We start from the raw sequence: 112,974 nt of genomic DNA on the forward strand, positions 1-112,974 counted from the left end.
TCTCCTCATCGCGCTCTATGTCGCAGCGAGCTTCCTGAAGCTCAGGCCGCTCAAGATCGGCTCGATCAGCATCTTCTATCCGGCACCGCGGGTCGTGCTGCCGCAGCTCATCATCGCGCCGGTGGAGCTGATCGGTGCCGCAGGCATCATCTATTTCGCGCTGCCCGAGGCGGGAAATCCGGGCTTCCTCGTCGTGCTGGGCATCTTTCTGATTTCCTTCTCGGCGGCGCTCATCTCCCATGCGCCGGGCGGGCTCGGCGTCCTCGAACTCGTCTTTGTCATGGGATTGCCGGACATGGATCCGGCGGATGTCATCGCCGCCCTGCTGGTCTTCCGGTTGTTCTACCTGCTCATCCCCTTCGCCATGGCGCTGGTGGTGATCCTGGTCTTCGAGCGGTCGCGGTTCCGCGCCGAGCATCCGCCGGATGTGGAGAGAGGCAAACGGGAGACCTCGTGAATCGGATTATTCGCCCCGAAGCCAGAAGCTGCGCTGCGAGGCGAAACGATCCTGGGCGAGGATTGTCTTCAGGACCGGCAACAGCACGTGCAACTCATCCTTCAAGGTGAAGGGCGGATTGACGATGACGAGACCGGAGCCGGTGAGGCCGGTGGTCTCGCGATCACTGCGGACGGTGAGTTCCGTACAGAGCATTTTCGGGATATCGAGCGCCTGCAGCTCCTCGTGGAAGACCTTGATCGGCGCGCCCTTCTTGATCGGATACCAAAGGCAGTAGGTGCCGCCGGGGAAACGCTTGTAGGCATTGGCAAGACCCTTCACCAGCCGTTGGTATTCGCCTTCTTCCTCGTAAGGAGGGTCGACCAGGATGATTCCCCGTTTCTCCTTCGGGGGCAGATGCGCGCCGAGTGCAAGCCAGCCGTCGAGTTCGGTGACGCGCACCCGGAAGTCGCCCTCGAACAGGTTATGCAGGCGGTTGAAGTCTTCCGGGTGCAGTTCCATCGCCGACAGACGGTCCTGCGGGCGAAACAGCATGCGGGCGAGCTTTGGCGAGCCGGGATAGAGTTTCAGCGCGCCGTCGGGGTTCAGCTCTCTGACGGTCGAGAGATAAGGCTCCAGCAGTTCGGACACATTCGCCGGAAGCTCTGCTTCCAGGAGCCGCCCGATGCCATCGCGCCATTCGCCGGTCTTCTGCGCCTCTTCGGACGAAAGATCATAAAGACCGATCCCGGCATGGGTGTCGAGCACGCGGAACGCCTTGTCCTTCTTCTGGGCATAGCGGATCAGCCGCGCCAGCACCGCGTGTTTCAGGACGTCGGCGAAATTGCCTGCGTGATAGATATGCCGGTAGTTCATTGTGACTGGAGTCTCGCTTGAATAAAATTGATGCGCCGCAAATCGCGCTTTTTGTGGCCCTCTGCTTGCAATATAGAAAAGCCATGAACGTTGCGACCCCGATCTCCGCCAAAACCGCTGTCAGTCACACGACTGTCGGCCACACCGTCTGTCCGCACGACTGTCCGTCCGCCTGCGCATTGGATGTCGACCTGACCGCCGACGGCCGTATCGGCCGCGTGCGCGGCGCGGCCGACAACACCTATACCGCCGGCGTCATCTGCGCCAAGGTGGCGCGTTATTCCGAGCGCATCTACCATCCCGGCCGGCTGATGGAGCCGAAGCGCCGCAGGGGCGCCAAGGGCGGCGGCGATTGGCAGGAACTTTCCTGGGAGGCGGCGCTCGACGAGATCGCCGATGCCTTTTTGAAGGCCGAGGCGAAGCACGGCTCGGAAGCCGTCTGGCCGTATTTCTATGCCGGCACGATGGGCCAGGTGCAGCGAGATTCGATCGAGCGGCTACGTCACGCCAAGAAATATTCCGGCTTTTTTGGCACGATCTGCACCAACATGGCCTGGACGGGTTATGTGATGGGGACCGGCGCGCTTCGCGGCCCCGACCCGCGCGAGATGGCGAAATCCGATTGCGTGGTGATCTGGGGGACGAACGCCGTCTCGACCCAGGTCAACGTCATGACCCATGCGGTGAAGGCCCGCAAGGAACGCGGCGCGAAGATCGTCGTCATCGACATCTACGACAACCCGACCATGAAGCAGGCGGATATCGCACTGACAGTCAGGCCGGGGACAGATGCCGCGCTCGCCTGCGCCGTCATGCATGTCGCCTTCCGCGACGGTTATGCCGACCGCGCCTATATGGAAAAATATGCCGACGATCCGGCTGGGCTCGAAGCCCACCTGAAGACGAGAACGCCGGAATGGGCATCCGCGATCACGGGCCTGTCCGTCGATGAGATCGAGAATTTCGCCAAGCTCGTAGGGACGACCAGAAAGACCTTCTTCCGATTGGGTTACGGTTTTGCCCGCCAGCGCAACGGCGCGGTCGCTATGCATGCTGCTCTTTCGATCGCAACCGTGCTCGGTTCCTGGCAGTACGAGGGCGGTGGCGCCTTCCACAACAACGGCGAGATCTTCAGGCTCAACAAGTCGGAATTGATGGGTACGGCCTATGCCGACCCGGACATCCGCCAGCTCGACCAGTCGCAGATCGGCCGCGTGCTGACGGGTGATGCCGAGGCCTTGCGCTATGGCGGGCCGGTGACGGCTATGCTGATCCAGAACACCAACCCGATGAACGTCGCGCCGGAACAGCGCCTCGTGCGCCAGGGCTTCATGCGCGACGACCTGTTTGTCGCCGTCCACGAGCAGTTCCTGACCGATACGGCGGAGGTCGCCGATATCGTCCTGCCGGCCACCATGTTCCTCGAACATGACGACATCTATCGCGCCGGTGGGCAGCAGCACATCCTGCTTGGACCGAAGATCACGGAACCACCGCCGACCGTGCGCACCAACCTCTTCGTTATCGAGGAACTAGCAAAGCGTCTCGGCGTCGACCATTATCCGGGTTTCGGTCTCAACGAGCGAGAGCATATCGATCACATTTTGAAGGCAAGCCACTGGCCGGGCGTCGACGTGCTGGAACGGGAAAAATGGATCGACGCGCAGCCGGATTTTGAAACGGCCCATTATATCAGGGGCTTCGGCTATTCGGATGGCAAGTTTCGTTTCAGCCCGGACTGGGCGAACGGCCCGTCGCCGGACAAACCGCCGAAGAATGTCGGGCCGATGGGGCCGCTCTCCGAACTGCCGGTCTTTCCCGATCAGGTCGACGTCATCGAGGTGGCGGACGAAGCGCATCCCTTCAGGCTTGCGACATCGCCGGCGCGCAGCTTCCTGAACTCTTCCTTCACCGAGACGAAGAGTTCGTACGAGCGGGAAGGGCGGCCGGAGGTGATGATCGAACCGTCCGATGCGGCCCGGCTTGACATTGCGGACGGCGATATCGTCCGGCTCGGCAACCAGCGCGGCGAAATCCGCCTGCATGCCAGGATCGTACCGGGCGCGCGGCCGGGTGTGCTGATCGCCGAAGGGCTTTGGCCGAACCGGAAGCATCTCGATGGCGAGGGTATCAACGTGTTGACCGGCGCCGACGCAGTGGCGCCCTATGGTGGAGCGGCCTTCCACGACAACAAGGTCTGGCTTCGCAAGGACGCCGCATGACGGATAATGATGCACGAGTGAAGATCGTCAGCGAAAAGACGCTGTCGGATGGCTGGACACGGCTGTCGAACTACGAACTCGACTATATGGACCGCAACGGCGAGACCCATCGCCTGCACCGGGAAATCTACCACCGCACGCCGGCGGCCTGCATCCTGCTCCATGATCCGAAGCGCGGCATGGTGGTGTTGGTGAAGCAGTTCCGCCTGCCGGCCTATCTCTCCGGCGAACCCGGCTGGATGATCGAAGTGCCGGCCGGCCTTCTCGACGAGGATCATCCCGAGGACGCGATCCGCCGCGAGGCGATGGAGGAGACAGGCTACCGTTTGCGCGACGTGCGCCATCTGTTCAAGGCTTTGACCTCGCCCGGATCGGTGACGGAACTCGTGCACTTCTTCTATGCACCGATCGACCTTGCCGACCGCATCAACGGCGGCGGCGGGCTGGCGGAGGAACATGAGGACATCGAGGTGGTGGAACTGCCACTCGATGAAGCCGTGGCGATGATTGAAAGCGGCGAGATCTGCGACGCCAAGACGATCATGCTGCTGCAATGGGCGGTGATCAATCGGACGGCGATTTCGGGCTGAATCCCAGGAACAACGGCATTGCCGCACCGTTTACGGAAGATCCCATCCAGCGAGGACTTTCCGATGACGATGATCAAGACGCGCGACGACACCGAACTCTACGTCAAGGACTGGGGCAGGGGCCGTCCGGTCATCCTGCTGCACGGTTGGCCGCTGACCTGCGACACATGGGATGATTTCGCCATGGTTGCGGCGGAGTCGGGGTTCCGAGCGATCTCCTACGACCGCCGCGGTTTCGGCCGATCTGACCAGCCCTGGCAGGGCTATGACTACGACACGTTCTCCGATGACCTCGCGGACGTGATCGCCGCGACCGAAGCCGAGGATGCGGCGCTCCTCGGCTTTTCCATGGGCGGCGGCGAGGTCGCCCGCTATATGTCGCGCCACGGCGGCAAGGGTATTTCCAAGGCGGCGCTGATCGCTTCCGTCGTGCCCTACATGCTGCAGACGTCCGACAATCCGGCCGGCGTGCCGCAATCGGTTTTCGATGAGATGGCCAAGGGTATCAGGGAGGACCGGGCGCATTTCTTCGCGGACTTCTTCAAGAGCTTCTTCGGCGTAGGTGTCTTCACCGGTTCGGTGAGCGATGAAGTGCTCGACTGGTCCTTCAACCAGACGATGATGGCGGGGCTCAAACCCACGCTTGCCTGCGCCAAAGCCTTCGCGACGACCGATTTCCGGCCCGACCTGACGAGTTTCAGGGTGCCGACGCTGATCATTCACGGGACGAGCGACCAGACCGTCCCGATCGACATTTCCGCTCGCGCCGCTGCCGCGATGATCCCCGGCTCGAAGCTGATCGAATATGATGGCGCACCGCACGGCCTCTTCGCCTCGAACAAGGAACAACTGGCGAAAGACCTGATGACGTTTTTGAGGAGTTGACGAGGTCGATATCCTCGCCCGTGCGGGCAAAGGCAAGCCACCGGTGAAAGGAGATGAACTGGAGGAGTGATCCGCCGGATCAGATCGAGCGGCTTTTAGACTGCCGGCGAAATGAGCTTCGCCTCGTCTTTCGCTGGCAGGTCGCTGAAAACCGCCTTGTCCCCCTCCATCCTCACCCTGCCTTCCGCCAGCAGCCTCAAAGCCAGAGGATAGAGCTTGTGCTCGACGGTCAGCACCCGGGCGGCGAGCGTTTCCGCCGTATCATCGGCAAGCACCGGAACCGCCGCTTGCGCGAGGATCGGTCCTTCGTCCATGCCTTCGGTCACGAAATGCACCGTGCAGCCGGCGATCTTGACGCCGGCATCGAGGGCGCGCTGGTGCGTATGAAGACCTGGAAAGAGCGGCAGAAGCGCAGGGTGGATGTTGAGGATGCGGCCTTCGTAGCGGCTGATGAATTCGCCGGAAAAGAGCCGCATATAGCCTGCCAGGCAGAGGATGTCGGGCTTTATCTCGTCGAGCGCGACAAGGATCGCTGCCTCGTGCTCGGCCTTGCCTGCGAACTGCTTGCGCTCGAAGACGAAGGTCCGGATGCCGCGTGCTTTTGCCTTGGCGATGCCGCCGGCCGAAGGCTTGTCGGAGATGACCGCGACGATCTCGGCCGGAAAATCCGGCGCCGCGCAGGCGTTTGCGAGAGCCAGCATGTTGGAGCCGCCGCCTGAAACGAAGACGGCAACGCGTTTGCGCGCCGACGGTGCGGAGGTTGCCGTCATAGGCCGAGCGTGCCCTTGTAGATGACGCCGGCGCCGCCTTCGGGGCGCTCGACCATGCGGCCGAGCGGCACGACGATCTCGCCTTCGCCGGTAAGGATGTCGCTGACCGCCTGGGCGTTCTCGGCGGCGGTGACGATGATCATGCCGATGCCGCAGTTGAAGGTCCTGAGCATTTCCTTCGCCTCGACACCGCCGGTCTTGGCAAGCCAGGAGAAGACGGGCGGAACCGGAATGGAATCGAGATCGATTTCGGCGGAAAGGTTCTTCGGCAGCACGCGCGGGATGTTCTCCGGAAAGCCGCCGCCGGTAATGTGGGCGAGAGCCTTCAGCGCACCGGTTTCGCGGATTGCCTTGAGCAGCGGCTTCACGTAGATGCGGGTCGGCACGAGCAGCGCCTCACCCAGAGTCATGCCGTCACGGAAAGGGGCGGGCGCATCCCATGCGAGGCCGGAGATCGCGACGATCTTGCGGACCAGCGAATAGCCGTTGGAATGGACGCCGGAGGAGGTGAGGCCGAGGATGACGTCGCCCGAAGCGATGTCGCCGACCGGCAGCAACTGGCCACGTTCGGCGGCCCCGACCGCGAAACCCGCGAGGTCGTAGTCGCCGTCGGAATACATGCCCGGCATTTCGGCCGTTTCTCCGCCGATCAGCGCACAGCCCGCCTCGCGGCAGCCCGCGGCAATTCCGCCGACGATCGCGGCACCCTGGTCGGGATCGAGCCTGCCGGTCGCGAAATAGTCGAGGAAGAATAGCGGTTCGGCGCCCTGCACGACGAGATCGTTGACGCACATGGCGACGAGGTCGATGCCGACGGTGTCGTGGAAGTTCGCGTCTATGGCGATCTTGAGCTTGGTGCCGACCCCGTCATTCGCCGCAACCAGAACCGGATCGGTGAAGCCCGCCGCCTTCAGGTCGAAGAGCCCGCCGAAGCCGCCGATCTCGCCGTCGGCGCCGGGGCGGCGGGTGGAGCGCACGGCCGGCTTGATCTTCTCGACCATGAGATTGCCTGCATCGATATCGACACCGGCATCGCTGTAGGTGAGACCGTTCTTGCCCGCCTCGCTCATCTTCCATCTCCAGTGGGGATTACCGCATGTCCCCCGAAAAGTGTGAAGCGCTTTCTGGGGGCATGCGCAATATATCTGGCCGCCATTGCACGCCACGCCCCGATATGCAAGCGTTCAGGCTGCTTTTGAAGGCTTTTCACAGCCCAACGACCGGACTCTTGACCTGATACGCCCGCTTCCATATGCCTTGATCGGCCCGGCCAATACCAGGGGAAGCAGAGATGCCATACCATATCAGCGGCGCGAGCCTGAAACGCCACATCCTGTTCTGGATCGGCGTGCTGGTCGTCTTTATCCTGTTTCTGTGGTTCTTCCGCACGATTCTCCTGCCCTTTGTGGCGGGCATGGCGCTTGCCTATTTCCTCGATCCGGTCGCAGACTGGCTGGAGCGGCGGGGTCTCAACCGGCTGATGGCGACGGTCGTCATCCTTGTCTGCTTCGTGCTGGTCTTCGCGCTGTCTCTGATGCTGGTGATCCCGATCATCATCAGCCAGTTCACCGGCTTTGCGGCGGCGCTTCCGGGCTATATCTCGCAATTGCAGCAGATCATCTCCAGCCCTGAGACTTCCTTCCTGCCAAGCTGGGTCGGTGCGCAGATCGAGACGGTCAAGCAGAACTTTTCCGAGGTGCTGAGCCAGGGCGCCGGCTTTCTCGGCTCGCTGCTCACGCAGATCTGGAATTCCGGCAAGGCGATCGTCGACGTCGTATCGCTGCTGATCGTGACGCCGGTGGTCGCTTTCTACATCCTGCTCGATTGGGACCGCATGGTCGCCAGGGTGGATAGCTGGGTTCCGCGCGATCAGGTCGACACCGTCAGGCAGATCGCCCGCGAGATGGATCAGTCGGTCGCCGGTTTTATCCGTGGCCAGGGCTCGCTCTGCCTCATCCTCGGCATCTTCTATGCGGTAGGCCTCTCGCTGGTCGGTCTGAATTTCGGCCTGCTCATCGGCTTCATCGCAGGCATGATCAGCTTCATCCCCTATATCGGCTCGCTGGTCGGCCTCGTGCTTTCGGTCGGGGTTGCGTTCGTGCAGTTCTGGCCGGATTACGCGTGGATTGTTGCGGTCGCCGGCGTCTTCTTCATCGGCCAGTTCCTCGAGGGCAATATCCTGCAGCCGAAGCTGGTCGGCAAAAGCGTCGGACTTCATCCGGTCTGGCTGATGTTCGCGCTCTTTGCCTTTGGTGCGATATTCGGTTTCGTCGGGCTCTTGATTGCCGTGCCGGCCGCAGCCGTGGTTGGCGTCCTTGTCCGCTTCGCGCTGGCGCGGTATCTTGACAGCGATATCTATTACGGACGAACGACCACGCTTCCCTGGGAAGGGGCGCCTCCGCCCCGAGTGCTGGAACACCGTCAGGATGGCAGCGGAACCAGCGCAGCAAATGATGCTCAAGAGAGCAGTTCGAAAGACCAATGAACGAGACCACTGAGCGCGAGCGGCGGAGAAGCGAGCAATTGCCGCTCCAATTCATTCATGATGCGGCGAAGAGCCGGGATGACCTCCTGGTCTCCGAACGCCTGGCTGCGGCCGTCGCGATCGTCGACGAATGGCCGGCCTGGCCGTCGCCGGTCGTCGTGCTGGCGGGGCCGATCGGCTCGGGCAAATCGCATCTCGCGCATATCTGGCGGGAGAAGGCCGGCGCCACGGACATCCATCCGGTGGTCGGTTCGAATGCCGCGGCCCTTGCAGCCGCCGGCCCGGTCCTGTTCGAGGATGCCGATAGACGCGGTTTCGACGATGCGGAGCTCTTCCACGTCATCAACAGCGTGCGCGAGAATGGCCATAGCCTCCTGTTGACCTCGCGCTTGTGGCCAATATCGTGGGGCGTGACGCTGCCGGACCTCAAGTCGCGGCTCAAGGCGGCGACCATAGTCGAGATCGGTGAGCCGGACGAGGAGCTGCTCGCCCAGGTGATCGTGAAACTTTTCGCGGATCGGCAGCTTTATATCGATGACAAACTTGTCGGCTATATCGTCAACAGGATGGAGCGTTCCCTCGGTGCGGCCCAGACGATCGTCGACCGGCTGGACCGGCTGGCGCTCGCCCGCGGCACCAGGATCACCCGTCCGCTGGCGGCCGAAGTGCTGAACGATGTCGGAAATTCTGGCGCCGGCGCCAAGGACGGTGATTGACTGTGACACTTTCCTCGCCGAACTTGGCGTTCGAACCCAAAGGGTTAGCGGAGGATGCGAAATGGATTCGATGACGACGGAAACGCAGCAGGCCGAAATCGCAGCGGTCGATTCCGCCGCTGAACTGTTGACGAGCCCGGACCGGTTCATCAACCGCGAATTCTCCTGGCTGCAATTCAACCGCCGCGTTCTGGAAGAAACGCTGAACACGGCCCATCCGCTTCTGGAACGGGTGCGCTTCCTGTCGATTTCCGCAGCCAACCTCGATGAATTCTTCATGGTCCGCGTCGCCGGTCTGGAAGGCCAGGTGCGCCAGGGCATCATCGTGCGCAGCCCGGACGGCAAGACGCCCGCCGAACAGCTCGACGCCATCCTTCGGGAAATCGACAATCTGCAGATGGAACAGCAGGCTTCGCTCGCCGTGCTGCAGCAGTATCTTGCCAAGGAGGACATTCTGATCGTCCGTCCGGCGGCGCTTTCGGCGGAAGATCGCGCCTGGCTGGCCACGTCCTTCGACGACGAACTCTTCCCCGTCCTGACGCCGCTCTCGATCGATCCCGCCCATCCGTTCCCCTTCATCCCGAACCTCGGCTTCTCCATGGGCCTGCAGCTTCACAGCAAGCACGGCAAGGAGCCGATGACGGGGCTCCTGCGCCTGCCGACCACGCTCGATCGCTTCATCCGCCTGCCGGACGAAGGCGCGGCGATCCGCTACATCACGCTGGAGGACGTCGTCGGCATGTTCACCGACAGGCTCTTCCCCGGTTATGAGGTGAAGGGCGCCGGCACCTTCCGCATCATCCGCGACAGCGATATCGAGGTGGAGGAAGAGGCCGAGGACCTGGTGCGCTTCTTCGAGACGGCGCTGAAGCGCCGCCGCCGCGGCAAGGTCATCCGCATCGAGACCGATTCGGAAATGCCGGCGTCATTGCGTCAGTTCGTGGTGCAGGAACTCGGCGTGCCGGATAATCGCGTTGCGGTTCTGCCCGGCCTTCTGGCGCTCAACACCCTTTCGGAAATCACCAGGGCGCCGCGCGACGACTTGAGGTTCGAGCCCTATAACGCCCGATTTCCCGAGCGGGTTCGCGAACATGCTGGCGACTGCCTTGCGGCCATCCGCGAAAAGGACATGGTGGTTCACCACCCTTATGAATCCTTTGACGTGGTTGTGCAATTCCTTCTGCAGGCGGCGCGCGACCCGGACGTGCTCGCCATCAAGCAGACGCTCTACCGAACCTCCAACGACAGCCCGATCGTCAGGGCGCTGATCGATGCGGCCGAGATGGGCAAGTCGGTGACGGCGCTGGTGGAATTGAAGGCCCGTTTCGACGAGGAGGCAAACATCCGCTGGGCCCGCGACCTCGAACGTGCCGGGGTGCAGGTCGTCTTTGGCTTCATCGAACTGAAGACGCACGCCAAGATGTCGATGGTGGTGCGCCGCGAAGAGGGTAAGCTCCGTACCTACTGCCATATCGGCACGGGCATCTATCATCCGGTCACCGCCAAGATCTACACGGACCTGTCCTTCTTCACCTGCAATCCGAAGATCGCCCACGACATGGCGAACGTCTTCAACTTCATCACCGGCTATGGCGAGCCGGAAGAGAGCATGAAGCTGGCGGTCTCGCCCTATACGCTCAGGTCGCGCATCCTCAGGCATATCGAGGAGGAAATCGTCCACGCGCAGAGCGGCAAGCCCGCAGCGATCTGGATGAAGATGAACTCGCTCGTCGATCCGGACATCATCGATGCGCTCTACCGGGCAAGCCGGGCGGGCGTCGAGATCGACCTCGTGGTGCGCGGCATCTGCTGCCTGCGCCCGCAGGTGCCCGGCCTTTCCGAGAATATCCGCGTCAAATCGATCGTCGGCCGCTTCCTGGAGCATAGCCGCATCTTCTGCTTCGGCAACGGTTACGGCCTGCCATCCGACAAGGCGCTCGTCTATATCGGCTCGGCCGACATGATGCCGCGCAACCTCGACCGCCGCGTCGAGACGCTCGTGCCGCTCCTCAATCCGACCGTGCATGAGCAGGTTCTTTCACAGATCATGCTGGGCAACTTGATTGACAACCAGCAGAGCTACGAGATATTGCCCGACGGCACGTCGCGGCGCATGGAAGTGCGCAAAGGCGAAGAACCTTTTAACGCGCAGCACTATTTCATGACCAATCCAAGCCTCTCGGGGCGCGGTGAGGCTCTGAAGTCGAGTGCTCCCAAACTGATCGCCGGCCTGATGTCCGGACGCAAGAAATAGGCAATATGGTACGATCCGAAGCCCAGGGGCGCCTTCCGGGGATTGCCCCTGTTTCCGTCATCGACATTGGCTCGAACTCCGTTCGTGTCGTCGTTTATGAAGGCCTGTCCCGCGCGCCGACGATTCTCTTCAACGAGAAGGTTCTTTGCGGGCTCGGCAAGGGGCTTGGATCCAGCGGCCGGATGGACGAGGAGGCCGTCCAGCGCGCGCTTTCGGCACTGAGGCGCTTCAAGGCGTTGTCGACGCAGGCGCGCGCCAACGAAATCTATGTGCTGGCGACGGCGGCTGCCCGTGAGGCGTCGAACGGACCGGACTTCATCCGCGAGGCGGAGGATATCCTCGGCCAGGAGATCCAGCTTCTCTCCGGAGAAGAGGAGGCGCGTTATTCGGCGCTCGGTGTCATCAGCGGCTTTCATGATGCGGACGGGATCGCCGGCGATCTTGGCGGCGGTTCGCTGGAACTCATCGACATCAAGGGCAATGATTTCGGCCGCGGCATCACGTTGCCGCTCGGGGGACTGCGATTGTCCGAGTCCTCCGGAAATTCTCTCTCCAAGGCGCGCACCTTCGCCCGTAAGCAGGTCAACACCGCGCGGTTCCTTGAACAGGGCGCTGGCCGCACCTTCTATGCGGTCGGCGGCACCTGGCGAAATATCGCCAAGCTGCACATGGAGATGACGAAATATCCCTTGCACATGATGCAGGGTTACGAACTGCCGCTCGCGGATATCCAGAAATTCCTCGAAGAGGTGATCGCCGCCAAGGACTCCAAGGACCCTGCCTGGCAGGCGGTGTCCAAAAGCCGCCGTTCGCTGCTGCCCTACGGCGCCATCGCCATGCAGGAAGTGCTGAGTGCGATGAAACCCGCCAGGGTGAGCTTCTCCGCGCAGGGCGTGCGCGAAGGCTATCTCTATTCGCGGCTTTCCGACGGAGAGAAGGCAAGTGACCCGCTGCTCGCCGCGGCCGGCGAACTGGCGATCCTGCGCGCCCGCTCGCCCGAACATGCCCGCGAGCTAGCGGAATGGACGGGCCGCATGGTGCCTGCTTTTGGCATCACCGAGACGGAGGAAGAAAGCCGCTATCGTCAGGCCGCCTGCCTGCTCGCTGACATAAGCTGGCGCGCCCATCCGGATTATCGCGGTCTGCAGGCGCTCAATATCATCGCTCATTCCTCTTTCGTCGGCATCACCCATGCAGGCCGTGCCTATCTGGCGCTCGCCAACTACTATCGCTTCGAGGGACTGAACGACGACGGTGCGACGGGCCCCTTGGCGACGATTGCCACACCGCGCATGCTCGATCTTGCCAAACTGCTCGGTGGCCTGCTGCGTGTTGTCTATCTCTTCTCGGCCGCGATGCCGGGCATCGTCCACAACTTGACGTTCCGCCCGTCTTCCGACCCCGATCTCGATCTGGAATTCATCGTGCCGCCGGCCTACCGCAATTTTGCCGGTGAAAGGCTGGATGGTCGCCTGCAGCAACTGGCGAAGCTGACCGGCAAGCGGCTGGCGTTCCGGTTCGAATAGATTCCGGGAAACTTTATCGCTCCCCGATTGCAATTCACGTCGACAATCCCGACATCCACCGTGAGGCAGACCATTTTGGCTGCCCGGCGTGCAGGAAATTGCGGGACAGGGGAGACGAGTGATGAAGAAGCTAGTTGCAGTTGCCCTGCTGACGGTGGCCCTTGCAGGCTGCACCGCCGTTGCATTGGAACCCATTCCGGGCAGCATCACCTATGGCGGACAGCCGCGCAGCAAGCTAACGAAGTCGCCGGTCGGCAGTCCCGTCACCCATCAGTTCTACGGTCAGGACGGTCGCCGGTATTACGAGACCTACATCATTCAGTCGGACCGGAGCCTGAAACTGGTCGACCGCTATGCGATCGACATACCGGTCAATTGATTGAATGCGTCAGCCCCGGCGGATGCCGGAGCTGATGCTGCTGACAAAGGGCGGCAACTCTTCTTCCGTCATGCTCGGGCCTGTCCCGAGCATCTGACCACCTCTATACTCTCGAAATTATCCCAACATAACCAATGATTTGGCAAGGGATGGCAGATCCTCGGGACAAGCCCGAGGATGACGTCTTGCATGCCGGAAGGTTTGCCAACAAACTAGGCCCCGGCGGATGCCGGGCTGAGATGTTCGATCTGGACCTGAACTACTTCGCCGCCAGGAATTCGCCGACTTCGAGCAGGCTGAATTCGTTGTCGTCGGCCTTGTCGACGGCGCGGCCGGCCGAGAAGGGCAGGTTGTTGTCGTTGCCGATGATGATATGCGTCGCATCGACCACGTCGACATTCTCGATCGTCACGAAAGGCATGTCGTAGACACCCTCGACATTACCCGCCTTCTTCTTCTCGTCCGGATCCTCAATCTTCATGAGATCGATGTAGCCGATCTTGCGGACGGCCTTGCCGACATTCCCGTCGGTCATCTCGATCTTGTAGACGCGCTTGTGCTTTGCAGGCGCGTTGAAGCAGGTCGGTTCGGGCTTGGCCGGATCGGCGCAGGCCTTGTCGGCGGTGCCGGCGCCGTTGTCGCGCTCGATGACGAGGGCGGTCGTGGCGTCGATCATGTTGAAGTCGCCGATCGCTTCGCCGCCCTGGGATAGGGGATAGAGCCAGGAGCGGCCGGTCCATGCCTTCGAGGCGACGTCGAATTCGACGATGCGCAGCGCCGTCATTCCGTCCGCCTTCTCGACCGAACCGTCTTCCAGATAGAGCGGGCCTTCCAGCAGGCCGTAGAGCTTCGAGCCGTCCTTCGACATGGCCATGCCCTCGTAGCCGCCCGAGCGCTTCAGGTTGAAGGCGGCCATTTTTGCGGCCGGGTTGGCCGGCGTGGTGAGCGTCGGATTGTCGGGCGACTTGACCGGCTTGCCATCGATCACGGTCGCGATCACGTCGGTCAGGCGGCCTTCGGTGTCGAACTTCAAGAGATAGGGGCCGAATTCCTCGCCGAGCCAGAAGCCGTCGGCGACCGGCTGGATCGATTCGATATCGAAATCGGCGCCGGTCAGATAGCGGGTGTCGGAACCTTCCATGGTGATCGGGAAGGGCGCGATCCTGTTCGGATCGGAGAGGAAAATATTCTTCACGACTTCCGCCTTGTTGGCGGCCCAGTCGAATTTCATCTGGTGCAGGAAGAGCATGGCGTCGGAGGAATTGGCCTTCGAGCCGAAACCGTTGTCCGACAGCGTCCAGAACGTGCCGTCGGCCATCGTCTTGATGCCGGAGAAGCCCTGCAGCGGCTGGCCGTCGAACGGCAGCTTCACATCGGTGACGCGGACGCCGTCCTTGCCCGGCAGCGTGCCGAGGGCCTCGGTGCGCTTGCGGTCGGGCGTGGTGAACTTGCCGGACGTCTTCAGGAAGGCTGGCGCGTCGGCCGGAGCCGGAACGATCGTGTTGGCGGGCAGGATTGCCTGGCCGACGAGTTTGGCCGGGAAGGCTTTTTCTTCGGCAGCAGCAGAACCGCCGATCAGCGCAGCGAGAGCAACGGAGGCGAGAAGGGGTCGGATCATGAGATCACCTGTTGGTTGGCGTGTCAAAGACGCCTACCGCATAGGGAGCGGTCGTGACGGCCGGGTGATGGAACATTGAAGCTTCGATGAAGCTTTGATGACGGGATATCGAGGTCGATTTGAACGTCAGGCGCTTCTCTTGAGCGCCACCCAGCGGCCCGGCGTCATGCCGAAGGTTTTCTTGAAGTGCCGGGTGAAATGGGCCTGGTCGGCAAAGCCTGCGCCGAAAGCGGCATCCGCCAGGCTTCCGCCTTCGAAGAGCAGTTGTTTTGCCCGGTCGAGCCGGCGCATGACCAGATAGCGGTGTGGGCTTGTCCCCAGGAGCTTCCGGAATTGCCTTGAAGTCGTGTAGCGGTCGAGGCCGCTGACGGCTTCCAGTTCCTGGGAAGAGACGGCGCGGTCGCAATTGTCCTGGAGATAGTCGCGGCAGCGGAGCACGGCATCGCGCGAGGTCGATTTGTCCGGTAAAACGCCGCGACTGTCCGCGTGACGCCAGAGGCTTGCCGTAAGCCGGGCGATCAGGTCATCCAGCAGAAGCTCCTGCGGCGTGGCGTCAAGATCGTCGAGCGCCTCGGCGAGGCAGTCGCGGAAGGCATCGTCTGCCATGACGGGCTCGGGCACGAAGGGCAGTCCGGCCACACCACCCGCCGCCTCGATCAGCCGTTCCGGCGGCAGGTAGAGCATGCGGTAACGCAGGCCGTCGTCGGTGCCGGCGGCGCCGTCATGCACCTCGTCCGGATGCAGGACGATGACATTGCCGGGCAGGCTCACGCGGACGGAGCCGCGATAATGGAACGTCTGGACGCCGGAAAGCGTGATTCCGAGCGCATAGGTGTCATGCCGGTGCGGCGAAAAGCCGTTGCCGTGGAACCGCGCCTCGATCCGCTCGATGCCGCATGAGGAGGGAGCTTGGACGATGCCGTCCGGCTTTCCCTCCGCCTTGCACGAACGTTCAAGACCGGCGGTGCTTGCTGCCGCTATCGCGTCGGTCCTTGCATAACCTTCGACGGAGTTCTTCATGTTCGACACCAAGATCGCGCTCGTGCTTCGCGATGACCTCGCCCCCTGGCAGGAGCTCAATGTGACCGCTTTCCTGATGAGCGGCATCGTCGCCCAATCTCCCGCGATCATCGGTGAAGCATATCGGGATGCGGCCGGCCATGTCTACAATCCGATGAGCATCCAGCCGGTCGTGGTCCTGTCTGCCGAGCAGGAGACGTTGCGCATGATCCACCGGCGCTCGCTCGAACGGGAAGTGACAACATCGGCCTATATCGAGGAGATGTTTGCGACAGGCCACGATGCGGCGAACCGCGCGGTGTTCGCCGAGTTTGCGCCGGACGACGCCAGGCTGGTCGGGATTGCGCTGCGGGCCGAGAAGAAGATCGTCGACAAGATCACCAGGGGAGCGAAGATGCACCGGTAACTTTTCCGCTCATGCCTCCAGCGCCAGCGTCGCGAAACTCGCCAGCCAGTGCTCGCCCATATAGTCGCCTTCCACATGGGGAAGTGCGCTTGCAAGATGGTCTTCCGCCGCCTTCTCCATGATCGGCCGCCGCGGATCGCCTTGCGGCAGGGCTTTCGCGAGCGACCGCCAGCACCAGGCGCGGGAAAGATTGAGACCGTCGAGATGGGCGATCTTGCCGTCCGAGCGGTCGGAGACGGAGGCCGGCGAAAACAGCGTCGCGGGCCTCCGCGCCACGATCTCAGGCAGGAAACGGTCGAACCAGGGCAGGAAACCCTCCGCCGGCATCAGCCGCCGCATGCATTCGGCTTCCACGAGCGCTGAAGAGAGAAAATCGTCGCCGGAGGGTTCGCCCCAGGCCGGGCAGGCCTCGTCCTTGCCATACCAACGGAGCGCCGTCTCCGTTAGCAGTCCGAGCAACGCGGTATCGCCGATCGTCTCGGCATAGTCGGCTGCAAGCCGCATGGCAAAGGCGGTGTTGAAATGTGTGCCGACCCGGACCGGATAGGTGGCGACCGGCAGGAAATCGGTGAAGCGACCGGTGAAGACATCCGACAGAGGTTTAAGGTTCTCGAACCAGCACCGCTCATCGAGCAGCGACAGTTCGGCGGAAAGTTTCAGGAGCCAACCCCAGCCATAGGGCCGCTCGAAACCGCGCGACGTGGGCTTTGCCTGATAGGCGCATTCGCCCGCCACCTTGTCCGGCACCAGCATCGCGTCGAACAGCGCCCGGATGTTCCTTGCCGCCGGGATATCCGGGAATGTCCGCAGGATATGCGCCATCATCCAGTAGCCGTGCACGCAGGAATGCCAGTCGAGGCTGCCGTGGAAGATCGGATGAAGCTGGCTTGGTGTTTTCGCATCTTCCGGGCCTGAAAACACGTTGGCCGGCTTGTTTGGATATTCGCGCCCGACGTGCCCGAGCGCGATCGCGGCAAAATGCTGGGCGGTCTCGGCGGTGAGGGACTGGCGCATGTGGATTGGCTCGCTTTGAAGGAGCGGCGATGGGCGGACATCGTCGCGTCGGGGGTAAGATGATGGGCGAGATCACCATACGAAACCGGCCGGATCAAGCCGGAAACGGGTGCGGGCATATGCTCGCCGGCAATCCCGTGTGATCGAGACGGCCGGCCGGCGTCAAGTTTCTCTTAACGAAGGCGGCGGTTTTCATCGGATGTTTTATGCAAAAATTCTTATGCTGCATTGCGATAGCGGCGAGGGCGCGTTACCGTAAATGGGGGCCGCCAAGATTCACGAATTCGCTCTAGCAAAGATTTCGTAAAGGATATCAGATGCTTGACGCTTCCAGATCCAAGCCGAGAGATCTCGAGACCATTGCCCGTTCCGGCGGACCGCTTCGCCGCATCACCGCACGCATACCGACCTATCTGACCGACGTGCGCGAAAATCCCGCATGGTTGCCGATGTTTCTTCTGGCGCGGACGATGCCGTTCCGCCGGGCGCATTGGCTGACGGCGAAGCCGGTCCGAACGGCAACGCCGGGACCTTCGATGTTCGGCGATTTGGATGCGCGGACCATTGCGGCGGAGCTGAAAGGCGCGGGGATATTTGCCGGCCTCACCCTGCCGGACGACATCCACCGGGAGATCGCCCGCTTTGGCCGGGAAACGCCGTGTTTCGGCAATTTCGAGCGCAAGCTCGAATTTCTGGCCGGCGAACATGCGGAAGCCGAGCGGCGTTTCGGTCGCCCGATCCTGAGCGGCCATCACTTCGAACGGGTCCTGCAATGTGAGGCGGCCGTCGCGGTGCAACAGGACCCGCTTCTCATCGACGTGGCGCGGCACTATCTCGGCGGCGAGGCGAAACTGATTACCACCCGGATCTGGTGGAGTTTCCCCACCAAGGCGGCAACCGACGCGGATCTCAGCCGCGCCTCGTTCAAATACCACTTCGACCTGGACGACTGGCGCATGCTGAAATTCTTTTTCTACCTGTCGGACGTCGATGCCGATGCCGGCCCGCATATATATGTCCGGGGCAGCCACAGGCGCCGGCGCATCAAGCATCAGCTGACGCTGCTGGTCGGTCATCCGGCGGAAGAGGTGCTGGAGTTCTACGGCGAGGAAAACGCCGTCACTTTGACTGGCCGCGCAGGAACGGGCTTTGTCGAGGACCCGTTCGGCTTTCATATGGGCACGCTCGCGAAGCAGAGCCCGCGTCTGATGATGGAGGTCGGATTCGGCGTCTCGAAACCGTCGAAACGCCGCTATCACGGCGAACCGGTTATTCGATAGGGAAGACTGTCGGATGGTAGCGCCGGAATGACCTGGCGCGAAATATACGACGCTCCGCTCTTACCCCCCTCTGTCCTGCCGGACATCTCCCCCTCAAGGAGGGAGATCGGCTGGACGCATCGGCTTCCCCAAACAACAACGACGAAGTCCGGCAAGGGGTTAGTTTGGTGGGGAAAGAGCACGCCGCTTGTGATCTCCCCCCTTGAGGGGGAGATGTCCGGCAGGACAGAGGGGGGTGAAACAGGGGAAAAGCGAAAATGCCGTAAGCCCCTAAAGCTCGACCGCCTCGACCTTCTTGTTGACGAAGCGGAGCGCCACGTCGCCGTCGATCAGCTTCAATGCGGTGTCGCCGAAGAGGTCGCGACGCCACCCGGAGAGGGCGGCAACCTCGGCCTTGTCGCCTTCGGCGGCGATCTTCTCCAGGTCGTCCGTATTGGCGATGACCTTGGCGGCAACCCCCTGCCTGTCGGAGATGAGTTTCAGGAGAACCTTGAGCAGTTCGACGGCCGCGGCCGTGCCCTCCGGCACATGCGCATGCTTCGGCGGATGTGGCATCTCGGTTTTCGGCAGCGCCAGCGCGGCATTGACCTGCTCGATGACCGCAGCACCCGAGGCCGAGCGCTCCCAGCCTCTCGGAACCGTGCGCAGCCTGGACATCGCTTCCGCATCCTTCGGTTGCTGCTGCGCGATCTCATAGATCGCATCGTCCTTCAGCACGCGGGAGCGCGGGACGTTGCGGCTGCGCGCCTCGCGCTCGCGCCAGGCGGCGACGAATTTCAGGATGGCAAGCTCAGTCGGTTTCCTGAGCCGCGCCTTGAGCCTCAGCCAGGCATCATCCGGATGCAGGTCGTAGGTCTCGGGCGATTCGAGGATCGCCATTTCCTCGGTGAGCCACAGCGCCCGGCCTTCGCGCTCGAGTTGCTCCCTCAGCGACAGATAGACGTCGCGCAAATGGGTGACGTCAGCCAGCGCATATTCGAGCTGCTTGTCGGAAAGCGGTCGCCGGCTCCAATCGGTGAAGCGCGAGGACTTGTCGATATGCACGCCCTTGATGCGGTTGACGAGCTGGTCATAGGAGACCGAATCCCCGAAGCCGCAGACCATGGCGGCCACCTGCGTATCGAAGATCGGATGCGGCACGAGATTGCCGAGATGGTAGACGATCTCGATATCCTGCCGGGCGGCGTGAAAGACCTTGGTGACCGAAGGGTTCGCCATCAGCTCGAAGAAGGGTTTGAGGTCCAGCCCCTTGGCGAGCGGATCGACCAGCACTTCCAGGCGCGGGCTTGCCATCTGGATGAGGCAGAGCTCCGGCCAGAAGGTCGTCTCCCGGAGGAATTCGGTATCGATGGTGATGAAGTCCGATTTGGCCAGCGCATGGCAGGCTTCCTCGAGGGCGGCGGTCGTTTCGATCATTTTTGCGTTCATTTGAGGGTGATCAACCTTCCTTTCGCGTCCGACGGCATATGTCAATACAGAACGGGATTTAAGTGTTACTCGCGCTCGTCTTTATCGGGAGGACCGGCGAGCCTGTTGAAATAGGCGGAGGTCCGGAGCAGAGCGCGGAAACGCGAGCTGCGCTCCGACGGCGGCACGGGCGGCCGCGCGCCCATGCGCCGGATCGTAAACACAAGGAAGCCCGCAAAGATGAAGGACGTATAGGCGAAGAAGGCCCGCGGCCCGTAATATTCGAGCAGTATGGAGGCGAGCAGCGGCCCGATGGTCGCACCCACCGACCAGTAGAAGAGCAGGCCCGCAGAGACCAGCGCGTGTTCGCCTTCCTTCGCGTAGTCGTTGCCGTGCGCCGAGCAGAGCGAATAGAGCGGCATCGAAAAGGCGCCGAACAGGAAGACGCTGACGATGTTGGCCGTCTCGTTGGTTCCGGCCCCGAAGGAGAGATAGGCGCCGGTAATGATCGAGCCGATCGTCGTCCAGAGGATGACGCGCCGCCGGTCCAGCCTGTCGGAATAGATGCCGAGTGGATATTGCAGCACGACGCCGCCGATGATGCCGGCGCTCATGAAGGTGGCGATCGAGGTGATGCTCATGCCGATCTCCTCGGCATAGATCGGCCCGATATTGCGGAAGGCGGCCATGGAAAGGCCGACCGAAATGACGCCGACCACCGCGAGCGGCGAGATGCGCCAGACGGCCTTGAGATCGAAGGCGATCTTCTCAGGCGGGGCAGGGCTCGATCTGTCAGCGAGCGAGATCGGCACGAGCGACAGCGTCAAAGCGATCGCAATGATGTTGAAGACGAGTGGCCCTTCGATGCCGGCCACCGGGATGATGTATTGTGCGATCGTCACGGAACTCAGGTCGACCAGGCGATAGATCGAGAGCGTCCGGGCGCGGTTGGCATTGGTGACCTTGGCGTTGATCCAGCTTTCGACGGTCGCAAAGAGGCTTGCGACCGCGATGCCGATCAGGAAGCGCATGGCGAACCAGACGGCCGGATCGACGATCATCGACATGCCGAGCGAGGCGGATGCCGTGATTGCAGCCATGGCGGAGAAGGTGCGGATATGGCCGATGGCGCGCAGCAGCCGTGTCACGTAGATGCAGCCGATCGCGAAGCCGACGCTGTAGCCGGCGCCGATCATGCCGATGACCGAGGGGGAAAAACCCTCGGCAGAGCCGCGCAACGCGATATACGTTCCCTGCAGTCCGTTGCCGCCGATCAGGATGCCTGCGGTGACGAGAAGGGGGATCAACGGACGGAGATGGTTCATCGAACTTTGTTGCGTGAGGCAGGGCTTGAATCGCGCCGATCGATGCGCTCAGAGCAACTCATAGACGAAGAACGTTACATCTGTCTTGGAAAATTCACCCGCAGTCGACCCATGCCTATGGTTTCGCGACGGGGCTTCGGTTAATTGCTGACGACCGGAGGCTTAATCGTCATGAGTCCCATTCTCATTGTTATTTTCCTCGCTGCCGCTGCAGCCCGAATCGCAAGCGTCGTCGTGTCGAAGCGGCATGAGCGGCAGCTTCGAAAGCAGGGGGCGGTGGAATATGGCGCATTGAACAGCGCGCTGCTGGCGCTGGCTCACACGGTCTTTTACTTCGCGGGACTGGGTGAGGGGTGGATCAGGCAGGCTCAATTCGACGCCGTGTCGATGACCGGCCTCGCCATCTTCGTCGCCGCGATGCTGATGCTCGTATGGATCGTCGGACTGCTTGGTGATATCTGGACGGTGAAGATCATGATCGCGCCGAACCATCCGATCAGCCGGCATATGCTGTTCCGCGTGATCCGGCATCCGAACTATTTTCTGAACATCCTGCCGGAACTCATTGGTTATGCCCTGATCTTCCACGCCTATCTCACGCTGGCGATCGGGCTTCCGGTCTATCTCGTCATCCTCGCCATCCGCATCGTGCAGGAGGAAAAGGCGATGCGGGACCTGTTCCGGGGCACTGGCGCGGCTTGATGGCAGTCCTATATCCGGCCTCGGGTTCGAAGCGTTTTTGCCCGCAAACCGGTTCTGCCTTGACAAAGCAGGCCCATCATGCGCTTTTCGCGCCGATTTTCCATGAGACCGGCCGGCAGTGCCGCGCACGCCGACAAGCCGTCATACGCATCAGTCCAGGATTCTTGAAATGCATCGTTACCGCAGCCACACCTGTGCCGCCCTTCGGAAGTCCGATGTCGGTTCCACCATCCGCCTGTCCGGCTGGGTGCATCGCGTGCGAGACCATGGCGGCGTTCTCTTCATCGATCTGCGCGACCATTACGGCACGACGCAGATCGTCGCCGACCCGGATTCGCCGGCCTTCCAGATGGCCGAGACCGTGCGTGGCGAATGGGTGATCCGCGTCGACGGCCTTGTCAAGGCCCGCTCCGAGGACACGGTGAACCCGAACATGGCGACCGGCGAGATCGAACTCTACGCGCAGGAAATCGAAGTGCTCTCCGCGGCGAAGGAACTGCCGCTGCCGGTCTTCGGCGAGCCGGATTATCCGGAAGACGTGCGCCTGCGCTACCGCTTCCTCGACCTGCGCCGCGAGACGCTGCATAGGAACATCGTCAAGCGCACGCAGGTCATCTCGGCCATGCGCCGCGAGATGACCAATGTCGGTTTCACCGAATATACGACGCCGATCCTGACCGCCTCCTCGCCGGAAGGCGCGCGCGACTTCCTGGTGCCTTCCCGTATCCACCAGGGCAAGTTCTTCGCGCTGCCGCAGGCGCCGCAGCAGTACAAGCAGCTTCTGATGGTGGCAGGCTTCGACCGCTATTTCCAGATCGCCCCCTGCTTCCGCGACGAGGACCCGCGCGCCGACCGCCTGCCGGGCGAATTCTACCAGCTCGACCTCGAAATGAGCTTCGTGACTCAGGAAGACGTCTGGAACACGATGGGTCCGCTGATGACCTCGATCTTCGAGGAATTCGCCGACGGCAAGCCGGTGACCAAGGAATGGCCGCGCATCCCCTATGACGTCGCGATCCGCAAATACGGTTCCGACAAGCCGGATCTCAGGAACCCGATCGTCATGGAAGCGGTGACCGAGCATTTCGCCGGCTCCGGCTTCAAGGTCTTCGCCAACATGATCGCCTCCAATCCTAATGTCGAAATCTGGGCTATCCCGGCCAGGACCGGTGGTTCGCGCGCCTTCTGCGACCGGATGAACGCCTGGGCGCAGCAGCAGGGTCAGCCGGGCCTCGGCTATATCTTCTGGCGGCAGGAAGGCGCAGTCCTCGAAGGCGCCGGCCCGCTCGCCAAGAATATTGGCGAGGAGCGCACCGAGGCGATCCGCAACCAACTCGGACTGGAAGGGGGCGACGCCTGCTTCTTCGTCGCCGGAGATCCGCAAAAGTTCTACAAGTTCGCGGGCGAGGCGCGCAGCCGCGTCGGCGAGGAACTGAACCTCACTGACAAGGACCGTTTCGAGCTCTGCTGGATCGTCGATTTCCCGTTCTACGAATGGAACGAGGACGAGAAGAAGATCGACTTCGCGCACAACCCGTTCTCCATGCCGCAGGGCGGGCTTGAAGCGCTGGAAAACAAGGAGCCGCTGGCGATCAAGGCCTTCCAGTACGACGCCGTCTGCAACGGCTTCGAGATCGCCTCGGGCTCGATCCGCAACCAGTCGCCGGAAACCATGGTCAAGGCCTTCGAACTGGTCGGCCTGTCGCAGGCGGATGTCGAGGAGCGCTTCGGTGGCCTTTACCGCGCCTTCCAGTACGGCGCCCCGCCGCATGGCGGCGCCGCCTTCGGGATCGACCGCATCGTCATGCTTCTGACGGGCGCGAAGAACCTGCGCGAGATCACGCTCTTCCCGATGAACCAGCAGGCGCAGGACCTCCTGATGGGCGCGCCGTCGGAAGCAACGCCGACCCAGCTCCGCGAGCTCTCGATCCGGGTCATTCCGCCGCAGAAAAAGGACTGAGCGGCGGCTCCAATGGAGGAGCGCCTCTCGGGCATTCTGATTGCGGGAAGTTCAAACGTCGGCAAGACGACGCTCGCCAGGCGTCTGGCGGACGCGCTTGGCTGGCGGATGATCTCTACCGACAGCCTTGGGCGACATCCAGGCCGCCCTTGGCCTCAGGTCCGCAAGCCCGTTGCCGAATATTATTCTCGCCTTTCGCCTGAGACGATCTGCTGGTTTCTGAAGGTACACCACGAGAATATGTGGCCTCGGCTTGAGCAGATCATCAAGGAAGAGAGCGGGGCCGAGAGACGTTTCGTGTTCGAGGGTTCGGCGCTTCGCCCGGAATATATTGCGCCGCTGGTTTCCGAGAAAATTGCGGGGGTGTGTCTTTATGCGGATGCGGATTTCCTGCAGGCAAGGATGCGATCCGAAGCAAAATATGGTGAGGCCGACGACGTCAGCCGTGGTCTCATCGACAAATTCATAGAACGATCCTTGCGCGACAATTCCGAAATGCGCGCGTCGGCAAAGGAACATGGATTGGAGGCAATCGATGCCGCCGATCCCGACGCCGTCGCGGGCCTTTTCGACAGGCTGACGTCTCGCGCGTGAAGGCGGCAGGGAGCCTGCCTAGAGCGAAGCGGCAACAGCCTTCTTGATATCCAGCGTGAACTGGCCCCACATGCCTTCGAGCGTGGTGTTGGTGAGCGCCACCGCGGTGAGCTTCTTCGCCGGATCCATGAACCAGTGGTGGCCGTAAACGCCGCCCCATTGCAGCGTGCCGGGCGAAACAGGCAGAGCCGCTGCCGACGGGTCGAGGATGATTGCCCATCCGAAGCCGAACCCGAAGCCCGGTCGTGTCGGTTCCAGGAGGTTCCCGACCTGGTTCGTCATCATTTCCTTGACCGTCTTCTCCGAAAGCAGCGGCGCGCCGCCCTTGCGGACTGTCTCGAGCACGGCCAGCACGTCGCCTGCGGTTCCCGCCATGCCGCCGCCGCCGGAATGGAAGGAGAGGGGATCGAAGATGCGGTCGGGCGCGAAGGTTACGGAGCCGTCGAGTGCCCAGACCTTTTCCGTTTCGCCCATCCGCTTCGGCTCGGGCGATGCGTCCACGTAAGGGGCGGCCAGCCGGCTGCGGTCGACCACCGTGAAAGCCGTGTCGGAAAGGCCGAGCGGTTGCATGACGAGTTCCGCCACCGCATCGCCCAGACGCTTGCCGGTCTCCTTTTCGATGACGGCGCCGAGCACGTCCATGGAGACGGAATATTGCCAGCCGGCGCCGGGTTCAAAGAGCAGCGGCACGGAGGCGATGCGGCGAAGGTTTTCGTCGAGCGACAGGCCCGGCTGGTCGACGCCGTCCGAAACGCCGGCGCAGGCATAGGGGCCGTTCTCCGCGGCGAAAGCATAGCTGAGACCGGAAGTATGCGTCAGCAGATGCCGGATCAGGATGACCGGTTCGTTTCCGTCTTCGAGACGCGGCCTGAAATCCGGCAGCCATTTCGTGACGGGATCGTCCAGCCCGATCCGCCCCTGCTCGACGAGCCGCATGGCGGCAATCGTCACGATCGGCTTGGTGACGGAGGCAAGACGGAAGATCGTATCCTCTTTCATGGCGAGGTTGGCCTCGCGGTCCGCAAGGCCGGCGGCGCGGCGATAGACGGTCTCGCCGTCCCTGGCGATCAGCACCACCGTGCCGACCAGCCGTTGCGATGCAAGGGCGGTGTCGATCGCGTTATCGACGGCGAGGTAGGTCTTCTGCTTGCTTTCATCGAAGGGAGTCATAAGCCAAATCTCCTGTCTTGACCGGCCCCGATATGCATTCAGAGCGGCACGATCCGGTTGTCGAGGAAGAACCATTGGCCCGGATGGGCGGCGATGATCGGCTCGACCACGGAATTGAGCAATACTATATCTTCGACCAGCCGGCTTCCCGGCGAATCCTCCGGCGGCAAATCGACCGGCGGCAAAGCATGGAAGGTGAAGCGCGTCCCGCCGTCGCGGGTCAGATAGACGGGTTGAATGAGGGCGCCGGTCTTTCGCGCCATCCGTGAGACCAGCGCGTAATTGCTTTGCAGATGCGGCCTGCGTCCGAAGAAGGGGGCGCGCATGATCCCGCCGAACCCCTCGTCGCAATAGATGAGCAGGTTGCCGCCGGACTGGAGAATTCTCAAGGCAGGCCGGACATAGCTCCTGCCGGGCGGCAAGAGGCCAAGCCCGCCGCGCCGCCGGATGCGGTCGGTGATCCACTGGTGCGAGCGGCGCTTCGGTGGATCGTAATTGGTGGTGACAGTAAGCCCCATGTTGATCAGGCATTGCCAGAGAATTTCGAGGTTCCCGGTATGGAAGCCGATGAAGATCACCGGGCGGCCGGAGCACTGGGCAACGAGGTCTTTCGTGCCGACGAAGCGGATGTTGCGGCCGGCAGCCAGCCTTTGCAGGACGGAATATTCCGCCCGCTGCCGCCCCTGCGAATCGGCAAACTCTTCCGCCCACCGGTCGATCTCCGCCTCCGATGCATTCGGCCGGATGACCCTGAGATTGTTCCTCACACGGGAGAGAGCCTTTTTATGCCAGCGCGGCACGGCAAAGCGGCCAAGCGCGCCGCCGATTTCGGAAACCGCCTTTGCCGGCAATAGCTTGAAGGCAAAGAACATCAGGATTTCGCCGGCGTTGCTCAGGGCGTCGGGGCGCCAGAAATCGAGGAAGCGCTGCCGGGGCTCGCCGCCGGCGAAGAAATCGCCAAGCGTCGGCGCATCGGTTTCCCTGTAGAGCCAGGCCTTGCGCTTGGTCGGGCTTGCGGTGGGCGGCATATCTCCAGTCTCGGTCATCGACCCTCACCGCCGATGGAGGGTGACGGGCAGGCCGCCGCGGGGCCTCAGCGTCAGCCGGCTGACGGGCTCGACCCTGTGGTCCTCCGGCACGCGCAGGCGAAACCTTTGGGCGAGCACGGCAAGGCAGAGGATCGCTTCCGTGAGACCGAATTGCAGGCCCGGGCATATGCGCGGGCCGCTTGCGAAGGGAATATAGCTGTAGGGCGTCGGCCGCTTTTCCAGGAAGCGCTCCGGCTTGAAGAGATGCGGATCGGCGAAAAGCGAAGGTGTCCGGTGCAGGACCCACGGCACGATCAGGATGAGGGAAGCAGGCCTGACGTCGAGGTCGCCGATCAGGTCGGCCTGCTTCGCCTGTCGGGCGAGGATCGGGACGGGCGGATAGAGCCGAAGCGTTTCCTCGATCACCGCCGTGCACCATTTCAGGTTGGGTACATCCGCGACGGTCGGCACGTTGCTGCCGCAGATCTCTTCGATCTCCGCATGCACCGCCTCCTCGACCCACGGCGCCCTGGAGAGCAGATACCAGGCCCAGGTGAGCGTCGCGGCGGTGGTCTCGTGGCCTGCCATGAAGATGGTCGCCGCCTCGTTGCGGAGCGCGACCACGTCGAGATTGAGTTCCGGATTGCGCTTCTGCCTGCGGATCAAGAGCTCCACCATCGAATTGTCGTCGCCCTTGCCGGCCAGGTGATCCTCGATCACCCGGTCGATAATGCCATGGATGCGCTTGACGGAACGGCGGAGCGAAGGGGTTCGAAGGAGCGGCAGGCCTTCGTCGAAGCCGAGGAAATAGCCGATATTGATGGAGTCGATCAGCGCCTGATAGCTGGTGAATCCGTCGGTGACCATGCCGGCGCGTTCCTCGCCGAGATCATTGCCGAAGACGCTGCGGGAGATGATTTCCGCCGTCAATCCCGCCATCTCGTAGAGCGCATTGACGGACGCGCCGTCCCCGAGTCCCGTCCAGCGTTCGGCCAGTTCGAGCGACGTGTTCTTCATGATATCGCCGAAGGCGGGCACGCGGTGCTTGTGGACGATGTCCGCGACAAGCGGGCGCCTCTGTTTCCAGGTTTCGCCGTCCGAAATGAACAACCCGTCGCCGAGCAGATATTCCAGCGCCCGGCGCATCTGTGGCGTCTTGCGTTCGAAATTCTCGTGCCGGGTCGCGACCACGTATTTGATCGCCTCGGGGGAGTTCACGGCAACGATCTGCCGCCCGAAGAGCTTGATGTCCCGGACCGTTTCCCGGTGGTCGCTCTGTCGCCAGATCGACAGGAAATCCTGGCGTGCAGTCATCAGCCGCTGCAACTGGTTGCCGGGCCGGCCGCTGTAATAGGAGGGGTGGGCCGGCTCGAAACGCTTGCGGGCGGTCTCCAGCTTCTCGATCGTCTGCGTTTCCGCGGCAAGCCATGCCAGCATGGGAATAGAAACCTTTCATAGATAGCGGCGCTCCCCGAACATCGAGCCTGCCCATTGCGCCGCACCGCGGTTTTCACCTGCGCCTGCCTACGGCGTCAAGGTGTCGTTTGCCGCATTCAGCGCAAGCGGGGAGCGCGGGAACGATCGCTCGTTTGCATTGTTAGGTCGGCTCAAGCACAGGGAGAGAAGAACATGCACAAGACTCTCGCGGCTGTTTCCGCAGCGTTGATCGCTCTTTCGGGCGCAGCCTATGCACAAACGACAATCATCACGAAGGATCCGGCGGTTACCGGCTCGACGACGATGGAACTGCCCGGCGAGGTCCGGACCTATGTGATGGAACAGACCGTTCCGTCGGTCACCTATGACGGCACGCTCGCGGTTGGCACTGCGCTGCCGGACACCGTGGAAATCCATACCATCCAGGATCATCCGGACTACGCCTACACGGTCGTCAACGAACAGCGCGTCGTCGTCAATCCGCAAACGCGTACGGTAATCCAGGTTCTGGAATAACGCACCAGGAGAACCAGGAAGCCCGGCAAGGACAGCCGGGTTTTCGCTGTTGGTGTTGCGGCGCAGCATTTCGCAGGCTATTGTGTCGCATCACAAGGACTCGGGTGAAACTCCCGGGTGGCTCTTCCGGCCGCCGATCCGCCGGACAACGCAAAGCATCAGCCGTTCCGACACCCGGATATCTCTTTCCTGGCGGATGCAGTTCTTTTTGCGAAGTTTCCTGATGAACAAACTTTCTGCGTACCGCCGTGAATGGTTTTCCAACATTCGTGGCGATATTCTTTCGGGCATCGTGGTGGCGCTTGCCCTGATTCCGGAGGCAATCGGATTTTCGGTCATAGCAGGGGTCGATCCCAAGGTCGGTCTCTTCGCCTCTTTCGCCATTGCCTGTGTCTCGGCGTTTACGGGAAGGCGACCGGGGATGATTTCGGCCGCGACGGCTGCGACTGCCGTGCTGATGGTGACGCTGGTCCGCGATCACGGCCTTCAATATCTTTTCGCCGCGACATTGCTGATGGGCGCGCTGCAGATTCTGGCGGGGCTTGCAAAGCTTGGCCGGGTCATGCGCTTTGTCTCGAAGTCGGTCATGACCGGTTTTGTCAATGCGCTCGCGATACTGATCTTTATGGCACAACTTCCCGAACTGATCGGCGTTCCGGTCGAGACCTATGTCATGATCGCGGCGGGGCTTGCCATCATTTATCTTTTCCCGAGGATCACGAAAGCCATCCCTTCGCCTCTGGTCGCGATTGCTGTCCTCACCGGAGCATCGGTCTTCCTCGGCATGGATATCCGCACAGTGGGCGACCTTGGAGAACTGCCATCCGCGCTGCCGGTCTTCGCCCTGCCGAGCGTGCCCCTGACGTGGGAGACGCTTCAGATCATCTTTCCCTATTCGCTTGCTCTTGCTGCGGTCGGTCTATTGGAATCCCTGCTGACGGCAAGGATTGTCGACGACATGACCGACACGACCAGCAACAAGAGCCAGGAATGTATCGGCCAGGGTGTCAGCAATATCGCCTCCGGTCTCATCGGCGGCATGGGCGGCTGCGCGATGATCGGTCAGTCGGTCATCAATGTTTCCTCGGGTGGACGCGGCAGGCTGTCGACCTTCGTGGCCGGGGCTTTCTTGCTCTTCCTCATCGTTGTGCTCGACGATCTCGTCCGCATCATCCCGATGGCCGCTCTGGTTGCCGTGATGATCATGGTTTCGATCGGCACGTTTTCCTGGCGCTCGATCGGTGACCTCAGGCACAATCCGCTGCCGTCGTCGGTCGTCATGCTGGCAACCGTGGTGACGGTTGTCGCGACCCACGATCTGGCCAAGGGGGTTCTGGTCGGCGTGTTGCTGTCCGGCATTTTCTTCGCCGGCAAGGTCGCCCGTCTTTTCCACGTCCGCTCGGAACTCAACGCCGATGGCACGAGCCGGACGTATAGAGTTGACGGTCAGGTATTTTTCGCCTCCACGGAAAGCCTGATCAAGGCTTTCGACTTTGACGAGCCAATAAAAAGAGTGCTGATCGACGTGAGCGAGGCCCATCTATGGGATATTTCCGCAGTCGGCGCGCTTGACGACGTCGTGCTGAAATTCCGCCGGCGTGGAATCGATGTGAGCGTTCACGGTGTGAATGAAGCAAGCGCCAGCATGATCGATCGCTTTGCGCTTCACGACAAGGAGCATGCCTCGTTTGCAACTCCGGCATCTCATTGATGGAGAAAGAGCCCCGGAAAGCTCTGCTCTCCGGGGCGCCAAAAATTGAAGCTTGCCGTTTCAGTCGTTCGCCGTGACCTCGATGCCGAGTACCTTCGGTAGCGTGTCGGGGGCGCCCATGGCAGCGCCCATGACCATCGGGAATGGAACGCCGTTTTCGGGCTCGGCGCTGATAGTGAAGCTGCCGGGATTGTCGAGATAGGTGTTGACCGCCGCGCTCACCATGTTCTGCAGTTCCGGCAGGTTGTACTGCGCGAGCATCATCGGCGCCATGCCCTTCAACATCTGGGCCATCTGCTCGCCGGTGGTGCCTTGGCTCTTGCCCGCATAGTCGAGTGCGCGCTTGGTGATGCCGGCATCCTCGAAGCGGATTTCCGCACTGTTGAAGGTGAGGCGTTGCATCAGGCCGAGCATGGCGAGGCTCGCGGCTTGCTGCGCCTCTTCCTTATTGGGGTTCGCTTCCATCGCCTTGGCGGTCTCGTTTGCCGATTTGATGAAGTCCAGCGTGTAGCCGGAGATGCTGAACGTGAGATTGAGGCGGCCGATATCGGCGAAGTCGAGCGCATATTCGTCGACGTCCAGTGCACCGTCTTCCGGCGCCCAGCTTCCCTGCATCGTCACCTTGCCGTCGAGGGAGGCAATGCCGAGCTGCTGAAGGGCTTCCCTGGCCTTGGCGTCCTCGATGAGGCTCAGGTCGCTCTTGATGCCGTTGGCCTGGAGATCGAAGCCGATGGAGGAATTGTCGTCTGCCACTTCCGTCGTTAGGTTCGTTTCATCGACAGAGAAGGCAGGCTTGCCGTCGATCGTTGCAGCCATCTTGCCGATATGCGCCTCGTCATAGAGAAGGACCGCGTCCAGGCTGTTGGCGGTAGGATCGGATGGGACGACAAGGCCGCTCATCGAGATGTCCGAAGCGGTGAAAGTCGTCTTGTCCTGCGTGATGTCCACATTGTCGAAGGAAGCGGTTTCGATCGTGTAGCCGCCGTTGTTTTCCTCCACGCCTTCGAGGCGGATCGTGCCAAGCGGAAAGCTCGGCTGACCGGAGGTGGCGGTGAACCTGGCATTGGTAAGTGTCACATCCGAACCGTTGACCGCGACCGATTCTGCAGAGAGGCTGCCGCTGCTCTGGACCGAAATCGCATTGCTGATCTTGGCGACGAGGTCGTTGCCGTCCAGCGCGAAGGCCGGCCCGGCCAGTGTGGAAAGCACGACGCCGGCGAGAAGCAGCCGGGCCCTGGTGGAGTATTGCATCGATTTTTCCTCCTGGCGGGCAAAGGTTTGGCCCGCGATCATTTGAGTTGGTGCGGCAGTTATAGGCGAGGATGTTGAAACGTCCATCGGATTGTTCGGTATTTCTCGCGGCGAAATTGCGGCTTTGCCCTGGGAACGAAAGGATGGCGAAATTCATCGCTGTGGCCCGTTCTCCACAGACGCTTCGTACATGATTCTTGCCGGGAATCAGGCTTTCCGGTAGTCAAGGCCCATGGGACAAAATCTGACACCTCCTTCCGGCGGCGACGGCGGAGACAATATTCTTCCGGTGGACCTGAAGGCTGCGCTCGAGGAGCGTTATCTCGCCTATGCGTTGTCGACCATCATGCATCGTGCTCTGCCGGATGTGCGTGACGGGCTGAAGCCGGTCCATCGCCGCATCATCCACGCTATGAGCGAGATGGGCATCCGCCCGAATTCGGCCTTCAAGAAATGCGCCCGCATCGTCGGCGATGTCATTGGTAAGTTCCATCCGCATGGTGATCAATCCGTCTACGACGCGCTTGTTCGCCTTGCCCAGGATTTCTCGCAGCGTTATCCGGTCGTCGACGGGCAGGGGAATTTCGGCAATATCGACGGAGACGGCGCCGCCGCCTACCGTTATACCGAAGCCCGTATGACCGAGGTCGCCGGTCTCCTGCTGGAGGGGATCGAGCAGGATGCGGTCGATTTCCGTCCGACCTACAACGAAGAGGACAGCGAGCCGGTCGTCCTTCCGGGCAGCTTTCCCAATCTTCTTGCCAACGGCACCTCGGGTATCGCCGTCGGCATGGCGACCTCGATCCCGCCGCATAACGTGCATGAGCTGTGCGATGCGGCTCTGCATCTGATCAAGCATCCGGACGCGACCGTCGAGGACCTGATGGCCGACCCGGCCGATCCCGCCAGGGGCGGCATCGAGGGGCCCGACCTGCCGACCGGCGGCATCATCATCGATAGCCGGGCCTCTATGATCGAGGCCTACAAGACCGGCCGCGGCGGCTTTCGCGTGCGCGCCCGCTGGCAGATCGAGGATCTCGGCCGTGGCGGCTATCAGATCGTCGTCACCGAAATCCCCTTTCAGGTGCAGAAATCGCGGTTGATCGAGAAGATCGCCGAGCTGCTGCTCGCCCGCAAGCTGCCGCTGCTGGAGGATGTGCGCGACGAATCGGCGGAAGACGTTCGCATCGTTTTGGTGCCGAAGAGCCGAACGGTGGACGCCACGCTGCTGATGGAATCGATGTTCAAGCTGACGGAGCTGGAAAACCGCTTCCCGCTCAACATGAATGTCCTCTCCATGGGCCGCGTGCCGAAGGTGATGGCGCTCAACGAGATTCTGAGCGAGTGGCTGGGACACCGCAAGGAAGTGCTCATCCGCCGCTCGCGTTTCCGGCTGGCGGCGATCGACCGGCGGCTCGACATTCTCGGCGGCCTTCTCATAGCCTATCTCAATCTCGATGAGGTGATCCGCATCATCCGCGAGGAGGACGAGCCGAAGCCGGTGATGATTGCGCGCTGGTCGCTCACGGATACGCAGGCGGAAGCCATCCTCAACATGCGGCTGCGCAACCTGCGCAAGCTCGAAGAGTTCGAGATCCGCACCGAGTTCGACGAGCTCACCAAGGAAAAGGCGGATATCGAGGCGCTGCTGGCGTCCGACGACAAGCAGTGGCGGGTCGTCGAGCACCAGATCCAGGAGGTCCGCAAGAGTTTCGCCAAGGGCCGCGGCAAGCCCTATGCGCGCCTGACGAGTTTTGCCGACGCGCCGGAGGCGGATATCGAAGCGATCAACCAGGCGATGATCGAGAAGGAACCGATCACCGTCGTCGTCTCGCAGAAGGGCTGGATCCGCGCGCTCAAGGGGCACATGTCCGATACGTCGAACCTCACCTTCAAGGAAGGCGACGGGCCGAAGCTCGCCTTCCCGGCGCAGACGACCGACAAGCTGCTGCTGGTGACGACGGGAGGCAAGGCCTACACACTCGGCGCCGACAGGCTGCCGGGCGGCCGCGGCCACGGCGAACCGGTCCGCATCATGGTCGACATGGAGAACGATCAGGACATCCTGACCGCTTTCGTGCATGACCCGTCGCGCAAGTTGATCCTCGCCTCGACTGCGGGCAACGGCTTCGTGGTGGCGGAAAGCGAAATGATCGCCAACACCCGCAAGGGCAAGCAGATCATGAACGTCGGCATGCCGGACGAGGCGAAGCTCGTCGTGCCGGTTTCGGGCGATCACGTCGCTGTGGTCGGCGAGAACCGCAAGATGCTCGTCTTCCCGCTCGTCCAGCTTCCCGAGATGAGTCGCGGCAAGGGCGTGCGCCTGCAGCGCTACAAGGACGGCGGCATTTCCGACGTCAAGTGTTTCGCGATGGCCGACGGGCTTTCCTGGGAAGACAGCGCCGGCCGTGTCTTCACGCGCAACAAGGACGAGCTTCTGGAATGGATAGGCGACCGCGCCTCCGCCGGACGCGTCGTGCCGAAGGGCTTTCCGAGAAGCGGGAAATTTGCGGGGTGATCAGGTCTTCGCCAAGTGGCTGAGGGCGACGTGATATTTCCTCATCGCCATCTTGGCGGCGAGGAGTTGACGCTGGAAGTCTTCATCCGACACGTTTTTGGGATCGAACAGCTCCATGCCTGTATCGTCCGCATGGATTTCGAGTACATGGCCTTCTTTCCAGCCGAGACGATCGAGGACACGGTTGAGCTGTGATGCTACCATAGATAGATTGAAATGCGAGCGCTATATCAGGCGGAGGTTGCCATCTGCGCCTTCACCCTCTCCACTCTCCGCATCTGCCAGAGCGAATAGCCGATCAGCGCCAGGATGAGGATCGCGCCGCCGAGAAGCGTGCGGGAAGAGGGGACTTCCGAAAAGATCAGCCAGACCCAGATCGGCGCAAGGATCGTTTCGAGCAGATAGAACATGCCGACTTCCGGGCCGGAGAGATATTTCGGGCCGGTTGCCAGGCACCAGAAGGCGAGCGGCATCATGACCGCTCCGTCGAATATCACCCAGAAGGGATCGGGGACCGAAAAGCCGCCCGTGCCGGCAAGGGAAGATATGCCCACGAAGGCAAGTCCGATCAGCCCCGGCATGACAGCCGCGACGAGCGGCACGAAGCCCATGTCGATGCGCGTCGCCCGGCCGATGGTGATCGCCAGTGCCAGCAGCAAGGAGACCAGAATTGCCAGCGCATCGCCGAAGAGATGCCCCCCGGAAAGGCCGCCCGAAACGATCAGTCCAACACCCAGGAGCATGATCAGCATGGTGAGAAGCGTCGCAGGCGAGGGGCGTTCCTTCAGCACCAGCCATCCGAGGAGTGCGGCGAACATCGGCGTGAAGGCGACGATGAAGACGACATTGGCGGTGGCCGTGTTGAAGATGGCGCCGAGGAACGCGATCGTCGAAATGCCGTAGCAGAAGCCGGCGGCGAGGCCCGCCTTGCCGGGGATCAGGATCGGGCGGCTGGAACCGAAGCGGCGGACGAGGAGCCAGAGGAGGATTGCCGCCAAGAAGGTGGTGACGCTGCGCAATAGGATCGTCGACCAGAGTTCGCCATGGCCGAGCCTGACGAGCGGCACGTCGAAGGAGAGCGCGAGCCCGCCGATGGTGGTGAGCACGAGGCCCTTCTTGTGACTGTTCATGGAGAGGGTCAGGTATCAGGCGTCGGTTGAGGGATCGTAGAGCTCCCAGCCGCGCGGGGTGAGATGCTCCTGCGGCAGGAAGCGGGTCTTGTAGCCCATCTTTGAGGACCCCTTGACCCAATAGCCGAGATAGACATGCGGCAGGCCGAGCGCCTTCGTGCGGTTGATGTGGTCGAGGATCATGAAGGTGCCGAGCGACCGCTTTTCGAGTTCGGGGTTGAAGAAGGAATAGACCATGGAAACCCCGTCGCTCATCATGTCGGTGAGTGCCACGGCCATCAATTCCCCCTTCGGCTCATTGCTGATGCCCGAACCCGGCTCGCGACGGCGGTATTCGATGATGCGGGTGTTGACATGCGTATCCTCCACCATGATCGCGTAGTCAAGCGCCGACATGTCGGACATGCCACCGCGCTGGTGCCGGTCATCGAGGTAGCGGCGGAAAAGCGAGAACTGCTCGGTGGAGGGTTGCGCTGGATAGACGGTCGAGACCAGGTCGCTGTTGGTCGCGAGCACGCGCCGCATTGAACGGTTATGCTCGAAATCATTGGCGAGGATGCGGACCGAAACGCAGGCGCGACAGGATTCGCAAGCCGGGCGATAGGCGATGTTTTGCGATCGTCGGAAACCGCCTTGGGTGAGGAGATCATTCATTTCGGCGGCGCGCGGACCGACCAGGTGAGTGAAGACCTTGCGCTCCATCTCGCCCGGAAGGTAGGGACAAACTGCCGGGGCCGTCAGATAAAACTGCGGTGAGGGCGTTGCCTGGGTATTCATTGCGTCGCGGTGGTCCCGTCTTGTCATCGTAATCCATACCATGGCGCATAAAAGTAAAACGTCAACCATGTGCAGCGTGGCGCAGCACCGCTTGCACGACAAACGTTCTGTCGGTGACGGTTACGCGGTCCGGATGATGACGGTGCCGAGCAGCATGTCGTGCACGAGACGCGAGCGTTCGGTAAAGAGGCCGACGAGCAGGATGAGCGGCGTGAGCACCGAATTGATGATCCAGAAGATCACCGTGTGGGCGACCGCCGTCAGGAAGTCCATCCGCCGGCCGTCGAGACGGACCATGGCAACCCCCATGGCGCGCATGCCGGGCGATGCCTGGTTCGGGCCGCCGAGCGTCAGGCCGAAATAGAGAAGCGCGACGATCACGAAGAGCGCGGGATAGAGCATGAAGCCGAGCCCGAGCGTGATGATGCCGAGGAAGAAGACGACGACCGCTGCCGGAATGCAGAGCAGCAGGATGATCAGGTAATCGATGACGAAGGCAAAGACCCGCCGCGACAGAACGCCACTATAGGCCCGCCAGTCGTCGGGGGCGGCATAGGCGGGGTTCGGGTCGAGGGTCATCGGGTTCGTGTCTCCTGTTTCTACCCAAAGGATATGGGTAGAAACCATTTATACAACAAGTCTCAACGGCTTTTTGCCAGTTTCTTCGCCGCATCCACCGCGAAATAGGTGAGGATGCCGTCGCAGCCGGCGCGCTTGAAACAGAGCAGCGTCTCCATCATGATCCGCTCGCCGTCGATCCAGCCGTTCATCGCGGCCGCCTTGATCTGCGTATATTCTCCCGAGACCTGATAGGCGAAGGTTGGCAGCCCGAAGGCTTCCTTGATGCGCCAGCAGATATCGAGATAGGCAAGACCCGGCTTCACCATCAGCATGTCGGCGCCTTCCTCGACGTCGAGTGCTGCGTCGCGCAGGGCCTCGGTGCCGTTCGCCGGCGAGATATAGTAGCTGTTCTTGTCACCCTTCAGGAGGCCGCTCGTGTTGATCGCCTCGCGATAGGGTCCGTAGAAGCCGGACGAGAATTTCGTCGCATAGGACATGATGCCGACATCCTGGTGGCCTGCGGCATCGAGCGCGTGGCGGATCGCGCCGATGCGGCCGTCCATCATCTCCGACGGCGCGATGATGTCGGCACCGGCGTCCGCCTGCATCACGGCCGCCCTGACGATCTGATCCACCGTCTCGTCGTTGACGATCACGCCATCGCGCAGGATTCCGTCATGGCCGTGGCTGGTGAAGGGGTCGAGCGCCACGTCGGTGATGATGCCGATATTCGGTACCGCCTTTTTGATCGCCGCCGTCGCCTGGTTGATCAGATTGTCTGGAACAAGGCTGTTGGAGCCGGTCTCGTCGCGCAGTTCCATTTCGATGTCGGGAAAGGTGGCGATCGCCGGAATGCCGAGATCGGCGGCCTCTTTTACCGCTTCCACTGCCTTGTCGACGCTCATGCGGCTGACACCGGGCATGGCCGCGATCGGATCGACGATGCCGGTGCCGGGCACGATGAAGATCGGCCAGATCAAATCATCGACCGTCAGCCGGCTTTCCTGGACGAGGCGGCGCGTCCAGTCGGCCTTGCGGTTGCGCCGCATGCGGCGATGGCCGGTGATCTCGTCGACCAGATGCGTCTTGTCCATGATAGGGCTCCATTCTTCTGCAATTGCGCCGCTATTATCATGGAGCAGGATCTTTATGAATGGGCGGGATCGCCGCAGCGCTAAATCCAGAGATCGTTTTGGGCGGTGCGTTCGCCGCCTTCGTGACCGGTGTTTAAAACGCCGCGCGGCTCCACCAGCATCATCTTTACTTCCTTTTCGGCAAACGGCTTGTGCTCGACGCCCTTCGGCACGACGAACATTTCGCCGGGGCCGATATGGACGGAGCCGTCGCGGAAATCGATCCGCAAGTCTCCTTCGAGAACGATGAAGGTTTCATCGGTTTCGGGATGATCATGCCAGATGAAGTCGCCCTGGATGCGGACGAGCTTGAACTGGCAGTCGTTCATTTCTGCTACGACGCGCGGCTGCCAGAGATCGGGAATCCGCTGCAGTTTTTCGGCAAGATTGACTGATGCGCGGGAAAAGTCGCTGCTCATGTCTGCTCCTTCGGTTGGCGGAAGATGTAGCCGGGCCGAATTCAAAGCTCTTGAACGATTGTGCAGGCGCTGGTCCGGCACTGGCGGTTGGCGGCCGGGGCGGCTAGTGTAGATCCTATGGAGCCTGATTCACTGAACGTGCCGAGGCGCACGCTGACGGAAATCCTTTACGTGATCTTCCTGCGGATGATCGCGCTCATCTGCTTCTGGTTCGGCCTGCAATATTGGGCGATGCTGGTCGGCTATTCGCTGCATGGCATGGCGCGCTTCGATCTCCTGAGCCTTCCCTGGAAGGTGGCGGCGTCTTCTCTCGCGGTTCTTTTCCCGGTCGCCTCGCTCGGTCTCTGGCTTGCGGTTTCCTGGGGACCGGTGCTTTGGGCGATCGCTGCCGTGACGCAGGTTCTGATGTATATGGTCTGGCCGGATATATTCGGTCATAACCGGCTCGTGCCTCTCATGCATGGCCTCGTGGCGGCGCTTTATATCGTTTTCCGCCTCTCCTTATGGATCGAAGCCCGCCGCAAAGCCGAGCGGGTAAGGATTGATTTACCCTGAAATTAAAGCTTTCGGGGCTGCATTTGACGAAAAATATCCGGCTAAGTTGTTGATTTGTAATAGCCTGAAGTGCTGGCTCTCATAGCCGGCAATCGGCCGCCGGAATTCGACGCGCCGCGTTAAGCCTTTGTTAAGCCTATGTTTTAAGTCGAATTTTATGCGTATTGGATAGTGTCTGTCTCAAGGCGGGAAGAAACAAACACCGCCAAACAAAACAGAGTGAGGCAGTCATGATGAACACGAAACTGAAGCCGCAGGCGGCACCGGCAGTAGCAGAACCGCATGAAGAAACCATTCGCTCCCTTTACATGGAATCGCTGCATCTGGTCGAACGCCTGCACCGCCGTCTTCTCGATGTGATCAAGGATGAATTCGACCGCCAGGGCCGCGACGATGTCAACGCCGTTCAGGCACTCCTGCTGTTCAACATCGGCAATTCGGAACTGACGGCCGGCGAACTGCGCTCCCGCGGTTACTATCTCGGCTCCAACGTGTCCTACAACGTCAAGAAGCTGGTCGACCTCGGTTTCATCAACCATCAGCGTTCACGCATCGACCGCCGCTCGGTCCGCATCAGCCTGACGCCGGAAGGCCAGGCGATCGCCGAAACCGTCGCCAGGCTCTACGAGCGTCACATCGGCTCGATCGAAAAGGTCGGCGGCATCGGCGAAGGCGAGTTCAGCCAGATGAACAAGCTGCTGCAACGCCTCGACCGTTTCTGGAACGACCAGATCCTCTATCGTCTGTAATCGAAAGCTCCAGCAGCCGTCTCATCCACAGGGGCGGCCGCCGGCAAAAGACCTCCTCAGCGATCGGAACCGGATGCGTCCCCTGCGCCTCCGGTTTTCGCGGTTGACGGGCACAGGGGCATGCAAAAAGATCACATGCCCCGCACGGCATTGTGACACGCTGGCACCTGACACCAATTCGCCATATTGCTATGGGACCCGCTGAACCAAAGGGCCGGGCGGGACTTCGTGCTTCACGATATCGCGATGACGACGAGGCCGTGGCTGGCGGCGCATTCTTTTGCGCATTTGTTAACCATATCCCGGTAGGCGTTTAAGACGATACTCGGGACCAGATGGGTAGTATGATGTCGAAAAAGACCGGATCCGAAGTTCTGTCCCGCCGCGCGTTGCTCCGCTCGGCCGTTTCCGCCGGAGCTGCGGCGCTTGCCGCACCTGCTCTTGCGCAGTCGGCCGTCGACGACCTCATCAATGCGCCGCGCCGCGGCACCTGGGACGATCAGTTCGACGCCAAGGCGGCGTCGCGCACGGCCGTCGGCGTCGTCTCCAACAATCCGGTTCTCGGCCCCGGCGGTCCGGCGAACATCCAGCAGGCGATTTTCGATTATCAGCAGATCGTTTCGAACGGCGGCTGGCCTGAAATCAATCCCGGCCAGCAGCGCCTCAAGATCGGCGTCGTCGATCCGTCCGTTCAGGTTCTGCGCCAGCGTCTGATGATTTCCGGCGACCTGCCGCGGGAAGCCGGCATCTCGTCCGCTTTCGATTCCTATGTCGACGGCGCGGTGAAGCGCTTCCAGGCCCGTCACGGCCTGCCGGCCGACGGCGTTCTCGGCGAATTCACCGTCAAGGCGCTCAACGTATCGGCCGACGTCCGCCTGCAGCAGTTGAACACGAATCTCGTCCGTCTCCAGACGTTCTCGGGCGATCTCGGCCCCCGCTACGTGATGGTCAACATTCCGGCCGCCTATATCGAGGCGGTGGAGAACGACCGCGTGGCGCTGCGCACCAATGCCGTCGTCGGCCGCATCGACCGGCCGACGCACGCCATCAACTCGAAGATCTACGAAGTCATCCTCAACCCCTATTGGACGGCTCCGCGCTCGATCGTCGAGAAGGACATCGTGCCGCTGATGCGCAAGGATCCGACCTATCTCACCCGCAACAACATCCGCCTGATCGACGGCAAGGGCAACGAAGTCGCGCCGGAAACGGTCGACTGGTTCGCTCCGAAGGCGCCGAACTTCATGTTCCGTCAGGACCCCGGCAAGATCAACGCCATGGCCTCGACGAAGATCAATTTCCACAACCCGAACAACGAATACATGCACGACACGCCCCAGCAGGGCCTGTTCAACAAGCTGATGCGCTTCGAATCCTCGGGCTGCATGCGCGTGCAGAACGTTCGCGACCTCATCACCTGGCTGCTGCGGGACACGCCCGGCTGGTCGCGCCAGGAGATCGAGCGCGTCATCGCCGGCCGCGTCAACACGCCCATCAAGCTGGCGGAGGAAGTGCCGGTCTATATCGTCTACGTCACGGCCTGGTCGGCGAAGGACCGCGTCGTGCAGTTCCGCGACGACATCTACGAACTCGACGGCAATCAGGAACTGGCGCTGCAGACCACGACCGGTGTCGAGAAGCCGGCCGGTTCCATCGAGGACGACATGCTGCCGCAGTAAGCCGGCGCAGTCGTCAGACTATCGAAGGCCGCATCCGCAAAGGGTGCGGCTTTTTCGTTCAAAGGCTTTTCGCCGCGCCTTCAGGCCCGCAAATGTCGTTCTCCATATTGCCCTGTACCCGGCAGGGCGCTAAGACGCGACATCGCATGCCCCACCCCTTCGAGGAGCCTCGCACATGTCGAACACCAATGCCTTCTTCTCCCGTCCTCTCGCCGAATCCGATCCGGAAATCTTTGGTGCGATCGAGAAGGAGCTGGGTCGCCAGCGCCATGAGATCGAGCTGATCGCTTCGGAAAACATCGTTTCCCGCGCCGTGCTCGAAGCGCAGGGTTCGATCATGACCAACAAGTATGCGGAGGGTTATCCGGGCAAACGCTATTACGGCGGCTGCCAGTTCGTCGACATCGCCGAGGAACTGGCGATCGAGCGCGCCAAGAAGCTTTTCGGCGTCAACTTCGTCAACGTCCAGCCGAATTCCGGCTCGCAGATGAACCAGGCGGTTTTCCTGGCGCTGCTGCAGCCCGGCGACACGTTCATGGGCCTGGACCTCAACTCGGGCGGACACCTAACCCACGGCTCGCCGGTCAATATGTCCGGCAAGTGGTTCAACGTCGTTTCCTACGGTGTGCGCGAAGGCGACAACTTGCTCGACATGGACGACGTGCAGAAGAAGGCCGAGGAGCACAAGCCGAAGCTGATCATCGCCGGCGGCACGGCCTATTCCCGCATATGGGACTGGAAGCGTTTTCGCGAGATCGCCGATTCGGTCGGCGCCTACCTGATGGTGGACATGGCCCATATCGCCGGCCTCGTTGCAGGCGGTCAGCATCCCTCGCCGTTCCCGCACTGCCATGTGGCAACGACGACGACGCACAAATCGCTGCGCGGCCCGCGCGGCGGCGTCGTCATGACGAATGACGAGGAACTGGCGAAGAAGATCAATTCGGCCGTCTTCCCGGGCCTGCAGGGCGGTCCGCTGATGCACATCATCGCCGCCAAGGCGGTCGCTTTCGGCGAGGCGCTGCAGCCGGAATTCAAGGAATATGCCGCGCAGATCGTCAAGAACGCCAAGGCGCTTGCCGAGACGCTGAAGGCCGGCGGCCTCGACATCGTTTCCGGCGGCACCGACAACCACCTAATGCTGGTCGATCTCCGCAAGAAGAACGCCACCGGCAAGCGCGCTGAAGCAGCCCTTGGCCGCGGCTACATCACCACCAACAAGAACGGCATTCCATTCGACCCGGAAAAGCCTTTCGTCACCTCCGGCATCCGCCTCGGCACGCCAGCCGGCACGACGCGGGGCTTCAAGGAAGCGGAGTTCAAGGCGATCGGCAACCTGATCGTCGAGGTTCTCGACGGCCTGAAGATCGCCAATTCCGACGAGGGCAATGCCACCGTGGAAGCCGGTGTTCGGGAAAAGGTGGTGGCGCTCACCGGCCGTTTCCCCATGTACCCTTATATGTAAGCCGAAAACCTAAGACCTAAGGAGAAGCGATGCGCTGCCCCTATTGCGGCTCGGAAGACACGCAGGTCAAGGACTCGCGCCCGGCGGAGGACAATACCTCCATCCGCCGGCGGCGCATCTGCCCGGATTGTGGCGGCCGCTTCACCACGTTCGAGCGGGTGCAACTGCGCGAGCTGATGGTCACCAAGAAGACCGGCCGCAAGGTGCCGTTCGACCGCAACAAGCTGGTGCGCTCCTTCCAGATCGCGCTGCGCAAGCGGCCGGTCGACAACGACCGCATCGAGCGGGCGGTCTCCGGCATTGTCCGGCGACTGGAAAGCTCGGGCGAAAGCGAGATATCGTCGGAGGAAATCGGCCTGCAGGTGCTGGAAGCCTTGAAGAGCCTAGATGACGTGGCCTTCGTGCGCTACGCGTCGGTCTATCGCGATTTCTCCCATGCGGAGGATTTCGAGAAGGTGATCGCCGAGATCAATGCCAAGATCGCTCGCGATCCCGGCGTGGAGCCATAGGAAAGCGTGACGGATGACCGCGGCTGATGACGAAAAGTTCATGACGCGGGCGCTCGAACTGTCGCGTCGGCATGCCGGCCTGACCGGCACCAACCCATCGGTCGGCTGCGTCATTGTCAAGGACGGCGAGATCGTCGGCGAGGCGGTAACGGCGCCGGGCGGCAGGCCGCATGCGGAAGCCCAGGCGCTCGCGATCGCCGGCGACAAGGCGAGGGGGGCGACCGTCTATGTCACGCTCGAACCCTGCTCGCACTACGGCAAGACGCCGCCCTGTGCCAATGCGCTGGTGGAAGCCGGCGTCGCCCGCGTCGTCACCTGCCTGACCGACCCGGACCCACGTGTCTCCGGCCGAGGATTGGCGATCCTCGAGGAGGCGGGCATCATCGTGGAAAACGGCTTGATGGAGAAGGAGGGACGGCGGGCGCTCGCCAGCTACCTCATGCGTCAGACGAAGGGCCGCCCCCATGTGACGCTGAAGCTTGCGGTTTCCGCCGATGGCATGCTTGGCCGTCCGGGCGAAGAGGTGGCGATCACAGGGCTGCTCGCCAAGGACGAGGTTCATCGGCTGAGGGCTCAGGCCGATGCCATCCTCGTCGGCATCGGTACGGTGCTTGCGGATGACCCGGAACTCACGGTCCGAATTCCCGGTATGGAGGACAGGTCGCCCACCCGCATCGTGCTCGACAGGCGGCTCGTCTTGCCGCTGACCTCCAATCTTGTGCGGACGGCGAAGGACGTGCCGGTGATTGCGGTCGCCGGCGAACCGCCGTTGTTCAGCGACGATCCGGATCAGGCCGTCATCGAGCGCCGGGAGGCCCTCAGGGCGGCCGGTGTCGAAACGCTCCAATGCGACCCGCACGATCTGGAACTGCTGTTGGGAGCGCTGTCGACTCGGGGGATCTCCTCGATCCTGGTCGAGGGCGGGGCGGCGGTCGCGAAATCCTTCCTGAATGCCGGCCTCGTGGATCGCATCCTGCTATTCCAGGGCACCGGTACGATTGACGGCAACGGACTTGAATCGCCCGTCGTGCCATCCGATATCCCGGATGGCTTCGAGCTGGTAGGCGAAGCCGCATACGGTCCTGACCGCACGTTCGAATACGAAAGGGTCTCCTGATGTTCACCGGAATTGTCACCGATGTCGGCACGGTCTCCGAACTGACGCCGATGGACGAGGGGCTGAAGCTCAGGATCGCCACCAATTACGATCCGAAGACGATCGATATGGGCGCCTCGATCGCCCATGCCGGCGTCTGCCTCACGGTGACGGCCCTTCCGGACGAAGGTAGTAACGAGCGCTGGTTCGAGGTGGAAGCCTGGGAAGAGGCGCTCAGGCTGACGACGGTCTCCGCATGGACCGAGGGTACACGGATCAATCTTGAAAGGCCGCTGAAGATCGGCGACGAACTCGGCGGCCATATCGTTTCCGGTCATGTGGACGGCAAGGCGGAAATCCTTGCGATCGAGCCGGAAGGCGAGGCGGTGCGCATCCGTCTTCGCGCGCCGGAACATTTGGCTCGCTTCGTCGCGCCGAAGGGTTCGGTCGCGCTCGACGGCACGTCGCTGACGGTCAACGCGGTCGAAGGCACGGATTTCGACGTCCTCCTGATCCGCCATACGCTGGCCGTCACGACATGGGGCGACCGCAAGCCGGGCGATTTCGTCAATTTCGAGGTCGACACCATGGCCCGCTATGCCGCACGGCTGGCGGAGTTTCCGGCAAAGGGCTGAGGTCTACGCCGTCCGTGCGCCTGCTTCACGGGCAAGCACGACGATCGGGCCGTGGTAGTTGCTGCGGGCGAATTCGTGGAAACCGAACTTGGCGGCAAGCCGCAGAGAGGCCTGGTTTTCCGGGCTGATGATGCAGGTCATTCGCCGGCCTGGAAAATGCGCATCGGCCCAGGCAAGGAGCGCGCCCACCGCCTCCGTCGCATATCCCTTGCCGTGGGCGGAGGGGATGAGCGCCCATCCGGTTTCAAGCGTACCTTCGATGGAAGGCTCGAAATCGCGGCGCATGTCCTGGAAGCCTGCCTCGCCGAGAAGCCGTCCCGTCGCTTTTTCCTCGATCGCCAGGAAACCGAAGCCCATCAGGTGCCACATGCCGTTGACCCGCAGCATCCGTCCCCAGCTGTTTTCCCGCGTTGAGGGAACCCCGGTGATGAAGCGAACAACCTCCGGATCGGCCCAGAATGCCGCATAGGCATCGAAATCCTCGATCCGGTGCGGTCTGAGGATGAGCCGCTCGGTCTCGATCGCTGGGATGCCGGCGCCCTTGCGGGACGTAGCCTGTTCGAACGGGTCAAACGTGAAATCGGCGGAATTGGCGACGGGGCCTGTCGGTTCGTTCATGGCGCGCTCCTCTTTTCTGCGAGGAAAAGACCACGCTTTGTGGCGCTCTGCCAGCCCGAACTTTCAATGTCTTCTTTGGCGCATCGTGGGCGCCGTCACCGGCTGATGCGGAACTCCGTCGGAAACTCTGCCAGTGTGGCCGCTTGTGTCTCCACACCGGAAACCGATGCGGCGGGAGGCCCGCGTCGAAAGCGCTCGATCATCATCGAGACCGCGGCATAGGGACCTGCAATCAGGGCGACCACCGCCCCGTCCTCTTCGTTGCGGACCCAGCCCGTCAAACCGAGCCGCACTGCCTCGTCGCGTGTCCAGACGCGGAAGCTGACGCCCTGTACCCTCCCGGTTATCTTGACAAGGACGGCCTTATGATCATCGGACATGGTCGCCTCCTCCTGGAAACGCCATTGAAATGGAAACAAGGGAAGCGGGGTCAAGAGGTATCGGAGCGTGCTCCGCAGCCGTTTCCACCACCCATTTCATTCCGGGAGGGAGGATGATCTCCCTCTGCAGCTCAAATTCCTCAATCACTTGGCCCTTTTCTCATCCTCGCTCTTCCAACCCATGCCTACAATCTCTCCGCTTCCGTCGCCGGAGTGTTTCGCGAGACGTTCGCGGGCAGGCGGGGGCCGGCGCTTCCATCGGAACCGTAACGTGCGGGGACGGTGGAAGAGGTGAAAGCCATGGAGGAGAGCGGGCGACAAACCCGATCGCCTCCTATCAAGCCTCCCCCTGGCCGCCGGGTCAGGTTCGGTTGAGCCGTGCAAGTGGTGAGACTTCCCGAAAGGAAGTCGCGAACAAGACCACGCAGCGAGGCGAGATGATCATCTGTAGGGACCGGAAGCCCCGAAAGAACGCCGAAGGCCACGCACATGCGGAGCCACTACATTATACATTTGAGAGGTTTCGCATGTGCGTGGGCTCTCCCGTAACTGATTGCGAACTACGCCGGCTTCCGCGCGTAGGCAGATCTGCTGTGCCGGCGCTGCAGGGCTGCGGCTCTAAAAACACTTGCCAATCCGCCCGCGCCATGATTTGACCGCCGCAATCGGGAAAGATGCAAATCCCGCCAATTTCCGCAGGAAAAACCCATGTCCGATACCAAGCCCCACATGCTGATCGTCGAGGCGCGCTTTTACGACGACATGTCCGATGCGCTGCTCGACGGTGCGACTCATGCGCTCAAGGAAGCGGGAGCGACCTATGACGTCGTGACGGTTCCGGGTGCCCTGGAGGTTCCGCCGGCGATCGCGATGGCGCTGGATGCAGCCGAGGAAGGGGGCAGGAATTACGACGGTTTCGTTGCGCTCGGCATGGTGATCCGCGGCGAGACCTATCATTTCGACATCGTCTCGAACGAATCCGCGCGCGCGCTGATGGATCTTGCCGTCTCCGAATCACTGGCGATCGGCAACGGCATCCTGACCTGCGAGAACGAGGAACAGGCCTGGGCGCGTGCGCGCCGTTCGGACAAGGACAAGGGCGGCTTTGCTGCCCGGGCAGCGCTTTCCATGATCGCGCTGCGAGAAAAACTTTATGGTGGTTGATTTCATGACAAAGGAAGGCGAACAGCCGGTCAAGCAGGCCAATCAGCGAGGCGCCGCCCGTCTTGCCGCCGTGCAGGCACTTTATCAGATGGATATAGGCGGCACTGGCGTGCTGGAGGTCGTGGCGGAATACGAGGCCCATCGCCTCGGCCAGGAACTGGACGGCGAGACCTACCTGAAGGCGGATGCCTCCTGGTTCCGTTCCATCGTCTCCGGCGTTGTGCGCGACCAGACGAAGATTGACCCGCTGATCCGTGCCTCGCTGCAGGAAGACTGGCCGCTCTCGCGCCTCGATTCGACGCTGCGCGCCATCCTTAGGGCGGGTACGTTCGAGATTCTCGAGCGCAAGGACGTGCCGGTAGCCGTCATCGTCACCGAATATGTCGAAATCGCCCGTGCCTTCTTCGAAGAGGACGAGCCGCGCATCGTCAACGCCGTTCTTGACCGTATCGCCAAGCAGGCGCGCGGCGAAGCGAAGAAATAGCCGGGCAGGGACCTATGGACGCAACGGTGGACGGTCTTCAGAAGCAGTTGCAGACGGCCCGGCGCAGCGTCGCGCTCCTTGCCGCCACCCAGGCGATCCTGGGTTCGGGTCCGCCCATGGTCTTTGCGCTCGGCGGGCTCGCGGGTTATCAGCTTCTCGGTGACGACAAATCGCTTTCGACGGCGCCGCTGACCGGCTTCAACGTCGGCATGGCGGCGGGCGCCGTCGCGATCGCCGTTTCCTCGCGTTTCCTCGGCCGCAAGTCGAGCTTCATGCTGGGCGCGCTTCTGGGTGCATTCGGCGCAGCCGTTGCGGCAATCGCGCTCTTCCAGGCGAATTTCTGGCTCTTCGCGCTGGGCCTCTTGCTGATCGGCCTCTGCAACGGCTTCACCCAGAAAATCCGCTTCGCCGCCGCCGATGCCTCGCCGTCCTTCTACAAGCCGAAGGCGATTTCCTGGATTCTGGCGGCCGGCATCGTCTCTGCGGTGCTCGGCCCGCAACTTGCGATCTGGACCCAGGATCTGTTCGAGCCGGTTCTGTTTGCCGGTGCCTTCATGGCGATCATTCCGCTCTGCCTGCTGGCCATCGCCATGCTTTCGCCGCTGAAACTGCCGGAGGCTGTCGGCACCGCTTCGGCGGGGCCCGTACGACCGCTGCGCGAAATCGTGCTGACGCAGCGCTTCATCACCGGCATGGTCTGCGGCATCGGCTCCTATGCGTTGATGACCTTCATGATGACCGGCGCGCCGCTCGCCATGGTGATCGGCTGCGGTTTCCCGTCGGAAATGGCGACTCTCGGCATCCAGTGGCATGTGCTCGCCATGTTCGCGCCGAGCTTCTTCACCGGCATGCTGATCTCCCGCTTCGGCGTCGAGAAAATCGTCGCCGCAGGCCTTCTCATCCTCATGGGCTGCGCGGTCGTCGCCCATATGGGCATCGAACTCTGGAACTTCTGGGGTGCGCTGGTGCTGCTCGGCATCGGCTGGAACTTCGGCTTCATCGGCTCGACCGCGATCGTCGCCTCCAGCTACCGCCCGCACGAGGCCGACAAGGTGCAGGGTTTCCACGACATCATCCTGTTCACCACGGTGGCCCTCTCGTCGTTCTCCTCCGGCAAGGTCTTCACCGCTTATGGCTGGTCGTTCATGAACCTCATCATCTGGCCGGTGACGATCCTCTGCCTCGTCCTCATCCTGGCGCTGATGGCCAAGTCGCGTTCCACCAAATCTGCTTGAAGTCTTGCCCTTTCGGGCTTGACGCCGGTTCTTCTCCACCGCAATCTCGCCTCCGCGTGAGCGAACCCGAACTCCCGGGGAGGGGAGGCGGTCGCCTGCGCGGAAATGCGCATGGAATATTGCGGTGCTTCTGGCATCTTCGGGAAAGGTGCCGCGCCGCGGGGTGCATGGCCGGAGGGATTTGACCGTCCGGCGCTTAGGGAGAGGGAAAGCGAATGACCGTAATTTGGGGTGTGATCGTCTGCGGCCTGCTGTCGATCATTTATGCCATCTGGGCGACGCGCTCGGTGCTGGCTGCCGATCAGGGCAATCAGCGCATGCAGGAGATCGCCGGCTATATCCGTGAAGGTGCGCAGGCCTATCTGACGCGCCAGTACATGACCATCGCCATGGTCGGCGTCGTGGTGGCCATCCTGGCCTGGCTGCTCCTGTCCGGCTCGGCGGCGATCGGCTTCATCATCGGCGCTGTGCTTTCGGGCGCTGCCGGCTTTATCGGCATGCATGTATCGGTCCGCGCCAACGTGCGCACGGCCCAGGCCTCCTCGCAGAGCCTTGCCGCCGGCCTCGATATCGCTTTCAAGTCGGGCGCGATCACCGGCATGCTGGTGGCGGGCCTCGCTCTCCTCGGCGTTTCGATCTACTACCTAATCCTGACCTCCGTCCTCGGTCACCCGAGCGGCTCTCGTGAAGTGATCGACGCGCTCGTGGCGCTCGGCTTCGGTGCCTCGCTGATCTCGATCTTCGCCCGTCTCGGCGGCGGCATCTTCACCAAGGGCGCGGACGTCGGCGGCGATCTCGTCGGCAAGGTCGAAGCCGGCATTCCGGAAGACGATCCGCGCAATCCGGCAACGATCGCCGACAACGTCGGCGACAATGTCGGCGATTGCGCCGGCATGGCTGCCGACCTCTTCGAGACCTATGCGGTGACCGTCGTCGCCACGATGGTCCTTGCGGCGATCTTCTTTGCCGGTGCGCCGATCCTCGAAACCGTCATGGTCTATCCGCTGGCGATCTGCGGGGCCTGCATCGTCACCTCGATCATCGGCACGTTCTTCGTGAAGCTCGGCTCCAACGGCTCGATCATGGGCGCGCTCTACAAAGGTCTGATCGTCACCGGCCTGTTGTCGATCCTCGGTCTCGGTGCGGCCACATCGCTCACCATTGGCTGGGGAACGATCGGCACGATCGCGGGTATGGAAATCACCGGCACGAATCTGTTCATCTGCGGCCTGCTCGGCCTCGTGGTGACGGCGCTGATCGTGGTGATCACCGAATATTACACCGGCACCAACAAGCGGCCGGTGAACTCGATCGCGCAGGCCTCGGTGACCGGCCACGGCACCAATGTCATTCAGGGCCTGGCCGTATCGCTCGAATCGACCGCCCTCCCGGCGATCGTCATCGTCGGCGGTATTATCGCCACATACCAGTTCGGCGGCCTGTTCGGCACGGCGATCGCGGTGACCACCATGCTCGGCCTTGCCGGCATGATCGTCGCGCTCGACGCCTTCGGCCCGGTGACGGACAATGCCGGCGGCATCGCCGAAATGGCCCACCTGCCGCCGGAAGTGCGCAAGTCGACCGACGCGCTCGACGCGGTCGGCAACACGACCAAGGCCGTCACCAAGGGTTATGCGATCGGTTCGGCGGGCCTGGGCGCGCTGGTTCTCTTCGCCGCCTATTCCAACGACCTGCAGTATTTCGCCGCCAACCCTGCCGAATATCCCTATTTCAGCGGCATCGGTGAAATCTCCTTCAGCCTGTCCAACCCCTATGTTGTCGCTGGCCTGATCTTCGGCGGCCTGATCCCTTACCTCTTCGGTGGCATCGCCATGACCGCCGTCGGCAAGGCGGGTGGTGCGGTGGTCGAGGAAGTCCGCCGCCAGTTTCGTGAGAAGCCCGGTATCATGGAAGGCACGGAAAAGCCGGATTACGGTCGTGCGGTCGACATGCTGACCAAGGCGGCGATCCGCGAGATGATCGTGCCGTCGATGCTTCCGGTTCTGGCGCCGATCGTCGTCTATTTCGGCGTTCTGCTGATCTCCGGCGGCGACAAGGCCTCGGCCTTCGCAGCACTCGGTGCATCGCTGCTGGGCGTCATCGTCAACGGCCTTTTCGTGGCGATCTCCATGACGTCGGGCGGCGGCGCCTGGGACAATGCCAAGAAAAGCTTCGAGGACGGCTTTACCGACAAGGACGGCGTCAAGCACTTCAAGGGCTCGGATGCGCACAAGGCCTCCGTCACCGGCGACACCGTCGGCGATCCCTACAAGGACACGGCCGGCCCGGCTGTCAACCCGGCGATCAAGATCACCAATATCGTGGCGCTGCTGCTGCTTGCGATTCTCGCTGGTTGATATCTTCTGCCTGAAACGGAAAAGGCCCGCGGGGAGCGATCTCCGCGGGCCTTCCCATTCGCAGTCGGCTTTAATCAGTTCCCGAGATTCTGGAAGATGCTGCGGGCTGCGGCCGCACCGCCGCTGGCGGCGCCGGTGCCACCGGACAGGAGCTGCTGCAGGAAGGTGAGGTCGCGGCCGCCGGTCGGCGTCGTGCGCGAGATCGTGTCGAACACCTTGCCATCCTGCAGCGTGTAGTTGGCGCGGCGGGCGATGACGCCGTCCTTGTCGAAATAGATCGCCAGCACCGTCTGCTCGACGAGCCGAGGCTTCATGAAGGCGGCCGCCCGCGTGCGCTTCTGCGAGATGTAATAGAAGACCTCGCTGTCGAAGGTCGCCGTCGTCGACGGGGTGCCCATGGTGAGCAGCACCTGTTCGCGACTCGATCCGACTGGAATGAGGTTCAGCGACTGCTGGTCGATAACATAGCCGTTATACATGGTGTCGCCGATTTGCATGGACGTGCAACCCGAGACGGTGATGGATGCGACGACCATCGCCATCGCGGTCTTATTCAAGAATGTCATCTCGTACCCGAAAACCCGCTTGTTCAACCGCATTCCCCAACTCAACGCGCCCTTGCTGCTCATACCATTGTGGCTATTCGGGGACATAGGATTGATCTTGCTCCCGATATTCGGGCACAAAGATCATCGCCCCGTTCGCTGATCCGGCGGAACGGCATTGCAATTCGTGCCTGCTTCGGTAAACCAGCTTTCGTTTCCATGCAACATGGCCGGGCGTCGCTCTGGGTCATTCGCGGAAGCAAGGAACAGGAATTCGGATGATCTTCGGCCTTTTCAAGAAGAAGAATCGCAATCAGTCGATCGTCGACCGGCAATACGCGGCCTTGACGTCTGCCGCGCGCGTTCCTTTCTTTTATAGCGATCTCGACGTGCCCGACACGGTGATGGGGCGTTTCGAAATGCTCTCGATCGTGATGATCCTGTTCTTTCGCCGCACGGCGAAATCCGACGCCAGCGGCCAGGAACTCGCCCAGGAGATCGTTGATGCCTTCTTCCAGGATATCGACCATTCGATCCGGGAACTCGGCATCGGCGACCAGAGCGTGCCGAAGCGGATGAAGAAACTGGCAGGCATGTTCTACGGGCGCCTGGAGACTTATGCCGCAGCCCTGGAAGAGAGGGATGGCGGGGCACTTGCGGCAGCGGTCCGGCGCAATATCTATCCGGAGAGAGAAGATGCGCCCGCGATGCGTGGGTTGGCGGAGTGGATGATTGCGGCCGAAGTGACACTTGCCGGAGTGTCCGAAGACGAGATTTCCCGCGGGCAGGTCGTTCTGCCGCCGCCGGAGCCTTTGGCGGGAAAGTGAGGTTCCATGAAGAACAAATACGGCGGAGGCGACAAGCCTCCCTTTTCCTATCCCGTGAAAGTCGGGCACATCTCCGCCAATCCCGTGACGGTGCATATCGAGGCGAATGCGCGCGAGCTGGGGGAACTGGCTAGCCTTTGGCAGGTTCTTGCAGTCAATTCGCTGAAGGCAGACCTCCAGGTCGCCCGCTGGAAGAAGGATGGCGTGCGCCTCAAAGGACGGGTCACAGCGGATATCGTCCAGGCCTGCGTAGTGACGCTTGAGCCCGTCAGTTCGAAGATCGACGAGGATTTGGAACAGATCTTCGTGCCGGAAGGCTCGAAACTTGCACGGATCGTCACCAGCGATGCCGCCGAGATGGTGCTTGATCCGGAAGGGCCGGATCTTCCGGAGACCTTTTCCGGTGATACGATCGATGCCGGCGCAGTGGTTGCGGAATTTGCAGCACTTGCCATCGATCCCTATCCGCGCAAGCCCGGTATCGAGTTTGCCGATCACCTGGAAGACGATGCGGATGAGACGCCGGCACGACCCAACCCCTTCGCAGTCCTGAAAGATTGGAAAAAGGACTGAGGGCGGTTGTAAGCGGCAACAAAAACTATATTTTGGCCACGAATTCGCCGGCAGGGCCGCGCATGAGCGGGGTCGCTGGAGACGATAAACTGGCGCATGGCTCCATGATCGGGTGATGCGCTCGGCGAAGATTAAGGATCAGGGACGCGTGATCAGAATTTCTCTCGACGCCATGGGTGGTGATTTTGGTCCCGAGGTCGTCATCCCCGGTGCCGCCAAGGCATTGGAGCGCCATCCGGATGTGACTTTCCTCATCTATGGCCTGAAAGCCCAATGCGAGCCGTGGCTGGCGAAATATCCGAAGCTTCGGGACAGGTCGGTCTTCCATGACTGCGAGTTGGCCGTCAGCATGGAGGAGAAGCCAAGCGCGGCTTTGCGCCGCGGCCGCTATGTCTCGACCATGTGGCGGTCGATCGAAGCCGTCAAGCTCGGCGAGGCGGATGTCGTCGTCTCGGCCGGCAATACCGGCGCGCTGATGGCGATGGCGAAATTCTGTTTGCGCACCATGGCCAATATCGAACGGCCGGCGATCGCAGGCATCTGGCCGACGCTGAAGGGGGAAAGCATCGTGCTCGACATCGGTGCGACGATCGGCGCCGATGCCCAGCAGCTTCTCGATTTCTCGTTGATGGGCGGCGCCATGGCTCGCGCGCTCTTCGAAGTGGAACGGCCGACCGTCGGGCTTCTCAATGTCGGCGTCGAGGAAGTGAAGGGTCAGGAAGAGGTTAGGGAGGCGGGCCGCCTGATCCGTGAAGCCAACCTGCCGACGATCGCCTATCACGGTTTCGTGGAAGGCGACGACATCGGCAAGGGCACCGTCGACGTTGTGGTGACCGAAGGGTTCACCGGCAATATCGCGCTGAAGGCGGCAGAAGGCACCGCGCGGCAGATCGCTACGCTTTTACGCGAGGCGATGTCCCGTACCGTCTTCGCCAGGATCGGTTACCTGTTTGCCAAGGGCGCCTTCGACCGGTTGCGCGAGAAGATGGACCCGCGCAAGGTCAATGGCGGTGTTTTCCTTGGGCTGAACGGTATCGTCATCAAGAGCCATGGCGGTACGGATGCGGAGGGTTTCGCTGCGGCGATCGACGTCGGCTACGACATGGCGCGCAATGATCTCAATGAAAAGATCGCGCAGGATTTGAATTTTTATCATGCCCGTCGCCAGCCGCCGGCTGGTCCCGAAGCGGCATGACGACAGGATGTAGTGTAAATGATCCGTTCAGTGGTTCGCGGTTACGGAGCAGCGCTCCCAAAGCGGGTAATGACCAACAAAGAGTTGGAAGGTGTCGTCGAGACTTCCGATGAATGGATCGTCCAGCGGACCGGCATTCGCCAGCGCTACATCGCGGGCGAGGGGGAGACCACGGCTTCGCTTGGCGCGGAGGCGGCGCGCGCGGCGCTTGACAATGCCGGCCTGACGCCGGACGACATCGATCTTGTGCTGGTCGCGACCTCGACGCCCGATAATACTTTTCCGGCGACGGCCGTCGACATCCAGAGGCGGCTCGGCATGACCCACGGCTATGCCTTCGACATGCAGGCTGTCTGTTCCGGCTTCGTCTATGCGATGGCGACCGCCGATCTGTATATCCGCGGCGGCATGGCGAAGCGCGTGCTCGTCATCGGCGCGGAAACCTTCTCCCGCATCCTTGACTGGAAGGACCGGACCACCTGCGTGCTCTTCGGCGACGGCGCTGGCGCGCTCGTTCTGGAAGCGCAGGAAGGCAAGGGCACGATCTTCGACCGCGGCATACTGACCGCGCATCTGCGCTCCGACGGCACGCACAAGGAGAAGCTCTACGTGGATGGCGGGCCTTCCTCGACCGGCACCGTCGGCCATCTGCGGATGGAGGGCCGCGAGGTCTTCAAACATGCCGTCGGCATGATCACCGACGTGATCGAAGCTGCGTTCGCCGCGACCGGTACGACTGCGGAAGATCTCGACTGGCTGGTTCCGCATCAGGCCAACCGCCGCATCATCGACGGCTCGGCCAAGAAACTCGGCATTCCGCTCGAAAAAGTGGTCGTGACGGTCGACCTGCACGGCAACACGTCTGCTGCCTCGATTCCGTTGGCGCTCTCGGTCGCGGCTTCCGACGGGCGCATCAAGAAAGGCGATCTGGTCATGCTGGAAGCGATGGGGGGAGGCTTCACCTGGGGTGCGCTGCTCGTCCGCTGGTAAGGCGATACCGTGCGGTCAAACCAAATAAGTGATTGAGCACAGGTGCTTGACCCTCGCGCCCAAGCAAAATACTCTCTATCGGCTTCGAAAAGATCAATATCGAGAATTGGGCGGGGATCATGGCCGGCAAGACAGTGACACGAGCGGACCTTGCAGAATCGGTATTCCGCAAGGTCGGGCTTTCGCGGACGGAATCGGCCGAGCTTGTCGAGACGGTCATCGATGAGATTTGCAACGCGATCATCCGGGGCGAGGTCGTCAAGCTTTCCTCCTTCGCAACATTCCAGGTGCGGTCCAAGAACGAGCGGATCGGTCGCAATCCGAAAACCGGCGAGGAAGTGCCGATCTCGCCGCGTAGGGTCATGACTTTCAAGGCTTCCAACGTTCTCAAGCAGCGCATTCTGAAGGCGCATACGGCACGCAAGGCGAAGCAGAAGCCGGCAAGCCCGGTCGCCTGACGCGGCTGCAGTCTTCTCCAATCTTGTGAACATACTTGAATCTCGCGGCTTAAACCGTTGAGATATGTTCGATTCGCCGCATAATCATTGAATGTCTCGGAGGCTGGATGCCTATCGGCGGGGAGAATCGGCAGTTCGCTGTTGGGAGAGTGACACTTGGACAAGAGCCCGGACGCCTTTCGTACGATCAGCGAGGTCGCAGACGATCTCGATCTGCCCCAGCATGTGCTGCGTTTCTGGGAGACGCGCTTTCCGCAGATCAGGCCGATGAAGCGTGGCGGCGGACGGCGCTACTACCGTCCCGAAGACGTGGATCTGTTGAAGGGCATCCGCCATTTGCTCTATGACCATGGTTATACGATCAAGGGCGTTCAGAAGCTCCTGAAGACGAACGGCAACAAGTTCGTTGCGGCGATTGCTTCCGGCGACCTTGCCACCATGGAAGCGCTCATGGCGGCAAACACCGAGAAGCATGTCGAGCCGAAGGTCAGCACGACCGAAGAAGATCAGATCGTCGGGCGTCCCAAGGTCAAGCCAAGCGGCCGGTTTTTCGGCTTCGGCTCTTCCCATGACGACGATGTGCCGGAAGTCTCGGTCGGCAAGTCGAGCGTCGGCAAGGAGGATCGCGCGCTCCTGCAGGAGGCGCTGTTCGATCTTCTGGAATGCAAGCGCCTGCTCGATCAGGTCAGGTAGAGCACTAATCTTTGCGCATATAACGATGAATTTACCATTCACCTCTGGTTCAGGCGAAAAGGAGGAATATTTTCTTCAATAGGAAGGATCAGAGGAGGTGAATTATGAGGAAGAAGCTCGCAATCATCGGCTTGTCCCTGATCACGGCTTTCACAGGTGTCGCGCCGGCCCAGGCCTTTCCGTCGGTGAGCGCGCCGAGGATCGAGGCGCCGCAGGCCGCAGAACAGGTGCAATACTGGCGACATCGCGATCGCCGGGACCGCCGCTACTATCGCGACCGCTATTACCGCGACCGCTACTACCGCCGTCATCATCGTCACGGTCCGGATGCCGGCGCGATCATCGGTGGTCTGGCTTTGGGTGCGATCATCGGCGGTGCGCTGGCACAGCCACGCTATGCGCCGCCGCGCCGGTACTACAGAGGCGCAAGCGCCCATACGCGCTGGTGCTATGCCCGCTACCGGTCGTACAGGGCTTATGACAACACGTTCCAGCCCTATCACGGCCCACGCCGCCGGTGCATCTCGCCGTATTACTGAGGTCGCGGAAAGCTCCGCTCCGTCGCCGAAGGCGGGGCGGGTTCCCGTGTCCGGAGCGGCTTTGCAGGCGTCGTGTGCATTCGGTGGATTTTTCCCTTGCACCGGCAGTCGGTGGAGCCGGCGATCAGCGGTTCTATGTGCGAGGCTGGCGGGGGCGAACCTTGCCGATCAGGCGCATCGGTGAGCGATAGAGGCCAAGCCGCGTCGCCAGGTTTTCGACATGCCAGGCGAGGGTTTGCTTGCACCCGCGAACAAAGGGCAGCCGGGCAAGATCGGGGCCGACGAAGGGAAGAAACGGGTTCAATCGCTGCGAGGTATAGATTTCCACTCTTATGGAAGGGCGGGCGGAATATCCGCGAGCGTGAAATCCGAATGTGTCGCCGATAATCAGCGTATTTGCCGGAACTGCAAATGCGGTCGGCGGCGGCAGATGCAATCGCTTCAGCATGGATCGGGAAATCCTGAACGCTCCGCCGGACTTCGCGCGGGCGGCGCTGATGCTCATGCGTTTCTGCCAGGCAAGCCGGCGCCTGGTAAGTTTATGCGATCCCGCGACATAGGTGAAAGGCCCTTCGTCCTCGGGCACGTCATGGAGGAAATACCAGGCTTTCACCGTCGGATGAAATGTATCCATATGCAAATTGGTCTGCGGATCCTTCTTGTCGAGATGAACGGAAGGCGTGCCGAAAATCGTTTGGACCGAGACGAGGGGTTCGCTATTGAAGCCACCGACATAGCGAACGGCATTCAACCAGCTGCTATCGTCCAAGAGAGCCCTTATCGTCGGGGAATCGCCGAGAATGCCCGGCCACAGCGGCATGCGGCGCGTGACGGCAGCCCCCTCCTTCATTTCAAGCGCCGGCGCTTCCAGCGCATCGATCTCGGCAACGAGTTTCCGGAACGCCGCTTCGGGAAGGAGGTTGCGGCGTTCAATGTAACCGTTTTCCGCAAAAAAGTTGCGTTCTTCTTCCGGAACGAGATGCTGCAATTTCCGGCGCCGTGACGCGGCGATTTTCGCGGCCAGCTTCACACGCCAGATATGCAATCCGCGCCGGTTCAGCCGTTCATTGCCAAGAATGGGATTCTTCCGGAAACTCTTTGCGGTGGAAAAAATCTGCAGCGTGTAGAGGGGTGACAGGACGATCGTCTTCAATAAACGTAAAAGGCCGCTTCTCGCCACTCGTTCTTCCTTCTCATGCCAATGAAACCGGAGAGAGTAGCAGGATAGAAACTCGCACGGCCCTGTCAACGGTCACGGCGAAGCACTTTCCGGACGGGGCTTGTTGAGGCTTCGATACCGGCCCTCGTCGCAAGCCGCTTCCTCCCTCGGGGTGGATGAAGAACATCCGGCTTTCCGCCTCCAAAGTCCCACGTGGGACTTTTGTACCGATTTGTTCTCCGTGACCGAAAATAAGGGCTTGCATCCGCAAGCCCGAAAGACTAGGGAAATCCTGCTCATTGAGCTGGTCGGGGCGTAGCGCAGCCCGGTAGCGCACTTGACTGGGGGTCAAGGGGTCGTGGGTTCAAATCCCGCCGCCCCGACCATTTAACTCTTTGAATTCCCCGTCATAATCGTTGTTCCTGTGTCTGCCCGGCAGAGGGGTGGCGCGGGGACAAGACCGAAAAGCGACCTGTTCAGGACTTCGGGAAACGAGGGTCGAATCTGCTTATCATGCAAGATTGTGGACGCCGGCACTCAGCGGAAGCGCGGTGCCCGGCTGGCGTTCATCAGAAGTTCCTGCTGGGATGCGAAGGGGCCGAGAAGCTTCAGGAGACGGGCTTCCTCCTGCCTGTCCAGGCGGTAGCGCTTGGCGAACTCAGCGACGCTCCAGACTTTCTTCAAACCCTTGTTCTCAACTTCGCCGATGTTGATGTTTGTCGTCATGGCCTTCCCCTCTTTTGCTTATTCAGACCTCAATGTTCATGAATGAATCTTTGTTCCCGGAATTCTGCGCTTTTATTGTTAAAAATGTACATGCTAAGAGCCCTCGGGTCCCTTAGACTTTGATACTGCCCTCACGAAGATCGTCTGGACGCAATCAGGTGCTTTCCCGATAAACGTGGAAACCGAGGCCGACAATGATCAGGATCAAACCGACGATGACGAGATGACAATCGTCGGGACAGGTCATGTGCGGCGCCTTTCACCGTCCGGATCGGTGAAACACGCATGAAGACCAGGGAGGTCTTGAGGCGCAGCCGGCCTTCTCTCCAGATCAGGATGATTTTAGGTCCGATCGGCCTAGAATCTGAATCCTGGTCTACATCAAAAGGTTAGCGGGATATTACCCGAAAACCGCTCACACTTTTCGGCATCCCGCTCTAGCCGTCGTTGGCGGCATTGAGGTTCTGCGGTCGGATGCCTTCGTCATGGAACTGCTGGCGCAGCCGGACACCTGGTCCCGCGCCGGGATCGTCGCCCTCGCCGGCGCCGAGGAAAAGGATGCCTCTCGATTCGAAGATGGTGCGCAGCCGTTCGGTTACCCCCGCATCGGCGAAGACCTGGGCGGCTTCGGCTTCCTCGATGGCGGATTTGGAAAGACCGGAAGCGGCGGAAAGGTCCTCCACCGTCATTCCCGTCATGGCACGCGCGGCGCGCAATTGAGAGGCGATCAGCATGGGAACAGATTTGGCGCGAAGAGGCCGGAAGTCAAGTCCGGGCTGTGGCAGGCGAGGCAGGCCGACGGGAAAGAGTGTGGCGATGTTCGAGTGCGGCGCAGCCCCAGACGATGCCGAGCAGCAGGTAGAAATGCCGCCAGTGGTCGGTGTCGATGACGTTGCCGATGATCGCATGGCCGAGGATCATCACCCAGGCGATCATCAGGTAGGGCTGCCAGGGGCGTTCGCGCAGCATGTAGCGGAAGCCGAACCACAGCGTCGACCAGATCGTGACCTGATAGGTGATAGCGCCGAGCCAGCCGTAGGTCGTCAGCGTCTTCAGCCAGATATTGTGCTCGTCTTCGCCGAATATCTTGCCGAACGCCATCGGTCCCAGCCCGAGCGGCCGTTCCATCGCCATCAGGAAGCCGATCTTGTGGCGTTCGAAGCGGCCGAGACGTGCGCCGTCGTATTCCTGCACCAATCTCGCGCGGTTCGTGAAGAGATCGGAGACCTGCGGAAATTGCAGCGCGATCGCAAGCGCCAGTACGAGGAAGACCGCAGCCCCCACCGAGATCGCCAGGATCTTGAAGCGGAAGGCGGTCGTCCGCTCTTTCAGCAGCATGACGACGACGAGCGCGACGCCCGCAAAGACGAGCAGGCCCCAGGCGGCGCGCGAGAAGGACAGAAAGATGCCGAGCGCCAGGATCAATATGCCGAGGATCAGCAGCGGCGCCTTCAAAAGCGGTCCCGTCAGCAGGCGGTAGAGCAGGTAGAGGAGGGGGGCGACCAGATAGGGGCCGAAGACGTTCGGGTCCTGGAACGCGCCCATGGCGCGGTTGTAGCGGGTGAAGACATGCGCGCCCGGAAAGGCGTTGAAGTAACCGGCAATACCGAGCATCGCCGTGATGATCGCCGCCGCCACCCATGCCTTGAAGATCAGGTCGAGCCGCCGGTGATCGCTTTCGATCATCGCGGCATAGAAGACCGAACTCAACGCCAGGAAAGTCGAGACGGCGAAATACATCGGCGCCCCGCTCATGTCCTTCATGACGAACATGGTGGTGAGGCCGCTCAGGTTGAAGATGAGCAGCATGACCAGAAGTGGCGCGACCGTACGGGATATCGCAAGGCCCAGCAGGAACCAGATGGCGATCTGGATCACCATGATCAGTTCGTAAGGCGCGGGTTCCGAGATCACGAAGCCGGACAGGAAGACGCCGAAGGCGAGCATGCCGGAACCGGCGAGCCTCAGGGCCGCAAGCCGGCTGTCAAAATGCGCACGATGATCTTGGGCGATCGCGCTCAATAGGCATTGTCCGTGTTGAGCAGCCGGACCGGCGTGAGGAACAGGATCTTCAGGTCGAAGAGCAGCGACCAGTTCTCGATATAGTCGAGATCGTAAGCCGTGCGGGCGCGGATCTTTTCGTCGCTGTCGAGTTCGCCGCGAAGCCCGTTGATCTGCGCCCAGCCGGTGACGCCGGGCTTGACGCGGTGGCGGGCGAAATAGCTCTCGACCACGTCGACATATTTGCGCGTTCCCGTTTGCGCACTCACCGCATGCGGGCGCGGGCCGACGAGGGAAAGCTCGCCGCGGAGCACGTTGAAGAGCTGCGGCAGCTCATCGATCGAGGATTTGCGCAGGAAGCGGCCGACCGGTGTCACGCGCGGATCGCCCTTGGTGACGGCCCTGATCGCGGTCTGGTCGCTCATGTCGGTGTACATGGAGCGGAATTTCAGCACCTCGATCACCTCGTTGTTGAAGCCGTGGCGCTTCTGGCGAAAGAGGATCGGCCCCTTGGACGTGGTCTTCACGGCGATCGCCGCGGCAAGCATGATCGGCCAGAAGAGCACGATCGCGATCAGCGAAAAGGCGATGTCGAAGACACGCTTGGCAACCGAATCCCAATCGCGGATCGGCTTGTCGAAAAGGTCGAACATCGGCACGGCGCCGACATGCGAATAGGAGCGCGGACGGAAACGCAGGCGGTTGGCGTGCGCGGCGAGGCGGATGTCGACCGGCAGCACCCAGAGTTTGCGCAGAAGCTGCAGGATGCGCTGCTCGGCGGTGGCGGGAAGCGCGATGATCAGCATGTCGATGCGGGCAAGCCGTGCGAATTCGACGAGTTCCGCAAAGGTGCCGAGCTTCGGATAACCGGCGACCACGGTCGGGGAACGTTCGCTGTTGCGGTCATCGAAGATGCCACAGATGCGGATGTCGTTGTCGGGCTGCTGCTCGAGCTGGCGCACGAGCTGCTTGGCAGGCTCGCCGCCGCCGACGATGACGGCACGGCGCTCCATGACCCCGTTTCGGGCCCAGTTGCGGATGGCGAAGGCGGTGAGCTGGCGTTCGAGGAACAGGAAGCCGGCGCCGGCGACGAACCAGACGAGAAGGGCGGCGATGGAGTAGGGGCGAGGCTCTGCGAAATAGAGGGCTGCGGCGGTCGCCAGAAAGCCGAGCGTCCAGCCGATGAAGACGCGGCTGGCAGTACGGCTGGCACCGCGCAGAGACGGAATCTGATAGGTATCGGCAACCTGCAACAGCAGGACCGTGAGTGTCGCCCCCGATGTGATGAGGGCGAAGCGGGCAAGAAAATCGCCGGTATCGATCGGCGCCATCAACGCACCGACGAGCAGGCCGATCGCCAGCAGCACCGCGAGTTCGAACAGGCGGAACTGGCCGATCAGCATGGTCGGCGAGGTGCTGTCGTTGCGAAACTGCTCGGCGATCTGCCGGGCAAACGGATTGAGCGCAGTGACATCCGCCGGATCAGGGCTTTCGCCGGTGTTGCGTATCTCCGAAGCCTTCCGGCGAAGACTTTCCATATCGAACTGTTCGGACTTGCTTGGCTGGTTCATGGCCGATCCCTTCGACCTCCGACCCCTGCGGGTTGGAAGGCATGCGAACCGCTTAGCAAAAAGAGGTGAAGGAAGCCTTTAACGATGTCCTGCAACAGGGTTGGGATCTAACAGATTTTGATACAGTTCCAGCATCTCCCGGGCCATGACCGAGGCGGAGAACACCGCCTTGAAGGCTTCCGGTTTCGGCATGACGCGATCCTTCCAGCCGGGCGTGGTGACCGCTTGTGTCATGACGCGGGCGAGATCCTCCGCATTGCCGGGCACTGCAAGGGCTTCACTCGTCTCGCCGAGCACTTCCGGAATGCCGCCGACCCGCGAGGCGATCACCGCCTTGCCGGCCGCAAGCGCCTCCAGCACGATATAGGGCATGGCTTCCGCGCGGGAGGGAACAACGACGATCTTCGCCTGAGCAAAAGCCTCCCGCGCCGGCATGGCCGGTTTCATCTCGATGCGGCGGCCAAGCCCGCGCTCCGCCATCATCGCCTCGTAACGGTCCCGGTCCGGCCCATCGCCGACCATCAGGGCCAGGAGTGGGTACCCGACGGCTCGCTCGGTCCGGGCGAAGGCGTCGATGAAGACATCCGGGCCTTTGAGGTCGCGCAGCATGCCGATATAGAGGAAATGCGGAGCCGACGGGTCGGCGGCGATCGTCTCGAACTCGGCATCCTTGATGCCGTTGTAGATGACTTTGGTGAGCGTGCGCGGCTTTCCGACCTTGGCTTCGTAGGTGCGCCGCTCGTAATCGCAGACAAAGACGAGGGCATCGCCGAAATGCTCCTGGAAACGTTCGAGGCCGAGCACGATTCGACCGGACAGGCTCGACCGATCGAAATGCAGGCTGCCTCCGTGAGGCGAATAAAGGCGGGCTACGCGATACTTGTTGACCCGCAGCGTTGAGCCGATCAGCCGGGCCAATGCGCCGCCCTTGGCGCCATGCCCATGCAGGATATCCGGCTTCAAACTTTTGATATGTTTATAACTTCTGTAGATGGCCATGAGGTCGGATGGAACGATCGCACGGCGCAGCGGAATACGGGTGAGGCCGAGCGAAAGCTGCGGCTCGATGCTTTGGAAAAGCCGGTCCTCATGCGCTCCGCCGGTCGAGCTGTCGCACAGAATGCCGACCTCGTGGCCTGCGGCCCGATGCTCCTCGACCAGATCGCGCACATGGCGGAAGATTCCGCCGACGGGCGATCGGAAGCAGTGGAGTATCCTCAAGGGCGCGCGCTCGGCCATATCTATGGTCCGGTCAGAAGAGCCGCTCACGGACATAGATCGTATCGCCTGCCAGCACCGGCGCGGTGACCGTCGTGCGGCCCGTGATCACCCGGTCGTTGATCTTGCGGGTGACGTCGACATCGCGCTGGTTGCCGCGGGAGGTGAAGCCGCCGGCAATCGCGATGGCGTTCTGGGCGGTCATGCCGGGAACGTAGGAATATTGTCCAGGCCGCCCCACTTCACCCATCACGAAGACGGGCCGATAGCGGTCGACTTCGATCGTCACGTCCGGATCGCGCAGGTAGCCCTGCCGGAGGCGGGCAGCGATCGCGCCTTCCAGTGCCGGCATCGTCTGGCCGCGTGCCGCCACCTGACCGATCAGCGGGAAGGCGATATAACCGGCCTGGTCGACCGTATAGGTGTTGCTGAGGCTTGGCTGTTCGAAAACGCTGATGCGCAGCCGGTCGCCGCTGTCGAGCCGGTAAGGCTGGACCGTCGCTTCCTGAAAGCTTCTGGGCGCCGGCGCATTGCTCGTGCAGCCGGCAATCGCCGTCACGGCCACGGCAAGTGCGAGCGCCAGCACATGTTGGGGGCGAGCGAAGGACATTTCCGCTTCCGAGCTCCGGCTGTTCATACCATTGCGCCCGTTATCGATCCGTTAGGGTTAATGCCCGGTAAAGAGGCTGCAAGTTTGCGCTTTATGGTGGAGCCGGTGCTACCCTGAAAGAGCATTAACCCTCGCGTTACCATGATCCTTTACCATCCGCCGAAATCGATGAGTTGGAGCGTATGATGTCAGGCGTAAACGGCAGCAGTCAGGACGTGGATATCGATCTCGGGCGGATCATCTCGGCGGTCTGGGAGCGCAAGGCCAGGATCATCGGCGCTACAATCGTCGCTGCCGCCGTGGCCCTCGTCGGAACCAGCCTGATGAAACCGAGTTACCGGGGCGAGACGCGGCTGCTGATCGAGTCCCGGTCGCCCAACCTGACCGGAGGAGAGGGCACCCCGCAGGCGAACGATCCGATCCTCGACTCGCTCAACATCACCAGCCAGGCGCAACTCCTGCAATCCACCGACCTCATCAATCGGGTCGTTCGCGATCTCAAGCTTGCCGAGCTCGAGGAATTCGATCCGGCTGCGCAATCTCTGTTCCCCGATCCCCTGGTGCTGATCGGACTCAAGCAGGATCCGATGACGCTTGATCCGGAGGATCGGGTAATCCAGGAATTCCGTGAGAAGCTGCAGGTCTATCCGGTCGAAAACTCCCGCGTCATCGCGATCGAATTTTCCTCGCACGATCCGAAGCTCGCGGCCGACATCCCGAACAAGATGGCGGAGGTCTATCTCCAGATCCAGAGCAGCGCCAAGCTCGATACCCATTCGGAGACTGCCAAATGGCTCGAGCCGGAAATCGCCAGCCTGACGCAGAAGGTCAAGGAAGCCGAAGGGAAGGTGGCCGACTACCGCTCCTCCAACGGCCTCTTCCAGACCACGGAGACCAACAGTTTCTCGACCCAGCAGCTCAACGATATCTCCACCGAGCTTGCCCGGGTGCGGGCGGAACGGGCGAATGCCGAGGCGCGCGCCGAAAACGTCCGCGCCTCGCTCAAAGCCGGCCGGGCGTCCGATACGTTGACCGATGTGGTCGGCTCGCAGGTCATCCAGCGCCTGAAGGAAGCGGAAGCCAATCTGCAGGCTCAGGTCTCTGACCTGTCCACGTCGCTGCTCGAAGGCCATCCGCGGCTGAGAGGCTTGCGGGCCCAGCTCGCCGGCATCCGCCAGCAGATCGACGCCGAGACCAAGAAAATTCTTGCAAGCCTCGATAACGAAGCGGAAGTGTCGCGGCTGCGCGAACGCCAGCTCATGGCACAGCTCAACGGGTTGAAGGCTGATTCCGCCAAGGCCGGCGAGGAGGAAGTGGGGCTTCGCGCGCTCGAACGTGAAGCGGCTGCCCAGCGTCAGTTGCTCGAAACCTATCTTGCCCGCTATCGCGAGGCGACCTCCCGTCTCGACGGCAATGCCGCTCCGGCAGACGCCCGTATCGTGTCGCGCGCCGTCGAACCGTCCGAGCCCTATTTCCCGAAGGTCATCCCGATTGTGATCGTCGTATCGCTTGCGACCTTCATCTTCGGTTGCCTGATTGTCATGGTCATCGAGCTCTTCAGCGGCCGCGCACTCCGTCCGTCGGGGGTGCGCGAGGTCGAGGAGGGGGAGGTTGTCGCGCCGGTCGACGCGCCGCTGCCTGCCGAACCCGTGGCGGCCGCTCCTCTGCCGTTCCACCAGATGCAGGCGGAAGCCGCACGGTTCGATCGGCCCGCGCCAGCGCGGGAGGACGTCAGGACAACCGCCGAGAAGGTCCGCGCCAAGGTGGTCGGGGAGGCCCTTGCACGCGAGGTCGAGGAACGGAGCGACGCAATCGAAGCCGAGGAACGAAGCTTCACGATCGGTTCGGTCGCTCACTACCTCCTGCGCCACGACATTCCGGTTGCGATCGCCATATCACCGGCCGGTGACGAGGGCTCGGCCGCAACCGTCATGCTGGCTCGCGAGGTGTCCGAGCGAGGCTCCACCGTGGTCCTGATCGACATGACGGGCTCCACCTGCCCGACCGGCCTGATGGCGGACAATCCCAGGCTGCCCGGCATCACCGATCTGCTCTGCGGCGAAACCGTCTTTGGCGACGCCATCCATCGGGACCGGCTCTCCGACGCCCATATCATCCCGCACGGCATTTCCGATCCGGACCGCGCCATGCGCGGCGCGGATCGCCTGACGATGATCATCGATGCGCTGGCGGATGCCTATGACCTCGTGCTCATCGAATGCGGCCCGGCGGAGATATCCGGTATTTCGCGCCTGACCCGCGACGAGACGCCGGAGATCATCCTCTCCGTCCCCGGTTTCAAGGACGAGGACGTGGCAAAGCTGGTCGTGGATTTCGAAGGAGCGGGTTACCGCAATCTGCTGATCATGACAGAAGCCGGCGACCGGCATTCGCCGCGCCGCGGCCGCCGCGCCGCCTGATTGAATTATGCCGTGCTGGAGATCGGGGACTCCGGAGCCTTCTGGCAACGGTTGGATCGCCAACGCTGCACGATCGCATAAAGATGCGGATTGCGCTTGATCATCGCCTTGGCCCTGGTCACGACAACCCGCAGGGGACGCATGAATGTCCCCTTCCATGTCAGCGGCAACAGGATATCGTGCTGCACCGTTTCCTGTGTGCACCAGTTGCGCTTGTAGGGCTGGTCGCCGACGCCGAAGTCGAAGATCGAAGCACCCTCCCGGCAGGACAGTTCGATCATCAGCCAGAACAGAAGCTCGCCGGGGCTGGCTTCCGGGCATATGCTTTCGTCGATCGAGCCGAACTGGCAGATGACATGATCGCCCTTGCGCGACAGGCCGGCAATCGCGCAAATATGGCCTTCGTGCTCGCCACGCAGACGGATGGCGTGCAGGGCAAGCGGTGTGTCGAAGCCATCAACCGGCACATCGAGCAGCCGGTGGAAGAAGTCGCGGATCACAGGTGCCGAAAAGACGTCCGGCAAGCCGAACATCGCCAGCCGTGCGCCCTTCTGATGAAAGAAGGGGTCGAGAAGCGCGTGTTTTTCGCTTTGCTCGGTGGCGATGACATGTTCATAACCGCCGATCGCTTCGAGCTTGCGGGTTGAAGAGCGAAACTTCTTGCGGCGGCTCTTGGCGCTCAACTGCGCGATCGTCGCCTCGAAATTCGCAAAGAGCGGAAGCTGGAAGGAATGGTTCTGGTTCTCGATCGTCGCGAGTCCGGACAGCGGGTGCTGCCTGTCGCGCCACATGAGCGGGATATTGTCGAGAACGATGAGATCGGCCTCGTTCCGCAAGGCGATCCGCAGCGCAAAGGCGAAATTCCGGAGATCCTCCGTATTCGGCGCTGCGAGGCCGTCATCGAAAAGGCCGGTATTGATGTTGTTGAATCGGTCGCCGGGAAAGCGGGCTATCCGAATGCCGTTCTCTTGCACGATTTCGAGTGGCAGGATCAAAACCACACGTCCGCCGGCAATCCCCTGAACGATCGTAAGCGCGCTTTCGTGCGCTTCTGTCCAGGCAAGGCACCAGTCGAAACCCTGATGCAGCGAGTTCTTCGTAAATCCTTCGAGGCGGCGCCATTCCGCTTCGACTGAGCGCGGATCGCGTGAGATGACAAGCGTCAGTTCGGAAAAACGCATCGCGGTGTCGCCAGCCCGCTCTCCAGGCGTCTCGATGGCCTGCTCCCCGTACTGGACTTTCCGCTGCTGCATGGCGCGCCCGCTATTGCCTCTTGCAGGCAGGATAGGGAAGGAGCGCCAAGATTCGGTTTATAGGCAACAAAACCGCTGCTGCTGGTTAATCGGCGGTAAAAAGGTTATTTTCCAGGCTTCGGCCCGGCCATCCACTTGATGATCAGCATCGCCGGCAGCACCCAGAGCATGCCGGAGAGCAGGAAATAGAGGAAATGCACCCACCAGGGCGAGGTGGCGAGGAGCAGCGTCGCGAAAGTCGTGGCGAGAAGCGCATATGTGATCACCAGAATGATGATCAGGATGGTGCCGATGAAACTTCTCAAACGCGGGACCAAAATGCTTCTCCTTTATGGCGACCGCCTGTCCGCGACCGCATGCCGCAAAGCGCCGGGGCTTGTTTTGCACGGGTCGATGGGGCAAAGCAACGCGAAAGAACAAAAGGCGTATGAATGCGTCTTTGGCGTGAGCGACAGGAGCGTGCCCCATGTCGGCGACCGATGCCGTGATCATCGACGTTTTGAAACAGACGAAGCGCCGCGAGCGCGACCGCAAGGCGGTGCGCATCTGGCTCGCCTTCGTTGTCTTCACGCTCTTCTGTCTGGTGCTCGTCGGAGGTGCGACGCGGCTCACCGATTCCGGCCTGTCCATCACCGAATGGAAGCCGATCCACGGTGTCATCCCGCCGCTTTCGGCCGAGGAATGGGAGGAGGAGTTCCGCCTCTACCAGCGCATCCCGCAATACCAGGAAGTCAACAAGGAGATGACGGTCGACGAGTTCAAGTCGATATTCTGGTGGGAATGGGCGCACCGCTTTCTGGCCCGCTCGATCGGCGTCGTCTTCGCCGTGCCGCTGATTTTCTTCTGGTTGACCGGTCGCATCGAAAGGCGGTTGCGCTGGCCGCTCACCGGCGTTCTGGCGCTCGGCGGCTTCCAGGGCTTCATCGGCTGGTGGATGGTCTCTTCAGGATTGACCAAGCTTGTCAGCGTCTCGCAGTACCGGCTTGCAACGCATCTGGTGATCGCCTGTCTCATCTTCTCCGCCTGTGTGTGGATCATGCGCGGCCTGTCTCCGCATAGTGACGATGTCGCGCCGGAAGGCCGGGCGAAGGCCGGCGCGGTGCTTCTGGCGGCGATGAGCCTTTTCCAGATCTATCTTGGCGCACTGGTCGCCGGCCTCGACGCGGGTTTCTCCTACAATACCTGGCCGCTGATGGACGGGGCGTTGGTCCCCGGCGATCTCCTCATCCAGCAGCCGTGGTGGATCAATCTCTTCGAGAACCCGAAGACGGTGCAGTTCGTTCATCGCGTCGGAGCCTATGCGCTTCTCGCGCTGGCGCTGTGGCATATGGTGGTGATGTTGAAGACCGCGCCTCGCACGACACATGCCCGCCGCGCAGTCGTGCTCTTCGGCCTGATCTGTCTCCAGGCCGTGCTTGGCATTGCGACGCTTCTCATGCAGGTGCCGCTTGACGTGGCGCTGACGCACCAGGCCGGCGCGCTGGTGGTCCTCGGCTTCGCGATTGCCCATTGGCGGGGTTTCATCGGCGAATATGCTCCGGAAACCGCGGTCGCAGTCCGGAATTAGCGTCGAAGAAATTTGCAGGCCCTTTGTCGGAAAGCGCTCCATCCGCCCGTCCTTGAAGCAGAGTTCAACGGCTGCGGCCAAGCAGAGAGGATAGGACAATGGCAAAGACAATCGCAATTCTCGTCGCAAGGCTGATCTTCGGCGGCCTGTTCGTCATGGCGACGACATTCAAGTTCATCGATATGCAGACGACCGCCGCATATATTGCGAGCGCAGGTTTTCCGTTCCCGCTGTTCCTGACTTGGGTCGCCGCGATTTTCGAGATCGCTCTGGCCGCTGCTTTCCTGAGCGGCGCGTTCTTCTCGGAAGCCGCATTGCTCGCAGGTGTCTATGTGATCTTCCTGGCCTTCGCCTTTCATGGGCCGAGCCACTGGCAAGGCAATCAGGCGGAGTTCGGCTTTTTCGTCGACCATTTCACGTTCCTGGCCGGACTGCTGTTTGCCGCCGTGCACGGACCGGGCGAAAAGCTCGCCATCCATCTGGGGCTGAAGCAGGCATTCGCTCCGGTGCGGCAGGTCGCCTAGGCCTGGCGAAGGACGTTTTTGATTGCGGCGGCGACGGCAAGCTCGTGGCCGCGATCCTTCTCGTTGCCGTCTTCCTCGTGCCAGGCCGCAGACAGGCAGCCATAGGCGAAGGCATAGCGCAGGATGGTCCGGACGTCGCGCTTGAGCGTATCGGCAAACACACCGGCCATGAAGGCGATGCGGTCTTCATCGCGGGTGAGGTCATGTCGGTCGAGCGGATTGGAGAACATGTTGGCGATGTCGAGCGCCGCATCGCCGATCAGTCCTGCCGGATCGATGATCAGCCAGCCGCGCGGCCCGAAGATGATGTTCTCGTGATGCAGGTCGCCATGCAGCGGCTTGACGTTCCGCTGGTCGGCGATCAGCGCTTGCGCCATCTCTGCCGCTTCCACGAACGGGCCGGTGATCCCGTTGCGATGATCTTCCTCGGCTTTCTTGAAGAGGCTTGAGAAATAACGTTGAAGAGGCTGGAGGCTCGCAGGCGGCGGGGTCTCGGATGGGCGATGGTATTCTGTGAGCACTTCGGCCGCGATCCGTGTCGCGTCCCGGTCGCCATGTGTGGCGATACGATCGCGCAGTGTCACCTTGCCCGCATGCTCCATCAGGAGAACATTTTGGGATCGGGCGATCAGCCGTACACAACCGATGCCGTCCCGCCATGCCATGAAATCGGCGCCGCGAAGACTGTCCTCCAGCGCTCGCGGTTTCAACACCTTGGCAATGTCGACTTCACCGCCGGCACGCGTCACTTCATAGACGGTGCCGACGACTGTGTCCGCAATCTGGCGTGCGCTTTCGATGGCCCATTCGGCGGGGAAGGAGAAGCTTCCGGTCATCACGCCGAAAGCATCAGGTCCATGTTCTGGACGGCGGCGCCCGAGGCGCCCTTGCCGAGATTGTCGAGCAGAGCCACAAGGTTGACATGCGCACCGCCCGGCGTACCGAAAACGAAGAGCTTCATCGTATCTTGACCGACGAGTTCCTCAGCATCGACGCGCGGCAGCGCCTTGCTTTCCTCAAGCGAAACGACGGTGACGATATCCTGCCCGGCATAATGCCCGACGAGCGTCGCGTGAATGCTCTCCATCGTGGCCCCGTCCTTGAGGTCTTCGAGGAAAAGCGGCACCTGCACGATCATGCCCTGCGCGAAGCGTCCGACGGACGGCGAAAAGAGCGGCGCGCGGTCGAGCTGGCCGTGAACCTTCATTTCCGGCACATGCTTGTGCTTGAGCGTCAGGCCGTAGAGGAAATTGTTGGCGCTGACGGCGTCGTCCCTCGATTGGTCTTCCATCTGTGCGATGAGCTGCTTGCCGCCGCCGGTATAGCCGGAAACTGCGTTGACCGTCACCGGATAGCCATCGGGCAGGAGGCCGGCGGCGCGCAGCGGCCGGATGAGGCCGACCGCGCCGGTCGGGTAGCAGCCGGGATTGGCCACATGGCGGGCCGACTTGATCTTGTCGGCCTGTGCCTTGTCCATTTCCGCAAAGCCATAGGCCCATGAGGGATCAACGCGATAGGCGGTCGAGGTGTCTATGACGCGCACCCTGTTGTTGCCGGCGAGCATCGAGACAGCCTCGCGCGAAGCATCGTCGGGCAGGCAGAGAATGGCAATGTCGGCGCTGTTCAGCAGGTCTTCCCGCATGGCGGCGTTGCGCCGCTCCGCTTCCGGGATAGACAGCAGCTCGACGTCGCGGCGGCCGGCCATGCGGGTGCGGATCTGCAGTCCCGTCGTGCCATGTTCGCCGTCGATGAAGATTTTCGCTGTCATTGTCTTTGTCCTGTAAGATCAGTGCCTTGGATTGAGAGCCGGAATCATTGTGCCAGCTTGTTGATTCAGTTTTTTAACGCGCCACGTCGCTCCGCGCGCAGCCCGAGCATATACATGGCAACCGTCGCCCCCGCAATGGCGGTGATATCGGCATGGTCGTAAGCCGGCGCCACTTCGACAACATCGGCGCCGCGGATATCGAGGGGGCCGAGCTTGCTGAGCACCGACAGGATTTTCGCGCTCGACGGGCCGCCGGCGACCGGCGTGCCGGTGCCGGGTGCGAATGCCAGGTCGAGGCAGTCGATGTCGAAGGTGAGATAGGCGGGCTTGCCGCCGGTATGCTCGAGGATCGTCCTGGCGATTTCGCTCGCGGTCATCTCCTCCACCTCATGGCCATAGAGGAGGCGGATGCCGAAATCCTCCGGCGCATGGGTGCGGATGCCGATCTGGATCGAACGGGCGGCATCGACGATGCCGTCGCGCACGGCGCGCGCCACGAAGGAACCATGGTCCATGCGTTTGTTGTCGTCGAACCAGGTGTCCTGATGGGCGTCGAATTGGACGAGGGCAAGCGGGCCGTGCCTGGCGGCGTGAGCCTTCAACAGCGGCCAGGTGATAAAATGGTCCCCGCCGAGGGTCAGCAGGAAAGCGCCGCTGCCAAGGATTTTCGCGGCTTCCCGCTCGATCGTTGCCGGTGTCTCTTGGTGGTTGCCATAGTCGAGCAGGCAATCGCCGTAGTCGATGACCGCCAGATCCGCGAAGAGATCGCGTGAGAAGGGATATTGCGGGTCGTTGTCGAAGATGGCGGAAGCCCGGCGGATCGCCTGCGGCCCGAAGCGCGCACCCGGCCGGTTGGACGTCGCCGCGTCGAAAGGGATGCCCCAGACCACCGCATCGACGCCGGTCAACGCCTTGGTAAACCGCCGGCGCATGAAGGAAAGCGCGCCCGCAAAGGTTGGATCACTTGCGGCGGAGGTGAGGCTGGTTGCCGTGAAGGCGTGATCGATCGACTTTTCTGCCATGGCATCCCTCCATCGTTCCGTGGCGGGACGTTGGACAATCGGAGCCGGCAAGGCAAGCCTGAGTGAAACAAATTCCTCTTTGCTCAGGAGGCCTTGGCTTCGAATGCCGGCGGAAAGTCGCCGAGAGTCTTGGCTTCGTTGATGCGCGCGCCGATATCCTCCTCGATGATCGATTCCAGCTGCGCGAAGCTCTTGATGACGTAATAGATCGGCTGCACGATATCGATGCGGTAGGGCGTTCTGAGCACCGTCATCAGGTCGAACGGTCGGAATTCGCATTCCTTGCCTTCCATCGCGGCCCCCGTTTCGCTGGGGGAGGAGACGATGCCGGCGCCGAAGCAGCGGCGCCCCTGCGGCGTATCGATCAGGCCGAACTCGACGGTGAACCAGAATATCCGGAACAGATGCCATGAATAGCCCTTGCCGAGACTGACAGCTTTCTCGCCGAAGCGGCGCACGAAATTGGCGTAGCTCTGGTTGGTCAGCAAGGGGCAGTGGCCGAAGACCTCGTGGAAGATATCCGGCTCCTCGATGTAGTCGATATGCTCGCGGCGGCGAATGAACGTCGCCAGCGGAAACTTGCCCTGCGACAGCAATTCATAAAAACGCGATGGCGGGATGAGGGCGGGCACGCCCTCCACCCCGAAGCCTGTGGTCTCGTTGAGTCGCCGATTGACGTCGCGAAGCTGCGGAACCTTGTCGGGCTTCAGCCCGAGCGTTTTCACGCCGTCCAGATATTCCCGGCAGGCCCTGTCGGCCAAAAGCGTCATCTGCCGCCTGTAGAGTTCGCTCCAGATTTGGTCTTCCTCGGCGGTGTAGTGATAGACGCCGTCCGCATCCGGCAGGTTCGCCGTATAGGTGCTTTCCTTGGTCATGACCGGCCTCCCGTGATCAGTCCAATGAGCCGGGGCGCTCCAGCCTCCGGCTGTCAGATCACCATTATATCCCGGGAAAAGCGGGTAAACATTTCAGGATTGCCGGATTAGGATCTGAAAATGGGAGAATATTCCAGGAGGAGAAGCCAGAATGAAAGAAAACCTGCAGGCTGCCCGCAGGCTTCTGCAACTCGTGCAGACCGGAGATGGATTGTCGCTCTCCGAACTGGCGGAGAAAGCCGGCATGTCGCAAAGCACCGCCTGGCGCAAGATTCAGGAACTGGAGGCCGAAGGCGTCATCCGGAAGAGGGTTGCTCTTCTCGATCCGGCAAAGCTCGACCTCAAGCTCTGCATCATCGCTCATGTGACCCTGGAGGATCATCACGAGGAGGCGATCGAAGCTTTTGCAGGCGTCGTGCGGGACCGACCGGAGATCATGGAGTGCTATGCGCTGTCCGGAACGTTCGACTACATGCTGAAGATCAGGGCACGCGACGTCGAAGCCTATGAGGCTTTCATGACCCGCCACCTGATGCGCAATCCGCATGTGCGCAACGTGGTTTCCAGCTTCGTCCTGCGCGAACTGAAGTCGACGACCGAACTGCCGATCTGAGAAATGCCTGCAAGCGCCGGCAAAAGAAAAGGCCGGGAAACCCCGGCCTTCGCAAATCGGTGTTTTCGGCAAGCAATCAGCGCTTGGAGAACTGGAAGGAGCGGCGGGCCTTCGCCTTGCCGTACTTCTTGCGCTCGACAACGCGGCTGTCGCGGGTCAGGAAGCCACCCTTCTTGAGAACCGAACGCAGGCCCGGCTCGAAATAGGTCAGTGCCTTGGAAAGGCCGTGGCGCACCGCGCCGGCCTGGCCGGAAAGGCCGCCACCTGCAACGGTCGCAACGATGTCGAACTGGCCGCCACGGTTCGCAGCGACGATCGGCTGCTGCAGGATCATCTGCAGGACCGGGCGTGCGAAATAGGCGGAGAAATCCTTGCCGTTGACGGTGATCTTGCCGGTGCCGGCCTTGACCCAGACGCGGGCGACAGCGTTCTTGCGCTTGCCGGTCGCGTAGGAACGGCCAAGGTTGTCAACCTTGCGGACGTAAACCGGGGCCTGGTTTTCGGCCGCCGGAGCGAGATCCTTCAGAGAGGAGAGATCGGCCATGTTCAGGCGCTCCTTACATTCTTCTTGTTCAGCGAAGCCACGTCGAGAGCGACCGGCTGCTGGGCTTCATGGGGATGGTTGGAACCGGCATAAACGCGCAGGTTCTTCATCTGACGACGGCCGAGAGGGCCACGCGGGATCATGCGCTCGACGGCCTTTTCGATGACGCGCTCCGGAAAGCGGCCTTCGATGATCTGGCGCGCGGTGCGCTCCTTGATGCCGCCCGGATATCCGGTGTGCCAGTAATACTTCTTGTCGGAATACTTCTTGCCGGTAAGGGCAACCTTTTCCGCATTGATGACGATGACGTTGTCGCCGTCATCGACATGAGGGGTGTAGGTGGCCTTGTGCTTGCCGCGGAGCCGGTTTGCAACGATGGTGGCGAGGCGACCGACAACGAGGCCTTCGGCATCGATGATCACCCACTTCTTCTCCACCTCGGCGGGCTTCTGAACGAAGGTTGACATGGTTTTCTCTTTCATTTGGGACCCGTGGCATTCGAAACCGGATGCAAGGGCGTTTCTTGTTGCTTGGATTGTTGGCCGAAATTCCCGAAAAAAGGCGCGAAGGACCGACAAAAAGAATGCGGGCCGAGAAGGTCCGCAATCTGTGGCGGCTTATACCGATGCGGATGCGAAGCGTCAAGATGACGGATTTGCAGGATTGAAAAATAGATGCAACAAAATCAAAGGCTTACATATGTGGTTTTATAATACCACAATTTATCGTGGCGGAATCGAATAGGTGGCAGTCGCCTGGGCGACCGGCTCTCCGCCGCTTTGCTGGGTCAGCAGGCAGTCGATCACCGCGAGCCGCTTGCCGAGCTTGAGAAGCCTGCAGTCGCAGAAGAGCGGAGCGAGCTGCGGCTTGCGCAGGAAATTGATGTTGAGGCTGGTGGTGACGGCGAGCGCCACTGGCCCGATATGGGCGAGGATGACGGCATAAGCCGCGACATCCGCCAGCATGACCATCGAGGGACCGGAAATCGTATTGCCGGGGCGCAGGTGCCGGTCGCTTGGATCGAAGCGCATGGCGAGCTCACCCGGTCGGACATCCGTCACGGCAAGTGCTCGTCCATCCACGTGGATTTGCGGAAATTCACGATCCAGGAAGGCATGGATCTCCTCTACTGTCATGATAGGCCGCATTCTCTTCCTTTCGAGATGCTTGGAAGGGTTTTCTTTATGAATACAGACAGGTTTTCGCCACCCCACTTTCGGGCGATGTAATTGGGGGCGCGGCCCCGTTGGTGGGGCGGGATGAATGGTTGTGTATACAACCTATGGGGTCATTTATGTGGCCGCCGTCTACAAAGCCTCCAGAGTCGGATGGGAAGAGAGCGATATAGCAGCCGCGTTTTGATCAAAAAATCCCTTGTGGTTTCAACATGACACAGTGATGGATACTTGGTTTTGTCACTATTGATGAGAATGCGAATTATCACGGATCATGAATAGTAGGCTCCCCTAATTCAACTGTAGATGATGCTAATATGCGTTGTACGTAAGCGGAAAATAGCAAGAACGTTCCTAGAACGGCCACCGCGGCTGCCGGGCAGGAATCTGCACGTCAGAATCCGAGACAGCCCGGCTGCAGCGGAAAGCAGTCTTCCCGATCAGGTCTGGGTTTGCAGGCGCGAACGGGGCAGCGGGGTGTGTCTGCGGCCGGCACCGTTGCGCGATCCGCAAATTCACGGCCGTCGCAGAAGCTGCTGTCGACGACATAGCGGTCGTAGAGGGTCATGCCGCGCACGTTTCTGGATGGATAGCGCAGGATGACCGCGCCTTCGCGTCTGATCACGCGCTGCACGGCGGCACAGGACATGCCGGTGGAATTATAGCGGGAAATGGCAAAGGCCGGTTCGACCGGCAGGAGGGCGGCGCCGCAGGCGATGACGGTAAGGCTTGCGAGAAATTTTTTCATGACCTGCATCCCTTTTATCGAGACACGGACTTACATAGAGCGGGAGGATTGTGCCGCCAGAGGCATCATCAGGGAGTCTGCCGTCCATGAATCATGATCATTACGACAACGCCTATATCGCCGATATCCTGAGGACCGTGAAGACCATAGCGCTTCTCGGGGCGTCTCCCAATCCCGATAGGCCGAGCAATCGTGTCATGGGTTTTCTGCTGTCGAAGGGGTATACGGTCTTTCCGGTCAATCCGGGTCAGGCGGGCAAGCAGATCCAGGGGCAGACCGTCTACAGGACGCTCTCCGACGTGCCGCAGCCGGTCGATATGGTCGATGTCTTCCGCGCCGCCGAATACCTGGATGGCGTGGTCGATGAAGCACTCGCCCTTGAGACCTTGCCCAAGGTGATCTGGGGGCAGTTCAGCGTCCGCGACGACAGGGCGGCAGCCAAGGCGGAAGCTGCCGGCATCAAGGTTGTCATGGACCGTTGCCCGGCAATCGAATATCCCCGGCTTGTCGCCTGATGCCTTCAGTCCGCGAGCAGTTCCGGCCGGGCCCGCATCTCGTTGAGCAACTCCGCATTGGCGCAGTAATCCGCAAAGTCTGCGACGGCGGCGCCATCGGCGAGTTCCCGGCTGCAGCGGGCCTTTTCCTGACATTTGGAACAGGTGATGTGCATGTCGCGGAATTCCAGCGGCTCGGCGAGCTTGACCTCTTCCGGATCGATGTTCAGCAGGCGCATCAGTGAGGCCATTTCGTCGGCGGCGTGAGGTCCGCGCCTGATCAGCGAAATGAACTCATCCCTGGACATGGCGTTGTCATGCGCGAGGATCTTGACGGTCTCGTCATCGAGGCTCGCGAGGACCTTTGCCTCCTCGATGGAGTCCCAGGTTGTGGAACACCAGCGGGCGATCCGGGAAACGAAGTTTTCATGTGTGGTGGAGGCTTGATTATTCATGGCATACTCCTCTTCGCACCTGGAGCATACGTGCGGAGAAGCGGAGATCGTTGATCAAGATCAACCAGGCCGCATTTCCCAGGTGTGATAAAAGGTTGAAAAAAGCACTTGGGCAATAAGGGAGAGAGACCATGCCGACGATCAATCCGGGCTTTTCAACTCTGGCGGTGCATGCAGGCGCCCAGCCCGATCCCGCCACGGGTGCCCGGGCGACGCCCATCTACCAGACGACCTCTTTCGTCTTTAATGACGCGGACCATGCGGCGGCCCTCTTTGGCCTGCAGCAGTTCGGCAATATCTACACCCGCATCATGAATCCGACCCAGGCGGTGCTGGAAGAGCGGGTGGCGGCGCTGGAGGGTGGCACGGCAGCGCTTGCGGTCGCCTCCGGCCATGCGGCTCAGATGCTGACCTTCCACACGATCATGCAGCCCGGCGATAATTTCGTCTCGGCGCGAAGACTCTATGGTGGTTCGATCAACCAGTTCGGTCACGCCTTCAAAAGTTTCGACTGGCAGGTCCGCTGGGCCGATACGGACGAGCCGGAGAGTTTCGACAAACAGATTGATGACCGCACCCGCGCCATCTTCATCGAAAGCCTTGCCAATCCCGGCGGCACCTTCGTGGATATCGCGGCGATCGCCGACGTGGCGCAGCGGCGCGGTATTCCGTTGATCGTCGACAATACCATGGCAACCCCCTATCTCGTCAGGCCGCTGGAGCACGGCGCCGACATTGTCGTCCATTCGCTGACGAAATTCCTGGGCGGGCATGGCAATTCGATGGGCGGCATCATCGTCGATGGCGGCACGTTCGACTGGTCGAAGTCCGGCAATTACCCGATGCTCTCGCAGCCCCGGCCGGAATATGCCGGCATCGTGCTGCACCAGACCTTCGGCAATATCGGCTTTGCGATCGCCGCCCGCGTGCTGGGCTTGCGCGACCTCGGCCCGGCGATCTCGCCTTTCAACGCCTTCATGATCCTGACCGGCATAGAGACGCTTCCCCTCAGAATGCAGAGGCATTGCGATAACGCACTCGCCGCGGCGCAATGGCTGAAGAAGCATCCGAAAATCGCTTGGGTAAACTATGCCGGTCTCGAGGACGATCCGAACCACGCCTTGCAGCAACGGTATTCGCCGAAAGGCGCGGGTGCCGTCTTCACTTTCGGCGTCAAGGGCGGTTATGAGGCCGGCAAAGCTCTGGTCGAAGGTCTGAAGCTCTTCTCGCACCTCGCCAACATCGGCGACACCCGCTCGCTGGTCATCCATCCGGCTTCCACGACACATCGGCAGTTGACCGAAGAGCAGCAGATCGCCGCCGGCGCCGGTCCCGACGTGGTGCGGCTGTCGATCGGCATCGAGGATGCCGCCGACATCATCGCCGATCTCGAACAGGCGCTCTCGCAGGTCTGAGGAGGCGGGCCATGAAGATGTGGTTTCGGCGTCAGGCGCCGAAACCACCGTCGATCGTGTGCATCGCTCCGGTGATGAAGCCCGCTTCCGGACCTGCGAGGTAAGCGGCGAGACCGGCGATTTCCTCCGGACGGCCATGGCGCTTGATGGCCATGAAGCCGTGCATGAACTCGCTCATCGGGCCGTCTTCCGGGTTCATGTCGGTGGAGGTCGGGCCGGGCTGAATGACATTGACCGTGATGTCGCGATCGCCGAAGTCGCGCGCCAGACCGCGCGCCATGCCCTGCACGGCGGACTTGGTCAGTGCATAGGCCGCGCCGCCTGCAAACGGCATGCGGTCACCGTTGACAGATCCGATGATGATGATCCGTCCGCCTTCCGGCATGCTGCGGGCTGCTTCGACGGAGGCGTGATAGGGCGCTCGCACGTTAACATCGATCATCTTGTCGATGGCATCGGCTTCGATTTCCAGAGGATTGCCCAGGGCCAGCGTGCCGGCGCTGACGATGAGGATGTCCAGCGGGCTGGAGGCCTTTACGCGTTCGATGACGGCGGTGCGGTCGGCGGCATCGGATTTCATGGTCTTCGAGCCGGTTTCCCGTGCCAGCTCTTCAGCCGCGTCCTTCGAACCCGCATACGTGAATGTCACGTCGGCGCCGTCCTGGGCGAAACGGCGGACGAGTGCGGCGCCGATGCCGCGGCTGCCGCCAAGGATCAGAACTTTCTTTCCATGGAAGTCGGTCATTGTCATGTCTCCTGTGCAGCACTTGTCACTGGGGTTGAGATTTAATGTAATGAACGCTACATAAATCCCGTGATGGTCGACGTCAAGGATTTTTGTAGTGTGTGATACAGAAAAGAAGGGAGTCCGTGGACGCCCCCGTGCTTTCGACAGGGATGAGGCGCTCGCCAAGGCACAGGCGTTGTTTCATCTGAAAGGGTATGATGCGCTGAGCGTTGCCGATCTGACGGCGGCAATCGGCATCAAGCCGCCGAGTTTTTATGCGGCTTTCGGCAGCAAGGCGGCGCTTTATGCCGAGGCATTGCGGCTCTACGAAAAGAACGAGGGATTGGATGTCGCCAGCGCGCTGGCCGAGGGCGTGCCACTTTCGGATGGTATTGCAGACGTCCTGCGGCAGGCGGCAGATGCCTATGTCAGCGGTGACGCCAGGGGATGCATGGTGATCGAGGGCGCTCGCGGCATCATCGATCCCGATGCCGGCGCCGAAGCGCGCGCCCGCATGGAGGCAAGCCGGCGTTTCATCCGGGATCGGATTGCTGCACGCGGCAGTTTGCAGGCTGACCTTCTGGCGGATTACATCATGACGGCTTTTGCGGGCCTGTCGGCGAGCGCCCGCAATGGCATGCTGGCGGAACGGCTTCGGGTCATCGCCGCGATGGCGGCCGATGGCGCCGCGCAACATATCGACAAGGAGTGACCATGGGCACCTGGACTGTATTCGATCTCGCCGGCATCGAACCGGAAGAGGGCGCTCCGGCGCCCGACCGGCTGATCTCCGGAAATCCGACCTTCCGCACCTGGAATGTCGAGGAGGCGGAAGGCGGGCTCTACGCCGGCATCTGGGAGGCGACGCCGGGGAAGTGGCGGATCGCCTACGACGAGTGGGAATATTTCCACATCCTCTCCGGCCATTCGATCGTGACCGAGGAGGGCGGCAGGCCCGTTCATCTCAAGGCCGGAGATAGGATGATCTTGAGACCCGGCTTCAAGGGAACCTGGGAAGTCGTTGAAACGACTCGCAAGGATTACGTGATCCGGATCTGAAATCAGTCCTTCTCGTTGCCATTGAACGCTTCGGCGAACTCCTGCGACGAGATGAAGGCGAGCGTACGCCGCATCTCCTCCGACTTTTCCTTTCCGAAAGCCTTGTCGAAGCGGTCCTGAGCGATCTGCCAGCGTGCGGTCAGCTCTTTCTGCTTTGCAATTCCGGTCTCCGTCAGTCTCACGCGTTTTACCCGCCGATCCTTGGCGTCGGGCACCAGTTCCACCAGCCCGTCGCGAATCAGCGGCTTCAACGTGTGGCCGAGTGCGGAAAGATCCATGACCATTGCCTCTGCCAGGCTCTTGAGGGTCGGTTCTCCTGAGCGTGCGATCTGCGACAGAAGCGAGAATTGCGTGCCCTTGAGACCGGTGTCACCCATCGCATCCTCATAGAGCTGACCGAGCTGCCGCGAAGCGCGGCGCACTGCGCTGTTGCTGCAGTAAAGCCAGATGCCGTCTTCCCGCATTTTTTCGTCGTTCACCATGTCTTTACCTGCTTTCCGTGGGGAAGATGCCCGCTTTTGGCTGGCGCTTCCACTCCCGATAAAAATTTCCGTTCTCCTCTTGCGACTTAGAAATCCCGTTTTCATATATGGTGGCATATGCCAGTAAATTTCAATCAAAGGAGATGAACCAATGACGACATCATCGAAACTCGGAACTGCCCTCGTGACCGGAGCTTCGTCCGGAATCGGCGCGACCTATGCCGACCGCCTGGCCAGGCGCGGTTACGATCTCATTCTTGTTGCCCGCGATGAGGACAGGCTGAAAGCGCTCGCCGAGCGCCTGACGCAGGGCCATGGCGTAACGGCAGAGGTGCTGCGCGCCGACCTGACGCAGCGGGCCGACGTTCTTGCCGTTGAAAAGCGTCTGCGCCAGGACAGCGCGATCACGCTTTTCGTCAACAATGCCGGCATCGGGCCGAAGGGATCGCTACTCCAGAGCGATGCCGATTATCTTGACCAGATGGTCGATCTCAACGTCACTGCCGCGAACCGGCTTGCAGTAGCAGCCGCCCAGGCTTTCGTGGGGCGGGGCGAGGGGGCGATCATCAATACCGCCTCGGTCGTCGCGCTGTGGCCCCAGGCCTTCAGCGGCACCTACAGCGCCAGCAAGGCTTTCGTTCTTGTCCTGACGGAATCTCTGGCGAGCGAACTTGCCGGAACCGGCGTCCGCATCCAGGCAGTCCTGCCGGGGCTCACCCGCACGGAGATCTTCGACCGTGTCGGAGGCTCATTCGACAACATGGACCCGAACATGGTGATGGATGTCACCGATCTCGTCGATGCGGCACTCGCGGGTTTCGACCAGGGCGAACTGATCACTATCCCATCGCTCGCAGACAAGACGCTCTATGAGGCTTTCGAAAATGCTCGCAGTGAATTGCGGCCCCATCTGTCGCTGAACAAGCCGGCCGCGCGCTTCGGGGTTTCCTCTTCGCAAGCCGCTTGATCGGCTTCACCAGGAAAGATCGAGCCTCTCCAATCCGTGGAAGTGATAGACGTCTTTGACGACGGGCGTCTTGGCGATCCTCATTCCGGGCAGGCGACGGAAGAGGATCGGCAGCACGGTATTGAGTTCGAGCCTGGCAAGCGGCGCGCCGATGCAGAAATGGATGCCGGCGCCGAAGGAAAGGTTCGGCGCCTCCTGCCGGTCCGGCTTGAAGGTCAGCGGATCGGAGAATTTCTTCGGGTCCAGGTTGGCGGCGGCGAGGATGAGGCTCACCTTGTCGCCGCGCTTGAACGTCAAATCGTCGATCTCGGCATCTTCCAACGCCCATCGTTGGAAGATGTGCACCGGAGCGCAGATGCGCAGCGTCTCTTCTACGGTTCGTTCCGTCGCTGCATCGTCGCGGAAGAGTTCCGATGGCGGCAGCCCGCCGTCCAGTATGACCCTCACCGAATTGCCGATCTGGTGCACGGTCGCCTCATGTCCGGCGTTGAGCAGCACGATCGTCGTGGAAACCAGCTCGTCGTCGGTGAGGTATTGGCCCTTATGCTCCGTATGGATCATGTGGGTGAGCAGATCCTCACGTGGCGACCTGCGCCGTTCGGCGATCAAGTCCTTGACGTAGTCCGCGAATTCCTTCGCGGCGCGGTCGGCCGCATCTTCGTCCTCTGCTGTTCGCTTGAACATGTACATGCCCACATAGGCATGCGACCAGGCGAGCAATTGCGGCCCCATCTCGTCAGGAATGCCGATCATCCGGGCGATCATCGTCACCGGGATGATATCGGCAAAGGAGGAGAGCAGTTCTGTTCCGCCGTCCTTCTCGAAACCATCAATCAGCTTTTCAGCAAGCTCGGCGATCTCGGGCCTCAGCCTTTCGATATGCCGGGAGACGAAGGCGCGGTTGACGAGCGTCCTTAGTCGCGTGTGCTCCGGTGGTTCGAGTTCCAGCAACGAATAGCGCTCGGCAAGATCGAAGTTCTCAAGATGCGGCTGAGGAGCGGGGAGACCGAGCTCCTCCCGGCTGGCGATGTGCAGGATCTGCCGGCCGAACCGCCGGTCGCGCAAGAGCGCGTTCACATGGTCGTAACCGGTGAAGAACCATTGCCGCTGCTCTTCCCAATAAAAGGTCGGGCAGTGTTCGTGGAGAAGCGCGTAGACGCGGTTCGGATCGCTATAGAAGGCAGGATTGCGCCCGTCGAGAAAGACGCGGCGGGTTTCGGAATCGATGCGGAGAAAATCGGGCAGGTTGCTCATGCCCGATGCCTAGCGCAATCCCTTGAAACGCGGAAGCCCTGTCTATTCGCCGAGCGCCACGCCCTCGCGGCGCGGATCGGCGCTGCCGACAAGGCCGTTCGCGGTGATCTCGATCGCATGCAGGCCGGAGTTCATCTCGCCAACCTTCACCTCATAACCCAGTGCCCTCAAGGGCTCCGCCAGCTTTTCCGCGTCCGTGCCGGCCTCGATGTCATAGGTTCCGAAGCGGTTGATCAAATGCGGCTGGGCGACGATCTGTTCGACCGGCATGCCCCAATCGATATAGGCGATCAGCGCCTGCGCCACGTAACCGATGATCTGGCTGCCGCCGGGCGAGCCGATGGCGAGAAGCGGCTTGCCATCCTTCATGACGATGGTGGGCGACATGGAAGAGCGGGGCCGTTTTCCGGGCTCGACGCGGTTGGCGACGGGCAGGCTTCCGTCATGGGTCTTGAAGGAAAAGTCGGTAAGCTCGTTGTTGAGCAGGAAACCGTTGGTCATGAGCCGCGAGCCGAAACCGCTTTCGATCGTCGTGGTCATCGATACCACATTGCCTTCCTTGTCGACGATGACGAAATGGCTGGTGGAGGGGAGTTCGATCGCTTCGCCGTTCCCGAAAAGCAGGGCGTGGTCCCATTCCGGCTCGCCGGCCTTCACGGCGTCGGCGGCAAGCGCTTTCTCGCCGTCGAGCAATGCGGCCCGTGTGCCGAGATAGTCCTTCTTGATGAGACCCTTGATCGGCGAGGGGACGAAATCCTGATCGGCGAGATAGCGCTCGCGGTCGGCGAAGGCGAGGCGCTGCGCATCACCGATGATCCGCCAGCTCTCGGCGCTTTGCGGCCCGAGGCCTTTGATGTCGAAATTCTCGATCGTGCCGAGAATCTGGCCGACCGCGACTGCGCCGGACGACGGCGGCCCCATGCCGCAGACGTCGAGCGCGCGATAGTTGAAGCAGACCGGCTCGCGTTCCTTGATCCGATAGTTGGCGAGGTCGGCAAGCGACAGCACGCCCGGATTCCCGGCTGCTTCCCGTACGGTTTTGACAATGGCTTCGGCGATCGGCCCGTTATAGAAGGCGTCGGCACCGCCGGTGGCGATCGCCTTCAGCGTTTCCGCGTAGGCGGGGTTCTTGAGGATGGCCCCGACCTTCAATGGCGCACCGGAAGCGTCGTAGAAATAGCCGCGCGGACCTTCGTATTTCTTCAGCCGGTCGCCTTCGGCGGCAACCAGGGAGGCCAGGCGCGGAGAGACTTCGAAACCATTTGTGGCGAGAGTTTCGGCCGCTTCGAACAGGCTCGTCCATTCCGTCTTGCCGTAGCGCTTATGGACCTCGTGCAGCAGTCGCACGGTGCCGGGCGTACCGACCGACCGGCCGCCGACCACCGCGTCCATGAATTTCAGCGGCTGGCCTTGCGCATCGAGGAACAGTTTCGGCGTTGCCTCCATCGGTGCGGTTTCCCGGCCGTCGAAGGTCGTAAGCTTGTTGGCGGCTGCGTCGTAGTAGACGAGGAAAGAGCCGCCGCCGAGGCCGGAGCTCTGTGGTTCGACAAGACCGAGCACGGTCTGGACGGCCACCATGGCGTCGATCGCATTGCCGCCCTTGGCGATCACATCCCGTCCTGCTTCTGCCGCCAGCGGATTGGCGGCCGCGACCATGAAATTCTTCGCTTCGACGCGCTTTGCCGCCGTCATCCCGGTCGCGCGTTCCGGTGCGATGGTATCGGATGCCTGTTGAGCCTCGATCACACCTGCCGAAAGCAGAAGCGAAAGCGCAAGGCTCATGAAAAAAGTTGCTCGCATATGGCATTCCCTCCGCCATTGATCCCTAACGGAGAATGTGGACTTTACCGGAGGAAGGACAAGAGGGTCAGCGTTTGCCGAGCGCTGTGAGGCGTTTCAGGGCCGCCACCTGTCGGTTGGCGCGGATATCGGTCGGTGCTTCGTCTTCGCCCTGCCGGTCGGCGGCGGGGATGATGGAGGCTTCGGCACCTGTATCGATCGCCGTGCGGTCGCGGCCGCTTTCCTTGGCGGTATAGAGCGCCCGGTCGGCGGCGCTGAGCAGCTGGTCGAGATCGGCTTCGCCAGCCGTCGCAAGCGCGATGCCGGCGCTCACCGTGACCTTGATCCGATGCTCGCCGGCAGCGATGACCTGACGCTTTAGGGTGAGGCGGATCGCCTCCGCTATGCTGGCGGCCTCGATCATATCGCCGACGCGCACGATCGAAGCGAATTCTTCGCCGCCCATGCGGCCGAAGAAGCCGCGGCCGCGCAGTGAGGTCTGGCCGACCTGCGAGAACGCCACCAAAACCGCATCGCCGGCCTGGTGTCCGCAGCGGTCGTTGATCTGCTTGAAGCCGTCGAGGTCGAAATGCAGGAATGCGATCAGCGGCTTCTCCGCTTTCTGGACGATGCGCAGGCCATGGAATTCATCGATGAGGCCACGACGGTTGAGCACGCCGGTCAACGGATCGGTCACGGCGAGCGTTTTCAGTTTCTCCTCCGATCGTTCGGTCAGCAGTTTCGCGCCGCTCATGATACCGGCGACGAAGCAGAAGGCGGCGGGAAAGAAAAGCCACATGGCATTCGGCGCGGTGGCAAACGAGGTCGGGCGATTGACGACGGCAAGGACGGCGCTGGCGCCGTTCGCCAGGAATTGGACACTGATGAAGCTGGCCATGAAGCGGCGTGTGGACCGGGATGGCCCGTTGTTCCTGACAAGGGTGCCGATCATGATGGCATAACCGACCATGGCCGCGGCGTTGTAGAGCACCACCCGGTTCGCAAAGTTCTCCCGGATCGGGTCCAGCAACATGCCGGCGATCCAGATAAGTGCCGGAATGGCAACAAAACCCTGGACCGGCTCGCGATCGAATTGCAGGAGGCCGGCGATCCACAGGCCGATGGCCACGAATATGACCGTATTGGCGATCTGGATGGAAAGGAAGTCGGGAATGTCGCCGCGCAAGGCAACGAGCGCGACGCCCAGACTATGCAGCGCGAAGCCGCAGCCCCAGGTCAGATAGAAGTCGTCCCGCTCGTGAAACCAGCGCGAAAACAAGAGGACGGCGAGCGTCATCGCCTCCACCGACCAGATCAGCAGGCCCGTCAAAATGTCCACTCGCCCCTCCGCGCCCGACTTTGGGCAGGAGCAACATGGCTGAGACTCTTTAAAACGAGGTTGCCGGGATGACAGAATCCGGGACCTGCCGCGAAGCGGAACAAGCAATGCCCGAATGTGTTCACACACACTTTACCGTGATCGGGCAAAAACTTGTGCATGCGAGCGGAAACGAATCCCGGCCGGCTGCAATCTCGGAGGAATCATACTAGCGCTCGATCCCACGCATCCCGCGGCAGTTAAGGATATCAGGTGCTCCGTCTTGAAGTACCGGGCGTTGACACTCTATGTAGGGAATGACCTATTCCATTTGATTCCGGAGCGCCTCTCTGCCTTCGGCAAGTGCTTGACAAAGGACGGACATGAGAAATCCAATTGATACCGCAATGGCCTTGGTGCCGATGGTCGTAGAGCAGACCAATCGCGGTGAGCGCTCTTATGACATCTTTTCGCGCCTCCTGAAGGAGCGGATCATCTTCCTGACCGGTCCGGTGGAGGACCAGATGGCGTCGCTCGTCTGCGCCCAGCTTCTCTTCCTCGAAGCGGAAAACCCGAAGAAGGAAGTCGCCCTTTACATCAATTCGCCCGGCGGCGTCGTGACTGCCGGCATGGCGATCTACGATACGATGCAGTTCATCAAGCCCGCGGTCTCGACGCTCTGCATCGGTCAGGCGGCGTCCATGGGCTCGCTTCTGCTTGCGGCCGGCGAAAAAGGTATGCGCTTTGCGACGCCGAACTCCCGCATCATGGTGCACCAGCCATCGGGCGGGTTCCAGGGACAGGCCTCCGACATCGAACGCCACGCCCGTGACATATTGAAGATGAAAAGACGTTTGAACGAGGTCTACGTGAAGCATACCGGCCGCACGTACGAAGAAGTCGAAAAGACGCTCGACCGTGACCACTTCATGGATGCCGACGAGGCCCGGGAATGGGGCGTCGTCGACAAGATCCTGACTTCGCGTCAGGAAATCGAAGGCGGCTCGGGAGATTGAGTGGAAGCGTGAACCTGTGTGTCTCACCCCGTTGTGAGCAAAAAAGGGTTTCAAGTCGCACGGAAAGCGCTATTAGTACCTATTAATGCTGTGTTGAACTTTTATGACATAGCATGCGTTTCCTGAGGGTTTCGTTGCCGCCGATCTGCATGATGTGCCCGGATCGGTAGAGTACCCTTAAGGGCAGGCAGGCACGTGAAGCCCGTCAGATGGGTTTGGCGGGCTTGTAGAGTGGACCGCGCCCGTTCTGACTTGAGCGCGGAGTGCTGGAAGGAAAGTGATATGAGCAAAGTCAGCGGCAGCAACGGCGGCGACTCCAAGAATACTCTGTATTGCTCTTTCTGCGGAAAGAGCCAGCACGAAGTCCGGAAGCTGATCGCCGGGCCGACGGTGTTCATCTGCGATGAATGCGTCGAACTGTGCATGGACATCATCCGCGAAGAGAACAAGACCTCGATGGTCAAGTCCCGCGACGGGGTTCCGACACCGCAGGACATCATCAAGGTTCTCGACGAATACGTCATCGGCCAGAAGCAGGCCAAGCGCATCCTGTCGGTCGCGGTGCATAACCACTACAAGCGCCTGGCGCATGCCTCCAAGGGTGGCGATGTGGAGCTCGCGAAGTCGAACATTATGCTGGTCGGCCCGACCGGCTGCGGCAAGACCTATCTTGCCCAGACGCTCGCCCGCATCATCGACGTGCCCTTCACCATGGCGGATGCCACGACGCTCACCGAAGCCGGCTATGTCGGCGAGGACGTCGAGAACATCATCCTGAAGCTCCTGCAGGCGGCTGACTACAATGTCGAACGCGCCCAGCGTGGCATCGTCTACATCGACGAAGTGGACAAGATTTCCCGCAAGTCCGACAACCCGTCGATCACCCGCGACGTGTCGGGCGAGGGCGTCCAGCAGGCGCTGCTGAAGATCATGGAAGGCACGGTCGCCTCGGTCCCGCCCCAGGGCGGCCGCAAGCATCCGCAGCAGGAATTCCTGCAGGTCGACACGACGAACATCCTGTTCATATGCGGCGGCGCGTTTGCCGGTCTCGACAAGATCATCTCTGCCCGCGGCGAGAAGACGTCGATCGGCTTTGCCGCCACGGTGCGCGCCCAGGACGAGCGCCGGGTCGGCGAGGTGTTGCGTGAACTGGAGCCGGAAGACCTGGTCAAGTTCGGCCTGATCCCGGAATTCATCGGCCGTCTGCCGGTCCTGGCGACGCTCGAAGACCTGGACGAGGATGCGCTGATCCAGATCCTTTCGGAACCGAAGAACGCTCTCGTCAAACAGTACCAGCGGCTTTTCGAGATGGAGGACGTGGAACTGACCTTCCACGATGATGCACTGCGCGAGATCGCCAAGAGGGCGATCGTCCGCAAGACCGGCGCACGTGGCTTGCGCTCCATCATGGAGAAGATCCTGCTCGATACGATGTTCGAGCTTCCGGCGCTGGAAGGCGTGCGCGAAGTGGTGATCTCCGAAGACGTCGTAAAAGGCACGGCTCGCCCGCTCTACATCTATGCCGACCGGCAGGAAGAAAAGGCCAACGTCTCGGCCTGAGCTACGCAAGCTGGATGATCATCTTGGAGAGGCCCTGACAGGGGCCTCTTTTCGTGTCGATGTACACACTTGCTTTTTTTAATTATTCCACCATTTTCGCATTGCGAAGAGTTGCGCCGGGTGCATCTTGCATTAGAAAATGCGCAGGAAGATCAACAGTAACTCTATAGCGGCTTGGCCTGCTTCGGTTATAGTTGCTGACGGTCGGTGACCGCGTGCTGTGTTCTTGGCGTCCCGTATAAGCGTTTCGAGTGCGCGCTTTGTAATGCTACTGTCACAATGCTGATGCGGCGGCAGCACTGCAAGGCTTGAAATCAAATTTCGGAAACGCCACTTTGGGCGGGAGTGAAGTGCCTGGGTGATTGCCCTGTGATCTGCCCAGGCGACGTATCCCGGAAACGGGACGATGGAAAGGAATTGAAATGACGAATTCAACGTCTGCGGCACCTGGCGGCGAAACCTATCCGGTGCTGCCTCTGCGCGACATTGTGGTCTTTCCGCATATGATCGTGCCTCTGTTCGTCGGACGGGAGAAATCCATTCGCGCGCTCGAAGAAGTGATGGGATCCGACAAGCAGATCATGCTCGTCACCCAGATCAATGCCGGCGACGATGATCCCGAACCCTCGGCAATCTACAAGGTCGGCACCGTTGCCAACGTGCTGCAGCTCCTGAAGCTTCCCGATGGCACCGTGAAGGTGCTCGTCGAAGGCCGCGCGCGCGCCCAGATCGATGGCTATACGGACCGCGAAGAGTTTTACGAGGCGACGGCGAACGTTCTCGACGAGCCCGAAGAGGACGCCGTCGAGGTCGAGGCTCTGTCCCGTTCGGTGGTTTCCGAGTTCGAGAACTACGTGAAGCTGAACAAGAAGATCTCGCCGGAAGTCGTCGGCGCCGCAAGCCAGATCGAGGATTATTCGAAGCTGGCAGACACGGTCGCCTCGCACCTGTCGATCAAGATCACCGAGAAGCAGGAAATGCTGGAGACCGTCAGCGTCAAGCTGCGTCTCGAAAAGGCGCTCGGCTTCATGGAAGGCGAGATTTCCGTCCTGCAGGTGGAAAAGCGCATCCGCTCGCGCGTCAAGCGCCAGATGGAGAAGACCCAGCGCGAATACTACCTCAATGAGCAGATGAAGGCGATCCAGAAGGAACTCGGCGACGGCGAGGAAGGCCGCGACGAGATGGCCGAACTCGAGGAGCGCATCTCCAAGACGAAGCTTTCGAAGGAAGCCCGCGAGAAGGCCGATGCGGAGTTGAAGAAGCTTCGGCAGATGAGCCCGATGTCGGCGGAAGCCACCGTCGTGCGCAACTATCTCGACTGGCTGCTTGGCATTCCGTGGGGCAAGCGGTCGAAGATCAAGGCCGACCTCAACAACGCCGAAAAGATCCTCGAAGCCGATCACTTCGGCCTCGACAAGGTCAAGGAACGCATTATCGAGTATCTGGCCGTCCAGGCGCGCGCAACCAAGATCAAGGGCCCCATCCTGTGCCTCGTCGGCCCCCCGGGCGTCGGCAAGACCTCGCTTGCCCAGTCGATCGCCAAGGCGACCGGCCGCGAATATGTCCGCATGGCGCTCGGCGGCGTCCGTGACGAAGCCGAAATCCGCGGTCACCGCCGCACCTATATCGGCTCGATGCCCGGCAAGGTCATCCAGTCGATGAAGAAGGCGAAGAAGTCCAACCCGCTCTTCCTGCTCGACGAGATCGACAAGATGGGCATGGACTTCCGCGGCGACCCGTCTTCGGCGCTGCTCGAAGTGCTGGACCCGGCACAGAACTCGACCTTCATGGACCATTACCTGGAAGTCGAATACGACCTGTCCGACGTGATGTTCATCACCACGGCAAACACGCTGAACATCCCGGCACCGCTGATGGACCGTATGGAAATCATCCGCATCGCCGGTTACACCGAGGACGAGAAGCGTGAGATCGCCAAGCGTCACCTTCTGCCGAAGGCAATCAAGGAGCATGCGCTGCAGCCGAACGAATTCTCGGTGAGCGACGATGCCCTGATGGCGATCATCCAGCAGTACACCCGTGAAGCGGGCGTCCGTAACTTCGAACGTGAACTGATGAAGCTCGCACGCAAGGCGGTGACCGAGATCATCAAGGGCAAGACGAAGTCGGTCGAGGTCACGGCTGCCAACATCAATGACTATCTCGGCGTTCCGCGCTTCCGCCACGGCGAGGCCGAACGTGAGGATCAGGTTGGTGTCGTCACCGGTCTCGCCTGGACGGAAGTCGGCGGCGAACTCCTGACGATCGAAGGCGTCATGATGCCGGGCAAGGGCCGCATGACGGTCACCGGCAACCTGAAGGAAGTCATGAAGGAGTCCATCTCGGCGGCGGCATCCTATGTCCGTTCGCGCGCTGTGGATTTCGGCATCGAACCTCCGCGCTTCGACAAGTCGGATATCCACGTCCACGTTCCGGAAGGGGCGACCCCGAAGGACGGCCCGTCGGCGGGTGTCGCCATGGCCACCGCGATCGTCTCGGTCATGACCGGCATTCCGGTCAACAAGGACGTCGCCATGACCGGCGAGATCACGCTTCGCGGCCGTGTTCTGCCGATCGGCGGTCTCAAGGAGAAGCTCCTTGCGGCGCTGCGCGGCGGCATCAAGAAGGTTCTGATCCCGGAAGAAAACGCCAAGGACCTGGCGGAGATTCCGGACAATGTGAAGAACAACATGGAGATCATTCCTGTCTCGCGTATGGGTGAAGTGATCCGCCAGGCGCTTGTCCGCCAGCCCGAGCCGATCGAATGGGACGGCACGGTGGAAACGCCGGTGATTGCGACCGTCGAAGGGGTCGACGACGTCGGAACTGCGGTCGCCCACTGATCGATCGTCTTTTGGTCATGCCAAATTGGCACTATCCACGGAAAAAGCCGGTTTCAAGCCGGCTTTTTTTGTGAAAACTGCCGCATACCCCTTGTTTTTCAGGCGATTGCGGAGCTTTTGGGTTGCCAAGGCCTGACACCGAACTATTGTCGGCGCCGAAATACATGAGTCGTTCCAAAACCGCTGAAAGGGGTGGAAACATGAACAAGAACGAATTGGTATCCGCAGTGGCCGAAAAAGCCGGTCTCTCCAAGGCTGATGCCGCATCTGCTGTTGATGCCGTTTTTGAGACCGTACAGGCTGAGCTGAAGAAGGGTGGTGACATTCGTCTCGCCGGCTTCGGCAGCTTCTCCGTTTCCCGTCGCGAGGCATCCAAGGGCCGCAACCCGTCGACCGGCGCCGAAGTCGACATTCCGGCACGCAACGTGCCGAAGTTCTCGGCCGGCAAGGGCCTGAAGGACGCTGTCAACAGCTAACGCGCTGCCTCCGGGCAACCCTGTAGCAGTCTCAATAACGGAAAGGCCTGGGTTTCCCGGGCCTTTTTCGTTTTCTCAGAACATCGTAGGTTGGGCAGCTCCAACGTGTGAAAACCGTCATCCCTCTGTCATGCGCATGCTCCAATAACCAGCGACGGTTTTATGGACAGGAGGGCTCCTATGACATTCCGTATTCACGCCGCGCTGACAGCGGTGCTTCTCGCCTCGGTCGCAGCGCCTGCCAGCGCAGAGCAGGTCTTCAACCGCATCGCATCCTTCCCCGTTGCCAGCAATCTTCCTGCGGACAAGGACAAGCTGACGACCACGTCGGCGGAAATCATCACCGCCAGCGAAGACGGCAATACGCTGATCTATTCCGACAGCCCGCTTGGCGCGATCGGTTTCATCGACATCACCGATCCCAAGGCTCCGAAGGCGCTCGGCGCGCTGTCCCTAGACGGCGAGCCTACATCCGTAGCCGCAGTCGGCTCCAAGGTTCTCGCCGCCGTCAATACGTCGGAAAGCTACGTGAAGCCGTCCGGCAAGCTGAATGTCGTGGATATCGCGTCGAAGAAGATCGAAGCAACCTGCGACCTCGGCGGCCAGCCGGATTCGATCGCTATTTCGAAGGACAAGACCTTTGCTGCGATCGCCATCGAAAACGAGCGCGACGAGGACGTGAACGACGGCGCCATTCCGCAGATGCCGGTCGGTGATCTGGTCATCGTGTCGCTGAAGGATGGTGCCGCCGACTGCGCCTCCATCAAGCATGTCTCGCTGACCGGCCTTGCGGAGATCGCGCCGGAAGATCCGGAACCGGAATTCGTTGCCATCAACGATGCCGGCGAGATAGCCGTCACGCTGCAGGAGAACAACCACATCGCCATCATCGATGGCAAGACAGCGACCGTCGTCGGCCATTTCTCCGCTGGCAAGACCGATCTGGAAGGCATCGACAACAAGACCGACGGCCAGCTTTCCTTCACCGGCAAGGCGGAGGGCGTATTGCGCGAACCGGATGCCATCAAGTGGCTGGACAACAACCGCCTCGTTATCGCCAATGAAGGTGACTGGAAGGGTGGTTCGCGCAGCTTCACGATCTTCGATCGTACTGGCAAGGTTCTCTACGAGTCCGGCGCGTCGCTGGAACGCGAAATCGCCCGCATTGGACATTTCCCGGACAAGCGTGCGAAGTCGAAGGGCGTTGAACTGGAAGGCATGGAGTTCGCTTCCTTCAATGGCCAGAACTACATCTTCATTCTTTCCGAACGCGCTTCCGTCGTGGCCGTCTACAAGGATACCGGCGCCGAACCGCAACTTGCCCAGCTTCTGCCGTCGGGCATTTCGCCGGAAGGTGCTGTCGCCATTCCTGGCCGTAACCTGTTTGCCACCGCCAACGAAGTCGATCTTGGCGAAGACGGCGGTGCACGCTCGCATGTGATGATTTACGAGCTTGCCGAAGGCCAGCCGAGCTATCCAACGCTCGTTTCCAAGGATGTCGACGGCAACGTGCTCGGCTGGGGCGCTCTGTCCGGTCTCGTCGGCGATGCTGAAAAGGACGGCATCCTCCATGCCGTCAGTGATTCCTTCTATGGCATGCAGCCGTCGATCTTCACCATCGACACGACCAGGACGCCGGCTGAGATCACCAATGTCCTGCGCGTGACCCGCGGAGGGCAGCCGGCCCAGAAGCTCGACATCGAAGGTATCGCGCTCGATGGCAAGGGCGGCTTCTGGCTTGCGTCGGAGGGTGATGCCTCCAAGCTGGTCGGGCACGGCCTCTACAGCGTCAGCGCCAAGGGCGAGATCAAGACCGAGATCGGCCTGCCGGCGGATCTGCTTTCCAACGAGAGCCGTTACGGCTTCGAAGGCATCACCACCGTTGGCTCCGGCGACGACCTGACGCTCTGGATGGCAATCCAGCGCGAATGGAAGGACGACCCGAAGGGCACCGTGAAGCTCGTCTCCTATAAGCCGAAGAGCAAGGAATGGGGTGCCGTCCGCTATCCACTGGAGAAGGCAGATGCCGGTTGGGTCGGTCTGTCGGAAATCACCGCGCATGGCGATTACGTCTACATCATCGAGCGCGACAACCAGATCGGCGACAATGCCAGGCTGAAGAAGCTCTATCGCGTCGCAATCGCCGACCTCAAGCCGGGCAAGATCGGCAGCGAACTGCCGCTGGTGAAAAAGGAAGAAGTCCACGACTTCATCCCGGACCTGAAGGTGACCAACGGCTATGTCCTCGACAAGCTCGAAGGCTTTACCTTCGACAAGTCTGGCAAGGCCTTTGCCGTCACCGACAACGACGGCATCGACGATAGCTCCGGCGAAACGCTGTTCTTTCCGGTCGAGCTGAAGGCCACCAACTGAGCATCCATGGATGCCAGAATAAGGAAAGGCCGGGTTTCGCCCGGCCTTTTTGTGTAAGGAGATGCGATGGATATTGGCATAGAGCTGGCACCCGCGGCGCAAAAGCCTCTGCTGAGAGATCTTCTTTCCCAATATCTCGCAGAGTTCGAAAGATATGGCGGCTCCGGCGCTGATTACCCGTATTTCGATGCCTATTGGCAGGAGATCGAAAGCCGCTGGCCCTATCTCATACGACGGGACAGCGAATGCATCGGCTTCGCCTTCGTCAATACTTGGTCCCCGTCGGGCCGAAGCACGGATTTTTCGATAGCTGAATTCTATATCGTTCCGGACGCGCGACGGCATGGCGCTGGACGCGACGCCGCCACCGCCGTCCTGCGCGCCCATCCTGGCCGCTGGGAATTGAGCGTCATGGCGTTGAACACGCCGGCCCAAGCCTTCTGGCCGCGGGCGATCGATGCTGCCGGCGGAGGGGACTTGGAGCGGGTGAAATCGGATAGCGAGACTATTTACCGGTTTAGGATCGGCTGACGGAAGAAAAGCCAAGTACCGTCGGCAGGGGAATGAGGGGCGCCGCCGATCATCTGATCCCTCACCAGCGCTGATGCACATGCGGGGCAACCAGCCGCGCATAGATTTCCTTCGTTGCCGTCATAACGTCGGCAGAAAGTGCGGCAAGTTCGGCCGCCGCAGCATTGTCCTTCGCCTGCGCCTCGTTGCGCGCGCCGGGGATGACGACGGTGACCGCCTCGTTCATCAGGATCCATTTCAGTGCGAAGGCGGCCATGGAGGCGCCGGCCGGCACCAGCTTGCGCACCTCGTCGACGGCTTGAAGGCCCACCTCGAAGGGTACGCCCGCAAAGGTCTCGCCGACATCGAAGGCCTCGCCATGCCGGTTGAAGTTGCGGTGGTCGTCCTTGGCGAAGGCCGTTTCACGGGTGATCTTGCCGGACAGCAGGCCGCTGGCGAGCGGCACGCGGACGATAACCGCCACGTTTTTCCGCTTGGCCTCCTTGAAGAACAAGTCGGCCGGTCGCTGGCGGAAGATGTTATAGATGATCTGGATGCTGACGACGTCGGGATATTCGATCGCCTTCAAGGCCTCCTCGACCTTTTCGACACTGACTCCGTAGTTCCTGATCTTGCCGGCGCGGCGAAGATCGTCGAGCGCGCCGAAGACGTCCGGGCGATAAAGGACCTCGGTTGGCGGGCAATGGAGCTGCACGAGGTCAAGGCTGTCGACTTCGAGGTTCTTGAGGCTGCGGTCGATAAAGGCTTCGAGATTGGCTCTGGTGTAACCGTCGGCGACATGCGGGTTCAGCCGCCGGCCCGCCTTGGTCGCGACCATCGGGCGCGCGCCGCCACGCGACTTTAGAACGCTCGCGATGATCTTTTCCGAACGGCCGTCGCCATAGACGTCTGCGGTGTCGATGAAGGTGACGCCGGAATCGAGCGCGGCTTCCAGCGCCGCCCGGCCATCCGCCTCGCTGACATCGCCCCAGGAGCCGCCGATCTGCCAGGCGCCGAAGCCGACCTCGCTGACGGTGAGGGATGTGCGTCCGAACGCGTGCTGTCTCATGATGTCCTCCGATATATCCACAGGCCGCTCAAGCCGGAGCTTCCGTCGCGCCCGGCATTTGCCTAAAACACATGCTCAAGCTGGCAATCAAAACAAGCGATTCGATGACCTTCCGTTTTATCCATGCCGCCGACCTGCATCTCGGCAGTCCCTTCCAGGGGCTGGCGATGAAGGACGCGGCGATCGCGGAACTCTTCATTGAGGCGAGCCGCAAGGCTTTTTCGGCACTGGTGGATCAGGCGGTCGAACGCCGGGTGGATTTCTTCATCGTTGCGGGTGATGTCTATGACGGCGACTGGAAGGACAACAAGATCGGCTTGTTCTTCAACCGCGAAGTGGCACGGCTGGAGCGCGCCGGCATCCCAGTCTTCCTCCTGAAGGGCAATCACGACGCCGAAAGTGTGATCACGAAGACGATCACGCTGCCGAAGAATGTCAGCGAATTTCCGGTCAACAAGCCCGGCACGTTCAAGCTGGAACACTTGAAGGTGGCGCTGCACGGCCAGGGTTTTGCCGAACGCTCGGCAACCGAAAACCTGGCGCTTGCCTATCCCAAACCGGAGCCCGGCTGGTTCAACGTCGGCGTGCTGCATACCTCACTGACCGGCCGCGAGCCGCATGCGCCCTATGCGCCGTGCTCGGTCGAAGATCTGCGCTCGCGCGGCTACGACTATTGGGCGCTCGGCCATGTTCATGATTTCGAGATCGTCGCGAAAGACCCCTTGGTGGTTTTCCCGGGCAACCTGCAGGGCCGTTCGATCCGCGAGCAGGGGGCGAAGGGCGCCGTGCTGGTCACGGTCGAGGACGGTCGCGTCACCCATGAGCGGATCATCACCGACAGCGCCCGTTTCGGCGAGCTTGCCGCGACGGTCGAACCGGACGACGATATCCCGGCCATTCTCCGGCGACTGGAAAATGCACTGGAATCCGTTGCCGAGAAGATGGAAGGACGGCCGCTGGCGCTCCGTATCCGATTGACCGGCAGGAGCCGTTTCCGCAACGAGCTGACGGCGCGCGCCGACGATTTCCGCGACGAAGTGCAGGCCGCCTGCCATCGCTGCCACGAGGACATCTGGCTGGAGAAGCTGGACGTGCGGCTGGAGCCGGAGACAGCCGGTGCCACGGTACCGGTGGACATGCTCGGCTTGGCAGGCCTCATCCCCATGGGGACATTCCCGCCGGAACTATTGGCCGACGCCGACGCCAGGATCGCTGAGATCACCGCGCGTCTGCCGGGTGGCATCGGCGCCGGCGATCTTGCCCTCGGTGACGACGCGGAAACGCTGCTGGCCGAAGCCCGCGATCTTTTGCTCGCGCGTGCGGCGAGGGCTGGCTGACAGATGCGTTTCAACCGTCTCGACATTATGCGTTACGGCGCGCTGACCGACCGGGCTCTCACCTTCCGGCCCGATGCGAAGCTGCATGTGATCTACGGTCCCAACGAGGCCGGGAAGTCCTCGGCTCTTTCGGCGATTTCCGATCTGCTCTTCGGTTTCCCGAGCGCCGCCGAAATGAGTTTCCTGCACGATCCGACTTCGCTGAGGGTCGGCGCCGAGATCGTCGCGCGCGAAGGGCAGACGCTCGCTTTTCGCCGCCGGCGCGGCCGCAAGAATACGCTGCTTTCTTCGACAGAGGCCGAAGAGGCGCTGCCCGAAGATGCGTTGGCGCCATTCCTCGGCACCTTGTCCCGCGAGGTCTTCGAACGTGCCTTCGGGCTCGATTCCCTGTCGCTGCGGGCTGGTGGGGAAACCATGCTGAAAAGTGGTGGTGAGATCGGCAGTCTATTGTTTTCCGCCGCGTCCGGTCTGACCGGGCTTTCTGGCCTGCGGAAGCAATTGGAAGCGGAGGCCGATGGCATCTATGCGCAACGCCGTTCGAAGGATCGTCTCTTCTATCAGGTAATCGATGCCCATGATGAAGCCCGCAGAGCCGAACGCGACAGTGAGCTGAAATCCGGCGACTGGAAGAAGCTCTTGGCCGAACAGGCCGGGATCGAGGCGGATCTGGCCGCGGTCCAGGCCGAACGGCAGGAGACCAGGCACTCGCTCGACCGGTTGCGCAGGCTTCTGGCGCTGGAGCCGTTGCTGCGTGAGATCGACCGGGAACAACAGCTTCTTGCCCAATACGAAGCGCTTGCCGCGCTGCCGGCCGGTTTCGAGGAGCGGCTTGAGAAGGCGCTGGAAGCCGGTAGGAAGAACGGTGAGGCCCGTGGCGCGGCCGAAGCGGACGTGGCGCGGCTCAGGGAGGAGATCGAGACCGTTCATGTGGACGAGGCGCTGATCGCGGCGGCACCCAGGATCCTTTCAACCCATGCGGAAAAGGGCGCATATCTGAAAGCGCGGGAGGATATTGCCCGGGTGCGCGGCGAGGTCGATGACTTCGACCTTCGCCTTTTTCAGGCCGCTCGCCGGCTTGGTTATGCAAGCGCCCAGGAACTCGAGCGTGCCCAGCCGGCCGATGCCGATCTGGCGCGGCTGAAGAAACTGGTGGAGGAGGGGGGCGAATTCGACCGTAGCCTGAAGCAGCTCCGCCAGCGCATCGAAGAAGAACGCGACGCGCTGCGGCGGCTGGAGGCGACCGGGGCCGATGGTCGCCTCATCGATCCGAAGCCGTGGACGGAACAGCTTGCGGCGCTAAGGCCCGACATCAATGCGATGACGGAGCTCGAAAACCTGCAGGTAAGGGTGGCCAGGGCCGAGGCGAATTTCAACGCCGCCGCCGACCGTCTCGACCCGCCCGTACGCGACATCCAAAAGCTCCGGACCGTGCCGCTGCCGGATATCGCGACACTGGTGAGCCATCGCCGCCTGATCGAGGAAGCCAGGGCAGAAAGCACCAAGGCGCAACAGATGCGAACGGCGTTGCGCGATGAGGCGAAAGCGGTCGCCGGGCAGCTTGCGGGACTGGAAGGACAGGGCAAGATCGTTTCCCGCGAAGATATCGCAGTCGTTCGGGCGCGACGCGACGAGCTCGTCGAAATGTTGGGTGCAAGACCCTCCGCGGACACGCTCGAAGAGCTGAAAACGGCAATCGACCAATCCGACCGGCTTGCCGATGCGGCACTTGCCGATGCCGAGCGTGTCTCCCGCCATGCACAGCTTACCCTGCGGCAGCGGGAACTGGAGCAAAGCGTTGCAGCAGCCGACGCCGCGGCAAAAGAGGCCGAGATCGCAGCCTCCGATGCGGTGACCGAATTCGAAGACCTTTTCCATGCGGCGCCCGTTTCGCCGTCGACGCCGGAACGGATGATCGAATGGCGCCGCGCTGTGGACGGGCTTTCCCATTTGGCGGAAGCGCTGGACGAGGCGAGGGACGGGCTTGAGGCGCTTCGCCTCAAGGAAGAGAAGCTGAAGCCTGTGCTTCTGGCCCTGGCCGATGGTATCGGCCTGGACTCTGCGGCCTTGCCGTCGCCCGCTCTTGCACGGGCACTCGATCGCCGGATCAGTGATATCGCCGATCGCTGGACGGAAAGCCGCTCTCTGGAGGGCAAGCGCCATTCCGCCGAGGAGGCATTGCAGCGGCTGGAGCAGCGGGAAACTGAATTGCGCCGCGAGATCGATCGCTGGCGTGCCGACTTCGCCAATGCGGCGGCGCTGGCTGGCCTGCCGGAAGACGCGACCGTCGATATGGCGCTCGCCGCGCTCGATGTCTGGCGCACGGTGCCCGATCTCTTCTCCGAGCGGGAAAACCGCAACCGCCGGGTGCGCGGCATGGCGCGCGATATGGAGGCATTCGAGGAGGAAGTCCGGACGTTCTGCACGGAGATCGCGCCGGATCTTGCCTCTGTCCCGGCCGATGTCGCGGCAGGCCTGCTGAACGAGCGGGCCGTGGCCGCGAAGACTGCCGAAAACCAGCGGGCCACGCTGACGGCGGCGCTGGAACGTGCCGAATTATCGCTGGCGCGGCACGCTGCAGAAGGGACGGCACTTGAGGCGGAGCTCGCAGAGCTTGCCGAATCGGTTTCGAAAGCCCCTTCCGATCTCGACGCCGTGCTCGAAGATCTAAGGCAGCGCGCCCGGATTGAAGCCAGCCTTCGCCAGTGCCGCGTGCGCTTTGCCGAGCAGGCGGATGGCTTGGATGAAGAGGGAGTGCGTGCGGCGCTTGACGGCTTCGATCGGGTGGCCGCCGGGCTGGAGATCGAACGGCTGGAGGCTGAGGATGGTCGGCAGGTCGACAGGATTTCGGCGCTGCGGACCGCCGAAGCGGATAATCTCCGCCGCCGGCGGGAACTGGAGACGAGCATTGGCGCGGAACGCGCGGTGTTTCAGAAGCACGCGGCCGAGGCCGAAGCGAAAGAACTCGCGCGACGATGGGTGGTGTTGAAGCTTGCTTCGAGCCTCCTCGCAAACTCGATGGAAGCTTATCGCGAACGCCAGGCCGATCCGGTTATGAAGCGGGCAGGACAGGTCTTTTCCGATCTCACAAGCGGCCGTTTTTCACGTCTTGTCCAGCTTTACGACGATGAGGACGAGCTGCAGCTCGCCGTCGAACGGCGCACCGGGGAACAGGTGAAGCTCGAGGGCTTGAGCGAAGGCACCGGTGATCAGCTGTATCTCGCGCTGCGGCTCGCCTTCCTGGAGGACTATTGCAGTCGCAACGAACCCGCACCGCTCGTCCTCGACGATATCTTCCAGACCTTTGACGACGAGCGCACCGCGGCTGGCCTGCGTACGCTCGCAGCGGCAGGCAAGACATTCCAGACGATCCTTTTCACCCACCAGATGAGCCTGGTCGAAACTGCCCGCCGCGAAATCGGCGGTGAGCTCGATCTCATCCAGCTGGAAAGAGGCTAGGCGGCGAAGACGCAGGTGGGGGCTGGCGAGGGGCGGCCTGGAGGGAGAGGCAACCGACGGTCATGCCATAGATCGGCCTGCCTGCCCTGTCCGGCGGCGGTAATGCGGGGTCGCCACAGGTGATCGTCTGCGGCAGAGGCAGGATGACGAGATTGTACCGCCGCTTGTCGATGATTTCCTGCCTGAACGCCATCCAATAGTTTTCCGAGGTCGATGTGAACTCGGTGCGGGCGGTAAGCTTTTGCGCCAGATAGGCGCGGGTCTCCGGCGCCATCGGCAGGTCGAAGCGCTGCATCGCGGCGATCGCCTCGTTGAGGACAACGGTTTCCGTCAGCGGATTTGTCAGGCTGAACTTGAGCCGGAAATTGCGAAAGGTATCCGGCAAGCCGCCTCTCGCCTGGATGAAGAAGGAGGCCGGCTCGGACGAGTTATCGAATTCCTCGAAAATCAGGCACTCCCAGTCGTCGTCCGAGGTGGTGAATGTTGGCTGTGTACCCTTTTGGGTTCGCAGGAGATTGCAGCGTTCTTCGGCGGAAAAGGCTGCTGCTTTTTCGAATAGCGCCATGCGTTCCAGACCTGCTCTGAGAAGCCAGGGCGGAAAGCGACTGGCGGGCGGCTGCCGGCGTTGCCTGTCGATGCGCAGTGCCGGCGGCGCGGCAAGGAGATAGTCCTCAAGGCCGACCTGCCGGACGAGGCGCTCGAAATTGCGGCCGTTGTTGACGGCAAGCACGGTTGCTGCAAGTGCTATAAGCATGCCGGCAAGGAAGAGGCTGAAGGCGAAGGCTGCCATGCGCTGCCTGCGGCGCCGGGCGGCTGGCGTCAGGATTTTTGCCTGGTCCTCTTCCGGCATGGGCTCCATTTCCGATCGAGGAATCTCCGGCGGGTGGCCCCGCGCATAACATATTACCGGACAACCGGAAACTGCTCCGTGTTGGTCCGGTTAAGGCAGGGTTACTCTGGATCGCGACCGAAAGATGGTGGTGGATACCGGCGGCGAGCTTTCGCCGGGCGGTGGGACACGAGCCCGGAATACACAGCGCTCTATGAGCTGCTGGATGGGATATCGGACGCCGGCCCTGTTAACCAAATTCATTAGAAGGCATTTAACTCAACTTGTTTAGGTTCGCTCGTGAATATTAGGGTGCCGCGGACTATGGCCTTAAAAGCGCACAGGAATTTTATTTTCGACGGCACGGTGTGATCCGGCTTGTTGTCGAGAGCCTGGTGTGCTTTTGAAAGGCGGTCGGAATCCCCGAAGTGTCCGCGTTGCCCTTCGGGCACGTGGGCCTGACTTGGAGTATCGAATTTGGTTCGAATGACTGCGATCATGATCTGTGCGGTTTTGGCGGGTTGCCAGGCCGTACCTGGCGAAGGGCCTTTGACGGCGGATATCAAGAAGGATGCAGGTCAATCACCCACCCAGATCGGACGGATCGATGCGGCAGTATTCGACATCGTCAATGTCGACAACCGAACGGCAAAGCTTGTGTCCGACTATGTCGCCACGGCTCTCAATCGCCGGTTCGGATTTGGCGGCGGCGCCGGCCGCGCGGTCATCGGCGTGGGGGACCAGCTGAAGATCAGCATCTTCGAAGCGGGGGCCGATGGCCTGTTTTCCACAACCGAATCGAAACAGACCAGTCTTGATGTCGTCGTGCAGCAGGATGGCACGGCGGCCATCCCCTATGTCGGTTCCATCCGTTTTGCAGGCAAGACGCTTGAGGAGGCTCGGCAGGAGATTCTCTCATCATTGAGGAGCCGAGCCGTCGAGCCGGACGTCATTGTTTCCAGCGTCAACACGGCATCGCGCAAGGTCACTGTTTCGGGTGCTGTGGGGAGTTCCGCGCAAGTGCCGCTTGGCCTGGTCGGAGAAAAGATCACCGACGTGATTGCCAAGGCCGGCGGTCCGAGCGGCCAGCCCTACGAGACCTATGTCACGCTTGTCCGCGGCAAAAAGACGGGCACGGCGCTTCTGTCGTCGGTCATCGACAATCCGAGCGAGAACATCTATGTCCAGCCCGGAGATCAGATTTTCGTAGCCCGCGATCCGCGGACCTTTACTCTGCTCGGTGCTGTCAGGGCGAACGCCCGCATCAATTTCGGCGCCAGCGACCTCAACCTGCTTGAAGCCGTGGCGCTTGGCGGCGGCGGCAATGATGCAGCGGTTGACGCCAAGGGCTATTTCCTTTTCCGTTATGAGGAAGCGGATATCGTGATGAGCCTGCTCGGCAGACAACGTTTCAACGAATTGCTCAGCAAGGGGATGAAGCCTGACAGGCTTGGCCGTTATCCGATCGTTTATAGTTTCGACATGACCCATCCGGATAGCCTGCTCGTCGGGCAGACCTTCCCGGTTAAGAACCGTGACGTGATCTATGCTTCCCGCCATACTTCCGTCGACCTGCGGAAATTCCTGGCGCTCATCGGCGCACCGATCGGTATTGCATCGCAAGGGGCAGGAGTCGCCTACAATCTCGAGCGGATCAGTGACTAGGCTGTCCACAGCCTAGAGTGAGTGGAATAATTTTTCGGATCCATCCAGTCACGGACAGGATTCGTCGAGCTTTTGATGCAGGATGTGAATTTTTGTTGTGCGAATGGCGTATGAACAGGCGAAGCCCGTTTTATGCGAAAGGTTGAATATATGCAGTTTTTTTCGTGACAACCCTTAATAAGTGTGTTGTTAGAGTCATCTGGCGAGATGGCGCGACTGCTTTGCCACGGTAAATGTGACGAACACCGAGTGACCATGACGATCGAAATCATCGGCAGGGCCTGCGTTGCCCCAGGCGCAAATTCTGTACAGGAGCTACAGAAGGTTCTGAGTGAGGGGCGCTGCACAATCACTCGGATTCCCGATGATCGTTGGGAATGTGCCCGCTACTGGCACCCGGCCCAGGGCGTTCTCGGAAAGACCTATACCTTTGCCGCCGGCGTTCTCGACGATATCTACGCCTTCGATCCGGCAGTTTTCGGTCTGTCGCAACGCGAAGCGATGCAGATGGACCCGCAGCAGCGTGTTCTTCTCAACCTGGTCTGGCAGGCGCTGGAAGACGCGAACCTGCCCTGGAGCAAGCTCTCGGAAGAGCGTGTCGGCGTCTATATCGGGGCTTCCAGCCTGGAAGCCGGCAACCTGATCTCGGAAGATCCTGCCTCCGGCAGTCCGTATTTCATGACCGGCAATACGCTGTCGATCGTCTCCAACCGCATCTCGCATGTCTTCGGTCTCAAGGGGCCGAGCATGACGATCGACACGGCCTGTTCCTCCTCGCTCGTTGCTCTCGATCAGGCCGCCGCTGCCCTTGAAAAGGGGGAGATCGATACGGCCATCGTCGGCGGCGTCAATCTGCTCGTCCACCCGCTGTCCTTCGTGGGCTTTGCCCAGGCGCGCATGCTGTCGCCGGAAGGGCTCTGCCGTGCCTACGACACCAATGGTCATGGTTATGTACGGTCGGAAGGTGGTGTCGCGATCGTACTGCGCCGGTCCGACAGGGCGCGGCGTGAACAGGATCGCAGTTATGCGCGTCTGCATGCGGTTGCCGTCAATTCCTCCGGCCGCACGAACTTTATCAGCCTGCCGTCCCGTGAAGCCCAGGCAGCGCTCCTGCATTCGATCTACGAGAACAATGCGATCGATGTGAACCGTCTCGCCTTTATCGAAGGCCATGGCACGGGCACGCGTGTTGGCGACCCGGCTGAAGTCTGGGCGATCGGTACGGTGATCGGGCAAAACCGCCGTGCACCGGTTCCGATCGGGTCGATCAAAACGAATATCGGCCATACCGAGCCGGCATCCGGCCTGTTCGGCCTTCTGAAGGCGATGATCGCGCTTGAGGAAAATTTCCTGCCGGCCTCGCTGCATATCGAAAAGGTCAACGAGGACATCGATTTCGATAGCCTGAACGTGCGGGTCAACACGTCAGCGGTGAAACTGCTGCCGGCCAAGGAGGCCCGCTTCGCCGGTGTCAATTCGTTCGGTTTCGGCGGAACAAATGCGCATGTCGTGATCAGCGATCCGGAGCGGCCGGCGCCTCTCGATTCGCCGAAAACGGAAGGCTCTTTGTTTGTCGCGAGCGCCCACACCGTTTCGGCGCTGTCGAGGCTCCTCGAAGACTACAAGACGTGTCTTTCCATGTCCAAGCCCGAGCAGGCGCGCCGCATCATCAGCGCCACGGCCGCCAACAGGGAGATCCTGCGCCATCGCTTCGCCGTCGAGGCCAGGGACAGCGAAGGCGTGCTGACGGCGATCGAGGCTCACCTTGCTGGCGAGGCCTCACAGGGTGAGCGCGGCGAGGCGCCGGCCCAGAGCGCGAAAATCGCCTTCGTCTTTTCCGGCAATGGTGCTCAATGGGCGGGGATGGGCGTCGAGGCTTACCGGGAAAGCCGGCATTTCCGGCAGTGTTTCCAATCCTTCAGCGCTCTCTTCGAATATCACCTCGGGGAAAAGCTCACCGACCTCCTCGATGCGTCGGATCTTGCGCTTCGACTTGGCGATACCAAGATCGCCCAGCCCATGCTGTTCGCGGTCCAGGCCGCGCTCTCGGATTGCCTGGTCGCGCTCGGCGTTCGACCGGACGCGGTTTTCGGTCACTCTGTGGGCGAGATTGCAGCTGCTTATGCGGCCAAGGCCCTGACCGCTGCCGAGGCGGTCGCGATCGTTGCCAAGCGCTCCAAGTATCAGGATATTTTCGCCGGCCAGGGCAAGATGGCGGCGGTCGTCCTGAACGAGGAGGCCGCACGCGCCTTTGCGAAATCGCAGGGCCTCGACAATATTTGCATTGCGGCGATCAATGCGCCGAATTCGGTAACGATTTCCGGTCCGACCGAAGAGATCCATGCATTCCGCGATGCGGCCCGCAAGGCGCAGATCGTCGCCCACGTCCTCGACATCAACTATCCGTTCCATCATCCGATCATCGATGAGGCCAGGGACGCTTTCCTCGCCGACCTGCCGCAGATCGAGCCGGAAACGGGGACCTGCGCCTATATCTCGACTGTGACCGGTGAAATTCAGGATGGTCGCGGGCTGGATGCCGAATACTGGTGGCACAATGTCCGCGAACCGGTTCTGTTCAAGGCGGCCGCCCAGGTGGCGATGGAGATGGGCTGCAACCTCTTCATCGAGATTTCGCCGCGCCCGATCCTGTCGAACTATCTGAGCGATATCGCCAAGCATCAGTCCGTCCAGGCCGTCGTCACCGCGACGCTGCAGCGCGAGGCGCCGATGCCGGGCCGGGACCCGGTCGCGCAATCCTTCGCGCGCGCGGTCGCCCACGGTGCTTCGCCGCTCCTGTCACGCCACAGCGGCAAGCGCAACGCCTCCGTCGATCTGCCGAGCCTGCCGTTCGAGCCAATCGAGCTGAAAAGCCCGCCGACAACCGACGAAATCGACGTTTTCGGGCGCAACAACAGAAAACCCTACACGCTGCTCGGCTGGCGGAGCGACCCCAATGCTCCGCATTGGAAGAATCATATCGATGCGCGGCTTTTCCCGGACCTTGCCGAGCATGTGGTGGATTCGCGCGCCATCCTGCCGGGCAGCGGTTTTATCGAGATCGCCGTCACGGCGGCACAGCGCTATCACGGCACAGACGAAGTCGAAATCTCCAATCTGGAGATCGTCCGGCCGCTGGAACTGCGACAGGACCGGGTGGCCGAACTGTCGACCATGTTGTCGCCGGAGACCGGTTATATCGAGATCCGTTCGCGCGAGCGGTTGAGCAGTGACGATTGGACGGTGCATGCGGTCGCACGCACGCGCCGCCCCGTCGACGGCGAGAACGGCGTGCCGATGGAACTGCCGCAAGGCGGACAGGGTACGGTCGTGACCTCCGGCGAAGCCTATGAGACGGCTGAGCGTTTCGGTCTCCAGTATGGCCCTCGCTTCCAGCTTCTCTCCAGGGCGACGGCCTATGGCCGCACCTTTGTCGAGGTGGACCTGAAGCCGGCGGAGGCGCCGGCCCACCCCTTCGTCGAATACAATCTGAACCCGTTCTCGGTCGATGCCGCTTTCCATGGCCTGGTTGCTCTATTCGATCAGCTTTCCGGCAATGAGGCGGGCGCGCCCTACATTCCGGTGCGCTTCGGCTCGATCTGTGTTGTCGGCAAGGGCAGTCCGATCACCAGGGCAATGATCGAGATCGAGCGGTTCAGCGGATTTTCCCTCAAGGTCCGGTTCTGGATGTTCGACGCGGAAGGAAACGTCGTCGCAACCTTCGACGATTGCCGTTTCCGCCGCACGTCGCTCCGCCGTCATCACACCTTGGCCTCTGTCGCGTTTCACTATGAGTCCGTTCCGTCGACGCTGTTCGCATCGGAAAGCGGAGACCGGCCCGGCCTCGCCACCGTGTTCGGGTCGGCACGGGGCCAGTCGTCCAACAATGCGACGCTGCTTCTGGATGCGGCCATTTACCGGGCCTGTCACGAGATCGCGGCCATGCTCGCGGACAACAGAGGCGTTATTTCCACTCGCCGTCTGCCGGGAGATGCGGAGTTCCGCTCCTTCCTGACCAATTGCCTGTTCGTTCTGGAAGACGCGGGCATTGCCACGGCGGATGAAGGCGAATGGCATATCCCGCGGGAATTCACCCTGCCGCCGGTGAGCGAGATCCTGCAGGAGATCTATCGCGAAGATGCCGGCCGCGTCGCGGAAGCGGTGCTTGTCAACAACGCCTATCGGGATGCGCTCGCACGTCTCTCCATCGCCTCTCTGCGCGGTAGCGATGAAAGCGTCGCAAAGGCAGAGACGACCAGCGAGGCGATGCTCGACCACGTGCTGGTGCATTCGCCGCTCGCTGAACGACGCCTTTCCGCCGTGGTCGAAGCGGTTGAAGCGGCTCTTGCCGAACGGAATGACGCGGTTCGCTCCATCCTGGAAGCCGGAACGACCTCCGTGGCGTTCAGTCGCCGCCTGGCGGCGATTGCTGCGGAAAAGGGGGCGATGCTGATCATCGCCGAGCCTCGCGAAGGCGTGCGCCGGACCCTCGAAATCGCCTTCGAACATGACGTGCATGTCGTTCTTCCCGAGATCGAGAAGCTTGGCGAACAGCCGGCTGTCGACCTGGTGATTGCTGCGGGCACAGAGAGCCAGAGGCTTCTGGCGAGCGATGAGGAAATCCGTGCGGCGATCCGGCTGGCGTCCGCGAAAGGCGCTGGCTTGTTGTTTGCCGACCATGCGCCGTCCGCCTTCAACGACTTCGCATTCGGCCAATCGGAAGGCTGGTTCGAAAGCAGCCAGTCTTCGGAATTCCCGATCGGCCGGCTTGGGGCTTCGCGTCAGGTGGAAGACCTGATCGCCACCCTCGGCTTCGAAAGGCCGCATGCAGAGGAACGGGCCTACCCGGAAGGCGCGCTTATCCTGGCGACGGCGACATCGGCAGCATTGCCGCGGGAAGATGTCGCAAACGAAGCCGCCACTCCGATCCTCATGCTTTCCGAAGCCGATCGCAGGATCGCCGCCGCCGACGCGATCGAGGCCGTCGATATCGACGCCGACGAGGCCGCGCTTGCCGATGCCTTCGCGCGCCTGGAAGGCCAGACGCTCCGGCTGGTCTATGTTGCGGAGCGCACGGGGCCTCGCGACGCCTCGGCGCTTGCGCAGGACCGCTTGCGCAGGCTGGGTCTTCTGGCGGAAACGCTGTCGACATATCCCCGCAATATCGGGACGGCGGCTGTCAGGCCGACGCTTCTGATCGTCGCACCGGGCGGTTCGCCGCTTGCCGGCGACAGGACGGACGGGGCCAATGCCGGCTTGTGGACGTTCGCCCGCGTTCTGCAGAACGAATACGACGCCTTCGATGTCCACCTGCTGGACACCGAAACCGACGAGATCACCGCATCGTCACTTCCCGCTGAGATATTTGCTGCATCCACGACCAATCGCGAATGGATGATGGTGGATGACCGCGTTCGGGAAGTCCGCGCCGCTGCCGGCCCGTTCCCGTCTTCCGACGTCATGCGTTCCGATTATCCGGCGGCGACCATCCGTCAGTTCGTTGGGGGCCGCGTCGACAGCATCGCCTGGGAGGCATGCGATCTTCCGGTACCGGACAAGCACGAGGTGGTGATTGCGGTCGAGGCGACCGGCCTCAACTTCCGCGACGTGATGTGGGCCATGGGCCTCCTGCCGGAAGAGGCGCTGGAAGACGGCTTCGCCGGCGCGACGATCGGCATGGAACTGGCCGGACGCGTCGTTGAAGTGGGCTCGGCGGTGACCGATCTTGCCCCGGGCGACCGGGTCATGGGGATTGCGCCGGCTGCCTTCTCGACCCATGTCCGGGTCCGCCGCGACGGTGTCACGAAATTCCCGGACCGGATGGGCTTCTGCGCCGCTGCAACAGTGCCGGTCACCTTCCTGACGGCCTATTACGCCATGGTCCATCTCGGCCATATCGAGAGGGGTGAGACGATCCTCATTCATGGCGCCGCCGGCGGCGTTGGCCTTGCGGCGCTGCAGATCGCCAAGCTGAAGGGGGCGACCGTCATCGCCACTGCCGGCACCGTCGAGAAACGCCGATTCCTCGAAGCGCTGGGCGCCGATCATATCTTCGATTCGCGATCGCTCGACTTCGTTTCCCGCGTGCGCGGCGTCACCAATGGCGAGGGCGTTGACCTGGTGCTCAACTCGCTCTTTTCGGAGGCCATGGAACGCAGCATCGAACTGGTGAAGCCGTTCGGTCGCTTCCTCGAACTCGGCAAGCGCGACTATTATTCCGACCGCAAGATCGGGCTCAGACCCTTCCGCCGCAATATCAGCTATTTCGGCATCGATGCGGACCAGCTTCTGGTCAATTTGCCGAAGGTCACCGGCAAGATTTTTGCCGAGATCGGGCGCCTGTTTGCCGACGGCAAGCTGACGCCGCTGCCCTATCGCGCTTTCGCCCATGACGAGATCGGCAGCGCCTTCCGCCTGATGCAGAATGCCGGTCATATCGGCAAGATCGTGGTCCGGCCGCCGGCAATCGGCAGGGACAAGGTTCTCGCCGCGCCGGGCAAGCCGCTGCGCTTCTCGGGCGACGGCGTCTTCCTCGTCGCCGGCGGCATCGGTGGGTTCGGCCTCGTGGCTGCGGATTGGCTGGTCGCAAAGGGTGCGCTCCGTATCGCGCTCTGCTCGCGCCGCGGGGTCGCGGACGCCGAGACGCAGGCGGCAATCGCCGCATGGCAGAAGAAGGGCGTCAATGCGACCGTGCACGCCTGCGACATTACCGACGAGGCCGCGACTGCTTCGCTTCTGGAACTCCTGCGGTCCGAAGGTCCCGTGAAGGGCATCGTCCACGCCGCGATGGTGCTCGACGACGCGCTTCTCGCCAACCTGACGCCCGAGCGCAACAAGCCGGTCGTGGATGTGAAGGTGAGGGGAGCCGAGGTGCTGCACCGCCTGACCGCCGGGGACGATCTCGAACTCTTCCTGCTCTTCTCGTCCGCTACCACGATGATCGGCAATCCGGGCCAGGCGAACTATGTCATCGCCAATGGTTACCTCGAAGGCCTGGCCCGCGCGCGCCGTGCCGCCGGCTTTCCGGCGTTGGCGGTCGGCTTCGGTGCGATCGCCGACACGGGCTTCCTTGCCCGCAACGCCGAAGTCAACGAGATACTTGCCAAGCGCATCGGCAAGACGGCGATGAAGGCGCGCGAAGCATTGGAACAGGTCGAGCGTTACATGGTCGCCGATACCGGCAGCATCGATGCGGCCGCTGTGATGATCGCGGAAGTCGATTGGAGCGCTGTTCGCATGCTGCCGATCGCCAGGGGCGCGATCTTCGAGACGATCATCCGCCAGGCCGGCAGCAACAGCGCCGTGGCCGACGGTGATACGATCGATCTGGAGGAAATGATCCACGGCAAATCGGCTGAGGAGGCGCAGCAGATCCTTCACAATCTGGTGGCCGCCGAGATCGCCGCGATCCTGCGCGTGGCGGAAGATACCATCACGCCGGAAAAGGTCCTGAAGGAGATCGGTCTCGACAGCCTGATGGCGATGGAACTCGGCATGGGCTTCCAACAGAAGACAGGATTCGATATTCCTTTAAGCGGCGTCGGCGACGATACGACCGTCGGCGATGTCGTCACGCGCCTGCGTGAGCGCGTGTCGAAGCACAACGATGAGACCGAGGATTCGGCCCCCGCCCAGAGCGAGGTGGTCGACAGGCTTGTGAAGAGCCATTCGGTTTCCCGAGAGCAGAAAGCAGCGACGCAGTGAAGAACGAAGGTCCGGACGACGAAATTTCCTCAGGGCTCGGCGTTGAGGGAAAACGCGGTCTGTTGGACAAGATGCGTCAGGCAAGCGAATCGTCCGGGCGCAACCGGGCCGCGCGGCTCAGCCGGCAGTCTCAGCCTCCGGTACGCCAGGCCCTGCGTTTCGATGAATTGCCGGAATATCAGCGTGTCCAGCTTCAGCGCATGGCCGGCGACCTGACGGGGGTTGCCAATCCCTTCTACCGCTCCCACGACGGGGCGGCCGGTGCGACGACGGCCATGGGCGGGCGGCAGTTCATCAACTTCGCCTCCTATGACTATCTCGCGACCAATACCGATCCACAAACGAAGGAGAGGGCGAAGGCGGCGATCGACCGGTTCGGCATTTCCGCTTCGGCGAGCCGGCTCGTCGCCGGTGAACGGCCGGTTCATACCGAACTCGAACAGGACCTGGCTTCGGTCTACGGCGTCGATGCCGCCGTCTGCTTCGTCAGCGGATATCTTACCAATGTTGCTGCGATAAGCTGTCTCATGGGACCGCAGGATCTCGTCATCCATGACGAGTTCATCCACAACAGCGCGCTTGCGGGCATCAAGCAGTCCGGGGCGACCCGGCGGCTTTTCCGGCATAACGATATCGCCAATCTGGAATCAGTCTTGCGGACGCTGTCTGCCGATTTCCGGCGGATATTGGTGATCGTCGAAGGCGTCTACTCCATGGACGGCGATATCGCCGACCTGCCGGCGCTTCTGGAACTGCGCTCTCGCTACGGCTTCTGGCTGATGCTGGACGAGGCCCATGCGCTCGGCGTGCTGGGCAAGAGCGGTCGCGGCACGTTCGAGCATTTCGGCGTCGACCCGAGCGATGTCGACATCTGGATGGGAACGCTTTCCAAGACGACCTCGAGCTGCGGCGGTTATATCGCCGGCTCCCAGGCTCTTGTCGATATCCTGAAGGCGGAGGCCGGTGGGTTCGTCTACAGCGTCGGCCTGGCGCCCGTCCTGGCGGCCGCGGCGCGTTCGGGCCTCGATATACTGCGCAGCGAGCCGGAGCGGACCGAAAGGCTGCACCGCAACGGCGCGCTCTTCCTCGAATGCGCCAGGGCGGCGGGCCTCGACACGGGCCTGAGCGTCGGCTTTTCCGTTGTGCCGGTGATCGTGGGCGATTCGCTGCGCGCCGTGCAGCTTTCCAACGATCTGCTGGATGAGGGAATCAACGTCCTGCCGATCATCCATCCGGCGGTGCCGGAAGGTATGGCGAGGCTGCGTTTTTTCATCACCTGCAACCATACGGAAGAGCAGATCCGTCATTCCGTGGAGGTCACGGCCCGCAAGCTCAAAGATTTACAGGATCGCAATTTCGGCCTAGCCTCACTGGACATGGACAAGGTGATGCAGCTTGCGCCGTTGCTGCAGGCGGCCGGCAAATCCTGAACCTAACGCCAATTCCGGACGAGCGGGATCAAATGCATGTCATCGTCACCGGCGGATCGAGTGGGATCGGTCTGGAGGTCGCAAGGCTTTATGCGGCCCG

General features: G+C 61.6%; 102 protein-coding genes, 1 tRNA gene, 1 pseudogene and 1 other annotated feature (2 of these 105 running past the window's edge). Of the genes and pseudogenes, 59 read left to right on the forward strand and 45 right to left on the reverse strand.

Features of this window, described 5'->3' with window-relative positions; translation table 11 throughout:
• A protein-coding gene (locus tag JL39_RS12545; protein WP_037150593.1) for a lysylphosphatidylglycerol synthase domain-containing protein crosses the window boundary here: on the forward strand, positions 1-457 show its final stretch. 509 nt of this gene lie to the left of the window's left edge; only the last 457 of its 966 coding nucleotides appear in the window; the start codon falls outside the window, past its left edge; its stop codon occupies positions 455-457.
• Between the two features lie 6 nt (positions 458-463).
• On the opposite strand, the gene JL39_RS12550 is transcribed toward JL39_RS12545, so the two are convergent.
• On the reverse strand, positions 464-1,312 hold the full coding sequence (locus JL39_RS12550; protein WP_037150595.1) for a 23S rRNA (adenine(2030)-N(6))-methyltransferase RlmJ: 849 nt from the start codon (positions 1,310-1,312) through the stop codon (positions 464-466).
• A gap of 83 nt (positions 1,313-1,395) precedes the next feature.
• Between JL39_RS12550 and JL39_RS12555 the strand changes: the two genes are divergently transcribed.
• The 3 genes from JL39_RS12555 (at position 1,396) to JL39_RS12565 (ending at position 5,009) form a co-directional block, all read left to right on the forward strand.
• A complete protein-coding gene (locus JL39_RS12555) occupies positions 1,396-3,534 on the forward strand; it encodes a molybdopterin oxidoreductase family protein (protein WP_037150597.1) in 2,139 nt (712 codons plus the stop codon).
• Positions 3,531-4,124, forward strand: coding sequence for an NUDIX domain-containing protein (locus JL39_RS12560; protein WP_037150599.1), 594 nt, complete (start codon positions 3,531-3,533; stop codon positions 4,122-4,124). Before JL39_RS12555 ends, JL39_RS12560 begins: the two co-directional genes overlap by 4 nt.
• A 63-nt stretch (positions 4,125-4,187) precedes the next feature.
• Complete coding sequence (locus JL39_RS12565) at positions 4,188-5,009, forward strand: alpha/beta hydrolase (RefSeq protein WP_037150600.1); 822 nt, start codon at positions 4,188-4,190, stop codon at positions 5,007-5,009.
• Between the two features lie 95 nt (positions 5,010-5,104).
• On the opposite strand, the gene purN is transcribed toward JL39_RS12565, so the two are convergent.
• Both purN and purM read right to left on the reverse strand, forming a co-directional pair.
• Entirely contained in the window at positions 5,105-5,779 is a 675-nt protein-coding gene (gene purN / locus JL39_RS12570; RefSeq protein WP_037150602.1) for a phosphoribosylglycinamide formyltransferase, read from the reverse strand.
• Positions 5,776-6,849, reverse strand: a complete 1,074-nt coding sequence (gene purM / locus JL39_RS12575) for a phosphoribosylformylglycinamidine cyclo-ligase (protein WP_037150606.1) — start codon at positions 6,847-6,849, stop codon at positions 5,776-5,778. Before purM ends, purN begins: the two co-directional genes overlap by 4 nt.
• A 221-nt stretch (positions 6,850-7,070) precedes the next feature.
• Between purM and JL39_RS12580 the strand changes: the two genes are divergently transcribed.
• The 5 genes from JL39_RS12580 (at position 7,071) to JL39_RS12600 (ending at position 13,139) form a co-directional block, all read left to right on the forward strand.
• Positions 7,071-8,264 (forward strand): AI-2E family transporter, encoded by a 1,194-nt coding sequence (locus tag JL39_RS12580; RefSeq protein ID WP_037150608.1) that lies wholly within the window; start codon positions 7,071-7,073, stop codon positions 8,262-8,264.
• Entirely contained in the window at positions 8,261-8,980 is a 720-nt protein-coding gene (hdaA, locus tag JL39_RS12585) for a DnaA regulatory inactivator HdaA (protein WP_037150610.1), read from the forward strand. Before JL39_RS12580 ends, hdaA begins: the two co-directional genes overlap by 4 nt.
• Before the next feature lie 61 nt (positions 8,981-9,041).
• Complete coding sequence (locus JL39_RS12590) at positions 9,042-11,234, forward strand: RNA degradosome polyphosphate kinase (RefSeq protein WP_037150612.1); 2,193 nt, start codon at positions 9,042-9,044, stop codon at positions 11,232-11,234.
• Between the two features lie 5 nt (positions 11,235-11,239).
• Entirely contained in the window at positions 11,240-12,760 is a 1,521-nt protein-coding gene (gene ppx, locus JL39_RS12595; protein ID WP_037150615.1) for an exopolyphosphatase, read from the forward strand.
• Positions 12,761-12,881: 121 nt separating this feature from the next.
• Positions 12,882-13,139, forward strand: a complete 258-nt coding sequence (locus JL39_RS12600) for a membrane protein (RefSeq protein ID WP_037150617.1) — start codon at positions 12,882-12,884, stop codon at positions 13,137-13,139.
• 259 nt (positions 13,140-13,398) lie between these two features.
• On the opposite strand, the gene JL39_RS12605 is transcribed toward JL39_RS12600, so the two are convergent.
• Both JL39_RS12605 and JL39_RS12610 read right to left on the reverse strand, forming a co-directional pair.
• Positions 13,399-14,757 (reverse strand): esterase-like activity of phytase family protein, encoded by a 1,359-nt coding sequence (locus tag JL39_RS12605; RefSeq protein WP_037150620.1) that lies wholly within the window; start codon positions 14,755-14,757, stop codon positions 13,399-13,401.
• Positions 14,758-14,883: 126 nt separating this feature from the next.
• Positions 14,884-15,777, reverse strand: a complete 894-nt coding sequence (locus JL39_RS12610) for an AraC family transcriptional regulator (protein WP_081952815.1) — start codon at positions 15,775-15,777, stop codon at positions 14,884-14,886.
• Here JL39_RS12610 and JL39_RS12615 point away from each other — a divergent pair.
• The gene (locus JL39_RS12615; protein ID WP_037150622.1) at positions 15,776-16,183 is read left to right on the forward strand and encodes a DUF2000 family protein; all 408 of its coding nucleotides are present in this window, start codon (positions 15,776-15,778) and stop codon (positions 16,181-16,183) included. The genes JL39_RS12610 and JL39_RS12615 overlap by 2 nt on opposite strands.
• 9 nt (positions 16,184-16,192) lie before the next feature.
• Here the strand turns inward: JL39_RS12615 and JL39_RS12620 are convergent, their stop codons facing one another.
• Complete coding sequence (locus JL39_RS12620) at positions 16,193-17,197, reverse strand: DUF2891 domain-containing protein (protein ID WP_037150625.1); 1,005 nt, start codon at positions 17,195-17,197, stop codon at positions 16,193-16,195.
• A 317-nt stretch (positions 17,198-17,514) separates the two neighbouring features.
• Between JL39_RS12620 and JL39_RS12625 the strand changes: the two genes are divergently transcribed.
• The gene (locus tag JL39_RS12625; protein ID WP_037150628.1) at positions 17,515-18,477 is read left to right on the forward strand and encodes a hypothetical protein; all 963 of its coding nucleotides are present in this window, start codon (positions 17,515-17,517) and stop codon (positions 18,475-18,477) included.
• A gap of 270 nt (positions 18,478-18,747) precedes the next feature.
• On the opposite strand, the gene rnd is transcribed toward JL39_RS12625, so the two are convergent.
• Complete coding sequence (gene rnd, locus JL39_RS12630; protein WP_037150925.1) at positions 18,748-19,893, reverse strand: ribonuclease D; 1,146 nt, start codon at positions 19,891-19,893, stop codon at positions 18,748-18,750.
• Positions 19,894-19,970: 77 nt separating this feature from the next.
• Positions 19,971-21,209 (reverse strand): MFS transporter, encoded by a 1,239-nt coding sequence (locus tag JL39_RS12635; protein WP_037150630.1) that lies wholly within the window; start codon positions 21,207-21,209, stop codon positions 19,971-19,973.
• A 171-nt stretch (positions 21,210-21,380) separates the two neighbouring features.
• Between JL39_RS12635 and JL39_RS12640 the strand changes: the two genes are divergently transcribed.
• From JL39_RS12640 to JL39_RS12650, 3 genes are all read left to right on the forward strand, one after another.
• Positions 21,381-21,911 carry an isoprenylcysteine carboxyl methyltransferase family protein gene (locus tag JL39_RS12640; protein WP_037150632.1) on the forward strand — a complete coding sequence of 177 codons (531 nt, stop codon included), beginning with the start codon at positions 21,381-21,383 and terminating at the stop codon, positions 21,909-21,911.
• A gap of 169 nt (positions 21,912-22,080) precedes the next feature.
• Positions 22,081-23,871 carry an aspartate--tRNA ligase gene (gene aspS, locus JL39_RS12645; protein ID WP_037150634.1) on the forward strand — a complete coding sequence of 597 codons (1,791 nt, stop codon included), beginning with the start codon at positions 22,081-22,083 and terminating at the stop codon, positions 23,869-23,871.
• Positions 23,872-23,883: 12 nt separating this feature from the next.
• Positions 23,884-24,465 carry a hypothetical protein gene (locus JL39_RS12650; protein WP_037150635.1) on the forward strand — a complete coding sequence of 194 codons (582 nt, stop codon included), beginning with the start codon at positions 23,884-23,886 and terminating at the stop codon, positions 24,463-24,465.
• An 18-nt stretch (positions 24,466-24,483) separates the two neighbouring features.
• Here the strand turns inward: JL39_RS12650 and JL39_RS12655 are convergent, their stop codons facing one another.
• Genes JL39_RS12655 through JL39_RS12665 form a run of 3 tightly spaced genes read right to left on the reverse strand, consistent with a single transcriptional unit; the run spans position 24,484 to position 28,100 of the window.
• A complete protein-coding gene (locus JL39_RS12655; protein ID WP_037150637.1) occupies positions 24,484-25,635 on the reverse strand; it encodes a serine hydrolase domain-containing protein in 1,152 nt (383 codons plus the stop codon).
• Positions 25,636-25,673: 38 nt separating this feature from the next.
• Complete coding sequence (locus tag JL39_RS12660) at positions 25,674-26,681, reverse strand: lipid A biosynthesis lauroyl acyltransferase (RefSeq protein ID WP_037150639.1); 1,008 nt, start codon at positions 26,679-26,681, stop codon at positions 25,674-25,676.
• Between the two features lie 6 nt (positions 26,682-26,687).
• Entirely contained in the window at positions 26,688-28,100 is a 1,413-nt protein-coding gene (locus JL39_RS12665; protein WP_037150641.1) for a cytochrome P450, read from the reverse strand.
• 192 nt (positions 28,101-28,292) lie between these two features.
• On the opposite strand from JL39_RS12665, the gene JL39_RS12670 reads away from it, so the two are divergent.
• Both JL39_RS12670 and JL39_RS12675 read left to right on the forward strand, forming a co-directional pair.
• Entirely contained in the window at positions 28,293-28,616 is a 324-nt protein-coding gene (locus JL39_RS12670; RefSeq protein WP_037150643.1) for a DUF1236 domain-containing protein, read from the forward strand.
• Positions 28,617-28,709: 93 nt separating this feature from the next.
• Positions 28,710-28,767, forward strand: a sequence feature (sul1 is cis-regulatory element that is thought to sense ions involved in sulfur or methionine metabolism; They are found in Alphaproteobacteria).
• A gap of 72 nt (positions 28,768-28,839) precedes the next feature.
• Entirely contained in the window at positions 28,840-30,327 is a 1,488-nt protein-coding gene (locus tag JL39_RS12675; protein WP_037150927.1) for a SulP family inorganic anion transporter, read from the forward strand.
• Positions 30,328-30,387: 60 nt separating this feature from the next.
• Here the strand turns inward: JL39_RS12675 and JL39_RS12680 are convergent, their stop codons facing one another.
• A complete protein-coding gene (locus JL39_RS12680; protein WP_037150646.1) occupies positions 30,388-31,578 on the reverse strand; it encodes a hypothetical protein in 1,191 nt (396 codons plus the stop codon).
• A 232-nt stretch (positions 31,579-31,810) separates the two neighbouring features.
• Here JL39_RS12680 and parC point away from each other — a divergent pair, with 232 nt between their 5' ends.
• Both parC and JL39_RS31940 read left to right on the forward strand, forming a co-directional pair.
• A complete protein-coding gene (gene parC, locus JL39_RS12685) occupies positions 31,811-34,096 on the forward strand; it encodes a DNA topoisomerase IV subunit A (RefSeq protein WP_037150648.1) in 2,286 nt (761 codons plus the stop codon).
• Between the two features lie 30 nt (positions 34,097-34,126).
• Entirely contained in the window at positions 34,127-34,291 is a 165-nt protein-coding gene (locus tag JL39_RS31940) for a hypothetical protein (RefSeq protein WP_161784758.1), read from the forward strand.
• A gap of 35 nt (positions 34,292-34,326) precedes the next feature.
• Here JL39_RS31940 and JL39_RS12695 read toward each other — a convergent pair whose 3' ends face one another.
• From JL39_RS12695 to JL39_RS12715, 5 genes are all read right to left on the reverse strand, one after another.
• Positions 34,327-35,226, reverse strand: a complete 900-nt coding sequence (locus JL39_RS12695; RefSeq protein WP_037150651.1) for a DMT family transporter — start codon at positions 35,224-35,226, stop codon at positions 34,327-34,329.
• Between the two features lie 15 nt (positions 35,227-35,241).
• Complete coding sequence (locus JL39_RS12700; protein WP_037150654.1) at positions 35,242-36,003, reverse strand: arginyltransferase; 762 nt, start codon at positions 36,001-36,003, stop codon at positions 35,242-35,244.
• Positions 36,004-36,123: 120 nt separating this feature from the next.
• Positions 36,124-36,582, reverse strand: a complete 459-nt coding sequence (locus JL39_RS12705) for an RDD family protein (protein ID WP_037150655.1) — start codon at positions 36,580-36,582, stop codon at positions 36,124-36,126.
• A 62-nt stretch (positions 36,583-36,644) separates the two neighbouring features.
• On the reverse strand, positions 36,645-37,661 hold the full coding sequence (hemB, locus tag JL39_RS12710) for a porphobilinogen synthase (protein WP_037150658.1): 1,017 nt from the start codon (positions 37,659-37,661) through the stop codon (positions 36,645-36,647).
• Between the two features lie 77 nt (positions 37,662-37,738).
• The gene (locus JL39_RS12715; protein ID WP_037150660.1) at positions 37,739-38,116 is read right to left on the reverse strand and encodes a cupin domain-containing protein; all 378 of its coding nucleotides are present in this window, start codon (positions 38,114-38,116) and stop codon (positions 37,739-37,741) included.
• A 117-nt stretch (positions 38,117-38,233) separates the two neighbouring features.
• Between JL39_RS12715 and JL39_RS12720 the strand changes: the two genes are divergently transcribed.
• The 7 genes from JL39_RS12720 (at position 38,234) to JL39_RS12750 (ending at position 44,804) form a co-directional block, all read left to right on the forward strand.
• Entirely contained in the window at positions 38,234-38,671 is a 438-nt protein-coding gene (locus JL39_RS12720) for a DUF6163 family protein (RefSeq protein WP_037150662.1), read from the forward strand.
• Positions 38,672-38,904: 233 nt separating this feature from the next.
• The gene (locus JL39_RS12725; RefSeq protein WP_037150934.1) at positions 38,905-39,420 is read left to right on the forward strand and encodes a MarR family winged helix-turn-helix transcriptional regulator; all 516 of its coding nucleotides are present in this window, start codon (positions 38,905-38,907) and stop codon (positions 39,418-39,420) included.
• Between the two features lie 347 nt (positions 39,421-39,767).
• The gene (locus JL39_RS12730) at positions 39,768-41,099 is read left to right on the forward strand and encodes a L,D-transpeptidase family protein (protein WP_037150937.1); all 1,332 of its coding nucleotides are present in this window, start codon (positions 39,768-39,770) and stop codon (positions 41,097-41,099) included.
• A 175-nt stretch (positions 41,100-41,274) separates the two neighbouring features.
• Complete coding sequence (glyA, locus tag JL39_RS12735; RefSeq protein WP_037150664.1) at positions 41,275-42,564, forward strand: serine hydroxymethyltransferase; 1,290 nt, start codon at positions 41,275-41,277, stop codon at positions 42,562-42,564.
• A gap of 29 nt (positions 42,565-42,593) precedes the next feature.
• The gene (nrdR, locus tag JL39_RS12740) at positions 42,594-43,073 is read left to right on the forward strand and encodes a transcriptional regulator NrdR (RefSeq protein WP_037150667.1); all 480 of its coding nucleotides are present in this window, start codon (positions 42,594-42,596) and stop codon (positions 43,071-43,073) included.
• Between the two features lie 13 nt (positions 43,074-43,086).
• Positions 43,087-44,190: a bifunctional diaminohydroxyphosphoribosylaminopyrimidine deaminase/5-amino-6-(5-phosphoribosylamino)uracil reductase RibD gene (gene ribD, locus JL39_RS12745; RefSeq protein WP_037150669.1), complete on the forward strand. Its 1,104-nt coding sequence runs from the start codon at positions 43,087-43,089 to the stop codon at positions 44,188-44,190.
• Positions 44,190-44,804, forward strand: coding sequence for a riboflavin synthase (locus tag JL39_RS12750; RefSeq protein ID WP_037150671.1), 615 nt, complete (start codon positions 44,190-44,192; stop codon positions 44,802-44,804). Before ribD ends, JL39_RS12750 begins: the two co-directional genes overlap by 1 nt.
• A 3-nt stretch (positions 44,805-44,807) precedes the next feature.
• On the opposite strand, the gene JL39_RS12755 is transcribed toward JL39_RS12750, so the two are convergent.
• Together JL39_RS12755 and JL39_RS12760 are read right to left on the reverse strand one after the other, a co-directional pair.
• Positions 44,808-45,422, reverse strand: a complete 615-nt coding sequence (locus JL39_RS12755) for a GNAT family N-acetyltransferase (protein WP_081952819.1) — start codon at positions 45,420-45,422, stop codon at positions 44,808-44,810.
• Between the two features lie 95 nt (positions 45,423-45,517).
• The gene (locus tag JL39_RS12760) at positions 45,518-45,802 is read right to left on the reverse strand and encodes an acylphosphatase (RefSeq protein WP_037150673.1); all 285 of its coding nucleotides are present in this window, start codon (positions 45,800-45,802) and stop codon (positions 45,518-45,520) included.
• Positions 45,803-46,486: 684 nt separating this feature from the next.
• Between JL39_RS12760 and JL39_RS12765 the strand changes: the two are divergent.
• The 4 genes and pseudogenes from JL39_RS12765 to JL39_RS12780 form a co-directional block, all read left to right on the forward strand.
• Positions 46,487-46,966, forward strand: a pseudogene (locus JL39_RS12765) (6,7-dimethyl-8-ribityllumazine synthase); the annotation flags it as partial.
• Positions 46,967-46,970: 4 nt separating this feature from the next.
• Entirely contained in the window at positions 46,971-47,450 is a 480-nt protein-coding gene (gene nusB, locus JL39_RS12770) for a transcription antitermination factor NusB (RefSeq protein WP_037150948.1), read from the forward strand.
• 14 nt (positions 47,451-47,464) lie between these two features.
• Positions 47,465-48,685 carry an MFS transporter gene (locus tag JL39_RS12775; protein ID WP_037150678.1) on the forward strand — a complete coding sequence of 407 codons (1,221 nt, stop codon included), beginning with the start codon at positions 47,465-47,467 and terminating at the stop codon, positions 48,683-48,685.
• Between the two features lie 215 nt (positions 48,686-48,900).
• Positions 48,901-51,042: a sodium-translocating pyrophosphatase gene (locus JL39_RS12780; RefSeq protein WP_037150680.1), complete on the forward strand. Its 2,142-nt coding sequence runs from the start codon at positions 48,901-48,903 to the stop codon at positions 51,040-51,042.
• Positions 51,043-51,116: 74 nt separating this feature from the next.
• Here JL39_RS12780 and JL39_RS12785 read toward each other — a convergent pair whose 3' ends face one another.
• Positions 51,117-51,641 (reverse strand): outer membrane protein assembly factor BamE, encoded by a 525-nt coding sequence (locus tag JL39_RS12785; protein WP_037150683.1) that lies wholly within the window; start codon positions 51,639-51,641, stop codon positions 51,117-51,119.
• Between the two features lie 224 nt (positions 51,642-51,865).
• Here JL39_RS12785 and JL39_RS12790 point away from each other — a divergent pair, with 224 nt between their 5' ends.
• From JL39_RS12790 to JL39_RS12820, 7 genes are all read left to right on the forward strand, one after another.
• Positions 51,866-52,414, forward strand: a complete 549-nt coding sequence (locus tag JL39_RS12790) for a ubiquinol-cytochrome C chaperone family protein (protein ID WP_037150686.1) — start codon at positions 51,866-51,868, stop codon at positions 52,412-52,414.
• Positions 52,415-52,420: 6 nt separating this feature from the next.
• Positions 52,421-52,987 carry a DUF177 domain-containing protein gene (locus JL39_RS12795; protein ID WP_037150688.1) on the forward strand — a complete coding sequence of 189 codons (567 nt, stop codon included), beginning with the start codon at positions 52,421-52,423 and terminating at the stop codon, positions 52,985-52,987.
• A gap of 148 nt (positions 52,988-53,135) precedes the next feature.
• Positions 53,136-54,182 (forward strand): phosphate acyltransferase PlsX, encoded by a 1,047-nt coding sequence (gene plsX / locus JL39_RS12800; RefSeq protein ID WP_037150950.1) that lies wholly within the window; start codon positions 53,136-53,138, stop codon positions 54,180-54,182.
• An 18-nt stretch (positions 54,183-54,200) separates the two neighbouring features.
• The gene (locus tag JL39_RS12805; protein WP_037150690.1) at positions 54,201-55,172 is read left to right on the forward strand and encodes a beta-ketoacyl-ACP synthase III; all 972 of its coding nucleotides are present in this window, start codon (positions 54,201-54,203) and stop codon (positions 55,170-55,172) included.
• A 119-nt stretch (positions 55,173-55,291) separates the two neighbouring features.
• Positions 55,292-55,630, forward strand: a complete 339-nt coding sequence (locus JL39_RS12810) for an integration host factor subunit alpha (protein ID WP_037150692.1) — start codon at positions 55,292-55,294, stop codon at positions 55,628-55,630.
• A 156-nt stretch (positions 55,631-55,786) separates the two neighbouring features.
• Positions 55,787-56,323: a MerR family transcriptional regulator gene (locus tag JL39_RS12815; RefSeq protein WP_037150693.1), complete on the forward strand. Its 537-nt coding sequence runs from the start codon at positions 55,787-55,789 to the stop codon at positions 56,321-56,323.
• Between the two features lie 104 nt (positions 56,324-56,427).
• Positions 56,428-56,862, forward strand: a complete 435-nt coding sequence (locus JL39_RS12820; RefSeq protein WP_037150694.1) for a BA14K family protein — start codon at positions 56,428-56,430, stop codon at positions 56,860-56,862.
• A gap of 133 nt (positions 56,863-56,995) precedes the next feature.
• On the opposite strand, the gene JL39_RS12825 is transcribed toward JL39_RS12820, so the two are convergent.
• Positions 56,996-58,042: a phytanoyl-CoA dioxygenase family protein gene (locus JL39_RS12825; RefSeq protein ID WP_227702419.1), complete on the reverse strand. Its 1,047-nt coding sequence runs from the start codon at positions 58,040-58,042 to the stop codon at positions 56,996-56,998.
• A 288-nt stretch (positions 58,043-58,330) separates the two neighbouring features.
• Here JL39_RS12825 and JL39_RS12830 point away from each other — a divergent pair.
• Positions 58,331-58,407, forward strand: a tRNA-Pro gene (locus tag JL39_RS12830).
• Between the two features lie 151 nt (positions 58,408-58,558).
• Here JL39_RS12830 and JL39_RS12835 read toward each other — a convergent pair.
• From JL39_RS12835 to JL39_RS12860, 6 genes are all read right to left on the reverse strand, one after another.
• Positions 58,559-58,747 (reverse strand): hypothetical protein, encoded by a 189-nt coding sequence (locus tag JL39_RS12835; RefSeq protein ID WP_037150696.1) that lies wholly within the window; start codon positions 58,745-58,747, stop codon positions 58,559-58,561.
• 437 nt (positions 58,748-59,184) lie between these two features.
• Positions 59,185-59,481 carry a helix-turn-helix transcriptional regulator gene (locus tag JL39_RS12840; RefSeq protein ID WP_037150697.1) on the reverse strand — a complete coding sequence of 99 codons (297 nt, stop codon included), beginning with the start codon at positions 59,479-59,481 and terminating at the stop codon, positions 59,185-59,187.
• A 31-nt stretch (positions 59,482-59,512) separates the two neighbouring features.
• Positions 59,513-60,769, reverse strand: coding sequence for an O-antigen ligase family protein (locus JL39_RS12845; protein ID WP_037150698.1), 1,257 nt, complete (start codon positions 60,767-60,769; stop codon positions 59,513-59,515).
• A complete protein-coding gene (locus JL39_RS12850; protein WP_037150699.1) occupies positions 60,766-62,319 on the reverse strand; it encodes an undecaprenyl-phosphate glucose phosphotransferase in 1,554 nt (517 codons plus the stop codon). The genes JL39_RS12845 and JL39_RS12850 overlap by 4 nt, the downstream gene beginning before the upstream one ends.
• Before the next feature lie 78 nt (positions 62,320-62,397).
• Positions 62,398-63,558 carry a glycosyltransferase family 4 protein gene (locus tag JL39_RS12855; protein WP_037150701.1) on the reverse strand — a complete coding sequence of 387 codons (1,161 nt, stop codon included), beginning with the start codon at positions 63,556-63,558 and terminating at the stop codon, positions 62,398-62,400.
• Between the two features lie 13 nt (positions 63,559-63,571).
• On the reverse strand, positions 63,572-64,147 hold the full coding sequence (locus JL39_RS12860; protein ID WP_037150702.1) for a polysaccharide biosynthesis/export family protein: 576 nt from the start codon (positions 64,145-64,147) through the stop codon (positions 63,572-63,574).
• Between the two features lie 185 nt (positions 64,148-64,332).
• On the opposite strand from JL39_RS12860, the gene JL39_RS12865 reads away from it, so the two are divergent.
• Positions 64,333-66,567: an exopolysaccharide transport family protein gene (locus JL39_RS12865; RefSeq protein ID WP_037150704.1), complete on the forward strand. Its 2,235-nt coding sequence runs from the start codon at positions 64,333-64,335 to the stop codon at positions 66,565-66,567.
• A gap of 5 nt (positions 66,568-66,572) precedes the next feature.
• Here the strand turns inward: JL39_RS12865 and JL39_RS12870 are convergent, their stop codons facing one another.
• Together JL39_RS12870 and JL39_RS12875 are read right to left on the reverse strand one after the other, a co-directional pair.
• Positions 66,573-67,820 (reverse strand): GNAT family N-acetyltransferase, encoded by a 1,248-nt coding sequence (locus JL39_RS12870; RefSeq protein WP_037150706.1) that lies wholly within the window; start codon positions 67,818-67,820, stop codon positions 66,573-66,575.
• 104 nt (positions 67,821-67,924) lie between these two features.
• Positions 67,925-68,137: a DUF2842 domain-containing protein gene (locus JL39_RS12875; protein ID WP_037150708.1), complete on the reverse strand. Its 213-nt coding sequence runs from the start codon at positions 68,135-68,137 to the stop codon at positions 67,925-67,927.
• A 149-nt stretch (positions 68,138-68,286) separates the two neighbouring features.
• On the opposite strand from JL39_RS12875, the gene JL39_RS12880 reads away from it, so the two are divergent.
• Positions 68,287-69,387, forward strand: coding sequence for a COX15/CtaA family protein (locus JL39_RS12880; RefSeq protein ID WP_037150710.1), 1,101 nt, complete (start codon positions 68,287-68,289; stop codon positions 69,385-69,387).
• Positions 69,388-69,485: 98 nt separating this feature from the next.
• Entirely contained in the window at positions 69,486-69,911 is a 426-nt protein-coding gene (locus JL39_RS12885; protein WP_037150713.1) for a DoxX family protein, read from the forward strand.
• On the opposite strand, the gene JL39_RS12890 is transcribed toward JL39_RS12885, so the two are convergent.
• The 4 genes from JL39_RS12890 to JL39_RS12905 form a co-directional block, all read right to left on the reverse strand.
• Positions 69,908-70,747: an aminoglycoside phosphotransferase family protein gene (locus JL39_RS12890; RefSeq protein WP_037150714.1), complete on the reverse strand. Its 840-nt coding sequence runs from the start codon at positions 70,745-70,747 to the stop codon at positions 69,908-69,910. The two genes, JL39_RS12885 and JL39_RS12890, sit on opposite strands and share 4 nt — an antisense overlap.
• Complete coding sequence (gene argC / locus JL39_RS12895) at positions 70,747-71,679, reverse strand: N-acetyl-gamma-glutamyl-phosphate reductase (protein WP_037150716.1); 933 nt, start codon at positions 71,677-71,679, stop codon at positions 70,747-70,749. Before argC ends, JL39_RS12890 begins: the two co-directional genes overlap by 1 nt.
• Before the next feature lie 65 nt (positions 71,680-71,744).
• Positions 71,745-72,701: an agmatinase gene (gene speB / locus JL39_RS12900; RefSeq protein WP_037150719.1), complete on the reverse strand. Its 957-nt coding sequence runs from the start codon at positions 72,699-72,701 to the stop codon at positions 71,745-71,747.
• A gap of 83 nt (positions 72,702-72,784) precedes the next feature.
• Positions 72,785-73,576 carry a phenylalanine 4-monooxygenase gene (locus tag JL39_RS12905; protein WP_037150722.1) on the reverse strand — a complete coding sequence of 264 codons (792 nt, stop codon included), beginning with the start codon at positions 73,574-73,576 and terminating at the stop codon, positions 72,785-72,787.
• A gap of 151 nt (positions 73,577-73,727) precedes the next feature.
• Here JL39_RS12905 and JL39_RS12910 point away from each other — a divergent pair, with 151 nt between their 5' ends.
• Positions 73,728-74,189 (forward strand): Lrp/AsnC family transcriptional regulator, encoded by a 462-nt coding sequence (locus JL39_RS12910; protein WP_037150725.1) that lies wholly within the window; start codon positions 73,728-73,730, stop codon positions 74,187-74,189.
• A 76-nt stretch (positions 74,190-74,265) separates the two neighbouring features.
• Here the strand turns inward: JL39_RS12910 and rpsI are convergent, their stop codons facing one another.
• Together rpsI and rplM are read right to left on the reverse strand one after the other, a co-directional pair.
• The gene (gene rpsI, locus JL39_RS12915; RefSeq protein WP_037150728.1) at positions 74,266-74,733 is read right to left on the reverse strand and encodes a 30S ribosomal protein S9; all 468 of its coding nucleotides are present in this window, start codon (positions 74,731-74,733) and stop codon (positions 74,266-74,268) included.
• Positions 74,734-74,735: 2 nt separating this feature from the next.
• Positions 74,736-75,200: a 50S ribosomal protein L13 gene (gene rplM / locus JL39_RS12920; RefSeq protein WP_037150730.1), complete on the reverse strand. Its 465-nt coding sequence runs from the start codon at positions 75,198-75,200 to the stop codon at positions 74,736-74,738.
• Here rplM and JL39_RS32300 point away from each other — a divergent pair.
• A complete protein-coding gene (locus JL39_RS32300; protein ID WP_152601116.1) occupies positions 75,199-75,477 on the forward strand; it encodes a hypothetical protein in 279 nt (92 codons plus the stop codon). The two genes, rplM and JL39_RS32300, sit on opposite strands and share 2 nt — an antisense overlap.
• Here the strand turns inward: JL39_RS32300 and JL39_RS12925 are convergent.
• Together JL39_RS12925 and JL39_RS12930 are read right to left on the reverse strand one after the other, a co-directional pair.
• Positions 75,456-75,881: a PaaI family thioesterase gene (locus JL39_RS12925; protein WP_037150733.1), complete on the reverse strand. Its 426-nt coding sequence runs from the start codon at positions 75,879-75,881 to the stop codon at positions 75,456-75,458. The genes JL39_RS32300 and JL39_RS12925 overlap by 22 nt on opposite strands.
• 421 nt (positions 75,882-76,302) lie before the next feature.
• Positions 76,303-76,656, reverse strand: coding sequence for a hypothetical protein (locus JL39_RS12930; RefSeq protein ID WP_037150952.1), 354 nt, complete (start codon positions 76,654-76,656; stop codon positions 76,303-76,305).
• Between the two features lie 86 nt (positions 76,657-76,742).
• Between JL39_RS12930 and JL39_RS12935 the strand changes: the two genes are divergently transcribed.
• On the forward strand, positions 76,743-77,171 hold the full coding sequence (locus JL39_RS12935; RefSeq protein ID WP_037150735.1) for a CoA-binding protein: 429 nt from the start codon (positions 76,743-76,745) through the stop codon (positions 77,169-77,171).
• 5 nt (positions 77,172-77,176) lie between these two features.
• On the opposite strand, the gene JL39_RS12940 is transcribed toward JL39_RS12935, so the two are convergent.
• Complete coding sequence (locus JL39_RS12940; protein WP_052182838.1) at positions 77,177-77,605, reverse strand: DUF6455 family protein; 429 nt, start codon at positions 77,603-77,605, stop codon at positions 77,177-77,179.
• A gap of 131 nt (positions 77,606-77,736) precedes the next feature.
• Between JL39_RS12940 and JL39_RS12945 the strand changes: the two genes are divergently transcribed.
• A complete protein-coding gene (locus JL39_RS12945; protein WP_037150738.1) occupies positions 77,737-79,020 on the forward strand; it encodes an O-acetylhomoserine aminocarboxypropyltransferase in 1,284 nt (427 codons plus the stop codon).
• A 31-nt stretch (positions 79,021-79,051) separates the two neighbouring features.
• On the opposite strand, the gene bdcA is transcribed toward JL39_RS12945, so the two are convergent.
• Positions 79,052-79,765, reverse strand: a complete 714-nt coding sequence (gene bdcA / locus JL39_RS12950) for an SDR family oxidoreductase (protein WP_037150741.1) — start codon at positions 79,763-79,765, stop codon at positions 79,052-79,054.
• Positions 79,766-79,862: 97 nt separating this feature from the next.
• Here bdcA and JL39_RS12955 point away from each other — a divergent pair, with 97 nt between their 5' ends.
• Positions 79,863-80,459: a TetR/AcrR family transcriptional regulator gene (locus JL39_RS12955; RefSeq protein ID WP_037150743.1), complete on the forward strand. Its 597-nt coding sequence runs from the start codon at positions 79,863-79,865 to the stop codon at positions 80,457-80,459.
• 2 nt (positions 80,460-80,461) lie between these two features.
• Positions 80,462-80,806: a cupin domain-containing protein gene (locus JL39_RS12960; RefSeq protein ID WP_037150746.1), complete on the forward strand. Its 345-nt coding sequence runs from the start codon at positions 80,462-80,464 to the stop codon at positions 80,804-80,806.
• Positions 80,807-80,808: 2 nt separating this feature from the next.
• Here the strand turns inward: JL39_RS12960 and JL39_RS12965 are convergent, their stop codons facing one another.
• The gene (locus JL39_RS12965) at positions 80,809-81,288 is read right to left on the reverse strand and encodes a MarR family winged helix-turn-helix transcriptional regulator (protein WP_081952820.1); all 480 of its coding nucleotides are present in this window, start codon (positions 81,286-81,288) and stop codon (positions 80,809-80,811) included.
• Between the two features lie 151 nt (positions 81,289-81,439).
• Here JL39_RS12965 and JL39_RS12970 point away from each other — a divergent pair, with 151 nt between their 5' ends.
• Positions 81,440-82,255 (forward strand): SDR family oxidoreductase, encoded by an 816-nt coding sequence (locus JL39_RS12970; RefSeq protein ID WP_037150748.1) that lies wholly within the window; start codon positions 81,440-81,442, stop codon positions 82,253-82,255.
• 6 nt (positions 82,256-82,261) lie between these two features.
• On the opposite strand, the gene JL39_RS12975 is transcribed toward JL39_RS12970, so the two are convergent.
• The 3 genes from JL39_RS12975 to JL39_RS12985 all read right to left on the reverse strand — a co-directional run bounded on the left by JL39_RS12975 (position 82,262) and on the right by JL39_RS12985 (position 86,627).
• Positions 82,262-83,509 carry a cytochrome P450 gene (locus tag JL39_RS12975; protein WP_037150756.1) on the reverse strand — a complete coding sequence of 416 codons (1,248 nt, stop codon included), beginning with the start codon at positions 83,507-83,509 and terminating at the stop codon, positions 82,262-82,264.
• Positions 83,510-83,551: 42 nt separating this feature from the next.
• The gene (gene ggt / locus JL39_RS12980; protein WP_037150759.1) at positions 83,552-85,309 is read right to left on the reverse strand and encodes a gamma-glutamyltransferase; all 1,758 of its coding nucleotides are present in this window, start codon (positions 85,307-85,309) and stop codon (positions 83,552-83,554) included.
• A 67-nt stretch (positions 85,310-85,376) separates the two neighbouring features.
• Positions 85,377-86,627: a GGDEF domain-containing protein gene (locus tag JL39_RS12985; RefSeq protein ID WP_037150761.1), complete on the reverse strand. Its 1,251-nt coding sequence runs from the start codon at positions 86,625-86,627 to the stop codon at positions 85,377-85,379.
• Positions 86,628-86,989: 362 nt separating this feature from the next.
• Between JL39_RS12985 and clpP the strand changes: the two genes are divergently transcribed.
• From clpP to JL39_RS13015, 6 genes are all read left to right on the forward strand, one after another.
• On the forward strand, positions 86,990-87,622 hold the full coding sequence (gene clpP, locus JL39_RS12990; RefSeq protein ID WP_037150763.1) for an ATP-dependent Clp endopeptidase proteolytic subunit ClpP: 633 nt from the start codon (positions 86,990-86,992) through the stop codon (positions 87,620-87,622).
• 282 nt (positions 87,623-87,904) lie between these two features.
• The gene (gene clpX, locus JL39_RS12995; protein ID WP_037150765.1) at positions 87,905-89,182 is read left to right on the forward strand and encodes an ATP-dependent Clp protease ATP-binding subunit ClpX; all 1,278 of its coding nucleotides are present in this window, start codon (positions 87,905-87,907) and stop codon (positions 89,180-89,182) included.
• Between the two features lie 422 nt (positions 89,183-89,604).
• Positions 89,605-92,025 carry an endopeptidase La gene (lon, locus tag JL39_RS13000; RefSeq protein WP_037150768.1) on the forward strand — a complete coding sequence of 807 codons (2,421 nt, stop codon included), beginning with the start codon at positions 89,605-89,607 and terminating at the stop codon, positions 92,023-92,025.
• Positions 92,026-92,225: 200 nt separating this feature from the next.
• Positions 92,226-92,501 (forward strand): DNA-binding protein HupB, encoded by a 276-nt coding sequence (gene hupB / locus JL39_RS13005; protein ID WP_007753405.1) that lies wholly within the window; start codon positions 92,226-92,228, stop codon positions 92,499-92,501.
• Between the two features lie 180 nt (positions 92,502-92,681).
• Complete coding sequence (locus tag JL39_RS13010) at positions 92,682-94,874, forward strand: esterase-like activity of phytase family protein (RefSeq protein ID WP_037150771.1); 2,193 nt, start codon at positions 92,682-92,684, stop codon at positions 94,872-94,874.
• Between the two features lie 66 nt (positions 94,875-94,940).
• Positions 94,941-95,405: a GNAT family N-acetyltransferase gene (locus JL39_RS13015; RefSeq protein WP_037150776.1), complete on the forward strand. Its 465-nt coding sequence runs from the start codon at positions 94,941-94,943 to the stop codon at positions 95,403-95,405.
• 61 nt (positions 95,406-95,466) lie between these two features.
• Here the strand turns inward: JL39_RS13015 and JL39_RS13020 are convergent, their stop codons facing one another.
• Positions 95,467-96,453 (reverse strand): aldo/keto reductase, encoded by a 987-nt coding sequence (locus JL39_RS13020; RefSeq protein WP_037150779.1) that lies wholly within the window; start codon positions 96,451-96,453, stop codon positions 95,467-95,469.
• A gap of 104 nt (positions 96,454-96,557) precedes the next feature.
• Here JL39_RS13020 and JL39_RS13025 point away from each other — a divergent pair, with 104 nt between their 5' ends.
• A complete protein-coding gene (locus JL39_RS13025) occupies positions 96,558-97,790 on the forward strand; it encodes a DNA repair exonuclease (RefSeq protein ID WP_037150960.1) in 1,233 nt (410 codons plus the stop codon).
• Between the two features lie 3 nt (positions 97,791-97,793).
• Positions 97,794-101,246, forward strand: a complete 3,453-nt coding sequence (locus tag JL39_RS13030) for a YhaN family protein (RefSeq protein WP_037150783.1) — start codon at positions 97,794-97,796, stop codon at positions 101,244-101,246.
• Here JL39_RS13030 and JL39_RS13035 read toward each other — a convergent pair.
• A complete protein-coding gene (locus tag JL39_RS13035; RefSeq protein WP_037150792.1) occupies positions 101,224-102,096 on the reverse strand; it encodes a DUF6030 family protein in 873 nt (290 codons plus the stop codon). The genes JL39_RS13030 and JL39_RS13035 overlap by 23 nt on opposite strands.
• Before the next feature lie 456 nt (positions 102,097-102,552).
• Here JL39_RS13035 and JL39_RS13040 point away from each other — a divergent pair, with 456 nt between their 5' ends.
• The 4 genes from JL39_RS13040 to JL39_RS13055 all read left to right on the forward strand — a co-directional run.
• Positions 102,553-103,740, forward strand: a complete 1,188-nt coding sequence (locus JL39_RS13040; RefSeq protein ID WP_037150794.1) for a polysaccharide biosynthesis/export family protein — start codon at positions 102,553-102,555, stop codon at positions 103,738-103,740.
• Positions 103,741-103,995: 255 nt separating this feature from the next.
• The gene (locus tag JL39_RS13045; RefSeq protein ID WP_037150797.1) at positions 103,996-111,444 is read left to right on the forward strand and encodes a type I polyketide synthase; all 7,449 of its coding nucleotides are present in this window, start codon (positions 103,996-103,998) and stop codon (positions 111,442-111,444) included.
• A gap of 71 nt (positions 111,445-111,515) precedes the next feature.
• Positions 111,516-112,874: an aminotransferase class I/II-fold pyridoxal phosphate-dependent enzyme gene (locus JL39_RS13050; protein ID WP_227705095.1), complete on the forward strand. Its 1,359-nt coding sequence runs from the start codon at positions 111,516-111,518 to the stop codon at positions 112,872-112,874.
• 32 nt (positions 112,875-112,906) lie between these two features.
• Positions 112,907-112,974, forward strand: partial view of an SDR family oxidoreductase gene (locus JL39_RS13055; RefSeq protein ID WP_037150799.1) — the 5' end (the start) only. The gene runs 715 nt beyond the window's last position; 68 of the gene's 783 nt are visible here — the first part of the coding sequence; it begins with the start codon at positions 112,907-112,909; its stop codon lies off the right edge, out of view.

The organism is Rhizobium sp. YS-1r, from assembly GCF_000757525.1.
Classification (GTDB): domain Bacteria; phylum Pseudomonadota; class Alphaproteobacteria; order Rhizobiales; family Rhizobiaceae; genus Neorhizobium; species Neorhizobium petrolearium.

Excerpts from the sequence above, each read along its gene's own strand:
- JL39_RS12550 (WP_037150595.1), bottom strand. The coding sequence starts at position 1,312 with ATGAACTACCGGCATATCTATCACGCAGGCAATTTCGCCGACGTCCTG.
- JL39_RS12555 (WP_037150597.1), top strand. The coding sequence starts at position 1,396 with ATGAACGTTGCGACCCCGATCTCCGCCAAAACCGCTGTCAGTCACACG.
- JL39_RS12560 (WP_037150599.1), top strand. The coding sequence starts at position 3,531 with ATGACGGATAATGATGCACGAGTGAAGATCGTCAGCGAAAAGACGCTG.
- JL39_RS12565 (WP_037150600.1), top strand. The coding sequence starts at position 4,188 with ATGACGATGATCAAGACGCGCGACGACACCGAACTCTACGTCAAGGAC.
- purN (WP_037150602.1), bottom strand. The coding sequence starts at position 5,779 with ATGACGGCAACCTCCGCACCGTCGGCGCGCAAACGCGTTGCCGTCTTC.
- purM (WP_037150606.1), bottom strand. The coding sequence starts at position 6,849 with ATGAGCGAGGCGGGCAAGAACGGTCTCACCTACAGCGATGCCGGTGTC.
- JL39_RS12580 (WP_037150608.1), top strand. The coding sequence starts at position 7,071 with ATGCCATACCATATCAGCGGCGCGAGCCTGAAACGCCACATCCTGTTC.
- hdaA (WP_037150610.1), top strand. The coding sequence starts at position 8,261 with ATGAACGAGACCACTGAGCGCGAGCGGCGGAGAAGCGAGCAATTGCCG.
- JL39_RS12590 (WP_037150612.1), top strand. The coding sequence starts at position 9,042 with ATGGATTCGATGACGACGGAAACGCAGCAGGCCGAAATCGCAGCGGTC.
- ppx (WP_037150615.1), top strand. The coding sequence starts at position 11,240 with ATGGTACGATCCGAAGCCCAGGGGCGCCTTCCGGGGATTGCCCCTGTT.
- JL39_RS12600 (WP_037150617.1), top strand. The coding sequence starts at position 12,882 with ATGAAGAAGCTAGTTGCAGTTGCCCTGCTGACGGTGGCCCTTGCAGGC.
- JL39_RS12605 (WP_037150620.1), bottom strand. The coding sequence starts at position 14,757 with ATGATCCGACCCCTTCTCGCCTCCGTTGCTCTCGCTGCGCTGATCGGC.
- JL39_RS12615 (WP_037150622.1), top strand. The coding sequence starts at position 15,776 with ATGTTCGACACCAAGATCGCGCTCGTGCTTCGCGATGACCTCGCCCCC.
- JL39_RS12610 (WP_081952815.1), bottom strand. The coding sequence starts at position 15,777 with ATGAAGAACTCCGTCGAAGGTTATGCAAGGACCGACGCGATAGCGGCA.
- JL39_RS12620 (WP_037150625.1), bottom strand. The coding sequence starts at position 17,197 with ATGCGCCAGTCCCTCACCGCCGAGACCGCCCAGCATTTTGCCGCGATC.
- JL39_RS12625 (WP_037150628.1), top strand. The coding sequence starts at position 17,515 with ATGCTTGACGCTTCCAGATCCAAGCCGAGAGATCTCGAGACCATTGCC.
- rnd (WP_037150925.1), bottom strand. The coding sequence starts at position 19,893 with ATGATCGAAACGACCGCCGCCCTCGAGGAAGCCTGCCATGCGCTGGCC.
- JL39_RS12635 (WP_037150630.1), bottom strand. The coding sequence starts at position 21,209 with ATGAACCATCTCCGTCCGTTGATCCCCCTTCTCGTCACCGCAGGCATC.
- JL39_RS12640 (WP_037150632.1), top strand. The coding sequence starts at position 21,381 with ATGAGTCCCATTCTCATTGTTATTTTCCTCGCTGCCGCTGCAGCCCGA.
- aspS (WP_037150634.1), top strand. The coding sequence starts at position 22,081 with ATGCATCGTTACCGCAGCCACACCTGTGCCGCCCTTCGGAAGTCCGAT.
- JL39_RS12650 (WP_037150635.1), top strand. The coding sequence starts at position 23,884 with ATGGAGGAGCGCCTCTCGGGCATTCTGATTGCGGGAAGTTCAAACGTC.
- JL39_RS12655 (WP_037150637.1), bottom strand. The coding sequence starts at position 25,635 with ATGACTCCCTTCGATGAAAGCAAGCAGAAGACCTACCTCGCCGTCGAT.
- JL39_RS12660 (WP_037150639.1), bottom strand. The coding sequence starts at position 26,681 with ATGACCGAGACTGGAGATATGCCGCCCACCGCAAGCCCGACCAAGCGC.
- JL39_RS12665 (WP_037150641.1), bottom strand. The coding sequence starts at position 28,100 with ATGCTGGCATGGCTTGCCGCGGAAACGCAGACGATCGAGAAGCTGGAG.
- JL39_RS12670 (WP_037150643.1), top strand. The coding sequence starts at position 28,293 with ATGCACAAGACTCTCGCGGCTGTTTCCGCAGCGTTGATCGCTCTTTCG.
- JL39_RS12675 (WP_037150927.1), top strand. The coding sequence starts at position 28,840 with ATGAACAAACTTTCTGCGTACCGCCGTGAATGGTTTTCCAACATTCGT.
- JL39_RS12680 (WP_037150646.1), bottom strand. The coding sequence starts at position 31,578 with ATGCAATACTCCACCAGGGCCCGGCTGCTTCTCGCCGGCGTCGTGCTT.
- parC (WP_037150648.1), top strand. The coding sequence starts at position 31,811 with ATGGGACAAAATCTGACACCTCCTTCCGGCGGCGACGGCGGAGACAAT.
- JL39_RS12695 (WP_037150651.1), bottom strand. The coding sequence starts at position 35,226 with ATGAACAGTCACAAGAAGGGCCTCGTGCTCACCACCATCGGCGGGCTC.
- JL39_RS12700 (WP_037150654.1), bottom strand. The coding sequence starts at position 36,003 with ATGAATACCCAGGCAACGCCCTCACCGCAGTTTTATCTGACGGCCCCG.
- JL39_RS12705 (WP_037150655.1), bottom strand. The coding sequence starts at position 36,582 with ATGACCCTCGACCCGAACCCCGCCTATGCCGCCCCCGACGACTGGCGG.
- JL39_RS12715 (WP_037150660.1), bottom strand. The coding sequence starts at position 38,116 with ATGAGCAGCGACTTTTCCCGCGCATCAGTCAATCTTGCCGAAAAACTG.
- JL39_RS12720 (WP_037150662.1), top strand. The coding sequence starts at position 38,234 with ATGGAGCCTGATTCACTGAACGTGCCGAGGCGCACGCTGACGGAAATC.
- JL39_RS12725 (WP_037150934.1), top strand. The coding sequence starts at position 38,905 with ATGAACACGAAACTGAAGCCGCAGGCGGCACCGGCAGTAGCAGAACCG.
- JL39_RS12730 (WP_037150937.1), top strand. The coding sequence starts at position 39,768 with ATGTCGAAAAAGACCGGATCCGAAGTTCTGTCCCGCCGCGCGTTGCTC.
- glyA (WP_037150664.1), top strand. The coding sequence starts at position 41,275 with ATGTCGAACACCAATGCCTTCTTCTCCCGTCCTCTCGCCGAATCCGAT.
- nrdR (WP_037150667.1), top strand. The coding sequence starts at position 42,594 with ATGCGCTGCCCCTATTGCGGCTCGGAAGACACGCAGGTCAAGGACTCG.
- ribD (WP_037150669.1), top strand. The coding sequence starts at position 43,087 with ATGACCGCGGCTGATGACGAAAAGTTCATGACGCGGGCGCTCGAACTG.
- JL39_RS12750 (WP_037150671.1), top strand. The coding sequence starts at position 44,190 with ATGTTCACCGGAATTGTCACCGATGTCGGCACGGTCTCCGAACTGACG.
- JL39_RS12755 (WP_081952819.1), bottom strand. The coding sequence starts at position 45,422 with ATGAACGAACCGACAGGCCCCGTCGCCAATTCCGCCGATTTCACGTTT.
- JL39_RS12760 (WP_037150673.1), bottom strand. The coding sequence starts at position 45,802 with ATGTCCGATGATCATAAGGCCGTCCTTGTCAAGATAACCGGGAGGGTA.
- nusB (WP_037150948.1), top strand. The coding sequence starts at position 46,971 with ATGACAAAGGAAGGCGAACAGCCGGTCAAGCAGGCCAATCAGCGAGGC.
- JL39_RS12775 (WP_037150678.1), top strand. The coding sequence starts at position 47,465 with ATGGACGCAACGGTGGACGGTCTTCAGAAGCAGTTGCAGACGGCCCGG.
- JL39_RS12780 (WP_037150680.1), top strand. The coding sequence starts at position 48,901 with ATGACCGTAATTTGGGGTGTGATCGTCTGCGGCCTGCTGTCGATCATT.
- JL39_RS12785 (WP_037150683.1), bottom strand. The coding sequence starts at position 51,641 with ATGCGGTTGAACAAGCGGGTTTTCGGGTACGAGATGACATTCTTGAAT.
- JL39_RS12790 (WP_037150686.1), top strand. The coding sequence starts at position 51,866 with ATGATCTTCGGCCTTTTCAAGAAGAAGAATCGCAATCAGTCGATCGTC.
- JL39_RS12795 (WP_037150688.1), top strand. The coding sequence starts at position 52,421 with ATGAAGAACAAATACGGCGGAGGCGACAAGCCTCCCTTTTCCTATCCC.
- JL39_RS12805 (WP_037150690.1), top strand. The coding sequence starts at position 54,201 with ATGATCCGTTCAGTGGTTCGCGGTTACGGAGCAGCGCTCCCAAAGCGG.
- JL39_RS12810 (WP_037150692.1), top strand. The coding sequence starts at position 55,292 with ATGGCCGGCAAGACAGTGACACGAGCGGACCTTGCAGAATCGGTATTC.
- JL39_RS12820 (WP_037150694.1), top strand. The coding sequence starts at position 56,428 with ATGAGGAAGAAGCTCGCAATCATCGGCTTGTCCCTGATCACGGCTTTC.
- JL39_RS12835 (WP_037150696.1), bottom strand. The coding sequence starts at position 58,747 with ATGACGACAAACATCAACATCGGCGAAGTTGAGAACAAGGGTTTGAAG.
- JL39_RS12840 (WP_037150697.1), bottom strand. The coding sequence starts at position 59,481 with ATGCTGATCGCCTCTCAATTGCGCGCCGCGCGTGCCATGACGGGAATG.
- JL39_RS12850 (WP_037150699.1), bottom strand. The coding sequence starts at position 62,319 with ATGAACCAGCCAAGCAAGTCCGAACAGTTCGATATGGAAAGTCTTCGC.
- JL39_RS12855 (WP_037150701.1), bottom strand. The coding sequence starts at position 63,558 with ATGGCCGAGCGCGCGCCCTTGAGGATACTCCACTGCTTCCGATCGCCC.
- JL39_RS12860 (WP_037150702.1), bottom strand. The coding sequence starts at position 64,147 with ATGTCCTTCGCTCGCCCCCAACATGTGCTGGCGCTCGCACTTGCCGTG.
- JL39_RS12865 (WP_037150704.1), top strand. The coding sequence starts at position 64,333 with ATGTCAGGCGTAAACGGCAGCAGTCAGGACGTGGATATCGATCTCGGG.
- JL39_RS12870 (WP_037150706.1), bottom strand. The coding sequence starts at position 67,820 with ATGCAGCAGCGGAAAGTCCAGTACGGGGAGCAGGCCATCGAGACGCCT.
- JL39_RS12880 (WP_037150710.1), top strand. The coding sequence starts at position 68,287 with ATGTCGGCGACCGATGCCGTGATCATCGACGTTTTGAAACAGACGAAG.
- JL39_RS12885 (WP_037150713.1), top strand. The coding sequence starts at position 69,486 with ATGGCAAAGACAATCGCAATTCTCGTCGCAAGGCTGATCTTCGGCGGC.
- JL39_RS12890 (WP_037150714.1), bottom strand. The coding sequence starts at position 70,747 with ATGACCGGAAGCTTCTCCTTCCCCGCCGAATGGGCCATCGAAAGCGCA.
- argC (WP_037150716.1), bottom strand. The coding sequence starts at position 71,679 with ATGACAGCGAAAATCTTCATCGACGGCGAACATGGCACGACGGGACTG.
- speB (WP_037150719.1), bottom strand. The coding sequence starts at position 72,701 with ATGGCAGAAAAGTCGATCGATCACGCCTTCACGGCAACCAGCCTCACC.
- JL39_RS12905 (WP_037150722.1), bottom strand. The coding sequence starts at position 73,576 with ATGACCAAGGAAAGCACCTATACGGCGAACCTGCCGGATGCGGACGGC.
- JL39_RS12910 (WP_037150725.1), top strand. The coding sequence starts at position 73,728 with ATGAAAGAAAACCTGCAGGCTGCCCGCAGGCTTCTGCAACTCGTGCAG.
- rpsI (WP_037150728.1), bottom strand. The coding sequence starts at position 74,733 with ATGGCCGATCTCTCCTCTCTGAAGGATCTCGCTCCGGCGGCCGAAAAC.
- JL39_RS32300 (WP_152601116.1), top strand. The coding sequence starts at position 75,199 with ATGGTTTTCTCTTTCATTTGGGACCCGTGGCATTCGAAACCGGATGCA.
- rplM (WP_037150730.1), bottom strand. The coding sequence starts at position 75,200 with ATGTCAACCTTCGTTCAGAAGCCCGCCGAGGTGGAGAAGAAGTGGGTG.
- JL39_RS12925 (WP_037150733.1), bottom strand. The coding sequence starts at position 75,881 with ATGCGGCCTATCATGACAGTAGAGGAGATCCATGCCTTCCTGGATCGT.
- JL39_RS12930 (WP_037150952.1), bottom strand. The coding sequence starts at position 76,656 with ATGAAAAAATTTCTCGCAAGCCTTACCGTCATCGCCTGCGGCGCCGCC.
- JL39_RS12935 (WP_037150735.1), top strand. The coding sequence starts at position 76,743 with ATGAATCATGATCATTACGACAACGCCTATATCGCCGATATCCTGAGG.
- JL39_RS12940 (WP_052182838.1), bottom strand. The coding sequence starts at position 77,605 with ATGAATAATCAAGCCTCCACCACACATGAAAACTTCGTTTCCCGGATC.
- JL39_RS12945 (WP_037150738.1), top strand. The coding sequence starts at position 77,737 with ATGCCGACGATCAATCCGGGCTTTTCAACTCTGGCGGTGCATGCAGGC.
- bdcA (WP_037150741.1), bottom strand. The coding sequence starts at position 79,765 with ATGACCGACTTCCATGGAAAGAAAGTTCTGATCCTTGGCGGCAGCCGC.
- JL39_RS12960 (WP_037150746.1), top strand. The coding sequence starts at position 80,462 with ATGGGCACCTGGACTGTATTCGATCTCGCCGGCATCGAACCGGAAGAG.
- JL39_RS12965 (WP_081952820.1), bottom strand. The coding sequence starts at position 81,288 with ATGGTGAACGACGAAAAAATGCGGGAAGACGGCATCTGGCTTTACTGC.
- JL39_RS12970 (WP_037150748.1), top strand. The coding sequence starts at position 81,440 with ATGACGACATCATCGAAACTCGGAACTGCCCTCGTGACCGGAGCTTCG.
- JL39_RS12975 (WP_037150756.1), bottom strand. The coding sequence starts at position 83,509 with ATGAGCAACCTGCCCGATTTTCTCCGCATCGATTCCGAAACCCGCCGC.
- ggt (WP_037150759.1), bottom strand. The coding sequence starts at position 85,309 with ATGCGAGCAACTTTTTTCATGAGCCTTGCGCTTTCGCTTCTGCTTTCG.
- clpP (WP_037150763.1), top strand. The coding sequence starts at position 86,990 with ATGAGAAATCCAATTGATACCGCAATGGCCTTGGTGCCGATGGTCGTA.
- clpX (WP_037150765.1), top strand. The coding sequence starts at position 87,905 with ATGAGCAAAGTCAGCGGCAGCAACGGCGGCGACTCCAAGAATACTCTG.
- lon (WP_037150768.1), top strand. The coding sequence starts at position 89,605 with ATGACGAATTCAACGTCTGCGGCACCTGGCGGCGAAACCTATCCGGTG.
- hupB (WP_007753405.1), top strand. The coding sequence starts at position 92,226 with ATGAACAAGAACGAATTGGTATCCGCAGTGGCCGAAAAAGCCGGTCTC.
- JL39_RS13010 (WP_037150771.1), top strand. The coding sequence starts at position 92,682 with ATGACATTCCGTATTCACGCCGCGCTGACAGCGGTGCTTCTCGCCTCG.
- JL39_RS13015 (WP_037150776.1), top strand. The coding sequence starts at position 94,941 with ATGGATATTGGCATAGAGCTGGCACCCGCGGCGCAAAAGCCTCTGCTG.
- JL39_RS13020 (WP_037150779.1), bottom strand. The coding sequence starts at position 96,453 with ATGAGACAGCACGCGTTCGGACGCACATCCCTCACCGTCAGCGAGGTC.
- JL39_RS13025 (WP_037150960.1), top strand. The coding sequence starts at position 96,558 with ATGACCTTCCGTTTTATCCATGCCGCCGACCTGCATCTCGGCAGTCCC.
- JL39_RS13030 (WP_037150783.1), top strand. The coding sequence starts at position 97,794 with ATGCGTTTCAACCGTCTCGACATTATGCGTTACGGCGCGCTGACCGAC.
- JL39_RS13035 (WP_037150792.1), bottom strand. The coding sequence starts at position 102,096 with ATGCCGGAAGAGGACCAGGCAAAAATCCTGACGCCAGCCGCCCGGCGC.
- JL39_RS13045 (WP_037150797.1), top strand. The coding sequence starts at position 103,996 with ATGACGATCGAAATCATCGGCAGGGCCTGCGTTGCCCCAGGCGCAAAT.
- JL39_RS13050 (WP_227705095.1), top strand. The coding sequence starts at position 111,516 with ATGCGTCAGGCAAGCGAATCGTCCGGGCGCAACCGGGCCGCGCGGCTC.